Here is a 112,277-nt window from a genome sequence, read left to right on the forward strand (position 1 = left end):
AGCCGTCGACGTATTTCTCTTCGACCAGCTGGCGCAGCTTGCGCTTGCTGGTGAGCACGTGGGTCACGTTGAGGCGTGCGAATTCGTACTGACGCGGGTGCGGGCTGGCGATGAGGCCGCCCTCGGCGAGGCGGTCGAGCAGCCAGTCGTAGAAGGGGCGCTGGTCTTCGAACTCCAGCGTGCAGATGCTGTGGGTGATCTGCTCCAGCGCGTCCTCGATGGGGTGCGCGTAGGTGTACATCGGGTAGATGCACCACTTGTCGCCCGTGTTGTGGTGGTGGGCCCGGCGCACGCGGTACAGCGCGGGGTCGCGCATGTTGATGTTGGTGCTGGCCATGTCGATCTTCGCGCGCAGGATGGCGGCGCCGTCGGCTACCTGGCCGTCGCGCATGGCACGGAAGCGCGCGAGGTTTTCCTCGGGCGTGCGGGTGCGGAAGGGGCTGTCGGTGCCGGGCGTGTTGAAGTCGCCGCGGTTCGCGCGCACTTCATCGGCGGTCTGCTCGTCGACGTAGGCCAGGCCGGCGCCGATGAGGTATTCGGCGGCTTCGTACATGAAGTCGAAGTAGTTGCTGGCGAAGTATTCGTGCGGCTGCAGCGTGCCGGGGGCGCTGGGGCGGTCGGCCAGGTAGGTTTCGTAGCCGAGCCACTTCACCGCATCGCGGATGGAGTCGACGTATTCCTGGTCTTCCTTTTCGGGGTTGGTGTCGTCGAAGCGCAGGTGGCTGACGCCGCCGTATTCCTTGGCCAGCTCGAAGTTGAGCCAGATGCTCTTGGCGTGGCCGATGTGCAGGTAGCCGTTGGGCTCGGGCGGAAAGCGCATGCGCACCTTGGCCGGATCGGTCATGCCCTGCGCATGATGAGCGGCGTTGCCGGGCGATCCGCCCCACTTGCGGCCAGAATAGGCACCCTGTGCGAGGTCGTTCTCGATCACGTGGCGCAGGAAATTGCTCGGAGCGGCGGTCGTTTTGGTACCGTTTTTGTCGGTCGGGGAGGTCATCGTTGCATTTTAGGGGTCACCCCTTATGGGTTACCTTTGGCAACTTTCTTCACAATGCCGAGTGCACCCTCTTTGCATTTGCCGCGTTCAATACATCACATGGGCGGTTCAGACCCGAACGCAGCCCGACCAAACAAGGAGTGCAGGATCATGAGCTTCACACGTTCAACCTTTTTCAAGTGGGCCGCCGCAGGCGCCGTGGCAGCCGGTGCATTGTTCGCCGCCACTTCGGCCAGCGCCCGCAGCGACGTGAGCTGGTCGATCGGCGTCGGCGTTCCAGGCGTGGCAGTGGGCGTGGGCAGCCCGGCCTACTACCCGGCCCCGGTCTACGTGCCGCCGGCCCCCGTCTATTACGCACCGCCGCCGCCGGTCTACTACCGCCCGCCGCCGGTGTATTACCGTCCGGCCCCGGTCTACTACGGCCCGCCGGCCTACTACGGCCCGCGCTACTACGGTCGCGGCTACTACCGCGGTCATGGCCACGGCCACTGGCGCTAAAACGCAACAGCATTCGTGACTGAATGAAAAAAGCCGGCCCCGAAAGGGCCGGCTTTTTCTTTGGGCGCTCGCCCGCCCGATTTCACATGGCGCGAAAAAGATGGGCGTACAGCCGGCTGACCGGAATCTTCTCGGCCCGCCCGCGCAGCATCAGGTGCAGCTTGCCGGCCTCGTCGCGGTGCACCGATTCGATGGCCGAGCTGCGCACCACCACCGCCCGGTGCACCTGCCAGAAGGTGTCGGCGTCGAGCTGGGGCAGCAGTTGCTTTAGCGGCGTGCGGATCAGGTATTCGTGCGTGGCGGTCAGCACGCGCAGGTATTTGTCGGCGGCCTCGAAATACAGCACTTCGTCGATCGGCACCATGCGCACGGTGCTGCCGCCGGCGTCGCTCGCGGCGATCATGCGCAGCGGAGCGGGCGTGGCCGAGGCCGCTCCGGCTCCTGCCGCGCCCAGCACCTGGCGCCACTGGGCGAGCGTCTGCTCCAGCGCCGCGTCGGCCAGGGCCGGCGTGGAGGGCGCCGGCTGCCTGGCTGTCAGCGCCTGCTGCAGCCGGCCGACAGTCTTGCGCAGGCGCTCGGGCTGCACCGGCTTGAGCACGTAGTCGATGGCCTGGGCCTCGAAGGCGCGGGCGGCGTATTCGTCGTAGGCCGTCACGAACACCAGTTGCGGCATGGGCGCTTCGTCGGCAGGCCAGCAGTCGGCCAGTTCGGCGGCGGCGCCGAGGCCGTCGAGGCCGGGCATGCGGATATCGAAGAAAAGCACCTGGGGCAGCAGCCGCAGGGCCTCGCGCACGGCGCTACGGCCGTCGCCTGCCGTGGCGACGATCTGCAGCTCGGGCCATGCGGAGGCCAGTTCGGCCTTGAGGGCCTGCGCGAGCAGGGGCTCGTCTTCTGCGATGAGGGCGGTAGGGTTGGTCATCTTGTCGTTGTTTTGTGGGGTGTTCGCATTCAGGTGGGCGCCGGGAAGCTCAGCGTGGTGCTGGTGCCGCCGGAAGGCGAGGGCTCGATGCTCATGCGGCCCTGCGCGCCGTAGACGGTGGCGAGCCGCTCGCGCACCTGCTCCAGCCCGAAGCCGCTGCCTTCCGAGGGCGGCGCCGCGCCGAGGCCCACGCCGGTGTCGTTCACCTCGATCACCAGCTGGCCGGCTTCCTTACGCGCACGCACGACGATCTCTCCGCCTTCCACCTTCGGCTCCAGGCCGTGGCGGATGCTGTTCTCCACCAGCGGCTGCAGCAGCAGTGGCGGCACCGGCGCGTCGCGCAGCTCCTGCGGCAGGTCGAGCGTGTAGCGCAGGCGCGCACCCATGCGCACCGACATCAGCTCCAGGTAGTCGCCCAGCCGCTCGAATTCGGCCGACAGCGGATGCGAGAGCGCGCGCGAGCCGCTCAGCGTCATGCGCAGGTAGCTGTTGAGTCGGTCGAGCATGGCCACGGCGCGCGGCGGGTCGACGGTGATCAGCACCCGCAGGTTGGCCAGCGTGTTGAAGAGCATGTGCGGCTCCAGCTGCGTCTCGAGCAGCTTGAGCCGCGCCTCGGTGGCGTTGCGCTGGGCCAGCTCGATCTGGCTCTGCATGTGCTTGCTCTTGCCGAGGCTGTAGAAGAAGAAGCACATGCCGACGGTCGCGATGATGGTGATCGTGACGCCGGTGGCCAGCTTGTGGCCCCTGATGTCGAGGAAGTCGAACCGGGGAGCTCCGAACACGGCGTCGCCGATGAGGTTGCCGACGAAGAAGCCGACGGCCACGCCCAGCGCGATCAGCATGAAGCCCCAGGGCCAGTTCGGCCAGTGGGTTTCACTGGCCCCGCTGAGCAGGAGCCGCCCCGTGTCGATGAACAGCCAACTGACCATCCCGATCGCCAGCGAATAGACCAGATGACCGGCCCAGTTCTCGCCGCCGGTGATGGTCATTGCGATGGCGATGAGGCAGCAGAAGACGGCGGTGATCAGGCCATGCCGCAGCATGTCCCGGATGTTTTCCGCGCGGAAGCGGCCTGGCGGCGTAGAACTCATCCCCGGTCCCGGCCCCCCAGCGCGCGGCGTTCGCGCTCCACCAGCCGGTCGTAGAAGCCACCGCCGGGAGCGATGAACCAGACCACGGCGCCATGGATCAGCAGGCCCAGGCCCCAGCCCATGAGCGGGTACATGGCCCAGCTGCGGCCGTTGGCGGCCGAGATGGTGACGAGGCCGACGTTGACCAGCACGTAGACGAAGGCGTGGATGTACCAGCCCATCTTGGCGCCGGCGCGGCGGCGGGCGAGGCGCTCGATGTCGGAGCGGGAGGAATCGGAGGATGCGTAGGAAGTCATGACAGCTCCTTGTATTGGACAGGAAGGAAATCGGTGGCGACGGCAGGCTGCCCCGCCGGCACCGCCTGCAGGGCCGCGCGCTGGCGCAGCTCCTCGGTGGTGTCGCCGGGGCCGTCGGGCTTCCAGCCCGGCGGCTTCACGAGGTAGCCGACGAAGGCGCGTACCGAGCGGGCCGAGGCGAGGTCGCGAAAGAGCGCGCGCCACTGGCCGAACTCGATCTCCAGGATGTTGTGCGTGGTGACCGGGTTGACCAGCCCGTAGCGGCAGGGCAGGTCGGCGCGCTCGGGAATGTAGGTGCCGAACAGGCGGTCGAACACGATCAGCACGCCGCCGTAGTTGCCGTCCAGGTATTCCAGGTTCGAGGCGTGGTGCACGCGGTGGGCCGAGGGGGTGTTCAGCACCCATTCCAGCGGGCCGAGGCGCGGGATCCAGGTCGCGTGAATCCAGAACTGGTACAGCAGGTTCAGCGTGAGCATCAGCAGGATCACCCGGGGCGGCATGCCAAGCAGCGGCGCCAGCATGAAGAAGGCCAGGGTGCCGGTGAGGCGGCCGGTCCAGCCGAAGCGGTAGGCGGCCGACAGGTTCAGCTGGTTCGGCGAGTGGTGGATGGCGTGGGTGCACCAGAACCAGCGCACCCGGTGCGCCGCGCGGTGGTACCAGTAGTAGCAGAACTCCTGGCCGATGAAGCAGGCGGCCCAGCCGGTCCAGTGGTCCATCGGCAGGGTGAAGAGGCGGTGGGCGTAGAACCAGTCCATCGCGCCGGTCCAGAAGGCCAGCGGCAGCAGCCAGCGCAGGGGGTATTCGCGCACCAGGAAGTCGAACACCGAGACGCCGGCGGCCTTCCAGTCGTAGCTGCGCCAGCCGTTGCGCCACGACAGCACCAGCGCCTCGGCGATGGAGGCGACGAGCACCACCGTGACGGAGATCTTGAGGATCAGCAAGAGCGCGTTCATGGCGGCGGTCCGGGAAGTCGTGGCTCGGGAATATTAGGCGGCGCGGGCGGCGGCCGACATAGCGTCAGTGCGGATGGCCAGCTTCCACAGCCGTACGGCGCGGGCCACGAAGACACCGGTGAACGCGCCGTAGAGCGCGGGCACCACGAGGGCGAGGACGGGCTGGTGGCGCATTTCGGGGTGCATGGCCAGCGTGGCGCCGACCACGTACTTGGTCAGGAAGATGCCCATCATGAGCATGAGCGGCACCGGGCTGCCGGCCACCTGGAACTGGCGCGCGGCCGCGTCGTAGCGGGTGGCGGCGTGCAGCGGGCGCTGCAGCACCAGCGCCGCCATCACGGCCGCGGCGGCGGCCCAGCCGAGCAGGGCGCCGAAGGAGTCGCCGAAGACCGAAACCACGCCGTAGACCGACAGGCCGCCCATGGCGACGGGCATCAGCGTCACGCGGGTCAGGCTCACCTCGTTGGTGAGCAGTTGCCGGGCGCCGAGCCACAGCAGCAGGAAGAACACGGCGAAGACCCACTTGGGCGTGTGAAGGATGATCTGCATCAGCATGGCGGCACTCCGTGGAAGGTGAAGGAATCCTGAAAGGGGACTGGAATCGATGGAGCAGACTGTGCCGGCGCCCGCCCGCAGCCGCCATCGGCGTGCGACGGAATGCATGCACGCGGCGCGAATTCCAGCCCGGCGGCGCGAATTGCGCAGGCCTGATGAACAGCTTTACCGCCCCTTTACGGGGCAGCAAAGAGCGGGGCTACCATTCCGCGCTGTACTACGCTGGTTCGCTTTCCGCACCTTTCGCACGCACCGTCCATGGAACAAGAAAAACCGACCGAGCCGCTGCCTTCCACCGTGTCTCCGACACATCCGACAGTGCGCAGGCGCCGCTGGGTGGGCGGCCTGCTGACCCTGCTGCTGCTCGTGGTGCTCGGCGGCAGCGCCTGGTACCTGATCCAGCGCTCGAAGACGCCCGCGGCCGGTCCCGGGGGCTTCCCCGGCGGAGGCCGGCAGGGCGGTCCCGGAGGTCCGGGCGGCCCTGGCGGTCCCGGGGGCCCCGGACGCGGCGGCGGCGGAGCGGCTTCCAGCACCGTCGGCATCGCCACGGCCCGACAGGCCGACATTCCGGTGCAACTGGAGGCGCTGGGCACCGTCACGCCGCTGGCCAACGTGGTCGTCCAGCCGCAGGTGTCGGGCGTGCTCACCTCCGTGCTCTTCCAGGAAGGGCAGATGGTCAAGAAGGGCGACGTGCTGGCCACCATCGACCCGCAGCCTTTCCAGAATGCGCTGGACCAGGCCTCCGGCGCCCGGCAGCGCGACGAGGCGCAGCTCGCGGCGGCGCGCGTCACGCTGCAGCGCTACCAGACCCTGCTGGGGCAGGACTCCATCGCCCGGCAGGACGTGGACACCCAGGCCGCGCTGGTCAAGCAGCTCGAGGGCACGGTGGCCATCGACCGCGCCAACGAGAACACCGCGAAGCTCAACCTCGCCTGGAGCCGCATCACCGCGCCGGCCAGCGGCCGCATCGGCCTGCGGCCGGTGGACGCGGGCAACTACATCTCCACGGGCACCACCAACGGCGTGGCGACCATCACGCAGATCGCGCCCATCGACGTCGAATTCGCCATTCCGCAGGACCGCGTGCCCGAGGTGCAGGAGCGCCTGGGCCAGGGCGCGAAGCTCGACGCCACCGCCTTCGACCGCACGCGCACGCGGCGGCTGGCGAACGGCACCTTCTCCACGCTCGACAACATGGTCGACACCGCCACCGGCACCGTGAAGGCCAAGGCCCGTTTCGCCAATGCCGACAACGCGCTGTTCCCGAACCAGTTCGTCAACCTGCGGCTGCTGCTGCGCACCGTGAACAGCGCGGTGGTCGTGCCCGTCACGGCGCTGCGCCACGGGCCCAACGGCGACTACGTATACGTGCTGAACGACGACAGCACGGTGTCCCAGCGTCCGGTGACGCGCGGCGAATCGAGCGTGGACAACGTGGCGATCATGTCCGGCCTGAAGGCCGGCGAGCAGGTCGTGACCGAAGGCGGCGACCGGCTGAAGGACGGCGCGCGGGTGCAGACCCAGGTCGACCGGCCGGCCGGCGCGGCGTCGGCACCCGCCGGCGGTGCGCGCGGCGGGCGCCGGCACGGTGGCGCCGGCGGTGCCAACGGTACGGCGGGGTCGAAGGGCGAGGCACCGGGCCAGGCCCCGGCGGCTCCCGCGGCAGCTGGCGCAGCACCCGCTGCCCCGGCTGCTCCGTCGGCGGCAACGGCTCCTGCCGCCCCGGCGGCGCCGGCGGCTCAGGCCCCGGCCGAACCAGCCCCGGCCCCCGCAAAGCTCCCGACCGCCGAGCAGCGCCAGCGCATGCTCGATTCGGCCAAGGACAACCCCGAACAACTCGAACGCCGCAAGCGCTTCCTGGAAGCGCTGGACCGTGGCGACCCGGCGGCACTGGAGCGCTGGCAGCGCATGTCCGAAGGCCGCGGCGAAGGCGGACAGGGCAGGCGCGGCCCATGACGAGCGGCGCTGAACGCAATCGCGCGGAGGCTTCCCGGTGAGTCCGTCACGTCCGTTCATCCTCCGGCCGGTGGCGACCTCGCTGCTGATGGTCGCCATCGTGCTGGCCGGCCTGGTGGCGTTCCGCTTCCTGCCGCTGTCGGCATTGCCGCAGGTCGACTACCCGACCATCCAGGTCCAGACGCTCTACCCGGGGGGCAGCCCAGAGGTCATGAGCAACACCGTCACCGCGCCGCTGGAACGCCAGTTCGGCCAGATGTCGGGGCTCGACCGCATGAGCTCGACCAGCGCGGCCGGTGTGTCGATCATCACGCTGCAGTTCTCGCTGGGCCTCACGCTCGACGTGGCCGAGCAGGAAGTGCAGGCCGCCATCAACGCCGGCGGCTCGCTGCTGCCGGCCGACCTGCCGGCGCCGCCCGTGTACGCCAAGGTCAACCCGGCCGACGCGCCGGTGCTCACGCTTTCCATCACCTCCGACACGCTGCCGCTCACCGACGTGCAGAACCTGGTCAACACCCGGCTCGCGCAGAAGATCAGCCAGGTCTCGGGCGTGGGGCTGGTGTCGCTCAGCGGCGGGCAGCGCCCGGCGATGCGCATCCAGGCCAACACCCAGGCGCTGGCGGCCAACGGCATCGGGCTGGACACGCTGCGTACGGCCATCTCGGCGGCCAACTCGAACGGCGCCAAGGGCAGCTTCGACGGACCGAAGCGCGCCTACACGATCAATTCGAACGACCAGCTGATGACGGTCGACGACTACAAGAACCTGATCGTCTCGTACAAGAACGGCGCGCCGATCCGCATGGTCGACGTGGCGCAGGTGGTCAACAGCGCCGAGAACAACCAGCTCGCCGCCTGGGCCGGCAACAAGGCCGACGGCACCAACAAGCTGTCGCCCGCGATCATCATGAACGTGCAGCGCCAGCCCGGCGCCAACGTGATCGCCACCGTCGACGCCATCAAGAAGCAGCTGCCCGAGCTGCAGGCCGGCCTGCCCGCCGGGCTGAAGATCGAGGTGCTGAGCGACCGCACGGCCGGCATCCGCGCCTCGGTGGAGCACGTCGAGATGGAACTGGTGCTGGCCGTGGTGCTCGTGGTGCTGGTGATCTTCGCCTTCCTGGGCAGCCTGCGCGCCACCGTCATCGCCAGTGTCGCGGTGCCCATCTCGCTGATCGGCACCTTCGGGCTGATGTACCTGCTGGGCTACAGCCTCAACAACCTGAGCCTGATGGCGCTGACCATCGCCACCGGCTTCGTGGTGGACGACGCGATCGTGATGATCGAGAACATCGCGCGCTACATCGAGGAGGGCGAGAAGCCCCTGCAGGCAGCGTTCAAGGGCGCGACGCAGATCGGCTTCACCATCATCTCGCTGACCGTGTCGCTCATTGCGGTGCTGATTCCGCTGCTCTTCATGGGCGACGTGGTGGGCCGCCTGTTCCGCGAGTTCGCGGTGACGCTGGCCATCACCATCCTGATCTCGGCCGTGGTGTCGCTCACGCTGGTGCCGATGATGTCGGCGCGCTGGCTCAAGCACGAGCAGAAGAAGCAGGTTTCCGACAAGGGCTTCGGCGCCCGCGCCCAGCGCTTCTTCAGCGGCGTGATGGTGCGCTACGACCGCTCGCTGCACTGGGTGATCGATCACCAGGCGCTCACGCTGCTGGTCGCGCTGCTGACGCTGGTGCTGACGGTGGTGCTCTACCTCTCGATTCCGAAGGGCCTGTTCCCCACGCAGGACACCGGCCAGCTCCAGGCCCGCGTGCAGGCCGCGCAGGACGTGTCCTTCGACCGCATGTCGCAGCTGCAGCTGCAGGCGGCGCAGGCCATCCTGGAAGACCCGGCGGTCGAGAACCTCAGTTCCTTCGTCGGCGTGGACGCCGCCAACAACACCATGCTGCACACCGGCAGCATGCTCATCAACCTGACGAAAAGCCGCGACAGCCAGCAGGAAGTGATGGACCGCCTGCGCGAGCGCGTGCGGCAGGTGGCGGGCGTCACGCTCTACCTGCAGCCCACGCAGGACCTGACCATCGACGCCGAGACCGGCCCCACCGAGTACCGCATGTCGCTCGAAGGCGTCGACAGCGCGGCCGTCACCGAGTGGATGAAGAAGCTCGTGGCGAAGCTGCAGGAGTCGGGCAAGGTGCGCAACGTGAGCAGCGACGCCGGCGCGCAGGGCCTCGCGGCCTTCGTGAACGTGAACCGCGACACCGCGGCGCGGCTGTCGATCACGGCGAGCACCGTGGACGATGCGCTCTACAGCGCCTTCGGCCAGCGCATCGTCTCGACCATCTTCACCGAGACGAACCAGTACCGAGTGATCCTGGAGGCGCAGCCCGGCATGGTGAACACGCCCCAGACGCTGGGCCAGCTCAGCTTGATCGCCGGATCGGGCACGGCCACGCCGCTGTCGGCCATCGCCCAGATCTCGGAGCAGCAGGCGCCGCTGCAGATCACGCACGTGGCGCAGTACCCGGCGAGCACGCTGAACTTCGACACCGCGCCCGGCGTCTCGCTCGGCGCGTCGGTCGATGCGATTCGCGCCGCCGCGAAGGAGATCGGCTTGCCGAGCAGCCTGACGATGACTTTCCTCGGGGCCTCCGGCGCCTATGAAAAGTCGCTGTCGAACCAGCTGTGGCTGATTCTTGCGGCCGTGGTCTGCGTGTACATCGTGCTGGGGGTGCTGTACGAGAGCTATGTGCATCCGCTGACGATCCTGTCCACGCTGCCGTCGGCGGGGGTGGGGGCGCTGCTGGCGCTGATGATCACCGGCAACGACCTGGGGGTGATCGGGATCATCGGGATCATCCTGCTGATCGGCATCGTGAAGAAGAACGCGATCATGATGATCGACTTCGCCATCGATGCTGAGAGGACTCAGGGGAAGTCTCCTCGGGAGGCTATTCATCAGGCTGCTTTGTTGCGGTTTCGGCCTATCTTGATGACTACCCTGGCGGCGCTGTTTGCTGCTGTGCCGCTGATGCTGAGTTTTGGGGATGGGGCTGAATTGCGGCGTCCTCTTGGGTTGGCGATTTTTGGGGGGTTGATCGTCAGTCAGCTGCTTACTCTGTTCACTACGCCTGTTATTTATCTGGCGTTTGATCGACTGGGTGGGGGGAGTTCGCGGCGGGTTGTTATTGAGGAGGAGGCGGTTTGAGTTGTATTGCCTCCTGTGGCTGGTTTGCTTTTCGAGGCCGGGTCTCGCCCCGGCGGGCGACCTACTTTTCTTTGCTTCGCCAAAGAAAAGTAGGCAAAAGAAAGGCGACCCTACTGTCTGTGTCCCTTCGCTTCGCTACGGGCAACCTGCGGTGCTCGGCGCAGGAGGGGGTCCGCAGAACTCGCTTCGCTCAAACAGCTGCGGCCCTGATCCCTCCTGCGCCTGCGCTCCTCGGCACAGCCAGAAGGGAGTGGGACGCGCCATCGCTGCGCTCGGCTACCGAACAGCCGCTGCAGGCCTTCGCTTCGCGCGGCGGCGCATTGAGGCCCCGCGGCTTCGCCAAACCCGACTCCCCATTCCAAGCACAGCAAGCGCGAAGCGCTTGCTGTGCCTTGGTGGCCGAGCAACGCGACGGCCCGCAGGTTTTCAATCCCCTCTGGCTGCGCCGAGGAGCGCAGCGTTTCGCGGATAAGGGCCGCAGCTGTTTGAGCGAAGCGAGTTCTGCGGACCCCGCGAAACGCGAGCACCGCAGGTTGCCCCGTAGCGAAGTGAAGGGGTCGCAGACAGTGGGGTCGCCTTTCTTTTGCCTACTTTTCTTTGGCGAAGCAAAGAAAAGTAGGTCGCCTGCCGGGGCGAGACCCGGCCTCCGCCCTCCGCAAGGAGCGCAGCGGGAGCAGCAGCAATGAACCTGTCGCTCCCCTTCGTCCGCCGCCCCATAGGCACAGTCCTGCTAACCATCGGAGTAGCACTAGCCGGCATAGCCGCCTTCTTCGTCCTGCCAGTCTCCCCCCTACCGCAGGTCGACTACCCAGTCATCTCGGTAAGAGCCTCCATCCCCGGAGCCAGCCCCGAAACGATGGCCACCAGCGTAGCCACCCCGCTGGAGCGCCACCTGGGAACAATCGCCGGCGTCAACGAAATGACGTCCACCAGCTCGGTAGGCTCCGCCCGGGTCACCCTGCAGTTCGACCTCAGCCGCAACATCGACGGCGCGGCAAGAGAAGTGCAGGCCGCCATCAACGCGAGCCGAGTCGACCTGCCTGCCACGCTGAGAAGCAACCCGACCTACCGCAAGGCCAACCCGGCGGCTTCGCCGGTCATCATCCTGGCCCTCACGTCGAAGACGAAGACGCCGGGCCAGATCTACGACGCCGTCTCGAACATCGTCAGCCAGCGCCTTTCGCAGGTCGACGGCGTGGGCGACGTGGAGATCGGCGGGGGCTCGCTGCCGGCCGTGCGCATCGAGCTGCTGCCGTTCGCGCTCAGCCGCTACGGCATCAGCACCGACGACGTGCGCGCCGCCATCCAGGCTTCGAACGCCAACCGGCCGAAGGGGCTGGTGCAGGGCGACGGGCGCAAGCTGCAGATCTATACGCAGACGCCGGCCCTGCGCGCGAGCGACTACGCGCCGATGGTGATCGCCTGGCGCAACGGCGCGGCGGTGCGGCTGCAGGACGTGGCGGAGGTGCTCGACGGCGTGGAGGACACGCGCACGCTGGGCCTGTTCAACGGCGAGCCGGCGATCATCGTGCTGATCACGCGGCAGCCCTCGGCCAACATCATCGAGACCGTGGACAGCGTGCGCGCGCTGCTGCCCGAGCTGCAGGCGCAGCTGCCGCCTGACGTGACGCTGCAGGTGGCGTCTGACAGCACCAACTCCATCCGCGGCTCGCTGCGGGAGGTGGAGCTCACGCTGGTCATTTCCGTCATCCTGGTGGTGCTGGTGGTCAGCCTGTTCCTGCGCAGCGTGCGCGCGACCATCGTGCCCGCGGTGGCGACGGTGGCGGCGCTGCTGGGCACCTTCGGGGTGATGTACCTGCTGGGCTTCAGCCTCAACAACCTGAGCCTGATGGCGCTCACGGTGGCCACCGGCTTCGTGGTGGACGACGCCATCGTGGTGCTGGAGAACACCAGCCGGCACATCGAGTCGGGCATGACGCGCATGAAGGCGGCGCTGCTGGGTGCGAAGGAGGTGGGCTTCACCGTGCTGTCGATCAGCGTGTCGCTGGTGGCGGTGTTCATTCCGCTGCTGTTCATGGGCGGGCAGGTGGGGCGGCTGTTCCGCGAGTTCGCGGTGACGCTGTCGGCGGCGGTGCTGATCTCGCTGGTCATCTCGCTGACCACCACGCCCATGATGTGCGCCTGGATGCTCAAGCCCGGCGGCGAGCGAGACAAGAACAAGCCGCAGGGCCCTGTATCCCGAGTATTGGGCCGCATCGCCGCGCGCAGCTACGACTGGGTGCTCAAGCGCTACGAGCACAGCCTCGACTGGGCGCTCGACAGCAAGGCGCTGGTGATGATCATCCTGGTGGCGGTGGTCGGGCTCAACGTGTATCTGTTCAGCGCCGTGCCCAAGGGCTTCTTCCCGCAGCAGGACAGCGGTCAGCTCAACGGCGGGCTGCGCGCCGACCAGAGCATCTCGTCGCAGGCGCTGGCCGAGAAGCTGCGGCAGGTGGTCGACATCATCCGCAAGGACGAGGCGGTCGACACCGTGGTGGGCTTCACCGGCGCGGGCCGGGCGGGAGGCGGCTTCATGTTCGTCAACCTGAAGCCGGCCAGCCAGCGCAAGGACAGCGGCCTGGCCGTGATCGCGCGGCTGCGACCCCAGCTCAACCAGGTAACCGGCCTGCGGGTGTTCCTGGGCACGGTGCAGGACGTGCGCTCGGGCGGGCGTTCGAGCAACTCCACCTACCAGTACACGCTCAAGAGCGACAGCCTCGCCGACCTGCGCACCTGGGCGGTGAAGCTGGCCGACGAGCTGAAGATGCAGCCGGTGCTGACCGACATCGACACCGACCAGGACCAGAACGGGGTGGAGACGGTGGCCAAGGTCGACCCCGACAGCGCACGCCGGCTCGGCCTGACTTCCACGGCCATCGACAACGCGCTGTACAACGCCTTCGGCCAGCGGCAGGTGGCGACCATCTACACCGAGCTGAACCAGTACCACGTGGTGATGGAATGGGCGCCGCGCTACACGCGCGGGCCGAACGCGCTGAGCGACGTGTACGTGCCGGCCACCAAGACATCGGTGGTGGCGGGGCAGACCGTGACCACGCAGGTGGCGGCGAGCACGACGACGGGTTCTTCCGCGTCGTCTTCATCCTCGTCATCGTCTTCTTCGTCGTCATCCAGCACGGCCAGCAGCAGCTCCGTGCCGGTGTCGGCCAACCCGGCGCTGCGCAATGCCTCGTCGGGCAACGTGCTGAGCAACACGGCCACCGCGCTCGTGCCGCTGTCGGCGGTCGCGAAGTTCGAGGAGCAGTCGGTTGCCACCTCGGTGAGCCACGAAGACGGCGAGCTGGCCACCACCATCTCGTTCAACCTCGCCGAAGGCGCCAACCTTGGCGACGCGCGCGAGGCCATCGCCAAGGCCGAGGCCAACATCGCCATGCCCACCAACGTGCGCGGCTCCTTCGCAGGCACCGCGCTGAGCGCGCAGCAGTCGCAGGGCCAGCAGGCGATGCTGATCCTGGCGGCGCTGATCGTGATCTACATCGTGCTGGGCATCCTGTACGAGAGCCTGGTGCACCCGATCACCGTGCTGTCGACGCTGCCCTCGGCCGGCGTGGGCGCGGTGCTGGCGCTGCTGATGTTCCGCATGGAGTTTTCCATCATCGCGCTGATCGGCGTGTTCCTGCTGATCGGCATCGTGAAGAAGAACGCCATCCTGATCATCGACTTCGCGCTCGAAGCCGAGCGCTCGCGCGGGCTCACGCCGCTCGAAGCCGTGCGCGAGGCCTGCCTGCTGCGCTTCCGCCCGATCCTGATGACCACGCTGGCGGCCGCGCTGGGCGCGCTGCCGCTGGCCATCGGCTTCGGCGAGGGCGCCGAGCTGCGCCGGCCGCTGGGCGTGGCCATCATCGGCGGGCTGATCGCTAGCCAGCTGCTGACGCTGCTGACGACGCCGGTGGTCTACCTGCTGCTCGACAAGCTGCGCCGTCGCGGCAAGCATGAGCACGAGCTGAGCAAAGTCGCGCCGCAAGCCTGAGAACAACATCGCCATGAACGCATCGTTTTCCCTTTCCTCCCTTCGCGCGAGCCGCTTTCCGCTCTCGGCGCTTGCCTTGGCTGCCGTGCTCGCGGGCTGCGCCGTCGGCCCGCGCTATGAGCAGCCGACCACCGCGGCGTCCGTCAACTGGAAGGAGCAGAAGGCGGCCGAAGGCTGGCTGCCTGCCGCGCCGGCCGATGCGCTCGACCGCGGCGAGTGGTGGAAGCTGTTCGGCGACGCCAAGCTCGACGAGCTGGCCGGCCGCGTGCAGGTGTCGAACCAGAACATCGCCGCGGCGGTGGCCAACTACTCGCAGGCCCAGGCGCTGGTGCGCGGCGAGCGGGCGGCGCTGTTCCCGTCGGTGTCGCTCGACGGCAGCGGCAAGCGCTCGGGTACCGTGGGCGGCAGCAGCACGTCGAGCCCGACCAACGCCTTCTCGGCCACGCTGGGCGCCAGCTGGACGCCGGACGTGTGGGGCCGCCTGCGCGAAGCCGTGAGCAGCGCGCAGGCGAACGCCCAGGCGAGCGAGGCCGACCTGGCCGCCGCGCGCCTGTCGGCCATCGGCGACCTGGCCACCAACTACTTCTCGCTGCGCGAGGCCGACGCCGAGATCGTGCTGCTCGACGAAACCATCCAGGGCTACCAGCGGGCCTTCGAGATCACGAGCAACCGCTATGCGGCGGGCATTGCCGCGCAGACCGACGTGCTGCAGGCGCAGACGCAGCTCGTCAACGCCAAGGCCGAGCGCGTGGGCCTGCAGCGCACCCGTGCCACCTACGAGCATGCGATTGCCGCGCTGCTGGGCGTGGCTCCGGCCGACTTCAGCCTGCCGGCCGCGCAATGGACTCCCACGGTGCCCGGCGTGCCGCTGGGCGTGCCTTCGACGCTGCTGCAGCGTCGGCCCGACATCGCCGCCGCCGAGCGCTCGGTGGCTGCGGCCAATGCGCAGATCGGCATTGCGCGCGCGGCCTACTTCCCGAACATCAGCCTCACGGCTTCGGTGGGCAGCAACGCCAGCCGCGTGAAGGACCTGTTCAGTTCCGCCAACTCGCTGTGGTCGCTGGGCTTCTCGGTGGCGCAGGTGGTGTTCGACGCGGGCGCCATCGCCGCCAACGTCGACTCGGCCAAGGCGGCCTACGAGTCGAGCGTGGCGCGCTACCGCCAGACCGTGCTCACGGCCTTCCAGGCGGTGGAAGACCAGCTCACCGCGAGCGCGACGCTGGCCGAGCAGGAGGGCTTTCGCCGGGAGGCATCGGCCGCGGCCGACAAGACCGAGCAGCAGCTGCTGAACCGATATCGCGCCGCGCAGGTGAGCTACACCGACGTGGTCACCGCGCAGGCGGCCGCGCTGAGTGCGCGGCGCACGCTGGTGCAGCTGCAGGTCAGCCGCCAGACCACGGCCATCGCGCTGATCCAGGCGATGGGCGGGGGCTGGCAGGCGGAGTGGATGGGCGGCGGCAGCGCCGGCGCGGAGCCGGCAGCACCTCGACCCGCCGCTCCCCGCACGCAGTGAGCGGCTGATCGAAGTAGAGGCCCGGCATCGGCGCGAGCGCCTTGCCGGACCTGGCCGCGCTATCGGCAGCGCGTGCCGGTTGTCAGGTCAATGCGCCGGGCGGTCGATGGTGTGGCCCAGGTAGTCCTTGTCGGTCACGAGCACCCACAGCGCAAGCACCAGGATCACCGCGGCGACCAGCACCGCATTGACCATTGCCGTTTCATTGCTGCGGAAGCCGAGTACCCAGGGCGACACCGCGAGCCAGGCCGCCAGCCCGACCTCGGTCCATTCTTCCCACTGTCGTGGCACGAAGGTCGCACCCAGCGCCACCGCGCCGAGCACTATGCCGGTCGCCACCATCGTCCACATGGCGGGTGTCATGCCCGAAAAGCCCAGAACCCAGGGCGAGACGATCAGCCAGGCGCCGGCTACGGCGTTGACGGGGTCTTGCCAATGCTTCACTTGCTTCATGGTCATAGCCTCCTGTCGCGACAAGTCGCCGCGACAGCGGTTGGACTTCGGGTTCCGTGGAAGGGTTCCGTGGGGGAGGGCGGGGCTCCCGGCGACGGCGGCGCGGGCTTAGCATCCGGTCTCGACGTCACCCTCCCGGGAGATCTCCCATGCGCTCATGCAGGTACTGGATCGCGGGTTTCCTGATCGCACTGGTCGTGCAGGCCCATGCGCAGACCACGCAGAAGGTGGTCGACATTCCCACCAGGCCCGGCGTGACGCAGCGGATGCTCGTGCTGTCGCCGCCGGAAGCGAGGGCCGCGGTGGTGCTGCTCGCGGGCGGGCACGGCGGGCTGCAGATCTTTCCCAACGGCTCGTTCAACTGGGGCGCCGGGAATTTCCTCGTTCGCACGCGGCAGCTGTTTGCGGACCGGGGGCTGATGGTCGCGGTGGTCGATGCACCGTCCGACCGGCAGAGCCCGCCCTTCCTGAGCGGCTTTCGCCAGAGGCCGGAGCACGCGGCCGACATCAAGGCGGTCATTGCTTGGATGCGCGAGCAATCGAAGGTGCCCGTGTGGCTGGTGGGCACCAGCCGGGGCACGCAGTCCGCGGCCTACGTCGCCACGGAGCTGGCGGGCCCTGAAGGACCGGACGGCATCGTCCTGAGCTCGACCATCCTCACCGACAACAGGGGACGGCCCGTTCCGGCGATGCCGCTGGAGAAGATCCGCGTTCCCGTTCTCGTCGTGCATCACGAGCAGGATGGCTGCGCGCTCTGCGCCTTCTCCAACGTGCCAGCCCTCATGGAGAAGCTCGGCAACTCGCCGAGGAAGGAACTGCTGAGCTTCAAGGGCGGGGAGAACCGGGGCGATCCGTGCGAGGCCATGGCGTATCACGGCTTCAACGGGCTCGAAGGCGAAGTCGTTGCGCAGATCGCCGCCTGGATTCTTGCCAGGTAGGCCGCTTGAGGCCGCTTGCACGCCGTCGGAAGGCGTTTCTATAATTGAGTATGTACTCAATCAATAAAGGCCGCCGCTAGCCATGGCCAGACCCCGGAGCGAAGACAAGCGCAACGCGATCCTCGACGCGGCCATCGCCGAGTTTGCTGTTCGCGGTGCATGGAGCACGCCCACCTCGGCCGTCTCGCGCGCCGCGGGCGTGGCCGAGGGCACGCTGTTCACCTACTTCGCGAGCAAGGAAGTGCTGGTCAACGAGCTCTACCGCCAGCTGAAGACCGAGCTGGCCGAAGTCATGCTCGCCGACTGGCCCGAGGAGGCCGACCCCAAGACCAAGTACCGCCACGTCTGGGACCGCTACGTGTACTGGGGCGTCGACAACCCGGAGAAATTCAAGGTGATGTCGCAGCTCAAGGTGTCCGACCAGGTGAGCGACGAAAGCCGCGCGGCCGGCATGGCGCCGTTCCTGCGGCTCGAGGTGCTCTCGACGGACTGCATCAAAAAGAAGCTGATCCGCGACCAGCCGCTGCCATTCCTCGGCGCGATGTTCGGCGCGATGGCCGAGACCAGCATGGCCTTCGTCGCGCAGGCAAGCGACAAGAAGGCCGGTGCCGCCTATTGCGAGGCCGGCTTCGAGACTTTCTGGCGCGGCATCGCCGAAAGCTGACCCGGCGCGCCGGAGCTAAAAAAGATTTCCCCACGAAAGAACCACGTCATGCCCAAGCTCAAACGCCGTCATTTCGTTCTCGGCACGGTAGGGGCCGTCGGCGCCCTCGTCGTCGGCTGGTCTGCCACGCCGGCCGCCCCGCGGCTCGTGCCCGCCCAACCGTTGTCCACCGCCCCGGGGCAGGTCGCGCTCAATGGCTGGGTCAAGGTGGGCAGCGACAACACGGTCACGCTGATGATGTCGCAGTCGGAAATGGGGCAGGGCACGCACACCGGCCTGTCGATGCTGCTCGCCGAGGAGATGGGCGCCTCGCTCGAGCAGATCCGCCACGAGACGGCCGGCTCCGACGCCATCTACAACAACCAGGCGGCGATCCTCGACGCGCTGCCTTTCCGGCCCGGCGACGAGGGCGCGATGAAGCGCTCCACGCAGCACGTGGTGGGCAAGCTGCTGCGCGCGATCCCGGGGCTTTCGGGCACGGGCGGTTCCTCGAGCATCACCGACCAGTGGATGCCGCTGCGCGAGGCGGGCGCATCGGCGCGCGTCATGCTGGTGGGCGCCGCGGCCGCGCTGTGGCAGGTGCCGGCGGCCGAATGCCGCGCCGAGGCGGGGCGCGTGCTGCACCAGGCGAGCGGCAGGAGCGCCAGCTTCGGCGAACTGGCCCCGAAGGCCGCTCAGCAGCCGCTGCCGGCGCAGGTGGCGCTGAAGAAGGCGGCCGACTTCAAGCTCATCGGCCAACCCGCGCGGCGTGTCGACGGCGCGGCCAAGCTCGACGGCTCCGCCATCTTCGGCCTCGACGTGTTGCCGCCGGGCCTGCTGTACGCGAGCATCGCGATGTGCCCGACCACCGGAGGCCGCGTGGCGAGCTTCGACGCCACCGCCGCGCAGAAGCTGCCCGGCGTGCGCAAGGTGATGGCGCTCGATCCGGTCGGCGCCACCCTCATCGGCACCGGCGCCACGCCGGGCGGCGTGGCCGTGATCGCCGATACGCCGTACCACGCGATGCGCGCGGTGAAGGCGCTCCAGATCGAATGGGACCACGGCCTGGCCGCCAGTCTTTCGAGCGCGGAAATGGTCGAGCGCCTGTCGCAGACGCTGCGCGCCAAGCCCGGCAACGCCCGGCTCGACGACGGCGACGTGGCCGCGGCGCTTCGCTCGGCGGCGAAGACCATCGAGGCCGAGTACCGCGTGCCCTTCCTGGCCCACGCCACCATGGAGCCGATGAACTGCACCGTGCAGTTCAAGGACGGCGCGGCAACTGTCTGGGCGCCGACGCAGGCGCCGGGCTTCACGCGCGGCGCGGTGGCCAAGGCGCTGGGCATCGATACCGCCAAGGTCGACCTGCATGTGACCTACCTCGGCGGCGGCTTCGGCCGGCGCTACAGCACCGACTTCGTCACGCAGGCCGCCACGCTGGCGCGCGAGACCGGGGGCGCGCCGGTGCAGCTCTTCTGGTCGCGCGAGGAGGACATGGCGCACGACTTCTACCGGCCGGCCTATGTCGCGCGCTGCAGGGCGGGCTTCGACGCCGCCGGCGCGCTGGTCGCCTGGCAGACCACCACGGCCGGCTCGAGCATGGGCGCGCCCTCGCTCATGGACACCGCCACCGACGGCGCCTGGAACACGGCCTACGCCTTTCCCAATGCGCGCGTGGCCCACGAGCCGGTGGAATCGGCCATGCCAACGGGCGTGTGGCGCTCGGTCGCGCATTCGCAGAACGCCTTCTTCGTGGAAAGCTTCATCGACGAATGCGCGGCCGCCGCCGGCAAGGACCCGGTGGCCTTCCGCGCCGCGCTGCTATCGAAAGACGAGCGCCACATGCGCGTGCTGAAACGCGTGGCCGAGCTGTCCGGCTGGGGCCAGCCGCCCGCGGCAGGGCCCGACGGGGCGAAGCGGGCGCGAGGCCTCGCGATCCATCGTTCCTTCGGCAGCATCGTCGCCCAGGTGGCCGAGGTGTCTGTCTCGCCCGAGAAGCAGCTGCGCGTGCACCGCGTGGTCTGCGTCATCGACTGCGGCGTGGCCGTCAACCCGAACCTGGTCCGCCAGCAGATGGAAGGCGCCATCGTCTACGGCCTCTCGGCCGCGCTGCACGGCGAGATCACGGTCGAGAAGGGCCAGGTGCAGCAGAGCAACTTCCACGACTACATGCCGCTGCGCATGAACGAGTGCCCCGTCATCGAGGTCGACATCGTCGCCGGCAGCGAGGAGCCCGGCGGCGTGGGCGAGCCCGGCACGCCGCCCATCGCGCCGGCGGTGGCCAACGCCGTCTTCGCGCTCACCGGCCAGCGCCTGCGCAGCCTGCCGCTGCGCCTTGTCTGATTCCCGACATTCGTACCTTTTACGCAAGAGAGACGCCATGACCACCACGATCACCGTCAACGGCAAGACCACCACCGTCGATGCCGAGCCCGACACGCCCCTGCTGTGGGTGCTGCGCGGCGAAATGAAGCTCGTCGGCACCAAGTTCGGCTGCGGCAAGGCCCTGTGCGGCGCCTGCACCGTGCACCTCGACGGCGAGGCGGTGCGCTCCTGCGTCACGCCGGTCGAGGCCGTGGGGGCCCGCGAGGTCACCACCATCGAGGGGCTGAAGGGCAAGGAAGCCGACGCCCTGCGCCAGGCCTGGGCCGAGGTCGACGTGGTGCAGTGCGGCTACTGCCAGAGCGGCCAGCTGATGTCGGCCTGCGCGCTGCTCAGGAAGACGCCGAAGCCCAGCGACGAGGACGTCTCCAGCGCCATGAGCGGCAACATCTGCCGCTGCGGGACCTACCCGCGGATCCGGGCCGCGATCCATCTCGCGGCCGGGTCGGTGGCTGGCTGACGGCAGGGCCTTCTGCAGGGCCCGGGAGGGGCCCGAAAGCCGGAAAGGGGCGGGCTAACGCTTTCGGCTACATGTATGTTTACAAAAATTAAGAAAATTTCCGTAATCATCGAAAAAGTCGCGAAATAAAATTTTTACGGAAACAGGGGATATGAAGCTTTTGTACGCCGCCGTACCATCCGCGCGGCCCGCTTCCGGCCGCCCCCAGTTCCCGATTTTCGATGACTCCCCCAGACCCTTCCCGGACACGAGCGTTGACCGTGGCCGAAACGCTGCGCGACCGAATCTTCGACGGCGAGATCGCGCCCGGCTCCCACTTGATGGAGATCACGCTGGCCAATGAGCTCGGCGTGTCGCGCACGCCCGTGCGCGGCGCCATGGCGCGGCTGGCCGACGAGGGGTTGCTGGTCTACCTGCCCAACAAGGGCTTCCAGGTGCGCCGTTTCAACGCCAAGGACGTCTTCGACGCCTTCAGCGTGCGCGCCACCCTGGAAGGCATGTGCTGCCGCCTGATTAGCGAGCGCGGCCTGGACGGCACGGCCCTGTCGCAGCTGACGGCCATGCTCGACGAGCAGCACGAACTCCTGCACCACACCGGGGAGTGGAGCGAAGGCCGGGCGGCGCGGTGGCAGGACCTGAACCTGGCCTTCCACCGCAAGCTGCTGGCCCTGGCGGACAACCGCTGGCTGACCGAGGCGGTGCAGCGGGCCAGCCAGCTGCCGCTCATCTTCGACAGCAAGCTGCGGCCCCACAACCGCGATGCCTCGATGCTGCTGCACCGGCACGAACAGGCCCTGCAGGCGCTGGCGGAGCACTGCCGCATCGTCGAATCGCTGGGCCGGCAGGAAGCCTCCGAATCCGAAGCCTTCATGCGCGACCACATCAACACCAGGCGCGACATGCTGGTGCTCTACCTGAACCAGAAGAACCCCACCCGCACCCGGGCGCTGGTCTGACCCCATCGCTTCCTATCCGCCGCGCACCGCCGGCGCCGTGAGGTAGGCCCCCGACTCGAACAGCTGCGCCTCGGCCTGGTCGATGCGGCGGATCACCGGCTTGCCCGCGCGGCTGGCCAGCAGCTCGACCAGCGCTTCCGTCACCGCCACCCCGGCGGCGACCGAGGGGAAGAACGAGGGGCTGTGGATCGTGAACAGCAGCGTCTCGTCCGCCAGCAGCGACAGCGGCGAAGCCTCGCTGTCGGTGATGGCGACGATGCGGCAGCCCGCCGCCTTGGCGGCCTGCGTCACCTGCAGCGCCTCGCGGGAGTAGGGCGCGAAGCTCGCCACCACCAGCGCATCGCCCTTGGCGAAGGCGCGCTGCTGCATTTCCAGCGAACCGCCCTGGCCGTCGACCAGGTGCACGCTGGAGCGGAAGAGCCGGTACACGTAGACGAAGGAAAAGGCGATCGGAAAGCAGGCCCGGAAGCCGGCGGCGTGCACGGCCGGCGCCTTCTCGATCAGCGCGCAGGCCTTCTGCAGCGCCTGTCCGCTCTGCTGGTGCGTGGCCTCGAGATTGCGGCGCTGCACCTCGAACATCTCGCCGGTCAGCGTCTGGTCGCTCGCCCGGCCGACGAGCTGCTTGGCGCGCCCGCCATAGGTCTCGGAGCCCAGCCCCATGTCGGCGGCGAAGGCCTCCTTGAGCTGCGGCCAGCCCTCGAAGCCCATGTGCTGCGCGAAACGCACGAGGGTGGCGGGCGTGCTCTGCGAGCGCGTGCCCACGTTGCGCATCGAGCCCGTGACCACCTCGTTGGGGTGGTCGAGCACGTAGCGCGCCACCTGCTGCAGGGCAGGGCTCAGTTCGTTGAAACGCTGGCGGATCTGTTCCTTCGCGCCCATGGTCGTGTCTCTTTCGGCTGTTGTTGGAACAAATGTACCGGAGGCGGCCCGCCGCAGCTGTTGCCGTAACAGTTGACGGAACAAATGTTCCAAACAATAATTCAATGGAAACGTTAGTTCCATCCAGCATTCAACAGAACCCGACCCAACCCAACCCGAGCCCCGGATCGCCAGCCGCCATGACGCACGTCTTCCACCGCCACCTCCGCCAGACCCCGCCCGTCGCCGTGAGCTCCCACGGCATGTTCATCCGCGACGCCGAGGGCCGCGAATACCTCGACGCCTCGGGCGGCGCGGCCGTGTCGTCGCTGGGCCACGCGCACCCGGAGGTGATGGCCGCCATGCACGCCCAGATCGACAAGCTGGCCTACGCCCACACCAGCTTCTTCACGAGCGAAGTGGCAGAGCAGCTGGCCGACGAGCTGATCGGCTCCGCCCCCGAGGGCATGAGCCATGTCTACCTGGTGAGCGGCGGCTCCGAGGCGGTGGAATCGGCGCTGAAGATGGCGCGGCAGTACTTCGTGGAAATCGGCCAGCCGCAGCGCACCCACTTCATCGCGCGCCGTCAGAGCTACCACGGCAACACGCTGGGCGCGCTCGCCGTGGGCGGCAACGCCTGGCGGCGCGAACCCTTCGCGCCCATCCTCGTGCCCGCCACGCACGTATCGCCCTGCTACCCGTACCGCGAGCAGCGCGTCGACGAGAGCGCGGAGCAGTACGGCCTGCGCCTCGCGGCCGAACTGGAGGCTGCCATCCTCGCGCAGGGCGCCGACCGCGTGATCGCCTTCGTGGCCGAGACCGTCGGCGGCGCCACCGCCGGCGTGCTCACGCCGGTGCCGGGCTACTTCAAGGCCGTGCGCGCGGTGTGCGACAAGTACGGCGTGCTGCTGATCCTCGACGAGGTGATGTGCGGCATGGGCCGCACCGGCTCGCTGCACGCCTGCGAGCAGGAGGGCGTGGTGCCCGACCTCATGACCGTCGCCAAGGGCCTGGGCGGCGGCTACCAGCCGGTGGGCGCGGTGCTGGCGCAGCGCCGCATCGTCGAGGCGATGTCCAAGGGCAGCGGCTTCTTCCAGCACGGCCACACCTACCTCGGCCACCCCATGGCCTGCGCCGCCGCGCTCGCGGTGCAGCAGGTGATCCGCCGCGACGGGCTGGTCGCCAAGGTGCGGGAAGACGGCATCGCCTTCGGCGCGATGCTGGCCGAGGCGCTGGGCGCGCATCCGCACGTGGGCGATATCCGCGGCCGAGGCTTCTTCTGGGGCATCGAGCTGGTGGCCGACCGCGCGAGCAAGACGCCGTTCGATCCGGCGCTGAAGGTCAACGCCACCGTCAAGAAGGACGCCATGTCGCGCGGCCTGCTGTGCTACCCCTTCGGCGGCACGGTCGACGGCCGCCAGGGCGACCACGTGCTGCTGGCGCCGCCCTTCATCGCCACGCGGCAGGACCTGCAGGAGATCGCCGCACGCCTCGCGGCCTCCATCGACGCGGTCACGCGCGCGGCAGCGACCGCAGCGGCGCGCTGAGCGCTACCACTTTCCCGTTCGTTTTTTCTTCAACCATCGTTCCGAGGAGCGTTCCATGCCCAAGCTTCGTCCGCTGTTTCCCTTCGTCGCTGCGCTCGCGGCAGTCTTCACCGCCCTCGTGCCGCTCACGGCCGCGCAGGCCCAGGAAAACGACACGCTCGCCAAGATCAAGGCCAGCGGCTCCATCACCTTCGGCTACCGCGAATCGTCCTTCGGCTTCTCGTACCTCGACGGCAACCTCAAGCCCGTGGGCTACAGCATCGAGATCTGCAACCGCATCGTCGAGGCGGTGAAGAGCGAACTGAAGATCCCGGCCGTCGAGATCAAGTACCAGGCCGTCACCTCGGCCAACCGCATTCCGTTGGTGCAGAACGGCACGGTCGACATCGAGTGCGGCTCCACCACCAACCTCGTCGAGCGGCAGAAGCTGGTGGCGTTCTCGCCGGACATCTTCCGCTACAACGTGCGCATGCTGGTGAAGGCCGATTCGGGCATCAAGAGCATTGCCGACCTGCAGGGCAAGACGGTGGCCACCACCAGCGGCACCACCTCGTTCCGCCTGCTGCGCGAAGCCGACCGCGGCCGCAACCTGGAGGTGAACAGCCTCGCGGGCAAGGACCACAGCGATTCCTTCCTGCTGGTGGAAAGCGGCCGCGCCCAGGCCTTCGTGCTCGACGACATCCTGCTGGCCGGCCAGATCGCGAATGCGCGCAACCCCAAGGACTTCATCATCACCGGCGAGAGCCTGCGCACCGAGAACCAGTCGCTGATGTTCCGCAAGGACGACCCGGCCTTCAAGGCGCTGGTCGACCGCGTGGTCTCGGGCATGATGAAGTCGGGCGAGATGGAGAAGCTCTATGCCAAGTGGTTCATGTCGCCGATCCCGCCCAAGGGCATCAACATCAACTACCCGCTGAATGCCGAGACGAAGGACGCCTTCGCGAATCCTTCCTCCAAGGGCATCTGAACTCTTGCCTTGAATCCATGACCCGCATTGCCCTGATCCACGCGCTCTCGCATTCCGTCGCGCCCATCAACGAAGCCTTCGCGCGCGACTGGCCGGCGGCCGTGCGCATGAACCTGCTCGACGACAGCCTATCGGCCGACCTGGCGCGCAACGGCAAGGGGCTCGACGACGTCATGCACGAGCGCTTCCAGCGCCTCGCGCAGTACGCGGTCGACACGGGCGCGCAGGGCATCCTCTTCACCTGCTCGGCCTTCGGTCCGTGCATCGAGGCGGTGGCGCGGCGGCATGCGGGCATTCCGGTGCTCAAGCCGAACGAGGCCATGATCGACGAGGCGGTGCAGGGGCAGGGCAGGCTGGGCCTGATCGCCACCTTCGCGCCCACGCTGGCATCGATGCCGCCGGAGTTTCCTTCGAACGTCGCGCTCGAAACCGCGCTGACCGAAGGCGCGCTCGACGCCCTGAACGCAGGCGATACCCAGCGGCACGACGCGCTGATCGCCGCTCAGGCTGTCGCGCTGAAGGAGCGAGGCTGCACGCGCATCGCGCTGGCGCAATTCAGCATGGCGCGGGCACGCGAGGCCTGCGAGGCCGCCAGCGGCCTGCCGGTGCTCACCACGGTCGACAGCGCGGTGCGCGCGCTGCGCCGGCGCACCGGGGCTGGCTCAGCGTAGGCGCGAGCCTTCGATCACCGAGAACAGCGCCGTCATCGCGATCTGGGCCGCGTCGCTGCGCCCCAGGTTGCGGACCAGGCCGGTCTCGCGGTCGGTCGCTTCCAGCCCCTGCGACAGGCGCCGGTAGATGTCCGCCGAGGGCATGCACGCCGAAGTGCCCAGCGCGTCGCAGTACGTGTCGGCGAGCACGCCCGCGAGCTGCTCGCTCTGCTCGTTCGAGAGCTTCATCGGGTCGCCCGCGAACACGACGGCGATGCAGTGCATCAGGTAGGCCTGCGTCTCGAGCGAGAACGACTGCTGCCGCACGTAGCACTCCATGGCTGCCCAGAAGAGCGGCTCGGAGGTGCGGCGCCAGCTCTCGAGCACCTTGCGCGCCTTGGCCACCAGGTCGGCATGCGTGTCGCCGGGCTCGGTGGGCCGCAGCGCCAGCCCCTGCAGGGTGAGCGCGGCCTCGGAGCCGGCTGCGCCGAGGATGAAGCTCCAGAACTTCCAGCGGGCGTACCACTTCTTGTCGTGCGCGGGGTCCAGCGGCTCGAGCAGCCAGAAATCGATGCTCTGCACGGCGTCGCCGCGCTGCTCGGCCACGTGGCCGTCGCCCAGGTCCAGCGTTGCCATGCCCGACTGCATGCGGTCGGCCGCGATGTGCCCCTGCGCGACGATGCCCGCGCTGGAGCCCGCGCGGTCGATGTCGAGCAGCCGCTGCATCAGCTGCTGCAGTTCGTGGGCCGATGCGCCCGTGGCCTCGACCACGCGCCGCATCGAGGCGCGCTGCTCGCGTTCGAGGTCCTGGGCGTTCTTGCGGCGGTCCTCGCCGTGGTCGTCGAAAGTCGACGCGTGTTCTTCCAGCCTGTCGCCGCGCGTGAACGTTCGCATTACCGATAACTCCTTCGGGCATCTCTGACACACCCTGAGACGTCACTGTGTGTCAATGGATGGGGCCTGAACATCACCGAAACAGGGGATGCTGAGCCGAGGCTGACCTGTCCCCTCGTGATAATGACTGCACTTGAAAAGGAGTACGCGTGGATATTGTTTTGCTGGCCAAGGCCGCCGTCATGGGCATCGTCGAGGGTCTCACCGAATTTCTCCCCATCTCTTCGACCGGCCACCTGATCCTTGCGGGCTCCCTGCTCGGCGGCTTCGGCGACAACCGGGGCAAGGTCTTCGAGATCGCCATCCAGACCGGCGCGATCTTCGCGGTGATCCTGGTCTACTGGCAGAAGATCCGATCCACCGTCGTGGCGCTGCCGCGACAGCCGAAGGCGCAGCGCCTGGCGCTCAACATCTTCATCGGCTTCCTGCCCGCCGTAGTGCTGGGCCTGTTGTTCGGCAAGGTCATCAAGGAGCACCTGTTCATTCCGACCGTGGTGGCCAGCACCTTCATCATCGGCGGCTTCATCATCCTCTGGGCCGAGAAGCGCCCACCCGGATCGGTGCGCGTCGAGCATGTCGACGACATGACGCCGTGGGACGCGCTCAAGGTCGGCCTGGTGCAGTGCTTCGCGATGATCCCGGGCACCAGCCGCAGCGGCTCGACCATCATCGGCGGCATGCTGCTGGGCCTCTCGCGCCAGGCGGCCACCGATTTCTCGTTCTTCCTCGCCATTCCGACGCTGATCGGCGCGGGCCTCTACAGCATCTACAAGGAGCGCGCGGCGCTGTCGATGGCCGACGTGCCGCTGTTCGCGGTGGGTCTGGTGTTCTCGTTCATCAGCGCCTGGCTGTGCGTGCGCTGGCTGCTGAAGTACATCAGCAGCCACAGCTTCATTCCCTTCGCCTGGTACCGCATCGCCTTCGGCATCCTGGTGCTGGCCACTGCCTGGACCGGCACGGTCGTCTGGGCCGAGTGATCCGGCCCTGAAACTTCAGTCCGTCGAGTCCGCGGCGCCCAGCAGGGCGCTCGCGGCCTTCGCTTCCCGCCGCACGGCCGCCGCAATGGGGCCGTCGATGGCCGGATCGAAGCCGCCGGTGGCACCCAGCGCGGTGATCACGGCGCAGACCCTCCCCGCATAGTCGTAGACCGGCGCCGCCACGGCGCTGATGCCGCGCAGGTAGGTGTCCTTCACACTGGCGCAGCGCGCCTGCCGCACCTCGCGGCGCAGCTGGCCGATCGGGTCTTTCGCGTCGAGCTGCGCGCGCATTTCCGGCGTGGCCTCGCCCAGCTCCTGCTCGGCCAGCGCGAGCACGCGCGATTCGTCGAGCAGGCCCAGGAAGGCGCGGCCGGTGGCCGACCACAGCATCGACATCACCGAGCCGGCGCGCACGTTCACCGTGACCGGCAGGCCGGGCTCCTCGAAGCGCACGATGGTCGGGCCCTTGTTTCCCATCACCGCCACGAAGCAGGTCACCTCCAGCGATTCGCGCAGCCGGATCAGGCAGGGCTCGGCCGCGCGGATCGGGTCGGCCTGCCGCATGGCAGCCAGGCCGATCTGGATCGCCTCCGTGCCCAGGTAGTAGTGCTGCGAGGCGGCGTCCTGCAGCACGAGGCCCGCTTCCATCAGGCTGGCGAGGTAGCGGTGCACCTTCGCCGGGCTCTCCACGACGTGCGCCGACAGCGCGGTCAGGCTACTGCGCCCGCCCAGGTGCGCCAGCCCCTTGAGCACGGACATGCCGGTTTCGGCGGATTGCACGCGCTGGCGGCGCTCGCGGGCGGGGGAGGAATCGGATGGCGAGGGCTGGGTCATGACGCTCGGATGTTAGGTGCTCGGTCGATGTGGCCGGGTAAACCCGCGATCCATGAATTACGCAATGCGTATGATAATTACGCAATACACAAAATCCAGTACGGAGACTCCCTCATGAAGAAGCAATTCGTCCGCTGCCTCGCGGCTCTTTCGCTGGCTGCCGTCGCCGCCGGCGCCGGCGCCCAGCAGGCCTTTCCCGCCAAGCCGATCCGCTGGATCGTTCCCTACGCGGCCGGCGGCGGCTCCGATTTCCTGGCGCGCACGGTCGCGCAGACGCTGTCCACCCAGGTCGCGCAGCCGGTGCTGGTGGACAACAAGCCCGGCGGCAACACCGCGCTGGCCGCCGCCGAGACCGCACGCGCGCCGGCCGACGGCTACACGGTGCTGTCGGCCGACAACGGCACGCTGGTGTTCAACCCCGCGCTCTACAAGTCGCTGAGCTACAGCCCCACCAAGGACCTCGCGCCCGTCACGCTGATGGGGAAGTTCCCGATGATCCTGGTCGTCGGCGCCAACTCTGGCTTCAACTCTGCCAAGGACTTCATCGCCCAGGCCCGCGCCAAGCCGGGCGGCATCAACTACGCCTCGGCCGGTGCGGGCAGCCCGCACCACCTGGCGATGGAGCTGCTGAAGGTGGAAGCCAAGCTCTTCATGGTCCACGTGCCGTATCGCGGCGCGGCGCCCGCGCTGGCCGACGTGGTCGGCGGGCAGCTGCCGGCCATGATGGTCGACCTGGCCGCCGGCTCCGGCTTCATCAAGGGCGGCAAGGTGAAGGCCCTGGCGGTCGCCAACCCGACCCGCCTGCCGCAGCTGCCCGACGTGCCCACCTTCGCCGAGCTCGGCTACAGGAACGTCGAGGCCGCCGCATTGGTCGGCGTGGTGGTGCCCTCGGCCACGCCCGCCGACGTGGTGAACACGCTCAACCGCCAGCTCGTGGCCGCCATCAACGAGCCCTCGGTGCGCACGCGCATGGTCGACTTCGGCGTCGAGCCGGTGGGCAACACGCCCGCGCAGTACGCCGCGCTGCTCAAGAGCGAGACCGAGCGCTGGCACAAGCTGATCCGCGACCTGAAGATCACCCTCGACTGAACCTGCCCGCCATGTCCGATACCGCCACGTCCCCACGTACCTCCGGCTGTCCCGTCGCGCACGGCCCGCTGTCTTCCGAGCGCACGCCCACCGGCTGCCCGGTGAGCCAGCGCGCCGCCGGCTTCGATCCCTTCGAGGACGGCTACCAGCAGGATCCGCCCGAGTACGTGCGCTGGGCGCGCGAGCAGGAGCCCATCTTCTTCAGCCCGAAGCTGGGCTACTGGGTGCTCACGCGCTACGAGGACATCAAGGCGGTGTTCCGCGACAACATCACCTTCAGCCCGTCGATCGCGCTGGAGAAGATCACGCCCACCGGCGAGGAGGCCAACGCGGTGCTGGCCTCGTACGGCTTCGCGCTCAACCGCACGCTGGTGAACGAGGACGAGCCCGCCCACATGCCGCGCCGCCGCGCGCTGATGGACCCCTTCACGCCCGAGGCGCTGAAGCACCACGAGCCCATGGTGCGCGAGCTGGCGCGCGAGTACGTCGACCGCTTCATCGACGACGGCCGCGCCGACCTCGTCGACCAGATGCTGTGGGAGATCCCGCTCACCGTGGCGCTGCACTTCCTCGGCGTGCCCGAGGAAGACATGGACACGCTGCGCAAGTACTCCATCGCGCACACCGTCAACACCTGGGGCCGCCCCAGGCCCGAGGAGCAGGTGGCGGTGGCGCACGCGGTCGGCAACTTCTGGCAGTACGCCGGCAAGGTGCTCGACAAGATGCGGCAGGACCCCGACGCGCCCGGCTGGATGCAGTACGGCATCCGCAAGCAGATGCAGCACCCCGAGGTCGTGACCGACTCGTACCTGCACTCGATGATGATGGCCGGCATCGTCGCCGCCCACGAGACCACCGCCAACGCCACGGCCAACGCGGTGAAGCTGCTGCTGCAGCACCCGCAGGTGTGGCGCGAGCTGTGCGAGGACCCCGGGCTCATTCCCAACGCGGTGGAAGAGTGCCTGCGCCACAACGGCTCGGTGGCCGCGTGGCGCCGCATGGTCACGAAAGACACTCAGGTCGGCGGCGTCGACCTGCCGGCCGGCTCGCGCCTTCTGATCGTCACCTCGTCGGCCAACCACGACGAAGGGCATTTCTCCGATGCCGACCTGTTCGACATCCGCCGCGACAACGCCAGCGACCATCTCACCTTCGGCTACGGCTCGCACCAGTGCATGGGCAAGAACCTGGCGCGCATGGAGATGCAGATCTTCCTCGAGGAGTTCACGCGCCGGCTGCCGCACATGCGCCTTTCCGAACAGCGCTTCACCTACGTGCCGAACACCTCGTTCCGCGGGCCCGAGCACCTGTGGGTGGAATGGGATCCGGCGGCGAACCCCGAGCGCGCGAATGTGGGCCTGCGCGACGTGCGCGTGCCGGTGCGCATCGGCGAGCCCTCGGCGCATTCCATCGCGCGGCCGGTGGTGGTGCAGAGCGTGACGCCGGTGGCCGACGGCATCGTCAAGCTGCGCCTCGTCTCGCCCGACGGCAAGGCATTGCCCCGCTGGACTGCCGGCGCGCACATCGACGTGGAATGCGGAACGCCGGAGCTGTCGCGCCAGTACTCGCTGTGCGGCGACCCCGACGACACGGGCGCGTTCGAGATCGCCGTGCTGCACGAGCCGGACGGACGCGGTGGCTCCGCGTGGGTGCACGCGAACGTGAAGGAGGGCGACCGGCTGCGCATCCGCGGCCCGCGCAACCACTTCAGGCTCGACGAGTCGCTGAAGAAGGCGATCTTCATCGCCGGCGGCATCGGCATCACGCCGGTGAGCGCGATGGCGAGGCGCGCCAAGGCGCTGGGCATGGACTACGAGCTGCACTACAGCGGCCGGAGCCGCGCGAGCATGGCCTTCGTAGACGAGCTGGCCGCGCTGCATGGCGATCGCCTGCACGTGCATGCCGCCGACGAGGGCCGGCGCAACGACCTGCGGGCGCTGCTCGCGCAGCCGGTGCAAGGCGCGCAGGTCTACGCCTGCGGCCCGCTGCGCATGCTCGAGGCGCTGGAAGACTGCTGCGCCGCCTGGCCCGAGGGCGCGCTGCGCGTGGAGCATTTCGAGTCCACGCTGGCCACGCTCGATCCGTCGAAGGAACACGCCTTCGAGGTGGAGCTGAAGGATTCGGGCCTCGTCCTCACCGTGCCGCCCGACCAGACCCTGCTGACCGCGCTGCGCGCCGCGAACGTCGACGTGCAGAGCGATTGCGAAGAAGGCCTGTGCGGCTCCTGCGAGGTGCGCGTGCTCTCCGGCAAGGTCGATCACCGCGACGTGGTGCTCACGCGGGTGGAGCGCGATGCCAACACCAAGATGATGTCCTGCTGCTCGCGCGCCTGCGAGGGGCGGCTGGTGCTGGAGCTTTGAAGTCTCAGCCGGCCAGCGGCATGCGCAGCGCCACACTGGTTTCGCCAGGGCGGGACTGCAGATGCAGTTCGGCGCCGAGGCGGCGCGCCCGCGTGCGCAGGCTGCGCAGTCCGGCGCCGGCCGTCTGGTCCTCGACGGCGAAGCCGCGCCCGTCATCGCGCACGCTGAGCTGAAGCTCGGCGCCCGCGCGCGCCACCGTCACGTTCACGCGCCGGCTCGCGCTGTGCTTGAGCACGTTGGTCAGCGCCTCCTGCAGGAAGCGCATCAGGTCCAGGCTCTGCGAGGGCGGCAGCTCCAGGGTTTCGATGCCGGACACCTGCCAGCGGCAGTCGATGCCGTTGGCATCGAGCAGCTCCGAGCTGCGGTGGCGCAATGGCACCAGCAGTTCGCCGAGCGCGCGGGCGCCGTCGTCGCGGCCGGTGGCATCGATGATGAGCCGCAGGTCGTCGCGCAGGCGCTTGAGCATGGCGAGCAGCTCGGGCGCGCTGAGGTTCTCGGGCTTGCGCTCCAGCGTCGCGATGCTGCCCACCAGCATGCCGCCCAGGCCGTCGTGCAGGTCGCTCACCAGGTTCACGCGCTCGCCGATGCGCGCGTGCGCGAGTTCCAGCGCATGCTGCTGCGCAAGCGTGGCCGCCAGCTCGGCCTTGGCCGCGTTCACTTCCTCGATCAGCTCGGTGTTGAAGTTCTCGATGCGGCGCAGGCTCTGCGCGAAGCGCGCGGCCTGCGTCAGTGCCATGCCCAGCAGCAGCACGTACGACGACATGTTGGTGTAGTAGATGTTGCTGTCGATCACCTGCGTGAACACCAGCAGGTCGTGCGCGCCCGTTACCGCCGAGAGCGCCATGAAGGGCGCGATGGAGCGCACCGGGCTGCCGCGATGGCGCCAGCCGTACACGAGGGCGCAGCTGTTCACCACGATGACCGTGAGGCCGCCCACCAGCGTCCAGATGGCGCGGTGCACCGCCAGCGATGGTTCGGGCGCCAGCCACAGGTCGAGCACACCGGCCAATGCCACCAGCGCGGCCGCGCCTTCGAGCCGGGGAAGGCGGCGCCCGCAGTAGCGCAGCACGAACAGCAGGTATGACACGCTGAACACCAGCAGCAGCGAAGTGTTGAGCGCCTGCCAGTGGTGGTTGGAGCCGAACGGCCAGGGGCTGGTCGCGATCTGGTTGTAGGCGAACAGCAGCCACAGCACCGACATCACGGCGAACCAGCCGTAGGCCGTCTCGCGCCGGCGCAGCCACCACCAGGCCGCGAAGAAGGCCGAGACCGCCGCGCTGACCGCGAGGCCCAGCACCTGCAGGTCGCGCCGCACCAGCCGTTCGCGTTCGAAACGCGACTGAATCGCCGCCGGCTCGCCGATCTCGACCGGCCCCAGCCCCGCCTGGTAGGGTGCCAGCCCCGACACGCGCACCAGCAGCGTGTTGGTGCCGGGGTTGAGCAGCGGCGGCGCCAGCAGCCAGTAGCGCGGCGTGTTCCAGGCGCGCGTGAGCGGCTCGACCAGGCTTTCGTCGCGCGAGATCGTCGTGCCGTTGAGCGAGACCTCGCCGGCCATGTTCAGGTAGTTCAGCAGCAGGCCGGCTTCATGCACCTGTTCGGGCTGCTTCCACGTGAGGCGATACCAGACCACGCCATCGAAGCCGGGCCAGCGCGTGGCCCAGCTGTCGGGCAGGGTCACGGGCGTCCAGCCTGCGGCGGGCGGGGCTGTGTCGTTCCAGCCGGCGCCGCGCACGGCCTCCACGCGCAGTTCGGGCGCGGCCGTCGCGGTTGCCCGTGCGAGGGCCGGGCAGGCCGCGAGAAGAAGCAGAACGATCGCGCCGGTCAGCGCAGCAAGCCATGCCTTCGCGCTTCGAAGACGGCTTCGGTGCGCGAGCTGACGGCGAGCTTGCGGTAGATGTTCTTGGTGTGGCATTCCACGGTCAGTCTGGAGATCGAGAGCGACTCGGCCATGTCGCGGTTGCTCAGCCCCTGCGACACGAGCTCGAGTATCTTGCGCTCGCGGCGCGTCAGCGCGGCCGGTGCGTCGGCCGCCGCCGCGTCGCCTGCCGGCGGCGCGGGCGCGTCGGCCGGCGGCTGGTGCGTGGCCAGCCAGCCGAGGATGTGGCGCGCGATGCTCGGATCGATGGGCGCGCCGCCCTGTTCGATGCTGCGCAGCGCGATGCCCAGCTCGATGTCGTCGCGCTCCTTCAGCAGGTAGCCGATGGCACCGGCGCGCAGTGCCGCGAAGATGATCTCCTCGGTACGCCAGGCCGAGATCACCACCGCCGGGATGGCCGGCCGGTTCGCCTGCAGCCAGCCGATGAGTTCCACACCGCTGCCGTCGGGCAGGCCGATGTCCACGAGCACCACGCCGTAGTCGTGCCCGTCGAGCAGTTGCCGGGCGCCGGCGACGCTGTCGGTCACCGCGATGCGGCTCTCGTCGCAGCCGAGCGACGACAGCACGTGGCGCAGGCGCTCCTGCATGGCCGGCTCGTCCTCGACGATCAGCGTGGGGCTCAGTGAAACGGGTTCGGCGTCTTCGACGGGGAGAGAGGACATGCGGCGGATTCTTCGGCCAGGCTGACGCGGCGAGTGGAGCGTATCTACTTATTTTCCCGTTTTGCTGCCAACTACTGCCGCGCCGGCCTGCACATGATCAGGTAGGCCGAATTCGTGACCGGCTCCAGGTGCTCCGCCGCGCCCCTGAAGCCCAGCCGCTCGTAGAAGGCCACGCTGCGCGGCGTGAAGGTCTCCAGGAAGCAGGGCACGCCCGCCGCGTCGGCCTCGGCCAGCGTGGGCGCCAGCAGCCGCGCGCCCAGTCCGCGCCCCTGCGCGGCCGGCGAGATGCCGAGGATCGACAGGTACCAGGCTTCGGGCGGCACCGCGGCCGGCGAGCGCGCAGCCATGAAATCGACGATGCGGCGGTAGTTGTCGTGGCCGCGCGGGCCCAGTGCGCCGGCGAGGTATTCGCCCTTCGCCGCCGATTCGGTTGCATCGACCGCATCGGCGCGAGGCAGCAGCCAGGCGGCCGCGCCGAGCCGGGCATCCCCGGCCGTGAGGTAGCGGCCGGTGCGCGATGCCTCGCCCAGCGAGTAGGCGAAGTAGTCGGCGAGCACCGCCTTGCGGGCCGGCATGTCGTGCTCGAAATCGACGGAGATCGCCAGGTAGAACGGATCGACGATCAGGGCGTCGGCCAGCGCGGGCGCTGACGGGAAGTCGGGCTGCATGCGGAATCGGCAAGGTTCGGGAGTGACCCGGGCGATTCTAGGGAGCCCGCTCGAGCACGGCCTCAGTCCAGCGTGATGCCCCCGCTCAGGTTGAGCACTGCGCCGGTCATCGCGGCGGCGCCCGCGGAGGCCGCGAACAACGCGGCGGCCGCCATCTGGTCCAGCGAAGGCAGCCGCTCCACCAGCAGGCCGGGCGGCTTGGCCGCGAGCATCTGCTCGACCGTGAGCCCCATGCTCTCCGCAGCCGGCCGGAAAACCTCGCGGGCGTGCGAGCCGGCCGTCACAGCCTCGGGAATGGCGTGCGAGCGGATGCACACGGTGCGGATGTTGAAGGCCGCCAGCTCGCCCGCCATGTGGCGCGAGAGCGCCTCAACGCCTGCGCAGGCGACCGCGTGGCCCAGGTAGCCCGGGCCCGGCAGGCGCGAGGCGGGCGTCGACACCGAAAGAATCACGCCGCCGCCGCGCTTCGCCATGTGCGGTGCCACGGCCTTGGCCGTGAGAAAGCAGGCGCGGGTGTAGGCCTGCACGGGAAGAAAGAAGTCTTCCAGCGCCAGCGCCGCGAGCGGCGTGCCCTGCACGTGCATGACGCCGATGGCGTTGAGCGCGATGTCGATGCCGCCGGCGCGCCCGGCAACTTCTGCGGCATGGCGCAGCATGGCCTGCTCGTCGAGCGCATCGACCACGGCAGCCTCGGCACGCCCGCCCTCGGCCTCGATGGCCCGCGCCGCCGCGTCTAGCCTGGCGCGGTCGCGCCCCGTGATGAACACCCTGGCGCCCTCGCGCGCAAAGGCGCGGGCCACCGCGCCTCCGATGGCACCGCTGCCACCGTGAACCACCACGCACTTGTCCTTGAATGTCTGAGGCATCGTCTTCTCCTTGGTTTGCCGCCCGCGAAATGCGTGCGTTCCAGCCAAGGACGGGCAGCGGCGGCCCGATCCGACAACGCCGTCAGTTTTTTCTTTCAGACCCGCGGAATGCGCGCCGGGATCACGCCCGGGTCGTACCAGGTGACCGGCCGGATCTCGAACACGCCGCCCTCGAAGGCCAGCCGGTGCGCGGCATGCGTGGCTTCTTCCACCGACTCGCATTCCACGACGTAGATGCCCATGAGCTGCTCCTTCGTCTCGGCGAAGGGGCCGTCGGTGACCAGCGGATGCAGGTCGCCCGCTCGGCGCACCGTGCTGGCCACGTTCGGCATCAGCCGCAGCACGGTGCCGAGCTTGCCCTGTCCCTGGAGGTCCTCGCGCAGGTCGGTGTGGCGTTCGAGCATCTCCTCTTCGACGCCGGGCTCCCAGGCGGCCACCGTGGATTCGGAGCCGTAGATGAGGATGGAATAGAGCATGGTCTTCCTTTTCTTTCCGTGGTTCGTGGCGGGCGGGGTGGGTTCGGATCAGCCGGGCGTGCCGAGGCGGTCGAGCATCGCGCGGATGTGCGCGGCCTCGGCGGCGGTGCGGGCCATGCCGAGGGCGCGCGCGAATGCGGCCCGGGCTTCGTCGGCGCGCTCCAGCTGCATCAGCAAAGCGCCCTGCAGCCCGTGGAAGTGGAAGTAGCCGTCCAGCGCGCCCGCCAATGGCTCTGTCAGCGCCAGCGCGGTCTGCGGTCCGTGCAGCTTGTGCACCGCCACCGCGCGGTTCAACGTGACGACCGGCGAGGGCTGCAGGGTTTCGAGCGCGGCGTAGAGCCGGTCGATCTCGGCCCAGTCGGTGTCTTCGGCGCGCGCGGCCTGGGCATGGGTGGCGGCGATGGCGGCCTGCAGCTGGTAGGGACCGGGCTTTCGCTGCCGCAGCGCGCCTTCGACCAGCGCCAGGCCTTCGTCGATGAGCGCGCGGTTCCAGCGCGCGCGGTCCTGGTCTTCCAGCAGCACGACCATGCCGCCGGCGTCGAGCCGCGCGTCGGCGCGCGCATGCTGCAGGAGGAGGAGGGCGAGCAGGCCCGTCAGCTCGGGCTCGCCGGGGAACAGTTCGAGCAGCAGGCGCGCGAGCCGTATCGCCTCTTCGCAAAGCGCGGCGCGCACGTGCTCCTCGCCGCCGCTGGCCGAATAGCCTTCGTTGAAGAGCAGGTAGACGGTGGTGCACACAGCCGCCAGTCGCTCGTCGCGCTCGCGCCGGCCCGGCGTGTCGAAGGGGATGCCGGCCGTGGCCACGCGTTTCTTGGCGCGGGTGATGCGCTGCTCCATCGCGCTTTCGCCGACCAGGAAGGCGCGCGCGATCTCGTGCACCGACAGGCCCGAGACGATGCGCAGCGCCAGCGCGATCTGCTGCGTCAGCGGCAGCTCGGGATGGCAGCAGACGAAGAGCAGGCGCAGCACGTCGTCGCGGTAGTGCGCCTGGTCGAGCTGCTCGACGAGGGCGGCTTCGGTGTCGTCAAGGTCGGAGACGAGCGCATCGTCTTCGGGCAGCGGCTCGTGCTGGCCGCGCCGGCGCACTTCGTCGAGCGCCGCGTTGCGCCCCACGAAGATCAGCCAGGCCAGCGGGTCGCGCGGCGGGCCGCTCTCGGGCCAGTGGCGCAGGGCGCGCAGGCTGGCCTCCTGGAAGGCTTCCTCGGCCGTGTCGAGCTCGCGGAAGTAGCGCAGCAGCGCTGCCACGGCGCGCGGGCGCGAGGCAGTCAGCGTGGTGGCGATCCAGGCGGTGTCGGCGTCGGTCATGCGGTGCGCTTGTTTGTCCTTCGTTCCTGCTCACCCAAGGACGCACCAGTATGCGTCGCGCCGACACGCTCGGCAAAATCGGACGCACTTTCCTCAACGAACAAGAAATGGAGCACTGCGAATGACGCTGGCAATGAGCTGGAGCGAATGGGCCGATCACGACGGCATCGGCCTGGCCGAACGGGTCCGCAAGGGCGACGTGACGGCGGTGGAACTGGCCGCGCAGGCGGCGGCCGGCATCGCGAGGCTCGATCCGCAGCTCGACGCGGTCGTCGAGGTCTTCGACGACGTGGTGGCCGATCCGCTCAAGGACGGCATGAACCCCGAGGGCGTGTTCGCGGGCCTGCCCTACCTGATGAAGGACCTGGGCCCCACGCTGAAGGGCCGGCTGCAGGAGTTCGGCTCGATGATGATGCAGGGCCATCGCCCGGCGACCGACAGCTTCCTCACCCGGCAGCTGCGCAAGGCGGGCCTGAACATCGTGGGCCGCAGCACCACGCCGGAGTTCGGCGTGTGCAGCTCGGCCGAGAACGCCTTCCACGTCACGCGCAACCCCTGGGACCTCGAATACACCACCTGCGGCTCGTCGGCCGGCACCGCGGCGATCGTGGCCGCCGGCGTGCTGCCGCTGTCGCACGCCACCGACGGCGGCGGCTCCATCCGCATTCCGGCGGGCGTGAACGGCAACATCGGGCTGAAGGTGTCGCGCGGCGTGTTCTCGCTGGCGCCGGGGCTGTCGGATCTTTCGGGGCTGGTGTCGATCCAGGGCTGCCACAGCCGCACGGTGCGCGACACGGCCGCCTTCGTCGACCATTGCCGCGGCGGCGCGCCCGGCGAGTTCATGCCCTTCTGGTCTGCGGCCGAGCCATACAGCGAGCTCATCAAGCGCGACCCGGGGCGGCTATGCATCGCGCTGTCGCACGAGTGGGGCGACTTCCGCGCCACGCCGCATTTCGTTGCCGAGCTGGAGCGGGTCGGCAAGTTCCTCGAAGGTTTGGGCCACCATGTGGAGTGGGTGCTGCCGGAGGTGGACTTCCAGACCGCCTTCGACGCCCAGACCACCTGCTACATCAGCAACTTCGCGCAGGTCATCGACGGCCACCTGCACCGGCTGGGGCTGGATCGCCCGCCGGCCGAACTGCTGGAGCCGATCAACATCAAGATCTGGGAAGCCGGGCTGCACACCTCGTACACCGAGCGCGCGAAGATGCAGGCGGTGTTCAACAGCACCTCGCGCGCCTTCGGCGATTTCTTCCAGCGCTGGGACATCATCCTCACGCCGATCACCGCACTGCCCACGCCCAAGGTGGGCACCAGCGAGTACCTGACGACCAGCACGAACCCCTCGGTACACGACTGGTTCGCCAACCTCTGGCAGAACTTCGCGTACACGCCGCTGGCCAACCTGTGCGGCATGCCGGGCATCTCGCTGCCGATGGCTGCTCAGGAAAACGGCATGCCGCTGGGCATCCAGGCGCAGGCGGCACAGGCCAACGACGGGGTGCTGCTGCAGCTGGCCGCGCAGATCGAGCGGGCGCTCGGGGGCAAGTGGAACGCGGGCCTCAGGCCCGGGGTGCACGTCACGCAGGCTTGACGCGGCCGCAGCCGCTCAGAGCAGGTTGCGCAGCGCGGCCTCGATGGCCGCCGCCGTGGCCAGCGGCTTTTCCATCGGGAACAGGTGCGTGCCATCCATCATGGCGATGCGGCCCTTGGTGACCTGCTGGGTCATCGTCATGCCCACGCGCTTCATCTCCGCCGACTGGCGCCCGCCGATGAAGGCCGCCTTGCACTTGAGCGGGTGCGCGCGCAGCAGCGCGCCCAGGTTGTGGGGCAGGGTGTTGTAGATGGCGGTTTCGACGTCGCGGTCGAAGCTCAGGGCGCGGGCGTCGTCCGCGTCGAAGGTGCCGTGGTCGATGTAGTCGTGCAGCACCTGCTCGTCCCACTTCGCGAAGGCCTTCTTGGCGCGGAAGTGCTCGAACACCGCCTCGCGGTGCTCCCAGCTGTTCTTGCGCTTGCGGCTGATGGCGCCGGGCGAGACGCTCTTCATGAGCGGCGTGCGCTTGACCACGTTGAGCGTGTTCGCGCGCCAGCCGCCGAGGATGGGCGAGTCGATCAGCACAACGCCGCGCGCCAGCTCCGGGTGCAGGGCGGCGCACATGAGGCTCAGGAATCCGCCGAGCGAATGGCCGATGAGGAACACCGGGCCGCCCGCGCGATCGGCGCGAGCCTTGGCGAAGTCGGCGAGCTGCTGCACCAGGTGCGGCCAGTTGTCGGTAACGGGGTACTTCGGGTCGTGCCCGAATTTCTCGATCGCATCGACCTCGAAGCCACGGTTGCGCAGGCTGTCGAGGACGACTCGGTAGGTGCTCGCGGGAAAGCTGTTGCCGTGCGAGAAGACGACGGGGGGCATCACGGCCGCCGCCGGGCCGCCCCAAGGCGGCCGAGCCTCCCCCTCGGGGGGTGGAGAAGCACACGAAGCGGCAAGCCGGGGGGCATCATTTCAGATGAGCTTTTCGTCGGGGGTCGAGATCTTGCGCAGCGGGCTGTGGCGCGTCGCCGGCATCCTCAGCGGGTGCTCGGTATGGCTGTCGTCCCACACCGGGTCCTCGATGCTGTCGAACACCTCGCGCAGCTTCTGGCCCCAGCTGTTGTGCACCATGCGGTAGTAGGGGTTGTCGGCGTCGATGCAGATCACCCGGTCGGTTTCGAGCTTGTTGGCCTCGTACACCACCATGTCGAGCGGCAGGCCGACCGACAGGTTCGACTTCATGGTCGAGTCCATCGACACCAGCGCGCACTTGGCGGCCTCGTCCAGCGGCGTCTCGGGCGTGACCACGCGGTCGAGCACGGGCTTGCCGTACTTCGACTCGCCGACTTGGAAGTAGGGCGTCTCGGTGGTGGCCTCGATGAAGTTGCCGGCCGCGTAGACCAGGAAGAGGCGCATGCCCTCGCCCTTGACCTGCCCGCCGAAGATGAAGGACACGTTGAAGTCCAGCCCCGCGTGCTTCAGCGCCTCGGCGTCGCGGTCGTACACGTGGCGCACCGCCGAGCCCAGCACGCGCGCGGCGTCGAACATGCTCTTGGCGTTCCAGATGGTGATGGGGTCGCCCTGGGTGCCGTCCTCGCGGGTTTCGCGCAGTTCCTCGATCTGGAGGATTTCGCGCACCGACTGCGAGATGCTCAGGTTGCCCGACGACAGCAGCACCATGACGCGGTCGCCCGGCTGCTCGTAGACGATCATCTTGCGGAATGTGCTGATGTGGTCCACGCCCGCGTTGGTGCGCGAGTCGGAAAGAAACACCAGGCCGGCGTTGAGTTTGATGCCTACGCAGTAAGTCATGGGTTCAGGTTCATCTGGCATGAACTGTGCCGGGTCATGCGGCGCCGAGTTCACGTTTGTTCAGTTTCTGAAGGGCATACAAGGCATCGAGGGCCTCGCGCGGGCTCATCGTGTCGGGGTCGAGCGCGGCCAGCGCGGATTCTACGGCGCTGGCCATGGGTGTTTCGGCCACCGGGGGCGGCGCGAACAGGTCGACCTGTGCACGAGTTTGCGCATGTTGCGATTCGAGTGCCTCCAGCGCCTGCCGCGCGTGGTTGACCACCGCCGCGGGCATGCCCGCCAGCCGGGCCACCTGGATCCCGTAGCTCTTGCTGGCCGGGCCGGGCTGCATTTCGTGCAGGAACACGATGTCGCGGCCCGCCTCGGTGGCGCTCACGTGCATGTTCACCGCGCCGTGGTGCGTGGCGGGGAACTCGGTCAGTTCGAAATAGTGCGTGGCGAACAGCGTGAAGGCCTTGCTGCGGTCGTGCAGCTGGGCGGCGATGCCGGCGGCCAGCGCCAGGCCGTCGAAGGTGCTGGTGCCGCGGCCGATTTCGTCCATCAGCACCAGCGACTGCGCGGTGGCGCTGTGCAGGATCTGCGCGGCCTCGGTCATCTCGAGCATGAAGGTCGACTGCGCGTTGGCCAGGTCGTCCGCCGCGCCGATGCGGGTGTGGATCGCATCGATCGGCCCGAGCCGGCAGGCGGCCGCCGGCACGTGCGAGCCGATGGAGGCCAGCAGCACGATGATCGCCACCTGCCGCATATAGGTCGACTTACCGCCCATGTTGGGGCCGGTGATGACCTGCATGCGCTGCTGCGGCCCGAGCTGCGTGTCGTTGGCGATGAATCCGCCCGATGACTTCTCGGCCAGCCGCGCCTCCACCACCGGGTGGCGGCCTTGCTGGATCTCGATGCAGGGGTGCGACACGAAGCTGGGCGCGCGCCAGTGCAGCGTGTGCGAGCGCTCGGCCAGAGCGCACAGCGCGTCGAGCGTGGCGAGGCCGCCGGCGAGCTGCGTGAGCGCGGGCACCGAGGGCTGCAGCGCGTCGAGCAGCTGTTCGTAGAGCCACTTCTCGCGGGCCAGCGCACGGTCTTGTGCGCTCAGGGCCTTGTCCTCGAAGGCCTTCAGCTCGGGCGTGATGAAGCGCTCGGCGTTCTTCAGCGTCTGGCGGCGGCGGTAGTTGTCGGGCACCTTCGAGAGCGCGCTCTGCGTCACCTCGATGTAGAAGCCGTGCACGCGGTTGAACTGCACCCGCAGGTTGCTGATGCCGGTGCGCTCGCGCTCGCTGATCTCGAGCTTGAGCAGGAAGTCGTCGCAGTTCTCGCTGATGGCGCGCAGTTCGTCGAGCTCGGCGTCGTGGCCGGTGGCGATCACGCCGCCGTCGCGCACCAGGGCGGACGGATCGGGCTTGATGGCGCTGGTCAGCAGGGCGGCGCAGCCCGGCGGCGGGGCGAGCCGGTCGGCGATCTGGCCGAGCAGCGCCGACGAAGCGGGCAGCAGCGGGGCGAGATGCTCCGCCTTCGAAAGCGCCAGCTGCAGCGCCAGCAGTTCGCGCGGGCGCACCTGGCGCAGCGCGATGCGCGCGGCGATGCGTTCCACGTCGCTGGTGTTCTTGAGCTGCTCGCGCAGCGTGCGCCAGGGAGCGGCCGTGGCGCCGAGCACCGTGGCCTGCAGCGCGCCGATGGCCTCGAGCCGGCCCTGTGCCTCCGAACGGTCGCGCCGGGGCGCGAGCAGCCAGCGCTTGAGCAGCCGGCTGCCCATGCCCGTCATGCAGGTGTCGAGCAGCGAGAACATGGTGGGCGAGTCTTCGCCGCGCAGCGTCTGCACCAGTTCGAGGTTGCGGCGCGTGGTGGGCGGCAGCTCGATCAGGTCGCCGTCGCGCTCAACCGACAGGCGCTGCACGTGCGAGAGCGCGCGGCCCTGGGTGTGCTCGGCATAGCCCAGCAGCGCGGCCGCGGCGGCATGCGCGTTGGCGAGCGATTCGGCGTTCCATGCCGCCAGGCTGTTGCTGCCCATCTGCTCGGCCAGCTTGCGCTCGCCCAGGCCGCCATCGAACTGCCAGGCCGGACGCACCGACAGGGTGAAGGGCGTGGCGGCGCGCGCGGCCTTCAGCCGCTGCTCGAAGGCGGGCGTCACTTCGGCGCTGTAGAGCAGTTCGCTCGGCGCGATGCGGGCGATCCAGGCTTCGAGCGCGTCGGAGGGGCATTCGGCCAGTCGCAGCTCGGCGCCGGTCACGCTGAGCCAGGCCAGTCCGCAGAAGTTGCGCGAACCCGCGTGCACCGCGAGCAGCAGCGAATCGCTCTTGTCGTTGAGAAGTTCGGTGTCGGTCAGCGTGCCGGGCGTGACCACGCGCACCACCTTGCGCTCGACCGGCCCCTTGCTGGCGCCGACTTCGCCCACCTGCTCGCAGATGGCGACCGATTCGCCCAGCTTGATGAGGCGGGCCAGGTAGGTGTCGACCGAGTGGAAGGGCACGCCGCACATCACCACCGGCTGGCCGGCCGACTGGCCGCGCTGGGTGAGCGTGATGTCGAGCAGGCGCGCGGCCTTCTCGGCGTCGGCCCAGAAGAGTTCGTAGAAATCGCCCATCCGGTAGAACAGCAGGGTGTCCGGATGGTCGGCTTTCAGGCCCAGGTACTGGGCCATCATCGGCGTGTGCCCAGAGAGGTCTGTCTTGTTCATTTCAATCAGTAGCTTGCGATCCATGCCGCCGGGCTCCGGGGCAGGTGAGGGACATTCGTAGGCATTCTCCGCGCGGCGCTGCGTTCAGTCGGCATGGCGATTGCCCCCGAGCTGCCATTGCCTCGTCTTGAGCATGAACAGCTCGAACAGGCCGGGCGCCATCGAGCGGTCGCCGGCCTCCCATTGCTGCCATCCGCGCAGCGAGGCCTGGACCGTCTGCGCGGCCTCGGTCTGCGTGAGGCCTGCGGCAATGCGGGCGTCGCGGACGGCGGCGGGTGCCGGGCTGGATGGCTTGTTCGGGGAGGGCATGGGGAGCGTGGCGCCGCGACGCGTGCGGACACGGATGAAAGTGCCGCGGGCATTCTACGTTCAATGCGCGTATCTCCAGGCCGTTGCGCCGGTGCCGGGCGCACCCTCAGGCATCGGCGAACTCTTCCTCGCTCACGGCGCGGTTGCGCCCGCTTTCCTTGGCCTTGTACAGCGCGCGATCGGCGGCTTCGACGAGCAGCTGTTCCGGCTCGTCCGAGTGCCGGGCTTCCAGCGCTGCAACCCCGATGCTGACCGTGACCCGTCCATGCGGGCTGGCGCTGTGCGGGATGTCGAGCGCGAGGACCTGAGCGAGTATCTGTTCGGCGACCTTCCTCGCGCCCGGCAGGTCGGTGCGGGGGAGGACGACCGCCAGCTCCTCGCCGCCGTAGCGCGCCACCAGGTCGCCCGGGCGCCTGGCGCTGCGCCTCAATGCCGTGGCGACCGCCTTCAGGCATTGGTCGCCGGCCACGTGGCCGTATGCGTCGTTGAAGCGCTTGAAGTAGTCCAGGTCCAGCAGCAGGAGCGACAGGGCCGTGCCCTCCCTGGCCGCGCGGCGGCACTCGTGCGCCAGCACTTCGTCGAAGCTGCGGCGGTTGGCCAGGCCGGTGAGCTGGTCCTGCGTGGCCAGGACCTCCAGCCGGCGGTTGGCCCGCAGCAGGTCTTCTCGCGCGGCCAGCAGCGAAGCCTCGGCGCTGATGCGGCGCTGGATGTTGACGATCAGCCGCCAGCCCACGGCGGCGACGATCGCCAGCAAGGCCCCCACCACGCCGATCGTCAGCAGCGCCTGGTGCCTCCAGGCCTTCAGCGCCTCGTCGCGGCCGAGCGCCACGGTGGTCAGCACCGGGTAGCGGTCGCTCTTGCGGAAGGCGTAGAGCCGCTTCATTCCGTCGATGCTGGAGCGGAACGACGCGGTACCCGACGTGCCGCCGAAGTGGCGCTGGAAATTGGCCGATCCGGAAAAGTCGAGCCCGATGGCCTTTTCGCTGTAGGGGTAGAGCACCAGCATCTGCCCGTGGTTGGTGGTCAGTCCGATGGTGCCGGTGCCGGGAAGCGCGATGGTCCCGAACGCACGCAGGAAGTTCTGCAGGCCCAGTCCGATGACGACGACGCCGGCGAATCCGCCCTTGCCGTCTTCCAGGCGCCGGCTGACGGTGATTCCCCATTCGCCGGTGAAGGGGTTGCGGATCGGCGGGCTGATGAGGACGTCGTTCGAGCGCGTTTCGCGGTGATGGATGAAGTAGGCCCGGTTGGCGCTGTTGGTGCCCGGCGGGATGCGACCCTTGGAGTACATCAGCCAGTCGCCCCCGGCGTCGAGGACGGCCAGGCCGTCGAGCTGGTCGAGCAGGCGCTTCTGGCGCTCGACCAACGACTGCACGCGCTGCAGCCGCTCCGGCTCGTCGCCTTCGCCCTTCAGCGTCTCGGCCACGCCCTGCAGAAGCATGTCGCTCTGGGTGAAGACGCCCTCGGCGTAGATGTTCAGCGCATTGGCCAGGTTGAGATTGTTGGTGTCGGCCGCGGCCAGCGTCTGGTCGCGCGACGCGTACAGCTGCCAGCCCGTGGCCGCCGACACCGAAAGCATGACGGCCAGCAGCAGGAATTTCGCAAGGCGAACGTCCCGCTTCACTTGAGCGACTCCCCGAACGAACCTGTTTTCACGGCCTTCCCTCTCCCTGTCGGCGCAGCGTCCGTTTCGCGCTGCGCCCCTGTTTATTTGTTCACCTGCCACGCAGATCCACGCGAACTCTAGCCGACCGGGCTGAATCGGCGGTGGCAGAACCGGAATCGCTGCGGCCCCGTGGCACCATCGAAAGCTTCCACCAACGTGAATTCCGAGGGGTACCGATGCTGATCAACTGCGTCGCCTATGAAAACGGCTCCAAGCTCGCCGACATATCGGTCGAGGACATCAGCGACTACATCAGCCGGCCGGGCTGCTTCGTGTGGGTGGCGCTGAGCGACGCGTCCGCCGAGGAGCTGGCCGTGATGCAGCATGAATTCGGCCTGCACCCGCTGGCGGTGGAAGACGCCCAGCACGGCCACCAGCGCCCGAAGATGGAGGAATACGGCGATTCGCTCTTCGTCGTCATGCACCTGGTCGAGCCCTCGGAGGAGGGCGAGCACTGCACCAACGTGGGCGAGGTCGACGTGTTCGTCGGCTCCAACTACGTGCTGTCGGTGCGCAACCGCAGCAAGCAGGGCTTCCTGGGCGTGCGCGAGCGCTGCGAGCGCGAGCCGGATCTGCTGCGCCACGGCGCGGGCTTCGTGCTCTATGCGCTGATGGACGCGGTGGTCGACCGCTACTTTCCGGTGATCGACGCGCTGGAGGTGGAGCTGGAATCCATCGAGCAGCAGATCTTCGGCCAGGGCGGCGCGGCGCGCGACAAGATCAAGCAGCTCTACGACCTGAAGCGGCGCAGCATGATCCTCAAGCGCGCGGTGGCGCCGCTGCTGGAGGCCGCGGGCAAGATGCACGGCGGCCGCGTGCCGCAGATCTGCATGAGCTCGCAGGAGTACTTCCGCGACGTTGGCGACCACCTCGGGCGCATCAACGGCTCCATCGACGCCGTGCGCGACACCATCGGCACGGCGATACAGGTGAACCTGTCGATGGTCACCATCGAGGAAAGCGAAGTCACCAAGCGCCTCGCGGCCTGGGCCAGCATCTTCGCGGTGTGCACCGCCTTCGCCGGCATCTGGGGGATGAACTTCGAGAACATGCCGGAGCTGAAATTCCGCTACGGCTACGGGATCGCGCTGGGGCTGATCGTCAGCACCTGCGGCTATCTCTACTACCGGTTCAGGCGGGCCGGGTGGCTTTGAGGATGGGCTGCTAAGGTCCAACTAATAAACATGTAGATAATCGAGTCCCTTATGAAAAGGGACTTCACCCAGCGCTTCGGCTTTCTCGTCAAGAGCGTGGGCAAGCTCTACGGCGAGGAGTTCGACCGCCTCGCGCGCGAGCGCATCGGACTCACCAGCGCACAGTGCCGCCTGCTGGGCGTGCTGGCCATGCACGGCAGCCCCGACGAGGTCGAGCCGCTCTCGCAGGCCGAACTCGCGCAGCGGCTGGACCTGACCCCGATGGCCGTGGCCGGCCTGTGCGACCGCATGGCCGCGGCCGGCTGGATCCGCCGCGAGCCCAGCACCACCGACCGCCGCGTCAACAAGATTCATCTGGAGCCCAGCGCCGAGAAGGCGCTCGACAGCGCGCTCGGCATCAGCGACGGGCTCAACGCCCGTGTGATGTCGGTGCTGTCGCAGGCCGAACGCGCCCAGCTGCTGGGCCTGCTCGCCAGGGTGCACGGCAGCCTCGTGGAGATCACCTCCGGCGAAGGCCGCAAGCCGTGAGCGTCGCGCCGGGAACCACCGTGCCGCACCGCGGCATGATCACCATCTCGATCATGCTGGCGACCATCATGCAGGCGCTGGACACCACCATCGCCAACGTGGCCCTGCCGCACATGCAGGGCAGCCTGCAGGCCTCTCAGGACCAGATCACCTGGGTGCTCACCTCGTACATCGTGGCCTCGGCCATCGCGCTGCCGCTCACGGGCTGGCTGTGCGGGCACTGGGGGCGCAGGCGCGTGTTCATCATCTCGGTGATCGGCTTCACCGTGGCCTCGGCGCTGTGCGGACTGGCGACCTCGCTGGTCGGCATCGTGGCCGCGCGGCTGCTGCAGGGCATCTTTGGCGCGGCGCTGGTGCCGCTGTCGCAGGCGGTGCTGCTGGACATCAACCCGCGCGAGAAGGTCGGTCAGGCCATGGCCATCTGGGGCGCGGGCATCATGGTCGGGCCCATCCTCGGGCCGCTGCTGGGCGGCTGGCTCACCGAGAACTTCGACTGGCGCTGGGTCTTCTTCATCAACCTGCCGGTGGGCGTCTTCGCCTTCTGGGGCATCGCGCGCTACCTGCCCGAAAGCCGGCCGCAGGGCGAGCGGCTCGACATCTTCGGCTTCGTCACGCTGAGCATCGCCATCGGCATGCTGCAGCTCTTCCTGGATCGGGGCGAGCAGCTCGACTGGTTCGAGTCGTGGGAGATCAAGCTCGAGGCCGCGGCCGCGCTGGTGGCCTTCTGCTTCTTCGTGGTCCACACATGGACGGTGCAGGGCGTGTCCTTCTTCGACCGCGACCTGCTGAAGGACCGCAACTTCGTCACCGGCCTGCTGTTCGCCTTCATCGTCGGCATGATCCTGTTCGCGACGATGGCGCTCTTGCCCAACTTCCTGCAGGGCCTGATGGGCTACCCGGTGATCTACACCGGCGAGGTGACGGCGCCGCGCGGCGTGGGAACGATGATCGCGATGATCATCGTCGGGCGGCTGGTGCAGCGCATCGACGTGCGCGCGATCATGGCGCTGGGCTTCGGCCTCACTGCGTTCTCGCTCTACCAGATGACTCGGCTCACGCTGCAGATGGACAGCACGCTGATCATCGTCTCGGGCTTCATCCAGGGGCTGGGCATCGGCTTCACCTTCGTGCCGCTCTCCACCGCCACATTCGCCACGCTGGCGCCGAGGCTGCGCAACCAGGGCACGCCGATCTTCAGCCTGCTGCGCAACATCGGCAGCAGCGTCGGCATCTCGATCGTGCAGGCGCTGCTGACCGAAGGCTCGAGCAAGGCGCATGCGCAGATCGCGGCGACCGTTGCACCGGGCAACGTCGCGCTGTCGACGCTGCCGCAGATGATGTCGCCCGACACCGCCACGGGGCTCGCGCTGCTCAATGCAGAGGTGACGCGGCAGGGCGCGCTGATCGGCTACCTCGACGACTTCGCCATCATGATGATCATCACGGTGCTGGCGATTCCGTTGCTGTTGCTCATTCGCAGCCCCAGGCGCAGCGCGACCGTATCGGGCCCGGCTGAAGTACCTCATTGAGTTTCTCCCTCCCCCGCTGGGGGAGGGCTGGGGTGGGGGCAGACTGCGTATCCGTCTTCAGCGGATCATCAAGCGCCGCTTGCCCCCATCCCAACCTTCCCCGAGAGGGGGAAGGAGCAAGACCAATCACTCGTCGTGCGAATCGTGCGTGGCTGCCGCGCCGCGGCGCCAGTAGCCCGATGCCCGGGTCCACTTCGGGTTCGCGCCGCGCTCGCCCACCAGGTGCGTGCGCAGTGCCTTGGCGATGGCCGATTCGCAACCCACCCAGGCATGGAAGTCACCGGCCGGCAGCTGCATCGATTTCAGCGCGTCGAGCAGCACGGGGCTCAGGCCCGGCTCGGCGCCGCGGCGGTGCACCCACTTCAGCGTGAGTTCGGCTTTCGTGTCGAACGGAAGCTCGTCGGCTTCGCTGTCGACTTCGGCCAGCACCACCACGCGCGTGCCGGCGGGCAGTTCGGCCAGGCGCCGCGAGATGGCAGGCAGGGCGGTGTCGTCGCCGATCAGCAGGTGCCAGTCGAATTCGGTCGGCACGATGAACGAGCCGCGAGGGCCGCCCACGCCGAGGATGTCGCCGGGCTTCGCCTGCTCGGCCCACTGCGTCGCGGGGCCGGCTTCGTGCAGCGCGAAGTCGATCTCGAGCGTGCCTGCGGCTGCGTCGTAGCGGCGCGGCGTGTAGTCGCGCATGGTGGGGCGTCCGTCGGGCCACACGGGGCCGTCGGGGCCGGCCGTGGGCAGCGTGAGCTTGCCGGCGGCGTCGGGAAAGAAGATCTTCGCGTGGTCGTCGAAGCCGAGGCTGGTGAAGCCGGCGAGGTCGTCGCCGGTGAGCGTGACGCGGATCAGGTGCGGCGTCACGCGCTGCACGGTCTTCACCGAGAGCCGGCGAAAGCGCAGGTCGTGGCGCACCCGGCGGGGCGTGCGATCCGGTGCGACGGGCGCGGTGGACGCTGGTGATGTACTGAAGTCAGTCATTGCGGAAATCCTGTTGCGAGACAGGGTTGGTTGGGATTCGGATTGCAGGCCTTTCAGATCTTTTCGATCTGCTGGGCCGTGGCGTCGAGCACCGCGGCGAACTCGTGGGCCTGCTGCTCGGTCAGCGGCGCGCCCGTCAGGCGCATGCGCATCGCGAGCTTGAGGTTCTCGATGGCGCGAGTGACCTGCGGCGGGCGTCCGCCGCGCGGGCCGGCGCCGTCGACGCCGCCGCTCATGCGGGCCATCATGGCGTCGGCCATCTCGCGGTTGGCTGCGAGGAATTCGCGGCCGCTGTCGGTGATGCTGTAGCTCTTGCGGCCGCTGCCGTCGGCGGTCTCGACGCTGAGGTAGCCCATTTCCTCGAGCAGCGTGAGGGTGGGGTAGACCACGCCGGGGCTGGGCGCGTAGCTGCCGCCGAGGCGGTCTTCGATGGCCTTGATCAGCTCGTAGCCGTGGGAGGGCTTGTCGGCGATGAGCTGCAGCAGTACGAAGCGCAGGCCGCCATGGCCGAACACGCGTCCGCCGCCACGCCCGCCGCGGTGTCCGCGGCCGCCGGAAAGACCGTCTTCATGCTCGCCGCGGGCGGTGCGGCAGTGGTGATGGCCGAGGTGGAAATGTCTCATGTGGGGCATCCTTTCTAAGGTGTATCGGAATTATTTTAGATATATCTAAGATAAAGTCAAATCGATACACGCCGGATGCTCCGGCGCCGGGTGCTCAGCTCGCGCCGGCCCGGTGTTCCTGCAGGTGCGCCAGCGTCAGGGCCTCGCCGACGTGCGACATCTGCACGGCGGCGGCTTCGGCCGAGCCTTCCGCTGCCTCGACGACGCGTTCGAACATCTGCATTTCGTAATGGGTCACGGCCGCGGTCCAGTCGTTCTCCTGGGCCAGCGAGGCGGCGAGCTCGACGGCGTCGCGCATCGCCGCGTTCACGCCTTCGCCGCCGAACGGCGACATGAGGTGCGCCGCGTCGCCCAGCAGCGTGAGCCCGCGCCGGGGCGCCCAGCAATGGCCGACCGGCAGCGCGTGGATCGGGCGCGCGACGAACTGGTCGTTGCTCGCGCGGAAGAGGTCGATGATGGCGTCGGCATAACCCGAGAACTCGTCGATCAGCGCACTGCGCACCGTCGCGGGCGACGAGAAGTCGAAGCGCTTCGACGCCCAGTCCGCCGGCACGCGGAAGATGGCATAGCCGCGGATGTGCGCGTTGCCGTTGCGCTGGGCGATGATTTCCTTGCCGTCGCCCTGCGCCTCCAGCTTGCCCCGGCCGACCAGCTGCGCGATGGCCGGGTGGCTGCGGTCGACGTCGTCGATGCCGAACTCGATGAAGGTCAGGCCGCTGTACTGCGGCTTGTAGGGCGACAGCAGCGGGCGCACGCGCGACCATGCGCCGTCCGCGCCGACGACCAGGTCGAAGGGCCCGGCCTCGCCGCCGTTGGCGAACGAGACATTCCATTGCCCGCCTTCCTGCAGCCGCATGTCGACGAGCGCGCAGCCCCATTGCACGCAGCCGGCCGGCAGCGAGGCCAGGAGCATGTCGCGCAGCGCGGTGCGGTCGACCTCGGGACGATTGCCGGCGGACGAGTCGGGCTCCTCGAACAGGACGCGGCCCGACTTGTCGAGCAGCCGCGAGCCCTGGTCGTCGTAGCGCGCGATGCGCAGGAACTCGCTCTCCAGCCCGGCGCGCTGCACGGCCAGCAGCCCGGAATCTTCGTGCAGGTCGAGCGTGCCGCCCTGGGGCCGCGCGAGGGCGTTTTCCTCGCGCTCGAACACGGTGGCATGGATGCCGGAAAGATGAAGGAGTCGCGCCAGGGCAAGGCCGCCGGGGCCGGCGCCGACGATGGCAATTCGGGGATGCGTCTGCATGTGGATCGTTTCCTCTGAAAGGATAGGTTCCTATTCATATTAGCATAGGAGCCTATGAAGATAGAATGCCGTCCATGACCGACGACGAAGCCTCCCATCCCCTGAAGCTCATCGGCCGCGTGACGCGCGGCTTCACCCGCATCGCCGACGGCGGCCTGCGCGAGTTCGGCTTCGCGGTGGGGCAGCTGCCGGTGCTGGTGTCGCTCAAGAAGAGCAAGGCGCTGTCGCAGGCCGAGCTCGCGCGCATCGCGCAGGTGGAGCAGCCCAGCATGGCGCAGCTGCTGGCCCGCATGGAGCGCGACGGGCTGGTCGAGCGCGTGCCAGATCCGGTCGACAAGCGCAGCCGCCTGATCTCGCTGACCCCGCTGGCCGCGCGGCGCCTGCCGAAGGCCAAGGCGCTGATGGACTCGCACGCGCAGGAAGTGCTGGCTGGCTTTTCCCCCGAGGAAGTCGAGCAACTCACCGCGCTGCTGGCGCGGCTCAGCGCGAACGTCGATCGGATGGGCGGCGGCTAGCCGCGCTGCTTCGCGACCGGCGTGGCGGGTGCGGTGGGCGCTGCCGTCGCGTTCTTCTGGTCCGCGTCCGTCAGCGTGCGCAGGAAGGCCGCTACGTCGCGGATCTCCGCCTCGGTCAGTGCCGGCTTGCCGCCGCGCTTCTGCCCGAAGGGCGCATCGGAGTTGATGTTGGCGTGGTACTGCGGCGGCAGGTCGTCGTACTGCTGCACGATGCCGTTCGCCGAGCGCGCATACCAGCGCTGCGGCGCGGTGTCGCGCTGCGCGTAGAAGCGGATGGCTTCCTCCAGCGAATGGAAAACGCCGTTGTGGAAGAAGCTCTGCCGCACCGCCACGTTGCGCAGCGTGGGCGTGCGGAACAGGCCGCAGTACTCCGGGTGGTCCTTCATGTCCGTGCGGTAGGGGCCGCAAAGGCCAAGATCGTGGAATGCCGGGTCGGCATTCGCCTTGAGCTTGCGGTTGCGCGGCACGCCGAGCGCGATCAGCCCGAAGTCGGTGAAGAGCGGGAACGCACCGTCCTGCGTGCGCTCGCTGATGTGGCACGAGGCGCAGTTGCCCTTGTTCTCGTCGTTGAAGAGCCGCAGCCCGCGCGCCTCGGCCACGCTGAGCTTCGCCTGTCCGCGCAGCACCGCGTCGTACTTGCTGGTGAACGGATAGAAGTCCTTCGGCGATTGCTGGAACACCTCCAGCGCAAGGCCGGCTGCCTTGAAGGCGGCCTCGGGGCTGCCGAACACGTCGTTGCCGAAGGCCTTGCGCAGGTCGTCCGCATAGGCCGCGCGCTCGAGCTTGGCCGCCACCTCCGCCATCGACGAGTTGCCCATCTCGGCTGGCGAGAGCAGCGGCATGCCCGCCTGCTCGTGCGCGGAGCCGGCACGGCCGTCCCACATGTGGCCGCCGGTGGGGCCTGCGTCGATGCTGTCGTCGCCGTCGTTGTCGTGGTGATGCTCGGAGAAGGCGGTGAGCGTTTCAAGGTAGCGCAGCGAGGGCGCGGCGCGCGGGCCTTCCTGCCTGCCGTCGGCGCCGCCGAGCTGCACCGACAGTGCGTTCGGCGGCCCCCACGCGTGCTGCGGATCGTGGCAGCTCGCGCACGACGCCTTGCCCGAGGCCGAGAGGCTGCCGTCGAAGAAGATGCGCCGGCCGATCTCGGTGAGCTGCGCGGCGCTGGGCTGGGGGCGGCCTGGCACGGGCGCGTAGGTGGCGCCGACATAGGCGGGCTGCGCCGCGGCAGGCTTTGGGGCCGCTTGTGGCGCCGATGCAGGTGTCGGTGACGACAGCGACTCGTCGCGGCCGCACGCCGACAGCAATCCGCAAAGCAGCATGACCACGGCCAGCAGGGCCGGGCGGCGGTGAAAAAGGGGAATCGCGGGCACGTGAAGCTGGGAGGAAGGCGGGCGGGGCCGCAAGGAAGCCGGGAAGAATCGACCGCCAATAAGTCAGCCGTGTGACAGGGCAGCGGTCTCTCCCGCCGCGACGAAGCGCCGCTGCCGCATCCACTTGGTCGCCACCCATTTCTCGCCGCGCAGCACCGGCGCTCCGGCGTGCAGCGAGGCGTGGTCCACCTGCCCGAGGCTGTTGCAGTACTCGAAGTACACGGCGCTGCCGGGCTGCGGCGATACCGACCAGCCGGTCTCCGGAAACACCGTCTCGCCGCCTTCCTCCACCTCGTTGAGGTAGCACACGAGCGTGCTCACGCGCTGTCCGCTGCGCGCCAGCGACGCCTTGTTGGCCTCGTTCGACGGCACCAGGAAGTCGAAGTGCGGCATGCTCTGCGCGCCCTGCGGGTAGTGCAGCACCTGCAGTCCCTCGCCGTTCTCCACCGGCAGGTTCATGAGTTCCGACACCCGCTGGTCGAGCCGCGCGATGAACGGGTTCTCGTGCAGCCGGAAGAACATGCCCTGGCTGCTGCGCCTGTCGCCCGCAAGATCGCGTCCCGTCAGCGGGTCGACCGTCGTCGACGGCGCAAGGCGCGGCCTCGCGAGCGCGATCAGCTCCTCGCATTCCTGTGCGCTGAACACGTCGTTCAGCACCGCCAGAGCCGGCTGCGTGGCGCGCGCGGCCACGCGCACGAGCCTGTCCGAGGTGCGGATCGCCGTGCCCGCCGCCAGCCTCGGCGCTTCGTGGCGGAAGGCGGGCTCCACCTTCACCGAATCGACGGGCAGCGGGCTCCCCGTGCGCAGCGCGAAGACGAAGGCATCGACGATGGCCTTCGCCGCGTCGGCCGGCATGGCCTGCGCGCGCATGGCCTCGGCCACGTCGGCGGCCGTGCAGCCCTGGCGCAGGTTGTGGAGTATCCAGTCGCCCAGCGCGGGCTGGAAATGCAGCATCGTGTCCGTCATCGGCGGGCTCAGACCTCCGCCGGAACCCAGCCGGTGTCGGTGCGCCTGAAGTTCTGCTTCAGCTGCATCGTGCCGGCGCCGCGCACCACGCGGTCGACCATCGGGAACACCTTCTGCACCTCGGTGTCGCCCGTCCAGGGGGCGGCGTCGATCCTGTACGTGTAGGTCACCACCACCTCCGACGGCTCCTTCGTGTCCTTGCGGGCTTCCCAGCCGACGATCTTGTCGAGCGTCAGGTGGGCAGCGCAGAAGTCGCCCTGCGGCTCGCGCTCGAGGAAGTACTTCTTTCCTTCACCGGTCAGCGCATAGCGGGTGACCTCGATCTCGCCGGCCTCCTTGTCTTTCTCATCCTCAACCTTCGCCTTCGAGGCGCTCACCAGCCCAAGCCGCTCCAGCACAGGCATCTGCAGCGCGTTGCGCGCGCGCGTGCCGGCCTCGCGCTGCGGCACGTCGATGGGCCACCGGGTCTTGCCCAGGCACAGGTCTCCCTTCTTCGCGAGGTAGGCGTTCATTGCCGCCGTGAGGTTCTGCAGGTTGGCCTTGGGCTGCTGCGGGCCGCAGCCCGAGAGCAGCGCGAGCGAGGAGAGGAGGGCGGCGCCCAGGGCGGCCGGAAGAATCTTGTTGTTCATGAATGCAGGTGAATCAATTGACGCAGGCCCCAGGCTTGACGGGCGTTGCGGGCTTCGTGTCCGCGTCGCTGAGGGTGTTCAGGAAGCAGATCAGGTCTGCGATGTCCTGCTCGGACATGGGCGGTGCGGTGCCGGCGGCGCGGCCGTCCATCGGCAGTTGCGTGTCGATGTTCGGCGCGTAGGCCGGCGGCAGGTCGTCGTACTTCTGCACCTTGCCGCCCGTGTACTGCGTGGTGACCAGGCCATAGGTCGGAAAGTCCGGGTCGTTCTTCGCCTTGGGCGTTCCGCCGACGGTGGGGTACCACAGCTCGGGCTGCGTGTCGCGCGTGTTGTAGAAGCGGATGACCTGTTCCAGCGAGTGCATCACGCCGTTGTGGAAGAAGGCCTGCCGCGTCGCCACGTTGCGCATGGTCGGTGCCTTGAACATGCCGCAGAAGCTGTTCGCGGCATTGGGCGCGGCCGGCGCGTGGTCGGTGCGCAGCGGGCCGCACACGCCCATGTCGAAGTACTTCAGGTCGTTGTTGGCCGGAATGCCCGCGTTGCGCGGCACGCTGATCGCCTCGTACGAGAAGTCGGTGAACAGCGCCGAGCTGCCGTTGAGCCCCGCGCCCTGGTAGTGGCACGAGGCGCAGTTGCCGGTGGCCGGGTTGGTGAACACCTTCAGCCCGCGCGTTTCCGCCGGCGTGAGGTTGCCGCCGATCTTGTTGGCCGCGTAGAGGTCGAACTTGCTGCTGTACGGATGGAAGCTCCTGTCTTCCAGCTGGTAGGCCTGCAGGGCTTGCAGCGCCTTGGCGAACGCGGCGTCGCTGTCGTCGAACACCTTCTCGCCGAAGGCCTTGGCCATGAGCGGCGCGTAGTCGGCCGCCTTGAGCTTGTTCACCACGTCGGCGCTGCTCGCGTTGGCCATCTCGATCGGGTCGAGCAGCGGAATGCGCGCCTGCGCGGCCAGCGTGTCGGCCCGGCCGTCCCAGGTGAAGCCGCCGCCGGGGCCCGGCACGCTGATGCCGTCGGGGTTGTCCAGCAGGTCGGCGTAGGCCGGTGTGATGTCCTTGTAGCGCAGCGAAGGCACCGCGCGCAGGCCGGCCTGGTCCATGTGCACGCCGCCGAGCTGCACCGACAGGTCGTTGGCCGGCGCGTGGGCATGCGCCGGGTCATGGCAACTCGCGCACGACATCGCGCCCGAGCCGGAGAGGTTCTTGTCGAAGAACATCTTCTGGCCCACCTGCGCCGCGAGGCTCAGCGTGCTGCCAGCAGCAGCGGGTGCCGCCGGCGAGTTTGCCGGTGCCGCTGGCGCGGCTGCCGGCGGCAAGGCGACAGCAGCCGAGCCGCCCCCGCCACCGCCGCCGCACGACATGAGCACCCCGCCCGCGACGCCGGCCACGGCCAGCGTCGCCAGGCCGAGCCAGCCCGCGCGCGTCACCGCCGGCCCTTTCGGGCCCGAACGGTGCTCGCTCATTGCTTCAGCGACCAGACGTTGAACTGGTTTGCATCGGGGCCGACCTGCGCGGTCGTCGACACGTCACCCGACTGCTTCTGCGTGTAGCCGGCCGGGATCACGAAGGCATGGTTGATCGGGCGCACGCTGTCGAAGTGCGTGTCGGCGCTGCCCGTGTACTCCGGCAGGTTCAGGATGTTCTGGGCGATGAAGGCCTCGGTGTACTTCGAGCGGTTCATGTAAGAGCCGTCGATGGCCGGGTCCGCCAGCTGGAACATGTCCTGCAGCGTGCGCACGAACGAGAAGTGGCTGTAGGCATCGCTGTCGGACACGCCCTTCGGCGCGTCGGGCTGGTTCGTCAGGATGCCGAAGATGCTCTCGCCGTGGCCGCGGTTGCCATTGGTGTAGTTGGTGATCGTGGCATCCACGGACCAGGTGCCGTCGGCGTTCTGCTTGATCGGATTGGCCTTGGTGCTGTTCGCCACGTTCCAGCCGCAGCAGGAGTTGAAGCCGCTGGTGGCATTGCCTTCGTCGAACATCAGCACGATGGCCACGCGCTTCTGCGTGTTCTTCCACAGCGGCGAAGCCTGAATGCGCTGGACCGTGAAGTCGACGTAGTTGTCGCCGCGCGTGATGATCGGCGAGACCGAGCTGGCCGATACGTTGTTCGCGACGCTGCTGCAGTCGCTGGCGGTGCCGGTGCCGCCCACGCCCTTCACGCTGATGCCGTGCATGTCGTCGCACTGGTCGGGCACCAGGAAGTTCAGGTTGCCGACATTGCCACTGGCCAGGTCGGTGCCGAGCTGGTCGTAGTCGTAGTTCGCGGGAATGGTGTAGTCGAGGCTGTTCTTCAGCGCTGTGTCCCACTGGCCGCCGCCCATGGTGCGGTTGCTGTACTTCCACTCGGGCGCGCTGCGCACGTTCTGGTAGGCCATGCCGGGGTGGTGCTTGGTTTTGTACAGGCCCGCCGGCAGCGGCAGAACCAGCGTGGGGTCGCCGATGGTTGCGGCGTTGCCGCCGAGCGTGCCCGGGGCATACACGTTGTCCTTTGCGGTGACGTTGTTGTCGGCCACGCTGTCGGTGCGGAAGTCCTGGCCCGGGTTCATCGATTCGCTGTAGGTGCGCCAGGTCAGGCCGGCGCTCGTCATGGCATTGAAGAGATTGGGCTTGTCGACGATGTTGTGGTTGGTGGCCTGTGCGCAAGTGGCCGAGAACGGCGACTTGCTCAGGCCCGGTTGGGAGGCATCGGGTGTTGGCGTGTCCTGCACGGCGTTGGTGCCGGTCGCGCCACAGTTCCACTGCGCGTCATCCGTGATGCCCCAGTCGTCCGCACCGCCCAGTGCCGTGTAGTTCGGCTCGCTCGGGTTACCGGTGGCGTAGTAGCTCGCGAGCTGGTTGCCGGCCTTCAGGTAGCCGTTGATCTTGGGCGCGTAGGCCGAGTTCAGGATCGACATCGTGGCCTTGTTCTCCAGCATCACGATGAAGATGTTGTCGTAGCGCGGAACGCCTTCCACGTTGAAGGCGGCCTGCTGCGACTGCAGGAAGGTGATCTTCTTGCGGTTGTCGGCCACGGTGGCGGTGGCCGCGGTCACGCCGGCCATGCCGCTCAGGCGCGGGTCGCCGCCGGGGTTGGCGAGCGCGTCGGGGTACAGGTCGCCGCGGTCGAACTTGGTGGTGGCGAAGGCGAAGCGGTTGTTGAGCGCGTTCGATTCCGCGAGCAGGGCGGTCTGCACGCCGGCCGCCGCGGCGTTGACGTCGGCGAGCACGGCGCTAGCCGGCACGCCCAGGCGCGTGGCCAGGTTCTGCTTCTCGGTCGCGTAGCTCGTACCGTTGGCCTCGACGAGGCGGGCCACTTCCGACGACAGCGGGCTCACCACCACCGACGTGCCTTGCTCCTTCACCTGGTCGAGCGTCACGCGCAGCACTTCGCGCGTGGGCACGCTGGTGCCGGTGGCGGTGTTCTTCGCGCCGGTGCCGATGTCGGCGATGAGCGCCGAGGGGCCCGACAGCGAGAGGCTGAACTTGCCGCCGGCATCCGTCACGGCTGCCGGCTCGCCGCTGTCGCAATGGCCGTTGCCGTTGCTGTCCACGCAGACGGTGGCGCCCGCGTAGTAGCCGGCCGCGATCACCGGGTCTGTGCTGCTGCCGGGCTTGAATGCGCTGGCGGTGAGCACACCGCTGACGGTGGTGCTGCCCGAGCCCGAAGGCTGGCTGGCGGGCGGCGGGAGGAACGCGACAGGCGCTGAATCGCCGCCGCCTCCGCATGCCGCCAGCAGCGAAGCGGCGAGCACGGTCAGGGCGGGGTACAGCAAGCCGGATCTGGTTTTTTGAGTGGCTTTCAATTTCTTCTTTCGGGTGTGGGAGGAGCGCGAGAAACAGCAGGCGACGCCGCCGTGAGTTGGCGCCGCCGCTGCGGATCGCGGATGAATCTAGGTTTGCCCTGTGTCAGTCAAAAGGCAAAAGACTTAGGAGCGAATTAGTGGATGGCCGCGGGTTGGCCGCGCGATCGGGCAACGCGCGAAACACCTCGAACAGCGGCTGCAGGAGCCACAAAGAGGCCTGACCAACACCTGACTCCGGCCTGACTCTCTGGCGATCTGTGCGCCTGAAATGCCGCTGTCACGGCCGGGGCAGAGCATCCTGCCGCCCGACCGCCGGTCTGGTTCATCCACATCTCATAACTCCACACATGATGACCCCCTCCCAATCCAGCAAGGCGTCCTCTCGCGGGCGCAAATTGGTTCGCCACCTGACCCCCTGGCCCACGGCCATCGCGGCGGCAGCGATGGTCGTGGCCTGCGGCGGCAGCGACAACGGCCCCGGCTTCCTCGCATTCCCTTCCGGCAGCGCCACGCCGACCACCTCGGGCGTGGTCACCGGCAGCTACTACCGCAACGCCAAGGTCTGCATCGACGCCAACAACAACGGCCGCTGCGACAGTGGCGAGGCCGGCGCCACCACCGACGCCAACGGCGCCTTCACGCTCTCGGGCCAGGGCGCCCTGGTGGTCGAGATCGGCACCTCGAGCAAGCGCTTCGATCCGGACACCAACACCGAGACCGCCGTCACGCAGCCTCTGGTGTTCCGTGCGCCGGCCGCCGCCAACGGCGTGGTGAGCGCCATCAGCACCGAGCTGGTCGCGCTGATGGATGCCAACGGCGGCAACCTCGCGGCCGCCCGCACCGCATTGGCCGCACGCCTCGGCGTGCCCGAAGCCCAACTGCTGGCCGACCACAACAAGATCAGCGACCCGGCCATCAAGACCGCGCTGCAGAACGAGATCGACCAGTCCATCGAGCGCATCGCCGAAGCAGTGGCAGAAGCCGGCCCGGGCGGCGACGTGATCGCCGCGCTGCGCAACCGCTTCGCGCTCGACCAGATCACCAACGTCGTCGTCATCTATGCGGAAAACCGCGGCTTCGACAACCTGTACGGCCTGTTCCCCGGCGCCAACGGCATTCCGGGCGTGAACCCCACGTCGTCGACGTCCACGCCGGAGCCGCAGAAGGACTTCGACGGTTCGACGTTGCCGACGCTGCCGCCTGTGTGGAACGGTGTCACGGCGGCCGGCCAGACCGTCACGGTCACGCAGCAGGAGAGCGCTGGCTTGCCCAACAAGATGTTCCAGATCGATGCCGCGGCTGGCTTCCCCAACACCGCCAAAGTGGTCGATCAGACCGTCATCACGCGAGACCTGGTCCATCGCTTCTACAACAACCAGATGCAGATCAACGGCGGCAAGAACGACAAGTTCACCGCCTACTCGGATGCCGGCGGCCTCAGCATGGGCTACTACGACGGCACCCAGATGAAGCTGTGGCAAGTTGCGAAGAGCTTCACGCTGGCCGACAACTTCTTCATGGGTGCATTCGGCGGCTCATTCCTGAACCATCAGTACCTCGTGTGCGCCTGCGCGCCGGTGTACCCGAACGCTGACGCAGCGAACTCGCCCGCGAACAAGTCGATCTCGGCCATCGACACCGACGCGAACGGCAACTTCGTGCGCCTCACGCCGGCAGCGAACGCATCGACCTCTGTGCTCAATGCTGCGCCCACGTACCTGAAGGACAGCACGCTGACGCCGAAGGACGCTGCCGGCAATTTCTACGCGGTCAACACCATGCAGCCGGCCTACCAGCCAAGCGGTAACGCGCCGGCGGCCGGCGACACGACGGGCAAGCTGGCCGATCCGGCTGCAGCCACCACGCTCCCGCCGCAGACTGGCCAGACCATCGGCGATCTGCTGAGTGCGAAGGGGTTGAGCTGGGCCTGGTATGCAGGCTCCTGGAGTGCAGCCAGCAGCGACCGGACCGTCATCTACAACAACAAGGTGCCGAACTTCCAGTCGCACCATCAGCCGTTCAACTACTACGCCGCCTTCGATCCGGTCGCCCATCCCGATGCCCGCGCGGCTCACCTGAAGGACTTCGACAACGACTTCCTGAAGGACGTCGCCGCGGGCACGCTGCCCGCAGTGAGCTTCTACAAGCCACAGGGCAACTTGAACCAGCACCCTGGCTATGCGAGCGTCACAGACGGCGACGCGCACATCGCCGACGTACTCGCCAAGCTGCAGGCCAGCCCGCAGTGGAAGAACATGCTCGTGGTCGTCACCTACGACGAAAACGGCGGCTTCTACGACCACGCCACCGTGCCGAAGGGCGACCGCTGGGGCCCCGGCACGCGCATCCCGGCGCTCATCGTCTCGCCGTTCGCCAAGAAGGGCTTCGTCGACAAGACCCAGTACGACACCGCCTCCACGCTGCGCTTCATCACGCACCGCTGGTCGCTGCCGCCGCTGAAGGGCCTGGTCGAGCGCGACGCCGCACTCGTGAAGAACGGCAGCCGTCCGATGGGCGACCTGACGAGCGCGCTGAGCTTCAGCAAGTAGTCCCGGGCTTCACGGCCGCGGAAAAAGCGAAAGGGAGGAGGGCTCGGAGCCCGCCTCCCTTTCCCGTTCCGCCGAGTGCCAAAGTGCGAGCAAAGAATTCATCAGAATCCCGGCCGGCGCTTCTGTGTAGCATCGCTCCCTTTCCGGGCTGCGGCGCGCGGGTCGCGCCAGGCCGGCACCCGCTCGCCGGCCGGGCAGCTCCCTTCTGTCTTCGATCACAGGAATTTCCATGGGAATGATGGATGCGCTCGGCCATGCGCTGATGGACAACCAGGAGCTTCACTTCGATACCGCCTACGTGCTCGCGGGCGAAGAGCAATGGCTGGTCACGCTCAGTGCACCGCTCTCCGCCTTCAACGGCGACTTCATGAACGCGGTGCCCACCGGCAAGGACAGCGACGTGCTGCGCGAGAGCATCGCCGAGGTCTGGAGCGTGCACGACCGCGCCAGCTTCGAGCAGACCGCCCGATGGCTCGTCGAGGAGGGGCAGCGCTCGGCATACAAGCCCCTGTGGAAGGCCATTGCCGCGATCGACACGGCAACGCAGGAAACGCCCGCCGTCCTGCGCATGGTGATGGACGCCTTCTTCCCCTCGTTCTTCCAGATCAAGGCGCGCAAGAGCCTGGACTATCGCGAGCTCGCGGCGCAAAGCGGCAAGCCGATGGCGGAGCTGGCCCAGCTGATGACGGGCAGCCAGAGCTGGGTCGACGCGCTGCGCAAGCATTTCAAGGCCTCGCCCGGCCAGATATCCGACCTGGTCGCATGGGACGCCGTGCGCCTGGCCAGCCTGTCGCGCTGGGCGGTGCAGCTCGGCTACATCGAGCGCGCGGAATTCGCGGGCTTTGCCGGCGGGCTCGCGAAGCAGGTGCGCGAGGCATACACCGACTGGTCGCAGGTGAGCGCGGCGTACATCGCCGGCGGCCTGATCTGGAAGTATTCCGATGCGCGCGAAGAGAACCTGCTGCGCACCAACCGCATGCTGCTGAGCGGGGCGCGAAGTCCCTATCGCAGCGTGCCGTTCGCCGGCCGCATCGGCAGTTGATCCAGCTCCGGCCCGGGTTCGACCGGTGCTGATGCTTCTGCCGGAACGGGCAGATGCAGCAGCAGGCTGGTTTCCCCGGGCTGCGAGCGAACGGTGAGCGTGCCCCCCAGCGCCGCGGCACGCGTGCGCATGTTTGCGAGGCCCTTGCCAGCGAATGCGGCCTGCGTGTCGAAGCCCCGGCCGTTGTCGTGCAGCTCGATCTCGATGGCACGTTCTCCCGAACCTTCCACCAGCCTCGCGCCAAGGCCGGCCTGCGTCGCCTGTGCATGCGCCATCAGGTTGCCGAAGGCCTCGAAGAGCAGCATCTGCAACTGGTGCGATTCGCGCGCGCTCCAGCCCGTCATGGTCGGCAGCGAGCCCACGTCCCATCGCAGGTCGATGCCGGCCGCCTGCAGGCGCGGCCCCAGGCGGTAGCGCACGCTGCCCAGCGCGGAGGCCACGTCGCCCTCGCAGCCGTGCATGGCGTCCACCGTGAGCTTGAGCTGGTCCACCGCATCGCGCAGGTGCAGCGCCACGTCGCCCATGGCGGCGCCGGGCTGCTGGGCCATCTGCAGCAGGCCGACGAGCTGTCCGCCGAGTCCGTCGTGCAGGTCTTGCGTGAGGCGCTGCCGCTCCTCGAGCGCGCCGCGCGCCTTCTCGCCCTCGCGTTCGCGAGCGAAGACGGCTTCGAGCGCCGCATTGCGCTCGGCCAGTTCGGCTTCGAGCGAGGCGTTCATCTGCGCCATGGCGCGCACGTCCTTGCGCATGCGCTCGGCGATCACCCAAGCCAGGGAGATCGCGAAGCCCACCCACGCGAAGCGGATCCACGGCACCACCGCATAAGCCTCGGGCGATGTGCGCATCACCCAGTTGTCGCGCGCGGCGCTCAGCACCACCAGCACCACCGCCACGCCCAGCACGCGATGCTCCAGCACCGAGCTGCGCACCGCCACCTTCACGACCACCACCACCATCGCCAGCCCGGCCAGGAAGAACAGCAGCTGCCACGCCGGCATCAGCCACAGCAACGGCACCGTGATGCCGATCGTGGCCGTGACTGGCGCCAGCAAGGCCAGCAGGCCCAGGAAGCGCGCGAGCCGCGTGTCGCCCTTGCCCACCACCGCCAGCGCGAAGCGGCACAGCAGCGGCACCGCCGCCTGGAACGCCGCCAGCGGCACCACGCCCCACCACGGCCAGGGCAACGGCGCGTGCGTGAACAGCACGCGCGCCGTCTGCACCGACCAGAGCAGCTCGCCCAGTCCGTAGAAGAGATAAACGGATTCGCGCTGCCGCAGCCACACCAGCAGAGAGAGCGCCCCGAGCACGCCGCTCACGATGGCGATGAAGCGCCCGCCGCTGATCTGCCAGAAGAGGGCGTCTTCGTACAGCGGGCGAATCTCGGCCTCGCTGCCCGCCACCACCGGAGAAAGCCCGCCCTGGCGCGCGGCCTGCGCGGCGACGACGATCTCCACCCGCTGCGGCCCGGCAGAGCCCGCAGCGGGCAGCGTGAAGTACTGCGGCGTGAACGAGGCATCGTCGTAGGGCCCCGGCGGGAAGGTGCCGAACCGCGCCAGCTCGCGCCCGTTCACCAGCACCCTGAAGCTGTTGCCGATGCGCGGCACGAACAGCGCCTGCGGCATGGCCGGGTCGGTCACGGGTACGTCGAATGCGAACCGCGCCTCGCCGTCGACGGCGCCTTGCCGCTGGTCCCAGTTGTAGGGCAGCGAGACGGTGTGCGGTTCGGAGGGGGAGTCGGGGTTTGGCGCGGTGGCTTCGTGGCCGCGCAAGGTCAGCGTGAGCCGGGCCTGGTCGATGAGCGTCACGGCACGGGCGGAGGCACTCCATCCGGCTGCCAGTACCGCCAGTACCAACAGCATCAGCAGGCGCAGCCCGAGTTGTTCTTTTTGTCGACGCATGACGCGTACAACTTTAGCAATCTTTTCCGCGAGGAAGGGCAGGAGTTGCCTGCTTCCAACGCATCCGCCCGACTGCTGCCCCGGGCGGAAGGCACCCCTCAGGTCCGCGCTTCGATGATCGGATCGAGCTTGGCGCGCAGGCGCCGCACCGCCAGTTCGTGCCGCAGCGTTTGCGCGCCGCGCCCGTAAGTGGCTGCCTTGCGGATCAGCCGCAGCTGCTCGCGCTGCAGGTGCGTCTTCAGGCGCCTGGCGCGCCAGCCGTAGGTCCAGCCCATTTCGCGGCGGACCTTGTAGCGCTGCATGGGCGCGCCCAGCCGCACCCATTCGTCGTCGCGGATCAGGTCGCGCTCGGGCACGAACCAGGCCGCCAGCGCGTGCAGGTAGGTGCCGTTCTCGCGCGCAGCCACCTGCCAGAAGAGCCCCGCAACGATGATCGCGGGCAGCCCCTTGATCACCAGCATGACGGCCATCTCGCCGTAGCCGCCGTCGAACAGGTCTTCGAGGAAGGGCGAGTTCCAGATGAAGTGCATAGCCCACGCGAGCAGGAAGCACAGCACGGCGACCGCGATGCGCGCCACCATCGGCCGCTGCGGATGCAGCAGGAACCACGCAACGCCGAACGAAGCGATGGTGGTGTAGGCCGCATGGCTCCACAGCCCGCTCAGCAGCCCGCGCGTGAACAGGTTGAGCAGCACCGGATAGACCTGGTTCTCCAGCGGAAAGTGGATGGAGGAGCGCACCGTGTAGCTCAGGTTCTCGATCACCTGGAAGCCCAGCCCCGCCATCGCGCCCACGATCAGCACCGACAGGTACGTCTGGAACTGGTTGCGTGCCACCAGCACCAGCAGGATCACGCCCATGAGCTTCAAGAATTCTTCGGTGATCGGCCCCGCGATGGCCGGCCCCCACATCGCCACGAACTCCGGCGACACCAGCTTGGCGCACAGGCTCTGTATGGCGATGTTCGCCGGCGCCGCGAAGTACACCGCCCCCAGCCCGCCCCACGCGAAGGCCAGCACGTACGCCTCGGGCGGGTGCTGCTCCAGCAGGTCGAGCGTGCCGAAGGCCAGCACGAAAAGCAGCGTGTAGATGCCCCACACCGTCAGCCCCAGCAATGCGGTGACAGGCACCACCCGGAAGCCGATCGAGAACATGTAGGCCAGGTAGAAGAGCCCGTTGACGATCAGCGCCACCAGCACCCAGAAGGCCACGCGCCGCGGCTGGAAGAAGGAGTCGGTGCCCACCGGCCATGCGCCGGTGTCCTGGTTGGTGGGAATGCCCTGGTCGTTCCGGTCGAAGACGGGCGCGTTCACTGCGGCGCCTCCAGGTCCATCGAGTCGAGCATGCTGCGCGCGTCCGCCAGCGCCTCTTCCATGCCGTCGCTGGCGCCGTAGAAATCGATCTGCACCAGCGACTTGCGCCGCTGGTCGACCACCTGCCAGAAGCGCCCCGCCAGCTTCGAGCCGTAGTACGCGAAAGTCTTGCCCTGCAGGCCCCAGGAGGTGACGAAGTCGGACACGTCGCCGTCCATCTGCAGCCGCTGGCCGCGCTCCATCAGCCGCTGCTGGCGCACCAGCGGGCCGTCTGGCCCGCCCGCCCACGGGAAGGTGGAAACCAGGAACTTGTGGCCGCCCTTGAAGAGCATGAGCGACTGGCCCGCCTTGGAGCGCGACACGTCCATTTCCCACCCCTCGGCCGGCACGAAGCGGGCCTGGCCCGCCTCGACCGTCTTGCCCGCGGGAAGAGGGCGGTTGCCCGAGGTGTGGCGGTCCCAGTAGGTGAGGCCGCCCACGTAGGCCGCGATGGCGAGGAGCACCGCCAGCGCCCCCGGCCAGGTGCGATACGGTATGCGGCGTGACGGCTCGTTCATTCCCCGGATCGTGCCATACCGATGCGCCTGTCCACAGGTCACTCGCAGGCCGGCGGCAGGCGATGCGGCATACTCCCAGCCCCCTCTCCCAACCTCATCAACCTCAAGAAAATTCCGCTGAATGGACAAGGAAGTCGACCCCCGCGTACTCACTGTGATCGACGAGATGCGGCTCTCGGGCCCCCGGCTCACGCCGGTGGAAATCGTCGCCAAGATGGGTGTGTTCGACGCGCGCGACAAGCCATTCGAGCACGCATGGCTGGCCACCGGCGACAACGTCATCGCCACCATCTGGGCCGAATGGGTGAACGTGGCCGCCAACGGGCGCTGGTTCTACCTCGAATCGCTCGACGTTCACCATCGCGCCGGCGGCGGCGAGCGCAGCGCCCAGCAGGTGCAGCGCGCCAAGGACCGCCTCGCGCTGCTCAAGCGCAGCCATGACGCCGGCGGCGGCTTCCGCGCCGTGGTGCAGACCAACCGCATCGCGATTCTCGAAGTGGAAAGCAACAAGGACGCCAAGGTGTCCACCCGCGTGCGCGACGACGACGAATGGCACGTCGCGAGCTGGGAGCCCGACCAGAAGCTCGCCGTGCTCGTGCGCGGCCCGCGCGGCTGGGCGCCCAGCGAAGCCGAAGTGCAGACCGCCCGCGAACGCGGCAACGTGCCGCAGAAACTCTCCGCCGCCGCCAAGGCAGCCGACGACGACAAGGCCACGCCCGAAGCAGTGCAGGCTGCCGCCCTCGAATACGTGGTGAAGCACTTCACCGGCTACGGCTACAAGGCCGAGAACATGACCGGCAAGGGCTTCGACCTCGAAGTGTCGAACGCCAAGGGCCAGACCCTGCTGCGCGTGACCGTCAAGGGCACCGCGCCCGGCGTGCCCGGCTTCAAGCTCAGCAAGGAAGAAACCGCCTGCTCCACGCGCGAGCCGCTGTGGCGCCTGCTGGTGGTGACCGATGCGGGCAGCGGTGTGGCCCAGCACAAGATCTACAAGCCGAACGAAATCAATTCGGCGCCGGGGTTCGATCCCTCGTAAATAGCAACAGCACTCGCGCACGCCGGTGCGCGACTGTTGCAAACATGCATTGAAGGGGTAACCAGACTATTCATCGCCTCCGCGGAAGATTACATTTCGCGGAATTGTCAAAAGGCGATATGAACGAGAGTAGCCAAAAGACAGCGCATTCGATGATTTACCTGCCCGTGTCAGGTAAGTTTCTTATAGCGTTGATTGGCTCCGCGGCGTGGGTTGCCTTTTCGATCTGGGCCGCGCAGGCCTGGCTGACCGACCTGAAAAGCCATATCGGCGCCGTGCTGGCTGTTTTTCTGGTTTACGGCATTGCCATTGTTCCGGGGTTCATGAATGCGTTCCTGGCCATCAGCCTGCTTCTGGACAAAAGGCCGCCGCATTCCACGCTCCTGACGTATCCCCCGATTTCCATCCTGATTGCCGCGTACAACGAGGAAGCCTCCATCGAGGAAACCCTCGTCAGCATCGAGCGGCAAAACTATCCCGGCGAATTGCAGGTCATCGTGATCAACGATGGCTCCAAAGACGGCACCGCCGCCGTCGTCGAGCGCGCCTGCGCCAGATATCCGTGGATCACCTTCGTCGATTTGAAACAGAACGGCGGCAAGGCGCGCGCCCTGAATATCGGCTTCAAGCAGGTGCTGCACGACATCGTCATCACGGTCGATGCCGATTCATTCCTCTACAAGGGCGCGCTCACCAGCATCGTCGAGCGCTACCACTCCGACCCGCCCAATACGCGGGCCGTGGCCGGAAAAATCCTGGTCCGCAATTCGCGCTTCAACTGGATCACACGCTGCCAGGAGTGGGACTACTTCCACGGCATTGCGGCAATCAAGCGGGTGCAGTCGCTCTTCCAGGGCACGCTGGTGGCACAGGGCGCGTTTTCTCTCTACGACCGCGACGCGCTCACCGAGGTTGGCGGCTGGCCCGAATGCGTGGGCGAAGACATCGTGCTCACCTGGGCCCTGCTGAAGGCCGGCTACCGCATCGGCCACTGCGAAGACGCCTGCCTCTTCACCAACGTGCCCACCAGCATCCGGCAACTGGTGAAGCAGCGCCAGCGATGGGCGCGCGGCATGACCGAGGCCTTCGTCAAGCATCCGGGCATTCTTCTGCAGCCGCGGCTGTCGACCTTCTTCATTTACTGGAACCTGCTTTTTCCGTGGCTCGACCTGGCCTACACCATCGGATTCATGCCGGGATTGGTGCTCGCTTTGTTCGGCTATTTCTGGATCGTCGGCCCGATGACCCTTGCGCTCATACCGGCCGCATTCGCATTGAGCCTGCTGATGTTTTCCATCGAGCGGCGAATGTTCAAGAAAACGGGTCTTGTCGTGCGAAAGAATTTCCAGGGCTTCTTCATCTACGTGCTGCTTTACAGCCTGATCCTGCAGCCGGCCAGCGTTCTCGGATACCTGGACGAGCTTTTCAAAAGGCCCAAGGCCTGGGGGACCAAATGACCCTGGCATCGAGGCATTCGGCCGCCGCTTTTCTTTTTCTTCCGGCACTCATGCTCATTGCCGCCGCGCCCTGCAAGGCGCAGGAAGAAAAAGAGAACAAGGAAAAAACCACCACCATGGCCTTCGGCCCCGAGTTCTTCCTGACCAACGACAGCGACCACTTCCAGTCGCGCCGCGTGTCGGTCGAATTCTTTCCCGCCTTTGAAAATGCCGACCGCTTCCTGGGCTTCAGGCTCGGCGACTACCAATACAAGCAGGACAGCTGGCGAAGAAGCGGCCAGAAACTCACATTCCTCGCCCGCAACATAGAAACCAGAACGGCCGACGGCGGCACCATGGAGGCCGGCGTGTTCGAGCAGGGCGGCCACACGCTGCTGACGCTCGACGGCAGCTATCGCATATCGCCCACGAAAAGCACCGCGGTCGAATTCCTCGTCACGCGCGACTGGGTCGAAACCCCGAAATCGTTGGACAGGGGAATCGACTTCACATTCGTCGGCGTCGCAGTCGACCAGGGCCTCGGCAGCCATTTCACCCTGGTGGGTCTGCTCGCGCAGCAGTACTTTTCAGACGGCAACCGGCGAGACCACGGACGCGTGCGGCTCATCTACCAGCCCTCGCTCGACCTCGGGCTGACATTGCAGGCGCGCTACCGCACATACCGAAGCACCCACGACGACGTCGACAGGGCCTACTTCAACCCCACGAGCTACAGCGAGTCGATGTTCGCCATCGGCTGGCGCCACCGCTTCCAGGGATGGACCGCCTCCGTGACGGCCGGCCTCGGCAACGAGACCATCAACCACGACATGAGCCAACCCACGAGGCTCCTCGACGTGAGCCTGCAAAGCCCGGTGAGGGGAGCGCATGTGTTTCGCTTCGGTGCCGGCTACAGCCGCAGCACCACGTTCGCGGGGCCGAGCTATCAGTACCGGTATTTGCGCGGCGAGTGGATCATTCGTTTCTGAGGCTCTTGCAGGGCCCTTTTTGAGGCACCCCAAGCTTCTTCGGTGCGAAAGCGCTCGGTGAAGTCATCTTGATCCTCAGAGGCAGCTCGGGGCGGATGTAGCAAGCACCGCGCTGGCCATCGCCAAGCGGTCAGTCACCGTATCCGAGGTCACAGGGACGGTGAGATGGCCTGCAGCACGTCGCTGAACACGCCGTACTGCACCTTGAATGCCTGCGGGCTGTAGTCCTGGTAGTAGCCCGCCGTCACTGCGACGACGAGATCGAGTTCGGGCACGATGCGGATCGACTGCCCACCTCGACCGAGTGCGCCGATCCAGCGGACGGTTCGCCGGTGCGCTCTGGCATGGCCGCTCCACCAAAGGTAGCCGTAGTCCTGGTCGTCCGTTGCCTTGACGAGCGACGCGGTGGAAGCTTCGATCCAGCCCTTCGACACGATCTGGCGTCCATCCCAGCGCCCGCCCGCCAGCACGAGCTGCCCGATCTTCGCCATGTCCCGCGGGCGCATGCGAAGGCCACCGCCGGCGTCGCTGTCTCTGCCCATTCGGCTCCATTCTTCGCCCGAGATGCCCAGGGGCTCCAGCAGGCTCGCTCGCGCGAACTCGTCGAGTGGTCTGCCGGTGGCCCGATGCAGGATCGCCGATACAAGCGCCAGGGCGCCGGTACTGTAGAAGAACTGCTGCCCAGGCGCCGCCACGGCTCGGCGCGTGAGCACGTAGCGGCACGGATCGCCCGAAAAATACATGCGCGTTTCGTCGTTCGCGAGATCGCCGGTCGCGGGCGTCGACTCGATCCATTCGAGGCCGAGCGTCATGCCGAGCGCGTGCCGCAGCAACAGGCGATCCGATTCCGGCGTTCGCAGGTCTGCGAGTTCGGGGAAGAAGCCAAGGATCGGCGCGTCGACGTCATGGATCAGCCCCCGGTCGATCGCGATGCCGACGGCGAGCGACGCGACACTCTTCGTCGCTGACTTCATTGCATGGCGCGTGCCGGCGTTGAAGACGACGTTCTCCACACGGCTGCCGAAAAAGCTGGTTGGCACCTGATCGCTGCCTTGGAGGTAGCGCTCGAAAACGAGCTTGCCGCGATGCACGACAAGGACGGAGTGAATGTTCGACCCCGAAGCCGCAAGCCGATCGGCCATCTTGCTGAGTGCGGTGGTGTCGACGAGCTTGTCGTCGTCGCCCGCGGCGGTGTTCCAGCCATCTTCTCGCGAGGTTGTCGCGGCGAAGCCTCCGATCGAATGGGTGCACGCTGACACGCCGAGCGAGGCGAGCGCAGTGCCGACAAGAACGAACTCACGGCGTTTCATGGCACGTCGACGGTGGAAGGTGCATTGATGTTAGGCAGCGAAGGCTGCGCGCGTCAATCGCCTGCTCCTCTGGGTTCGCGATTCCACACCTCTTGAATGAGGATGGAGCATCCATCGCCGAAGCTGCCATTCGCGATCGGCTGCTTGTGGCCGACAGCTGAAGTCTGGCCCGCCGGCCGGGCTGCATCGCTTCGTCAAGATGGGATGGCTGTTTGCTCGCTCCGGTGCCACACGCGTGGGGAACAACCTACTGCAGCCCACCGCCTGGGCTCGCCCATTCACAGGGCGTCGAGATACTGCCTCAGCACCGAGTTGAACTGCTGGGGCGCCTCGAGCGCAGGCAGATGCGCGGTGCCCCGAAGTACATGACTTTCGGCTCCGGGTATGCGTTGGGCGAGCAGGCTGCATCGCTCCTGCAGGAGCGGCAGGTCGAGATCGCCCCACAGTACGAGCGTAGGCGCCCGAATCGCTTCCACGCGCTCCCAGGCTGAAGGCTCCTCGGTTGCCACACCGGGGTTGGCTGCTCGCAAAGCATTGCCGTTCATCGACAAGAAGAGCTGGCGAGCGTCGCCTCCTACTCGCCCTGTCGGGCTCAAGGGGCCGTCCAGCCACAGGCGCGCCTGAAGCTCGTTCTTCGCATCCAGGTCACCCAGCGCCGCAGCAGCGCTGATTGCATCGATCAGCGCCTTTACCGGCTCGTCATGCCGTTCGGTGGGCGCACCACTCACGCCCGGCGCAACAACAACGAGACCGCTCACCCAGTCGGGTCGAGCCAATGTCGCATCGATGGCAACACGACCTCCCAGGGAACAGCCGACCAGCACCGCCTTGTCGTAATCCAGTGAATCCATCACTGCCCAAAGGTCGGCGACATTGGAATAGGGCGTGGGGTGCAACGTGCGCGACTCTCCGAAGCCCCGCCGGTCGTAGCTTGCCACTGCGTGGGTTGGCGTCAATGCGCTCCATTGGCCTTGCCACATGCGTCGGTCCGCAACATTGGCGTGCAGAAAAAGAACTGGCATGCCGGTAGTGCCGTGGTTCGCTTGGTGCTCGAGAGCCAACGACGCGCCCGGGACTTCAATCCATTTCAGGTTTCTCATGCTCGAGACGATAGTGACCCAAGGCCGTGTTGACCAGCGAGCGGGGCTGCCTTCAACAGCCTCCAACTGTCAGGGCTTTGTGTCTCGCCGCAGCGCCCCGGCAGATATCTCGCTGATTCGAGAAATCCTCGACGAATTCTTTTCTCTCGCGCGGCTTTCACTTCTCTACAGTGAATGCCCCTGCCGCAAGACCCCCCTCCTTGTGGGCGACGAACACTGATCGTGAAAGGAGCTTTCCCCAAGAGCTGACCAAGTGAACTGATGAACCGCCTACCTCACGGCGGGTTGCCGGTGCTCCTCGGTGCACTGGTGCGAACGTGAGGCACAAAAGGCGACGGCCAGGGCGCGCAAACACCCTGACCGTCTGACCACATGACGTGCAACACCTTGGAAAGAGAGCACACCAAATGGCTACGCGAATTATGGCCGGGCGTTCCACGCCCAAATCTTCCCGCCGCAGCAGCAACACCACGCGCGGCACCACCACCAAGCCCACGGCGCCGACCCCGACGCCCGACGAGGCAAGGGAACTACTCGAAATCAAACTGGCGCAGCTGAACTCGCTGCTGTGGTGCTGTTATGGCGACGGCAACGGGTGGTTCGAGGAGGCGGGGGAGAAGCATCGGGATCACATGCTCTGGATTGCCTCTGATCTGGCTCGGGAGGCGGAGATGTTGTTCCAGGTTAGTGCGCCGAAGTAAAAGGTTCTAGCTTTTCTATCAGCTTCGCTGGGCATCCCACAAAGTGGTGATGCCCAGCACTCGGCGCTTCGCTACCGTACCGCTCGGGAGTACCCATACCGAGACATGGGAGGCCGAAAAGACGCTGTTGCAAATGGCAGGCGCATCCAGAGTGTTGGGTGCGAGTGCTCCATGGCGGAAAAAGAGCAAGACGGCCGAGGAAAAGTGCTGATGCGAGGGTCTCGTGGCCTGAGTCGAACCAATCAGCCTCCATGAATCCCGGACCCATTCATCTCTTCAAGCCAGGAGCTTCCGGTATGTACTTGATCAAGGCGATTCATACGAGGTTCGCCGTCACGTTCACTCTCGACCTGGATACGGCGACGCTGGATGATCTGGCCAACGTCAAGGATCCGGGAAAGTTGCCGCAGGCAGACAAGCTGCGCTACTTCGCCCGCCAGAGCCAACTGCAGAAAGAGGGACGTGTGGCGATCGTCCGGCACCATCATCAGCGGCTGAAAAAGATTCTCCACATGTTGGCCGAGCGGGCGATCGGACCAAATGAGGACGCGGTTCATCAGGAGCTGAAGACCAGCGGAGCGACCCTCAGCGCGATTCTGGTGAACTGGAAAGTCAAGGCTGAGGCTGGAGACAAGCTGTTCAGCGAGCTCAATCTCGTCAAAGCCATCCAGCCGGAACTTCAGAAGCTGAAAGGGAAGCTCGTAAATAGCGATCTGGACAGCAAGGCAACGGCCAAACACCTCGAGGCGCTCGAGAAGGCTCGATGCCAGGTGGGCGATGCGCTGGCCCGTGGAGAAGCCGGAGTGCGCGCATGGATCCGTGACTCGTGCATCAAATATCGAGGAAGTCTGGCGACCGGATGGAGGAACGCCCAAAAGTCCCAGGACGGCACGGCCATGCGGATTCGTGTGCCGGAATCCGGTATGGACGAAGAGCAAAAGGAGTCGATGAAGTTCGACAGCGACGCGTTCGTCGAAGTCCCCTCGGCAACATGGGAGTCATGGGCGGACATGGAGATCGTCACGGAACGCGAGCGCGAAGGGAAGATGGACCTTGCTGAACTCGTTGTTCGTGTCAAAGCGATGATGAAGCCGTTTCAGCGCGAACTGGCGTTGCAGAAGGAATACCTCGATGTCGAGAATCGATGGGGCCAGCCGCAATCCAGACAACGATCGTTGATCGAGATTCGCATCCACAACGCTCAGGTGCCCTTGGATCGACTGGACCGACCCTACCGGCAGTTACTGGGAGTGCAAGCTGTTGAAGAGCAATTGAGGCTCGCGATGAGCACTGTCGCGGGCTACAAACGCACATCAAAAGGGGAGGCCGATTTCAGCTTTGTCCTGCAATCTTCAAAGAAGAGCGCGCGCGAATTGACTGCCGGCAATCTCTATCCGCTGAATGAAATCGCGAAGGCTGGCTTGCCGCTCACGGAGTCCGATCTGGAGCTGGTCTTTGCCGATCGGCAGCTGATGGTGAAGATGCCTGAAAAGCACGTCAGCATGAGCCAGCCAGTCGCAGCGACCACCTACGATTGGGAGACTCCGACGGATCCCCACACACGGAGCCGACCGACCGAGGCGATGTTGATTGCGGAGTATTTGGGAGCTGATCCGCAAACGACTCTGGCGCAATTTGCGGAAGCTGGAAAAAAGGCACGACTGGGCGCCGTGAAAGTTGTAGATCAGGCGTTGACCCTCTGAGGTAGAGCCATTCGCTCTTGGCGGCAGCAACAGGGGGGCGACATCGATACCTCATGCTCGGGTAGCGCGATGAATCTGCTACGGGAGACAGAGGCATTGCTCAAAAGATGGCTGAGAAGGCGTAGGGCCGCACAAACGCCTTGGGCAGGGACATCCCACAAAAACGGGATGCTCTAGAACTTTTCTCTCCGCTAATGTCGCGCCGAGGAGGGTTCCCATGCCGATCCCGAATTTGTTCTACGGGCACCAAGACGCCCTGATGAGAGGCGCATCGCCCACGACGCTTGCCGTGGGCGACTCCTGGTTCTGGTATCCGTTCGATAACCTGCTCGGCGAGATCGCGGGAAGCCGCCCGCTGCAGTCGATCGTCGTTGCCGGCTACAACGGCTCCGAGGCATCGGAATGGAAGGGCAAGTACGCCGACTCCATCAAGACTACCTTCGACATGTACGCAAGAGGCCCTCTTGTGAAAGCTCTTCTGCTTAGCGGTGGCGGGAACGACATCGTGGGCCAGACGAACTTCCCGAAGCTGATCAAGGCCAACTGCTCGGCCTGCAAGTCGGTTCCAGCCTGCTACTCCAATGGCCAGCCGTCCACGGCGTTGGACAAGATCATCGGGCACTACCGAAGGCTCATCAAACTCTTCAGAACATACAACCCGACCGCCGCTGTTGTGCTCCACAACTATGACGACGCGTACGCGACGGGAGAGGGGGTCTTTGGGCCTGCCGACTGGCTCAAGGTGCCGATGGAGAAATGCAGCGTTCCTGTCTCTCTGCGCAAGGACCTCTTCGCAGATCTAGTAGCTGCGTTTGGCAAAGCCCAGGATGAGTTAGCGGCAGAGCCCGGCCTGGGAAAGATCGTTGCGTTGAAGACGGCGGGCACATTGACGGTGCGTCAGTGGGCTAACGAGCTACATCCCACTCCAGATGGGTTTCAGCGGCTCGCGGAGCGGAAGTTCTTGCCGGCGTTGGACCTTGTTTGGTAGCAGCCGGCAAGGCCCTGCAAGAGAAGTCTGAAGAACTACGGAGGCTGAAAGATGCATTGGACCGCGACAAGTGCCGCCGCTGTTGTACTCACGCTGATGCCGTGGACATCATTTGCCTTCGAGCTGTCGCCAGACGGAACGTCTTTCGAGAAGAAGCTTGCACGAAAGGGGCAGCCGACCGGAGATCGGTTGCTGAGCAAGCTTACGGACTTGGGCGTTCGAAAGTTTGGCAGTCCGGTTCATGAAGAGATTGCGAACCGGTCACTAGATTGCGATGGAGACGCCGACATTTGCGCCGACCCTGATTGGGATCCGGCACAGGCCTATGTGCTCGCCGGGGTACGTTGGAATGACGACCCGCCATTCAGGTTCGAGTCTTCATTTGGCAAGTACGGGGGATGTAAGGCCGGAGATACGGTGCGCCTTGTTGTCCAACCGGAGTGTTGGGGGCGAGTGTTCTATGACGGCAAGAAGAGGGCTGCTCGCGGCGAGGTGCTGAATGCCAAAACTGCTCCGCTGCTCGTGCGGTCTCATTTCGGGGATATGCAGTTCCTTCACGCGATGGGCTCTGTCGATGGCGAGCCACCGGATGTCATCTACAGCCGCATCATGATGTGGGCCGAGTTCACGTGGAAGGTCGCGACGAAGAAGATTCCCTCTGACGCCATCGTTGCGAATCAGGACGTGACTGGTATTCGCGATGTCTTCGGGATGAATGGCTGGAGCGTGCAAGACCTTTTTGCTCTAGGAAATCCGAACATCCGCAAGCCCGCATATTTGGGAGCCGTTGCATTTGGGAGCCTCTTGCATACGGTTCAGGATTCGTTTTCTCGTGCGCATGTCGAACGAGAGCAAGTGACGAAGGGGGCGAAGTGTCCGGGTGTGGCTAGCGACTATGCGGCGCCAGGACGCATCAAGGAGTTTCACTCCTATAGCCATCAAGACGCGGACAAGCATGCTGATGCAGATGTTCGTGCGGCGTTCTCCGCTCACTGGTCTTCTGGATCGCCTACCACGGTGGATGTTGGGCGAGTGCTTGCTCAGTTCTACGAACGACAAGCGGAGTGGATCGAGGTTCGGCCATATTTGGAATGCGTATTCCGATTGGCACCGAATGCGACGGCGGCTTCTTCTGGTGACTATGCGGCTGATTCAAAGTAGGCCGGCGTTTACATTTATTTTGGAGAGATCGTATGGCAGGCGCCGATGATGCAGTACGCCTCGGTGTGAGTGTGTACCTCCTTAAAAGATCGAAAACTGCGGAGGCGCAGAGGCAACTTGAGGATGCGAGCGACACTGTCTATCCACTTGTGGACTCGATACCTGGTGCCGCATTCATTGCGCTGCCAGCGGACGCGGGGTCTCCAAAATGGCTGAGACCAGTCTCGACACTGTTGGCTGATGGTGCTGCTCCTCAACTTGAGGGGCAGTCTCCAGGAGCACTTCTTTGGGTGCCGCGTGGTGAAAAGATCTTCGTCTTTACCTTCGGATACGGTCACTCCAAAGTAAAGGAAGAATGGGTTGAGCCAGACTTTGGCAAGGTGCTCGCCTTGGCTCTGGTTCCACAAGGCCAAGTTCGCGAAATGCGAGCTGAGCAAGTTTTCGCGAAACGTCATATTGCCAGTGAGCGTGCGCCCAGAGCATCGGCAGTGCGCGAGTTTGGATTTGAGCCCGACCGGGACTTGGTCGCCGCAGTAGAGGGGGTGCCTGAGTCGAAATATTGGCCTGTTTTTGGAACGAAAGTACGTGGAGGTGTGTCGTTCAAGTTTGATCTAGAGGTTGCAAAACTGATCGAAACGCTGGATCAGATTGCGGAACGTTTTGACTCGAACGATCATCGCAGTCGGTGGCCGCAAGCAAACAACTTGGTGGCGGTTCGTGATGACGAAAAGCTCGAAAAGCTGGATGCGTTGTTGGATCGCATTCTCACTGGCCGACGCCCTGAAAACGCAATCTCCTTGGCGGCACCAGGTGAGCGAAGTGGCGAGGGCGCCTATCCGCAGCACTTTGTCATCGGCCGGAGGACCAAGAGTGCAGCGACGTCACCGTATCTAATGTTTGGGAGTTGGCAGAAGTATGTCCAGTCCAAAGATGGGGCGCTAGGCCTGGCTGCAGCTAAGGCTACGCCAGTGCATTTGCTCGATGGGGATAAAGAGGAGATCGGCGTTTGCTCGATGTATCAATGCATGGGTGCCGAGGTTAGCCTTGAGGGCGTGACGCACGTGCTGTCGTCGGGATCTTGGTATTCGCCGGATCGAAGGTTCATTGCCAGTACGAATCAAACTTTGGCGATGCTCGGCGCTCCGTCTTTTGCGTTAAAGGCTTGGAACACGATTGACCACGAAGGTCCGTATAACGAAGATGCGGCAAATTCGGACCCCGATCTTTGGTTATTCGACAAGGAGTTGGTCAGCTTTGGAGGTGGGGCATCACGCTTTGAGTTCTGCGACATCATGCATCTCCCGACTAAGACGCTGTATTTTGTCAAGCATCCAGCCGGCTCCGCCGGGGTCAGCCATTTATGCGAGCAGGTGCGACGCACGGCCGAGCTATTTTTCGATACAGATCCGAGCTACCGTCAAAGGCTGGCTGATCGAATTACTGCGGTTGGTAAGGGTTGGAATACAAACTGGCTCACCACGCGGCCTAAACAGCACGAGTGGAACTTGTGTCTTGTGTTGATGGGGAAGCAGGTCTCCGCGCTGCCATTCTTTGCGAAATGCGGTATAGCTCGGCTTCTAGGTGAGTTGCAAAAGCGCGGATTCGATGTGTCATTTCAGGCTGTATAGGACGCACGAATTGTTGTCGCTCAATCCGCACCTCGGCGTCCGCCTCGGATGCCACCATCCCAAACGCGTCGAGCGATTACTCGACGACGCGTATAGAAGCCAACCAAGTCAATAGCAGCAATTTCGATTGCTCGGCGAAGACTCACCAGTCCCGGAACTGTCATGAACATTGGCACAAGAAAAACGAGCAGCCATATGTGCCTTAGCGTCAGATCTTCCATACGGTCAAGACGGACGAATCCCATTGAAAGAAACGTTGCGTACATGCTCGCGCCAAGCAGGGCGGAGATCAGCAAGTTGAAAACGCCCTGCATAGCCGTCTCCGCTGCCACGAGACTCCGGAACCGCGCACGTCCCTTTGTATAGGCTCGGGAACGGTTGTAGAGCAAGGATGCGAACGCGAAGCCTGCCAAGATGAGAGCGAAGTACACGGCACCAATCGGCTCTAGCCTGAACATGAGTATCGGCGCGAGGCCGTAGAGCATCGATAGTGCGATGAAGAATTCTGCGACCCTCAGTAGAAACAACGCAAATCTAGGGGCCTGCTTTCTCATCGGTTTCTGCGTGGTCCTCATGGCGTCCCTCAATTCGTTGAAGTCCACCGATAGTAGCTGCGACTACTCTCTCACCTCTGCGGCATATCCTTAACCGATTACCCCAAACTCACAGTCGCATCCTCCGGAATAGCCGGTATGGTCTCATTTCAAGCCTGCCCATCCGCCCGCATCGCAGCCAGCCTATCCGGTTCCTTCTTCGCCAGATTCGCCCGCTTGCATTCATCAGCCGCGGATGTTGAACAGGTACTCGTTCCTGCCCACCTTCAGGTACTTTCAGCCCCCATCGCGCATGAGTTTCTGCCCGCGATAGTTCAGGCATGCCACCGCCACCTAGTGTCCAATGGCCCCCACCATGGACATCGCCCCCTTCACCCCCGCCGATGCCGCGCGCCGCGCGCGACTGGAAATGCCAATGCTCTACGCCTGGCTCAAGCCCGACGAGGCGGTACAGGCCGCCATCGCCGAGCACCGCGCGCAGTGGGTCTGGCGCACGCAGCCAAAGCCCAGCTTGCCAAAGCCGCACCGGTTGCATATGACGCTGTGCCACATCTCGCCGCAGGGCGATGCCGCCGTCGAAGGCATCCGCCAGGCATTGAGCGAGCTGCGCGTGGAAGAAGACTTCGAGCTGCTGCTGGACTGGTCCGGCGTCTGGGCGCACAACGGCATCGCCATCGTGCGCCCGCAGCCGAACGCCGCGCTCGACCGGTTGCATCAAGCCGTCGTGCGTCAGCTCGCGCCGTGGCTGTCGGGGCGCCATGAGGACTGGGCGCCGCACATCACCATCGCCCGCAAGGCATCGGGGGCCGCCGCGCCGCCCATGCCGCCTGTTCGCTGGCCGGTGCGCGAGTTTCAGTTCGTGCGTTCGTGGCTGAAGACGCGGCCCGTGTGGCACGAGGTGCTGGCGTCCTACCCGCTTCAGTCCTCCGGCAGGAAGGCCGGGTTGTAGACCACTTCCCATAGATGCCCGTCCAGGTCCTGGAAGTAGCCCGCGAAGCCGCCCCAGAAGGTCTTCTGCGCCGGCTTCACGATGGTCGCGCCGGCAGCCTCGGCCTGCGCCATCGTGGCCTGCACCTCGGCTTCGCTGCGCAGGTTGTGGCCGATGGTGAAGTCGGGCGAGGCGTTGCCGCGGCGCGCGATGCCGCTGTCGTGCGCCAGGCTATCGCGCGGCCACAGCGCCAGCTTCAGGCCGGGCTGCAGGTCGAAGAAGGCGACCGCGCCGTGTTCGAATTCCTGGCCGATGATGCCGGGCGTCGCCAGGCCCAGGCCGTCGCGGTAGAAGCGCAGCGCGCGCTCCAGGTCGTCTACGCAGATGGTGAGAACGGAAATACGGGCTTTCATGCGGGAGGCTCCTGCTTCGCAGTTGTTGTTCAATGGAAGCCCCGAGATTGCTCCACGCCATGTCCGCCGACTTGAACAAAACGGCCACGCCGCCGCTCGCGCAAGAGGTCGGTCGTTATGCCGAAGCCCCGGTGCCGCCTTCGTTGCGCGGCATCTTTGCCTGCCAGTGGATGCATGTGCTGCCCGCTGATGCCGGCAGCATGCCGCCGCTGCTTGTGGTGCCCGATGGCTCGATCGATCTGCAGTGGATTGATGGCGCGGTACGCGTGGCCGGCCCCGACCGGCAACCGCATGCCGAAGCGCTGCGGCCCGGCGCGCAAGTGCTGGGCCTGCGCTTCCACCCCGGCACGGCGGCCGCGTGGCTGGGCATCGACATGAGCGCGCTCGCGGATCGCCGCGTTGCGCTGCGCGATCTGTGGGGTGCGCGCGCGGCAGCATGCCTCGCCGCGGATTCGTCCGCCCAGTTCGTGCACAGGGTGGCCGCGCGGCCACAGCCAGCCGCCAGTCTCACGCCCGATGCCGCGATGGCCGAAGCCTTCCGCTTGCTGCAGTCCGGCATGGCCCCCGAAGACTCGCCGCTGCGCTGGCTCTCCGAACGCCTGCAGCAGCCCGAGCGCACGTTGCGCCGCCGTTTCGTGAAGCACTTCGGCTACGGCCCGCAGACGCTGGCACGGCTGCTGCGCTACCAACGCTTTCTGCAGTTGGCGCGCGCGGAGCCATCGACGCCGTTGGCTCATCTGGCCGCCGAGGCCGGCTATGCCGATCAGCCGCACCTGGCGCGCGAAAGCCGGCGCCTGGCGGGGCGCCCGCCATCCGCGCTGCCACGCGATCAGGCTTCCAGCACTTTGACTTTCGGCCGGCGGGACGCGTAGTTTTTCTGTTCCGCCGTCGCCGCTCTTGGCGATCACTGCTGGAGTTCGTTGCGCTCAACGGAGCAGGCGTGATTTGCGCCAGCGCGTGCAGCAGAATGACCTCATGACGCTTGACCGCAATACATCGCTCGTTGAGTTTGAGGACGCACCGCGATGGGTGCCCAATTCGCTGTATCAATACTTCTCGCAGGAGTCCACTGGGCTCAGCTTGGCCTGCCACGTTGATCTGTCTCCTGCAACTGTGGAAGGTATTCGCGTGTTGAACGCCGAGACTGGCCCGAGCGTCCGGATCGACTTCCTGCACGCCGCCGCGGTCCGCATGCAGATGTGGAACGGAGATGCGCGGGATGGTCACCCACTGGTCTCTCTGGGCCTGCGGGCGAACCGCCTGTACGAAGTTAAGGATTCCCGCTGGCTACCGGTGCTCGCGAGCGAATCCGTGTGGGAAGAGGCGGCCCGTCTGCGGCATTTTGTGTGTGCGTTCCGCGTCCACGTTTATGAAGTCGCCGCCGAGCAGTTGCGCTGGCAGGTGTTCGACGACGCACCGCCGATCGCCTTGTCCCGATTCAGTGGTCCACCTCCGATCTGGCGCTGACGTTCGCAAGTGTCAGGCGCGCAGGGCCTGCAGCTTGGGAAGCTGCTGACCTTTTCTGCGCGCTTCAGCCAACTCACCTCTGCGGCATATCCTTGACCGAATACCCCAGGCTCACAGTCGCATCCTCCGGAATCGCCGGCATCGTCGCATTCCACGCCTGCCAATCCGCCCGCATCGCAGCCAGCCTCTCCGGCTCCTTCTTCGCCAGATTCGCCCGCTCGCGTTCGTCGCCGGGAATGTTGAACAGGTACTCGTTGCCGTCGACCTTCAGGTACTTCCAGTCGCCGTCGCGCATGGCTTCCTGCCCGCGATGGTTCATGCGCCAGTGCAGCGGGCGGCGGAAGCTCTTCGACGCGTCCTTGAGCACGGGCATCAGCGAGACGCCGTCGAGCGGGTAGTCGGGGTGCGCGGCCACGCCGGCTGCGTCGAGCATGGTGGCCGACCAGTCCATGGTCATGCACAGCTGGGTGCTTTCGCCGCCCTTGCCGATCATGGCGGGCCAGTGTGCGATCCATGGCACACGGATGCCGCCTTCGGTCAGGTCCATCTTGCCGCCCACCAGCGGCCAGTTGTCGGAGAAGCGTTCGCCGCCGTTGTCGCTGGTGAACACCACCAGGGTGTTGTCGGCCATGCCGTGCTTCTCGAGCGCGGCCATGATCCAGCCGATGCCTTCGTCCATGTGATGGATCATGCGGCGGTACACGTTGATGTTGCCGCCGGCCAGGTCGAACAGGTTGTCCTTGATGCTCGGGGCCTTGGCTGCGTCGTCGCGCGTTTCCCACGGCCAGTGAGGCGCGGTGTAGTGCAGGCTCAGGAAGAAGGGGGCGTCCTGCTTTGCCATGCGCTCCACATAGTCGACAGCGCGCTTCGAGAGGATGTCGGTGAGGTAGCCCTCTTCCTGCCTGTCTTCCTCGCCGAACCACAGGTCGTGGCGGCCGGTGGAGTCGCAATGGGTGAAGTAGTCGACGCCGCCCGACATGGGGCCGAAGAACTCGTCGTACCCCGAGCGCAGCGGGCCGAAGGTGGGCGGGTAGCCCAGGTGCCACTTGCCGATGAGGGCGGTCTGGTAGCCGCTGGCCTTCAGCAGCGAGGGCAGGGTGGGGTGGTCGGTGGGCAGGCCGAGGGTGGTGCTGCCGCGGCTCTTGCTGTTGATGGGCTCCTCGGCCGCGCCGCGCAGGCGGTACTGGTAGCGGCCGGTGATCATGCCGAAGCGCGTGGGCGAGCACACGGGCGAGTTCGAGTAGCCCTGGGTGAGCTTCAGGCCGTTGGCGGCAAGGCCGTCGAGCACGGGCGAGACGGGGCCGAACGCCGCGTCGCGGCCGCCGTAGCAGCCGAGGTCGGCATAGCCGAGGTCGTCGGCCACGATGAAGATGATGTTGGGTCTGGTCATAAATTGATCGCGCTTTCGAGGCTCGGAGGTCTTTTCGGGGAACACCGCGGAACCGGCTTTGCCGGGCCGCTGGTGTTGCCCCCTGGAAGGGGGTTGGCGAAGCGACACGAAGTGCGCGAAGACTGGGGGTTGTCCTAAGGTTGGTAGCCCGACTTCTGCACCACCGGCGCCCATTGGGCGCGGTAGGCCTTGAGCATCGCGGCGGTCTGCGCCTGGGTGCTCACCACGGGCGTCATGCCCGAGTCCTTGAACTTGCGTTGCGTGTCCGGGTCCTGCATGACTTCGCGGATGACGACGGCGAGGCGCTCGGCCTTTTCCTTGGGCATGGTGGCCGGCGCGAAGAAGGTGTTCCAGCCGGTGGCGGCGAGGTCGAGGCCGGCTTCCTTGAAGGTGGGCACGTCGGGCAGGAAGGGCGAGCGCTTGGCGCCCGAGATCGCGAGGATGCGCAGCTTGCCCGCGGCATGCTGCGGCACGGCCACGTCTTCGGTGTCGACGGCAACGGGCACCTGCCCGCCGATCACGTCGTTCAGCAGCGGGGCCGAGCCGCGATAGCCGATCACCTGGGTCTGCACCTTGGCCTTCTCGCCCACCATGAGGCCGAAGAAGTGCGGCAGGCTGCCGGTTGCCGGCACGCCCACGTTGGCCTGGTTGGGGTTGGCGCGCATCCAGGCGAGCAGGTGGTTCAGCTCGCGCACGGGCAGGGTGGGCGACACGGCCAGCGCGAAGTTGTAGTCGTTGACGTAAGACACGGGCACGAAGTCGCGCTCGGCGTCGTAGTTGTTGTCCTTGAAGACCAGCGGCGCCACCACCATCACGGCGGGGTTGGCGAGCATCAGCACGTTCTGGCTGGCGGGCGTGGCCTTCACCTGCTGCGCGGCAAGGCGGCCGCCCGCGCCGGGCTTGTTGTCGACCACCACGGGCACGCCGAGGCGGGAGGTGAGCTTGTCGCCCACGATGCGCGCCACGCGGTCGGTGGCGCCGCCGGGGGCGTAGCCGACCACGATGTGCAGCGGGGTGTCGAACTTGACCTGTTGCTGTTGAGCGGCTGCGCCGGTGGCGAAAGCCGTTGCGAGGCCGGCGATGGCCAGCATGCCGGCGAGGCGGCGGGTCATGGGGAGGGATTGGGTCGGCAGCATGGTGAGCAAGTCCTTGTCTTCGTCGTTCAGGCGATGGCGCGCCAGTGTGGCCGCGAGATCCGCAGTTGCGGACGATTCTGAAGACGCGGCACTCGATTGTTCAAATCAACCATTCCCCGGACTTACCCTTTGCTCCACACCTTGCTCCACACCTTGCTCTGATTCTTGCTGCGCTCTGCTGCTCAGTCGACCGTCATGCCCGTCGCCTTGACGATGCGCCCGTAGCGGGCCTGGCTGGCCGCCAGGTGCTCGCTGGCCGCGCCGCCGGTTTCGCCCAGCGGCACCATGTCGAGCGAGGAAAGGCGCGACTTGATCTCCGGCAGCGCCAGCGCCTTCTGCAGCGAGCCGCGCAGCGTCTGCATCACCGGCTCGGGCGTGGCGGCGGGCACCATGGCGAGGTAGAGCACCTCGAATTCCAGGCCCTTCAGGCCCAGCTCGCCCACGGTGGGCACCTGGGGCAGCAGCGGCGAGCGTTGCTTTCCGGTCACGGCCAGCGCGCGCAGCTTGCCTGCCTGAATCTGCGGCAGCAGGCCCGGCGTGGCCAGGATGCCGGCCTGCACCTCGTCGCCCATCAGCGCCAGCACGGCCGGCGCGTTGCCCTTGTAGGGCACGTGGGTGATCTTCGCGCCCGTCTCGCTGGCGAAGATCTCGGCGGCGATGTGGCCGGGGCTGCCGTTGCCGGCCGAACTGAAGGTGGCGGGCTCGGCCTTGGCCTGGGCGATGAATTCGGGCAGCGTCTTCGCCTTCACGCCCTGCGCCACGCCGAAGGCCAGGCCCGAGGAGCTGAAGATCATCAGCGGCTTCAGGTCCTTGGCCGCGAAGGGCATCGAGGCGTACAGGTGCGGGTTGATGGTGAAGGTGCTGTCGATACCCATCAGCACCGTGTAGCCGTCGGCCGGGGCCTTGGCGACGAAGTCGGCGCCGATGTTGCCGCCCGCGCCGGGCCGGTTGTCGACGATGAAGGGCTGCTTCAGGTCTTTCTGCAGCGCGTCGCCCAGCGCGCGGGCGAGGATGTCGATGGGGCCGCCCGCCGGGAAGTTGGTGAGGAACTTCACCGGCTTGGTGGGGTAGGGCGCGTCGGCCGCGAAGGCGCCGGTGGCGGTGGCTCCAAAGGCGAGCGCCGCGCAGGCTGCGGCAATGGCGAGGCGGCGGCGGGTGCCGTCGAAGAAGGTGTAAGGCGTGTAGCGCGAACCGGTGGTCGTCATGTCGTCGTGTCTCCGTTATCCGGTCGACTCTAGGTGCCTGACGGGGGCTGCACAACTGAAAGCTCTTCTGCCAGCTATTCCGGCTGGTTATATTGAAGCTGCCACTCTCCCAAGGAAACGCCGTGTCAGCCATGAACTTTGCGCGCCTGAAGATGCGCCATCTGCAATGCCTCGTGATGGTGGCGCAGGAGCGAAACCTGGTGCGCGCCGCCAAGGCGCTGTCGCTCACGCAGCCGGCCGTGTCCAAGACGGTCGCCGAGCTGGAGGAGATCGTCGGCCGCCAGTTGCTGCTGCGCCGCCGCCGGGGCGTGGAGCTCACGCCGGCCGCCGAGGTGCTGGTGCGCCATGCGGTCTCGGCGCTGCGCGGGTTGCGCGAGGGGCTGGGGCTGGCCATGGACCAGCCCGAGGCCGACCAACTGCGCGTGGCCGTCGGCGCGCTGCCGAACATGGTGGCCAACCTGCTGCCGGAGGTGGTCGTCTCGCTGCATGCCTCGCATCCCGCGCTGCGGGTGCGCGTGGTGAGCGGCACCAACGCGCAGCTGATGACGCAGCTGCGCCAGGGCGAAATCGACCTCGTGCTGGGCCGCCTCGCGCAGGCCTCGGCCATGGCCGACCTGGCCTTCGAGCAGCTCTACAGCGAGCCGCTGCTGCTGGTGGCCCGGCCGGGGCACCCGCTGGCGGCGCGGCGCAAGCCGCCGCTCGATGCGCTGGCGGGCCATCCGCTGGTGCTGCCGGTGTCGGGCACGCTGATCCGGCACACGGCCGATGCATTCCTCATCGCGCAGGGCATGGCGCTGCCCGGCCGGCTGGTGGAGGCCACCGACACCAGCTTCGTGCTGGGGCTGCTGCAGCGCTCCGACGCCGTGTGGTTCGCGCCGCAGGGCGCGGTCGAGGGGTTGATCGCGCGCGGGGAACTCAAGCGGCTTGCAATCGACACCACAAGCACCGAGGGGCCGGTGGGGCTCACCGTGCGGCGCAGCGACGCGCCGGGCGAGGGCGCGCGACTGCTGATCGAGGCGATCCGCGAGGTGGTGGCCACGCGGAAGAGCCCGGTTGCCCCGAAGGCTTCAGGGGGTTCTTAATAAATAGATCGACTAGTTAGTCTAATAATTGGCGCATGACGGCAAACCCCAAGTCAGCGCCATGAGAAAGATCGACCCCGAACGCCAGCAGGCCAAGCGCCGCCAGATCATGGAGGCGGCCGGCAACTGCTTCGCCCGGCGCGGCTTCCACGCCACGACCACCGCCGAGATCTGCGCCGAGGCCGGCATGAGCCCCGGCAATCTCTTTCACTACTTCGACAGCAAGAGCGCCATCGTCGAGGCCATCGTGGAAGAGGAGCGCGCCGACACCGCCGCCTACTTCGCCGCGCTCGACGAGTCTTCAGACCTGCTGGAGGCGCTGCTCGACTTTCTCGACGCGGTGATGGCCTTTGCGGCCGACAAGACCTACGCCCGGCTGGCACTCGAAATCGCCGCAGAAGCGACGCGCAACCCGGCCATCAACACGCAGATGGCCGCCGGCGACGCACAGACCCGCGCCGACATCGCCAGGCTGCTGCGCGGCGCCATGGCGAGCGGGCAGGTCGACGCAGGCCTCGAACCCGAACAGGCCGCGAGCTGGATCGTCGCGCTGATCGACGGGGTGTTCTCGCGCCTCGCCATGGACCCGGGCTTCGACCCGCAGCGCGAAGCACCCATGCTTCGACTCGTGGTGAGCCGCTTCCTGAAGGCCGGGAGCGCCCGATGAGCGCCTTCATGCCCGCGCCCGCATCGGTGTACGCGTTCGCACCGGCGCAGCGCCCCGCATGGGACCGCGCCAGCGGCCGCGTGTTCGGCAAGGTGGCGCTGGTGACCGGCGCGGCATCTGGCATCGGACGCGCGGCGGTGCTGCGGCTGGCCGCCGAGGGCGCGACCGTCGTCGCCACGGATATCGACGGGAAGGGTGGCGAGGAAACCGCCGGCCTTGCGCGCGCCACGGGCGGGCGAGCCATGTTCGTCGCGCACGACGTGAGCAGCGAGGCCGCGTGGAAGGATGTGATCGACGTGGTCATTGCCGCCCACGGCGCGTTGCATGTGCTCGTGAACAACGCCGGCATCGCGCTCGCGGGCAGCACCTTCGAGATGAGCGTGGAAGACTGGCGCCGCCAGCTCGCTGTGAATCTCGACGGCGTGTTCCTGGGCTTGAAGCACGGCGTGCCGCTGATGTCGAGGTCGGGCGGCGGCTCCGTCGTCAACATGTCGTCGACGGCCGGCCTGGTCGGCAATGCGGGGCTGTCGGCCTACTCGGCCAGCAAGGGCGGCGTGCGCATGCTCTCCAAGTCGGTGGCGCTGGAGTGCGCTCGCGCACGCAACGGCGTGCGGGTCAATTCGCTGCACCCGGGCGTGATCGACACGCCGATCTGGAGCACTAATGCCCGCGCGCAGCAGCAGCAACCGGAGCAGCCTGGCGGCGGCGTGGCGTGCAGCCTGAGAAGGCTCTGGCGCCGCGCTGTCCTCGGCGCGGCGGGACGCAGCGCGGTGCCGCTCGGCCATGCGGGCACGGTGCTCGACGTTGCGAACGCCATCCTCTATCTCGCCAGCGACGAGTCGCGCTACGTGACCGGCAGCGAGCTCGTCATCGACGGCGGCCTGACCGCCGCCTGAAGCATGCAGGGCATGCAGAAAGAACACATGTCGTCGCTACCCGATCTTCCGGTGCAGCCCGGGGCCACCAGAGGCCGAGAGCGCCAGTCGCTGGTGGATGCACTGCGCGGCTTCGCGCTGCTGGGCATCCTCGTGGTGAACATCGCGAGCTTCTCCTCGACCTACTACGGCGCGGGCATACCCGACCCGATGGCGCAGTCGGTACTCGAACGCGCGGCGCTGCTGGTGCGCACGCTGGTGTTCGAGACCAAGTTCTACCTGCTGTTCTCGTTCCTCTTCGGCTACAGCTTCACGCTGCAGATGCAGTCGGCCGAACGCGATGGCAAGGCTTTCGCGCCGCGCATGGGGCGGCGGCTGGTGGGCTTGTGGGTGCTGGGGCTGGCTCACGCCGTGGTGCTGTATCACGGCGACATCCTCACCACCTATGCGGTGCTGGGCGCGGTGCTGCTGATGCTGCGCAGGCGCGGCGATGTCTTCATGGCGCGCTGCGCCATCGGGCTGGTGCTGGTCACCTCGCTGCTGTGGGCGAGCATCGGCTTCCTGCTGACGAAGGCCGGCATTCCGTCGGATACGCGCACCGCCCATGCGGATGCCGTCGCCGCGCTGGCGGCGTACCGGGGAACGCCCTTCACGGTGATCGTGCAGCACCTGCGCGAGCTCTCGCAGATCTGGTGGATCACCGGCCTGGTGCAGGCGCCCACCGCGCTGGCGATGTTCTTCGCGGGCTTCATCGCGGGGCGGCGCGAGCTCTTCGTGAATGCCGATGCTTACCGGCCGCTGTTCCGGCGCCTGCTGCTGTGGGGGCTGATCATCGGGCTGCCGGGGGCTGCCGTGTATGCCTTCCCTTCGATCCGCCTGGACAACGCGGTCAAGGAACTCTACGGGCTCGCAGCCACGTTGCTGACGGCGCCTTTCCTCACCGCAGCCTATGCGGCCGGCATGGTGCTGCTGATGATGACGCCGCGTGGACGAATGCTCGAAGGCGTGCTGGCGCCGGCGGGGCGCATGGCGCTGACCAACTATCTGCTGCAGTCGCTCGTCTGCGCGTGGCTCTTCCTGGCCTACGGGCTGCGCTGGATCGGCACCATGGGCCCGCTCGCCGCCACGGGCATCGCCTTCGTCATCTTCGCGGCGCAACTCGTGCTGAGCCGGTGGTGGCTGCGCTGGTTCGTCTACGGGCCGGTCGAATGGCTGCTGCGCGCCTTCACGAACCTGGAGCTTCCGCCGATGCGGCGCAAGCCGGTGGCGCCGGCTCAGCGCGGCAGCAGCGTCGACAGCTGATAGACCGCAAAGGCCAGCAGGATCGCGCCCGAGAGCCGGTTGATCGACTGCATCGTCTTCGCACTGAGCTTGTGCCGCACCGAAGACACCATCGTCGACAGCCCGAGCCACCACAGCGCGGAGCCCAGGAACACGCCGAGCACCATCGTCACGGCCGGGATGCCGCCACTGCCGCCGGTGTGGCCGGTCGAGATGGTGGCGAACACCGCGACGAAGGACAGGATCGTCATCGGGTTCGCCAGCGTCAGCAGGAAGACCGACAGCGTGGCCTTCAGCGGCGTGGTGGCGTCCGCGGCCTGGCGGGCCTGCGTGGCGACCGGCGCGCGAAGCAGCTGCACGCCCATCCATGCGAGGAAGGCCGCCCCGGCCAGCGCCAGCGGCACCCGCGCCGCCACCATCGACGCGATGACGGCCGACACGCCGAGCGCGCCGATGGCACCGTAGCAGGCGTCGGCCAGCGCGGCGCCCAGTCCGCTGAGGAAGCCGATGGTGCGGCCGTGCGCAAGGGTGCGCTGGATGCAGAGCAGGCCGATGGGGCCGACGGGAGCTGCAATGGAGAGGCCGATGACGAGGGCCTTGAGGAAGAGGGTAGAGTCCATTTGTAAATTGTCTTTACGACTTCGCCTGAAGAGAATGGCGAAGCTCAGGCGGAATGCGCCTCTTGCCTGAAATTCAAGAAGAATCCACTCGCCGGAGCCTGAAATCCATGGAAATCGACAGCAAGAACTGGCAGATCCTCGAAGTGCTCCAGGCCGATGCGCGCACTTCGCTCACCGCGCTGGCGCGGCAGGTGGGCCTGTCGGTGCCCTCGACCTCGGAGCGCGTGAAGCGGCTGGAAGAAGCCGGCGTGCTCGCCGGCTATCGCGCCGTGGTGCCGCCGCGCAAGGCGGGCTACACGGTGATGGCGCTCGTCGGCATGACTACGCCGCAGCCCGACAAGGCTCGGCTGCTGAAGCTGCTGGAGGGCAGGAGCGAGGTGCTCGAATGCTTCCACGTGACGGGGCAGGACTCGTACGTGCTGAAGGTGGTCGCGCGAGACATCGAGCACCTCGAAGCTTTCGTGAGCAGCATCAACCACCTGGGCGAGACGCGCACGTCGATCGTGATGTCGGTACCGATTCCGGCACGCGCCATCACCGCGCCGGACGTGGACAAGCAGGCGCGCCGCTAGGGCGGAGGAAGCGGGCGCGACCACAGCCACGCCAGCACGCAGGCCATGCACCCGATGGCCAGCCCGGCCAGCCAGGCTCGGTGCGCGGTGAACGAGACGATCACGGCGCACACCGCCATCGTGACGGTGGCGCTCCACTTGGCGCGGCGGCTCACGGTGCGGCCGTTGGCCCAGTTGTGCAGCAGCGGGCCGAAGAGGCGGTGGTTCAGCAGCCATGCGTGCAGCCGCGGAGAGCTGCGCGCGGCGGCCCATGCCGCCATCAGGATGAACACCGTGGTCGGCATGCCGGGCACGACCACGCCGATGAGGCCCAGCACCAGGCACAGCACCGCGAAGGCATAGAGCAGCGCGCGCGTGAGCGCTGATTTGCGTTCGGGGGGCGGGGCCGGCTCTGGCTTCAAGGCCGGATCAGGCCGGGGCCTGTCCCTGTTGCGGCTGCGGCTGCTGTTCGCGCTCGGGCAGGCCGTCCGCCGAGATGCGCATCTTCGGCAGGAACTGCGGGTACTCGCGCTGCATGAAGTCGATGAGGCCTTCGCGCACGCTGCAGCGCAGGTCGAAGGTCAGGCCCGAGGTGGCGGCCGTGCACAGCACGCGGATCTGCATGGTGCGCTCGGTGGCGTCGGTCACGCGCAGGTTGAAGAAGCGGCCGTCCCACTCGGGCGCGGCCTTCACGATGCGCTCGACCTCCGCGCGCAGCGGCGCGAGCGGCATGCCGTAGTCGACGTAGATGAACACCGCGCCCAGCAGTTGCGCCGAATGCCGTGTCCAGTTCTGGAACGGCTTCTCTATGAAGTAGGTGAGCGGCAGGATCAGCCGGCGCTCGTCCCAGATCTTCACGACCACGAAGGTGCCGGTGATTTCCTCGACGCGGCCCCATTCGCCCTCGACCACCAGCACGTCGTCGATGCGGATGGGCTGTGCCAGCGCGATCTGCAGGCCGGCGATGAGGTTGCTGAACACCGGCTTGGCCGCGAGACCGGCCACGATGCCGATCACGCCGGCCGAGGCCAGCAGGCTCGCGCCCACCTGGCGCGCGCCGGGGAAGGTCATGAGCATCATCGCGCCGCCGGCCACCACGACCACCGACATGGCGGTGCGCGCGAGCACGCGTGTCTGCGTGAGCACGCGGCGGGCCTGCAGGTTGTCGGCGATGTCGGAAGGGTGCTGCGCCAGCACGCCCTCGGCGAAACCACTGATGGCCTTCACCGCGAGCCAGGTCGTGGAGGCGATGAGCAGCAGGCCGGTGAGGTGGCGCACGTTGCTGATGAAGCGCAGGTCGTCGGGGGCACCCTGCCACACCACGGTGAGCGCCACCAGCGGGAACACCAGCCGCGCGGGCGCCCTGCAATTGACCACCATCGCATGTAGCGCCGGCGCGGGGCGGGTGATCCGCCTGAGCACGAGGCCGACGACGCGGTGGGCGAGAAGAGAGAGGGGAACTGCGATCAGCGCGGCAATCCAGGTGCCGAACCAGGGGTGGGCGAGTATCTCTTTGGTCATCAGGCGGTGGTCGTCTTCGCTTGTTCTGTTGTCTCGTTCAGAGGTTGAAGAATGCGCGCCGCGTCGTCGCGCAGCTGCGTGGCGAGTGCCGTTGCCAGGTCGAGCCTGCGAAGCAGCCAGGGGCTGATGTCGTTGTCGAACGGGTCGGGCAGGGGGATCGGGCCGCCGACCGTGGTCGAACCGGCGCTCTCGGGGTGGGAGGGACCGGTGGTTGGAATAGTTCCGATGGCCGCCTCGATGCGCTGCGCGGTGCGGCCGATGGGGCCCTCGACCTCCGCCGGCGTGAGGCGGTCGCGGCGCAGCACCAGCATCGACTTCACCGCGCTGAGCTGCGCGAGAAGCTGGTAGCTGTGGGCCTGCAGGTGCTCCAGCGGCTCCAGCGGCGGCTGCACCGCGCGCGGCTCCGACAGCGAGCGCTGCGTGGCCTGCACCAGCGCGGAAAGGCTGTCGTAGGCTTCGCGGCGCGCGAGGCGCCATTCGAGCTCGGGGCTGCTGTCGATGGCCTTGAGCTGGCCCAGGCCGAGCGCCAGCCGCGCATGCCGTGCCTGCGCAGTGAGCACGCGCGACACCAGCGCCGGGATCTGCGTGCGTTCCCACGAGGGCAGCACGTAGCAGAAGCCCCAGGCCAGCGCCGCGCCGATGAGCGTGTCGGCGATGCGCTCGAAGAGCGCGAAGATCGGCGCGATGCCCACGTTCAGCATGTGGGCCTGTACCAGGCCGAGCACCGTGGCGGCCACTGCGGTGATGAGGTAGCGCCGCACCGCGAAGCTGTGCGCGATGGCCTGCGCCACCGTCACGATGACCAGCAGCATCAGCGCCGACGGGTGCGCCGACAGCAGGCCCACGGCGAGCACGCAGCCCAGCAGCGTGCCGGCCACGCGGGCATTGCGGCGCTCCAGCGTCTGCGAGAGGCTGCCGCGCAGCACGACCACGATGGTCAGCAGGATCCAGTAGTCGTGCGAGCCCCATGGCATCGACACCGCGATGGCGTAGCCGGCAGCGATGGCCAGCGCGGCGCGGATGGCGTGGCGCAGCGGCGGCTGGTCCCAGCTCCACAGCGTGAAGAAGGGGCGCAGCGACCAGTCGGTGGGGCTCACGAAGAGCTGCCAGTTGGCGCGCACCACGGCGAGGTTGGGCTCGGCGTCGCCGCGCGCCATGGCCGACAGGCGCAGCACTTCGTCGTTGATGTGGCCGATCCGGCTGGCCAGCCCGCGCGCGAGCATGGCGGCCGTGGGGCCGATGTGGCCGCCGCTGGCGGTGCTGTCGTCCGCCGAGACGTGGATGGCCGCGAGGCGCGGGCGGCGGTCGGCCACGGCGTCGGGCTGGCGGCCCAGCAGGAGCGAATCGGCCAGCGCGATGGTTTCGTCGGAGAGCTCCTCGAGCACGCGGCGCATCTCGATGAGCGCTTCGGCATGCGCGGGGTGGGCGCGCAGGGTGTCGAGGTCGAGTTCGCTGGCCAGGAGCTGGTCGCGCATCTCGAGCACGATCACCAGCATGGCCGCCAGGCGTTGGCGGCGCGGGGTGCGCGGCGACTCGAGCACGATGTCGCGCGTGGCCTGCAACTGGTCGGCCAGCGCGGCCTGCTCGCGCAGCAGCTGGCCCAGCATGGGCGCCGGGGTGTCGCGCACGTCGCGGGTCTCGTCCTGCGGCAGGAACTGGCTGGCCTCGGTGCGCATGAGCGCGGCCAGCGAATACAGCACGTCGGCCACCGACTGGGTGCGAAAGCGCCCGTTGAGCAGCAGGTTGGCCAGCGTGGCCCAGATCACGTAGAGGCCCGCGCCTATGCCGAAGTGCCAGGTGCGCTCGACGGCGTCGGCCATGCCGGTGGGCGCCGGCGTGGCCATGGAGAACACCATCGAGAACATCACCGCGATGGCGATCGGGATGCCCCGCTTGCCCCAGGCCATGGCCAGGAAGGCCATGAAGGTGGCGGGCACCAGCACGAGGCCGAGGCGGATGGGTGCGCTGTGCAGCATCTGCACCGCGAAGAAGAGCGGCAGGCCGATGAGCGGCGCCGGCAGCATCTGCAGGAACTTGCCGCGGCGCGGGCCGGGCAGGTCGGGCGGCGCGGTGACTATCACGCCGGTGGCTGCGGCCGAGGCCGCGAGGGTGCCCAGCCAGAGGTGCACCCCGCCGGAAATGAAGAGCAGGCCCAGCGCGACGGTGAGCCCGCTCGCGACGTAGTGGCTCAGCGCGATGCGCAGAGCGGCACGGACCCGGGGCGCGGCGTTGCTGGGCCCCAGCATCGTCACTTGGCGGAGGAGTTGCCCTCGGAGGGCGCGCCGTTGGCGGGCGCGTCGCGGCGCACGCGCGTGAGCTTGCGGGGAGCGGGAGCCGCCGCTGCGACTGCCGGAGCCGGGGCTTCGGCGGCCTCGTCGGCGAAGCCCGGCACCGTGCTGCGGGCGTAGAGGTCGACCGATTCGTCGGCCTTGCTGGCCTTGGTGGAGGCGGACACGGCGCGCACGCGGTCGCTGGCGCGCAGCTTCTCGTCGACGGTGGCGAACTTGGAGTACTTGGCGAGCAGCGGCACCAGCTGGCCGTACACGCGCGGGGCGCCGGCCAGGCATTCGCGCTGGTCGATGAACTCGGGCTCGCCCGTGAAGTTGCCGATCAGGCCGCCGGCCTCGGTGACCAGCAGCGAGCCCGCGGCCACGTCCCAGGGATTCAGGCCGGTCTCGAAGAAGGCGTCGGTGAAGCCGGCGGCCACGTAGGCCAGGTCGAGCGCGGCGGCGCCGGGGCGGCGCAGGCCGGCGGCGCGGGGCATCATGTCAGCCATGATGGCCAGGTACTGTTTGAAGTTGTCGCCGGTGCGGAAGGGGAAGCCGGTGGAGATCAGGCACTCGTTGAGCCGGGTGCGCTTCGAGACGCGGATGCGGCGCTCGTTCATGTAGGCGCCGCGGCCCTTGGTGGCGGTGAAGAGGTCGTTGCGGGTGGGGTCGTAGACCACCGCCTGCTCGATCTTGCCGCGCACCGACAGCGCGATGGACACGCAGTAGACCGGGAAGCCGTGGATGAAATTGGTGGTGCCGTCGAGCGGATCGATGATCCAGACGTAGTCGGAGTCCTTGGCGCCGTACTGGCTGCCGGATTCTTCCGCGAGGATGCCGTGCCCCGGGTACGCGCCGAGCAGCGTCTCGATGATCGCTTGCTCGCTGGCGTGATCGACTTCGGTGACGAAGTCGTTGACCTGCTTCTGGGAGATGCGCACGGCCTCGACGTCGAGGGCGGCACGATTGATGATTGCGCCAGCGGCGCGTGCGGCCTTGACGGCCACGTTGAGCATGGGATGCAGGTTGGGGGACGACATTGGATTGTGGGAAGAACGGTGGGGAGGGCCCCCGGAGACGGCCCGGCGATGCGGGCGGCGAGAATCGGGGGATTTTACCGGCTCCGCCCGTTAGTGTCTCCAAACCCGTCATGCGCACCCGTTTCATCCTGATCCAGACCAGCCACGCCGGCAACGTGGGCGCCGCCGCCCGCGCCATGAAGACCATGGGTTTTTCCGACCTGGTGCTGGTGGCCCCGCGCTGGGCCAACGTGCTGCGGCGCGAGGAAACCATCCAGCGCGCGAGCGGCGCGCTCGACGTTCTGGCCAACGCCCGCATCGTCGAGACGCTCGACGAGGCCCTCGACGGCGTGACCCACATGTGCGCCACCGCCATGATCCCGCGCGACTTCGGCCCGCCCACCCGCACGCCCCGGGAACACCTGGAGCCGCTCGCGAAAGACGGGGAAAAGGGCGACCAGCACGTGGCCTTCCTGTTCGGCTCCGAGCGTTTCGGCATGCGGAACGAGGACGTCTACCGCTGCAACGTGGCCCTGAGCATCCCCACCGATCCGAAGTTCGGCTCGCTCAACCTGGGCGCGGCCATCCAGGTGATCGCCTACGAATGGCGGCTGGCGCTGGGCGGCTACGAGGTGCGCGAGGCCATCCAGCCCGTGCAGGCGGCCGACGCGCAGGCCGTGACCGGCATGCTCGACCACTGGGAGCGCTCGCTGGTGGAAATCGGCTTCCTCGACCCCGAGGCGCCCAAGAAGCTCATGCCCAGGCTGCGGCAGCTCTTCAACCGCGCCCAGCCCACGCCCGAGGAAATCCACATCCTGCGCGGCATCGCCAAGGCCATGAGCGACGCCACGCGCCCGCCCAGGGGCGGCGCGGGCTCCTGACGGATTGACTAAAACCCCATCGCCCGTACGCGAAGACCCCGGGCCTTAGACTGCGCGGCCCCTATCGATATAACGACAACAGACAGAAGGCATAAGGCAGCGATGTTCTCCAGACTGCGCGCCGACATCCGGTGCATCCTCGAACGCGACCCGGCCGCCCGAAGCGCCTGGGAAGTGATCACGGTCTACCCTGGCTTCCATGCCGTGGTGCTGCATCGCTGGGCGCACGCCTGTTGGACCCATGGCTTCAAGTGGCCCGCGCGCTTCATCGCGCACTGGGCCCGCTGGCTGACCGGCATCGAGATCCACCCCGCGGCCAAGATCGGCGAGCGCGTGTTCTTCGACCACGCCATGGGCGTCGTCGTGGGCGAGACGGCCGAGATCGGCGACGGCTGCACCATCTACCAGGGCGTGACCCTGGGCGGCACCTCGCTCTACAAGGGCACCAAGCGGCATCCGACGCTGGGGCGCAACGTGGTGGTTGGCGCGGGCGCCAAGGTGCTCGGCGGCTTCGTGGTGGGCGACGGCGCCAAGGTGGGCTCGAACGCGGTGGTCACCAAGCCGGTGCCCGCGGGCGCCACGGCGGTGGGCAACCCGGCGCGCATCATCGAGGCCGAAGCGGCAGCGCGGCGCGAGGAAACCGCCTCGCGCATGGGCTTCTCGGCCTACGGCGTCACGCAGAACGACGACCCGCTGAGCCAGGCGCTGCGAGGCCTGATCGACAACGCCTCGGGCCAGGAGCACCAGATCGCGCTGCTGTGGCAGGCCATCGAGAAGCTGTCGGCCCAGCCCGGCAGCAAGGACTGTGTGCCGGGCGACGCCGCTCGCGACGAGAGCTTCGAGGCCGACAAGCTCACGCAGCTGATCGGCAAGTAAGACCGCCGGTCAGCCGCTGCGTTTGGTCGGCGCGTGCAGCGAGCCGTGCACGTGGCCCGCGTGCTGCCCGAAGGTCTCGGGCGCGAGCGCTGCGGTGTCCAGCTCCTGCAGGATGCCGCAGGCGTTCGCCGACTCGGGGCCGCAGCACTGCTGGCGCAATGCCTTCAACTGCTTTTCCAGCGTCTTCAGCTCTGCGATGCGCGCGGCCACGTGGCCGATGTGGTCGTCCAGCAGCTGGTTGACCTCGCCGCAGTCTTCCTGCGGCGCGTCGCGGAACTTGAGCAGGCTGCGGATCTCGTCGAGCGTCATGTCCAGCGAGCGGCAGCGGCGGATGAAGCCCAGGCGCTGGGCGTGGTCTTCGTCGTAGATGCGGTAGTTGCCGTCGGTGCGCGCGGGCTCGGGCAGCAGCTGCTCGCGCTCGTAGTACCTGATGGTCTCGACAGGCGTGTTCGCGACCTTGGCCAGTTCACCGATTTTCATGATGCGGCAAATGAAAGGGTGGAGATGGGTGGTTGACTCTACACCTGCTTCAGGGTTTCCAATCGATTCCATGACGACGAACCAGAACGCCCTGAAGCCGGTGACGCCGGCCCTTCATCCGCAAGATCACGGCCACGAGCACGGCCACGAGCATGGCCACGGTCACGATCACTCGCATGGGCACGCGCATCCTCCAGCCGCGGCATCGTGCTGCGGCAACCCGGTCTGCGGCTCGTCGCCCGCAATCGACACGGGCGACATTCCCAAGGGCGCCTTGCTCTTTCGCATTCCCACGATGGACTGCGCAGTCGAGGAGTCGGAGATCCGCCGCGCGCTCGAACCGGTCGCGGGCGTCAGGGCGCTGCGCTTCCGCCTCGGCGAACGCACGATGGCGATCACGGCCGATACCGCAGCCTTGCCCAACGCGCTCGAAGCCATCCGCAAGGCCGGCTTCAAGCCCGAGCCTCTGGGCGACGCAACCGGCCCGGCCGCAGGCGCGCAGGCTGCCGCGGCTGCACCGGCACGCATCGTGGGCATGAGCGCGGGCCTGGCCCGCCTGGTCGCGGCGCTGGTGCTGGCCATCGCGGCCGAGTCGATCTCCTTCATGGGGCTCGAGGGCAAGGGCTTCATGGCGGCCGGAATGCTGCTGGCGCTGGGCGCCATCGGCCTCGCGGGCCTCGACACCTACAAGAAGGGCTTCGCTGCGCTGGTGCGCGGGCGGCTGAACATCAACGCCCTGATGGCCGTGGCCGTCACCGGCGCCTTCATCATCGGCCAGTGGCCCGAGGCCGCGATGGTGATGGCGCTCTACGCCATTGCCGAACTCATCGAGGCCCGCGCCGTTGACCGCGCGCGCAACGCCATCCAGAGCCTGCTGGCGCTCGCGCCCGAGCAGGCCGAGGTGAAGCAGGCCGACGGCAGCTGGAAGACCGTGATGGCCAGCGCGGTCGAACTCGGCGCCGTCGCGCGCATCCGTCCCGGCGAGCGCGTGCCACTGGACGGCATCGTCACCGAAGGCAACAGCGCCATCGACCAGGCGCCGGTCACCGGCGAGAGCATTCCGGTCGACAAGACCGTCGGCGACCAGGTGTTCGCCGGCACCATCAACCAGACCGCCGCGCTGGAGTTCCGCGTGACGGCCGTGGCCTCGAACACCACGCTCGCGCGAATCATCCATGCGGTCGAGGAAGCGCAGGGCTCGCGCGCGCCCACGCAGCGCTTCGTCGACAGGTTCGCCGCCATCTACACGCCGACCGTGTTCGTGCTGGCATTGGCCATCGCGGTGTTCGCGCCGTTCTTCATGGACTGGACCTGGATGCAGTCGGTCTACAAGGCGCTGGTGCTGCTGGTCATCGCCTGCCCGTGCGCGCTGGTGATCTCCACGCCGGTCACGGTGGTGAGCGCGCTGGCCTCGGCCGCGCGGCGCGGCATTCTCATCAAGGGCGGCACCTACCTCGAGGAGGCGCGCAAGCTCAAGGCGGTGGCGCTCGACAAGACCGGCACCATCACCGAAGGCAAGCCGAAGCTGGTGGAGTCATCGCTCGTTGGCGATGCGGGCAATGAAGCAGCCGTGTTCGTCGTTGCCGCCAGCATCGCGGGCCGCTCCGACCACCCCGTGTCGAAGGCCATCGCCGAAGGCCTGAAGAGCGAGCAGGGCGAAGTCTCCGACTTCACCGCGCTGCCCGGACGCGGCGTGCAGGCCGCGCACGCGGGGCAGGTCTACGTGCTGGGCAATCACCGGCTGATCGAGGAGCGCGGCCTTTGCACGCCGTCGCTCGAAGCCGAGCTCAAGCGCCATGAGGAAGCCGGCCGCACCGTCACGCTGCTGGCATCCGACAAGGCCGTGCTCGCGCTGTTCGCCGTGGCCGACACCATCAAGGAGTCGTCTCAGGCGGCGGTGGCGGAACTGCGCGCGCTCGGCGTGGTGCCGGTGATGCTCACCGGCGACAACACAGCCACCGCCAAGACCATCGGCGCCCACGCCGGCATCGAGGACGTGCGCGGCAACCTGCTGCCCGAGGAGAAGCTCGACGCCGTCAAGGCCATGCAGCAGCGCTACGGCGCAGCGGCGATGACCGGCGACGGCATCAACGATGCTCCCGCGCTCGCGCAGGCCGACATCGGCTTCGCGATGGGCGGCGCCGGCACCGACACCGCGATGGAAGCGGCCGACGTGGTCATCATGAACGACGACCTGCGCCGCATCCCCGAAACCATCCGCCTCTCGCGCCGCGCGCACTCGGTGCTGTGGCAGAACATCACGCTGGCGCTGGGCATCAAGGGCGTGTTCTTCGTGCTCGCCGTGTTCGGCAGCGCGACGATGTGGATGGCGGTGTTCGCGGATATGGGCGCGAGTCTGCTGGTGGTGGCTAACGGGTTGCGGTTGATGCGCGTGCCGAAGTGATCGATCGGGCTGGCCGTGGAGTTACGGCCTGCCCGGAAATCCTTCCACCAGCAGCACCACAGCTTCGGCCCCGGCCTTCCTGTCCTGCGCGATCGCGTTGTATTCGGCGGAATTCTGGAAGGCCCTGGCGGCCTCCTTGTTCTCGAACGACATCATCACCACCTTGTCGCGCGGCCATTCGCCTTCGAGAACCTCGGGCGCTTCATCGGCGGCCAGCAGCTTGGCGTTGAAGCGGCTGAACACCGCGGGAAACGCGCGCTGGTAGCGCCGATAGGCTTCCACGTTCGTGAACTTGAGCTGGGCGACGATGTAGGCGGTCATGGCGGTTGTCGTGTTGCAACCGGCGCATTCCAGCACGCCACGGCACGGCCCGCAGTCACCAACGCGCCGCCCACTTCTCCAGCGGCACGCGCGCCGCATTGCACACGTAGCTCACCGAGTGGTACCAGCCCGCGAGCATCATCAGTTCGATGAGTTGCGCATGGCTCCAGTGCGCGCGCAGGGCCTCCCAGAGCGCATCGTCCACGTCGCTGGTGTCGTGGAGCTGGTCGACCATCGACACCAGCAGCCGGTCGCGCGGATCGAGCAGGGTGAGGTCGCCGTCGGCCGATGCCATCGCGCGGCGGTCGGTGTCGCTGAAGCCGGCGGCATCGGCGAAGCCGGTCCAGTGCACGCCCCATTCGTATTCGGCGCCGCAACGGAAGCAGACGCGCAGGATGACGATCTCGCGTTCCCGCAGGCTGATGGCCGCCTTGCGGCCCAGCAGGTAGCGCCCCAGGTCCAGCGTGCGCTCGGCCAGTGCCGGATTCACTGCCAGCACCCGGAACAGCGCGAGTACCTCGGGCGCTTGCGGCGGCGTCATGCGCACGAGCAGTTCGCCGATGGGCTCGGGGTAGGGGGCTTCGAGCGGAGGGATGCGCGGCGGGTGGTGTTCGGCGGTGTCGGTCAAGAGGAGTCTCCTTGATGGCGATGAGGCTGAAATCGCTACGAAATACGTAGCGGTTGGATGCAGTCTATCGCTACGGATTGCGTAGCGCAAGCGCGTACACTCGCCTGATCGATCAAGCAAGGCCTCGTCATGGAAGAAGCACAACCCGCCGCATCGCGCCGCCCCGTCATGCGGCTGCTGGAGCAGCTCGGCCGCAAGGGCACGCTGCGCATCCTCTGGGAGCTGCGCGATGGCCTGCCGCAGAGCTTCAGGGCGCTGCGCACGAGCACGGACCAGATGTCGCCCTCGGTGCTGAACGACCGGCTCAAGGAGTTGCGCGCGGCCGGCGTGGTCGAGCTCGCGGGCGCGGGATACGTGCTGACCGAGGCGGGCGCGGAACTCGTCCGGCGCCTGCTGCCGCTGAACCAGTGGGCCAACCGCTGGCTGGACGACACGGCTTCGAACTAACATAGGCCGGATATCCCCTCCGACTCCAGTCCTTCGATGTCCGTCACTTCGCTCCTGCTGCAGCTCATCGTCATCCTGGTCACCGCCCGCTTCTGCGGCTGGGTTCTTCGCCACGTGGGCCAGCCCGGCGTGGTCGGCGAGATGGCTGCGGGCCTGATGCTCGGCCCGGTCGTGATGGGGGCGCTCTTTCCCTCGCTGCATGCGCAGCTGTTCTCCAAGGAGTCGCTGCAGGGGCTCTCGTCGCTTTCCACCCTGGGGCTGGTGCTGTTCATGTTCGTGGTCGGCCTGGAGCTGCGGGCTTCGAAGGGCGTGCGCGAGCAGCTTCGCTCGGCGGGCTACGTGGGCGTGCTGAGCGTGGTCGTGCCGATGGCGCTGGGCCTCGCGATCGCGCCGGCGCTGCATCCCTCGCTCGCGCCGGCCGGCGTCGGCTTCTGGCCCTTCGCGTTGTTCATCGCGGCGGCGCTGTCGATCACCGCCTTCCCCGTGATGGCGCGCATCCTGAAGGACCGCGGCATGACGCGCACTCCCTTCGGGCAGCTTTCGCTCGGCGCTGCTGCCGTGGTCGATGTGTTCGCCTGGATCCTGCTGGCCTTCGTGGTCGCGATGGTCGGTGCGGGCGAGGGCTACCAGGGGCTGCTGAAGATCACGCTGGGCATGGCGGTGGTGCTGGCGGCGCTGTTCTTCGGGCTCAAGCCGGCCTTCGCGTGGCTGCTGCGTGTCAAGGCGCCCGAGGGCGAGCCTTCGACCACCGTGATGGCGGCGCTGATGATCGGCCTGCTCGCGACGTCCCTCGCTACCGAGTGGCTGCACCTGCACGCGGTGTTCGGCGCCTTCCTCTTCGGAGCCTGCCTGCCGCGCGACGACCGCCTGCTGAAGTCGCTCACCGAGCGCATCGAGCCGATCTCCATCGTGGTGCTGATGCCGCTTTTCTTCGCTCTCGCCGGGCTGGGCACCACGCCCAACGCCTTCTCGGGCGCCAGCCTGGGCGCGATGCTGCTGATCGTGGGCGTGGCCACCGTGGGCAAGATCGCCGGCGGCGCTGCCGGCGCGCGCATGGCGGGCTACGGCTGGCGCGACAGCCTGGCCACCGGTTCGCTCATGAATGCGCGCGGGCTGATGGAACTCATCGTGATGAAGATCGGCCTCGACGCGGGGCTGATCGGCCCCGAGCTGTTCACGATGCTGCTGGTGATGGCTCTCGCGACCACCGCGATGACGGGGCCGCTGATCAATCTTTTCATCGGCCGCAAGCCGGCTGTGGCGGCCGACGCCGCGCACGCAGCCAAGCCCTGATGCCGCTCACTGACGCGCGACGGTGAACCCGATGCGCGTCTCGCCGCCCCCGCTGGCCGCGAACACCCGCCCGCCATGCATGCGGGCGATGGCTTCCACGATCGACAGGCCCAGGCCGTGGTGCCGGGTCGAGCCGTCGCGGGCCTGCGCGGCCCGGTAGAAGCGCTCGAACAGACGGGGCAGGGCGGCCGGGTCGATGGGCTGGCCCTTGTTGACCACCGCCACTGCGAACTCGCCTGCGTTCTCTTCGCCGATCTCGATGCGTATCGTCGAAGCCGCAGTCGCGAAGCGGATGGCGTTGCCCAGCAGGTTGAAGAGCGCGCGGCGGACCAGCGCCGCGTCCACGTCGGCCATGGCGTCGCCGCGCACCTCGGCGCGCAGGCCGGCTTCTTCCAGCATGGCGTCGTAGAAGTCGATCACGTCGCCGGCCTGTGCCGCCAGGCTCGTCGCCGCGCGTGTGCGCATCGGCGCGCCGCGCTCGGCCTGGGAGAGAAACAGCATGTCGGTGACGATGCCCGAGAGCCGGCCGACTTCCTCGAGGTTGGATGCGAGCACCGTCTGCAGCTCCTCGTTGCTGCGCGGGCGCGTGAGCGCGAGCTCGGTGGAGCCGATCAGGTTGGCCAGCGGCGTGCGCAGTTCGTGCGCCACGTCGGCGTTGAAGGATTCGAGCTGCACGTAGGCGCGCTGCACCCTCAGCAGCAATGCGTTGAACTGGGTGATCCAGGGGCGCAGTTCTTCGGCGAAGTCCGTGGCGTCGATGGGCTGGTTGGCCTTGTCTGGCGCCATGGCCGCGGTGCGCTCGGTGAGCGTCTTGAGAGGCTTCAGGCCGCGCCGCACCAGCCACATGCCCGTGAGCGAGACCAGCGCCGTGCCCAGCGCCACGGCACCCACCAGGGTCCACGCCAGCCGGCGCAGCAGTTGCGCCTCCTGCGCAGTGTTCACGCCGATGCGCACCGAGAGCTGCGTGGTGGCGCCGGCCTGCGTCCAGGGCACCTTCACGTCGCGCAGCATCCAGCGGCCGCCTTCGGCGGGCCTCGATTCGAAGAGCTGCGTGCCGCCGGCCGAGATCGACAGCCGCACGTCGTCCTGCATCGAAAAGAAGTCCTCGAGCTTGTGCCGCAGGAAGGCGAGGTCGCCGCCCTTCTCGGCCTCGCTCAGCAGGTGCTGCACGAGCACCGCCTTGTGGTCGAGTTCTTCCTCCTGCTTCTGCCCGAAGTTCCAGGCCGTCACGAGGTAGATGGCGAAGCAGATCACGCTGAGCCCGAACAGGGTCTGGGCGGCGAACCAGAGCGACAGGCGGCTCTGGAGGGATTGCGGCCGGGCGGTCAAGTCATGCCCAGGAGCGGTCTTCCAGGACGTAGCCCATGCCGCGCACGGTGTGCAGCAGCTTCACCTCGAACGGATCGTCGAGCTTGCTGCGCAGGCGCCGGATGGCCACTTCCACCACGTTGGTGTCGCTGTCGAAGTTCATGTCCCACACCTGCTCGGCGAGCGTGGTGCGCGAAAGGATCTGCCCGCGCCTACGCAGCAGCACCAGCAGCAGCGTGAACTCCTTGGCCGTGAGGTCCAGCCGCGTGCGGTTGCGCACGCACTTGCGGCTGACGAGGTCGACCTCCAGGTCGGCCAGCCGCAGCACGGTGGATTCCTGCGGCTTGCCCCGGCGCAGCAGGGCCTGCACGCGCGCCAGCAGCTCGGAGAAGGAGAAGGGCTTGACGAGGTAGTCGTCCGCTCCCTGCTGCAGCCCCTGAACGCGGTCCTCGACCTTGTCGCGCGCCGTGAGAACCAGCACAGGCACGTTTTTGGTGCGCCGTATGGCCTGCAGCACGGCAAAGCCGTCGATGCCGGGCAGCATCACGTCGAGCAGGATCAGCGCGTATTCGCCCTCGGTGGCGAGGTACTTCCCCTCGATGCCGTCGCGGGCGATGTCGACGACGTAGCCGTTCTCCTCCAGGCCCTTCTTGAGGTAGTCGCCCAGCTTGGGCTCGTCTTCGATGACAAGGATTCGCATTGCGCGATGGTATCGAAGCACTTTCGATACGCGGGTTACGTTTTGGTAATCCTATTGACGGACAAAGCCCCGCCCGGGCGTCATACATTGCGCCGGGCCTGCTGTTCGCAGGGCCATTGCCGGAGGGCCCGACAGGGGCCGCCGATATACTTTTTGCCTCCATGCGCCGCTGGTTCCTCATCTTCATGCTCGTCCTGCTGCCGTTCCAGTTCAGCTGGGCGTCGGCATCGGCGTACTGCCAGCATGAGCGCGACACGCGGCCCGATCACTGGGGCCATCACGAAAGCGAGACGCGCGGCACCGACCGCAGCCACAGCGGCGAAGGCGCGCAGAAGAACTCCAGCACCCAGCCCAATGCCGTCGTCGGCGATTGCGCGGTCTGCCATTTCGGCCATGCCCAGCACGCCGACGCGCTGGACGAGCCGCAGGAATCCGTCGCACGCGTGGCACAGCCGCTGCGCGCGACGCCCGACGAGCGTTTCGCCTCGCATGTCTCAGACGTTCCGGTCCGTCCCGACTGGTCTCTCGCCTCCTGATTCGGCGAGAGAACACCACCCCTTCCTGATACCAACCATCAGCTAGCCGAGCTCTCGCCGAATTCGTCCGTCCGTTGTTTCGCAACCCAGGAGAATTCGATGCGCACGCTCTTCGTGCCGCTGGCCGTGCTGGCCATGGCGGCGCCCCCGGCTTTTTCACAGGTCTCGCAGGCCTCAGCCGGTCCCCGTTACTCACAGGCCGCGCAGACAGGCGCGGCGGCCCGCATGCAGGAGCCCGCGGGCCCGCTGACCCTGCGCAGCGCCGTCGCGATGGCGTTGCAGGCCAACCCCGGCCTGTCTTCCGCATTGCGCGAGCAGGAGGCCACCGAGGCCGCCATCGTCCAGGCCAGCGCCTGGCCCAACCCCACGCTCGACGCGCAGCTCGAAGACCTGCGCCGCGACAACCGCACCACCACGCTGCAGCTGAGCCAGCCCATCGAGCTGGGCGGCAAGCGCTCGGCCCGCGTCACGGCGGCGGAGCGTGCGCGCGACCAGGCCGCGTCGGCGCTGGCCGGCCGCCGCGCCGAGATCCGCGCGGCCACCGTCACCGCCTTCTTCGACGTGCTGACCGCGCAGGAGCGCCTGCGGCTCGCGCAGGATTCGGTGGGGCTCGCTCAAACGGCCACCCGCGCCGCGGCCAACCGCGTGGCGGCGGGCAAGGTCTCGCCGCTGGAGGAAACCAAGGCGCGCGTGGCCGAGGCCGGCATCCGCGTCGAGCTGATGCAGGCCGAGGGCACGCTGCGCTCCGCGCGCCAGCAGCTGGCCGCGCTGTGGGGCAACCCGAGCCCCCGCTTCACGCAGGTGGATGGCGCGGTCGACCGGCTGCCGGCCATGGCGTCGGAGCAGGACGTGGCCGGCCGCATGGCTGCCGCGCCCGTGGTGCGGCAGGCGCGGCTCGAGGTCGAGCGGCGCAAGGCGCTGTCCGACCTGGAACGGGCCAGGCGCATTCCCGACGTGACCGTCTCGCTCGGCGCCAAGCGCGTGCCGGCTTCCGAGGGCGAGACCGGCAGCAGCCGGCGCAACCAGGTGGTGCTGGGCCTCTCCGTGCCGCTGCCGATCTTCGATACCAACCGGGGCAATGTCGCCGAGGCCCTGAGCCGCGAGGAAAAGGCGCGCGACGACCTCGTCGCCGCCGAATTGCAACTCGGCACCGAGGTGGCCCAGGCCTCCGAACGCCTGCGCTCCGCGCACGCCACCGCCGAGACGCTGCAGCGCGACGCGCTGCCCGGCGCCGAGAGCGCCTACAAAGCCGCGACCAAGGGCTTCGAGCTCGGCAAGTTCAGCTTCCTGGAAGCGCTCGATGCACAGCGCACTCTGTTCCAGGTGCGCGCGCAATACCTGCTCGCGCTGGCCGACGCGCACCGCGCGGCCGGCGATCTCGACCGGCTGCTGGGCAATGAAGGCAGCGAAGGTGGCGACATCTCTCCCGCGACGACGACGGCGCCCGTGGCGCGCTGACACGCGCTGACAAGCAAGGAACTCACAGATCATGAACACAGAAGAACGCAAGTCTTTCGCCGAGCGTGTCGGCAAGAAGCAGCTGATCGCCATCGCGGCCGTGCTCGCGCTGGGCGTGGGGGCGGGCGCGATGATCCTGCGCACCTCGCCCGCCAAGCCGGGGGCGGCGGGCCATTCGGAGGCCGCCGGCCATGGCGACGGCGAGCATCACGAGGAAGAGGGCCACAAGGAGTCCAAGACCGGCGAGGACCACGACCACAGCCACGGCGAGGCCAAGGGCCACGGCGACAAGGAGCACCACGCCGAGGAAGGCAAGGGCGAAACCAAGGCTGCCTCCGGCGAAGCCAAGGGCGAGGAGAAGTCCGCCGCGCACAAGGAGGACGAGGAAAAGATCGCCTTCACCGACGAGCAGGTCAAGGCCTCGGACATCGCCATTGAGAACGCCGGCCCCGCGCGCATCAAGCTGTCGCTGCAGCTGCCCGGCGAGATCAAGTTCAACGAAGACCGCACGGCCCATGTGGTGCCGCGCGTGGCGGGCGTGGTCGACAGCGTGTCGGCCAACCTGGGCCAGGAGGTCAAGCGCGGGCAGGTGCTCGCGGTGCTGTCGAGCCCGGGGCTTTCGGAGCAGCGCAGCGAACTGCAGGCGGCACAGCGCCGGCTGGAGCTGGCCCGCACCACCCACGAGCGCGAGAAGAAGCTGTGGGAGGAAAAGATCTCGCCGCAGCAGGACTACCTGCAGGCCCAGCAGGCCATGCAGGAGGCGCAGATCGCCGTGGCCAACGCCAACCAGAAGCTGCTGGCGCTGGGCGCCACGCCCGCCTCGTCGGCACTGGGCCGCTACGAGCTGCGCGCGCCCTTCGACGGCATGGTGGTCGAAAAGCACATCTCGCTCGGCGAATCGGTGGGCGAGGCGGTCAACGTCTTCACCATTTCCGATCTGTCGACCGTGTGGGCCGAGATCAGCGTGGCCGCCAACAACCTGAACCTGGTGCGCATCGGCGAGCAGGTGAAGATCCGCTCGACCGCCTTCGACCAGACCGCGACCGGCAAGGTGTCGTACGTGGGCTCGCTGATCGGCGCGCAGACGCGCACCGCCACCGCGCGCGTCACGCTGACCAACCCCGAGCGCATCTGGCGCCCGGGCCTGTTCGTGAACGTCGAGCTGGTGGCCTCCGAGACGGAGGCCCCCGTGACGGTTGCGGCCGACGCGGTGCAGACCGTGGAAGACAAGCCCACCGTGTTCCTGCGCGTACCCGGCGGCTTTTTGCCGCAGCACGTGCAGACCGGGCGCAGCGACGGCAAGCGCATAGAGATCGTCGGCGGGCTGAAGCCCGGCGCGGCCTATGCCGCCAGCGGCAGCTTCGTCGTGAAGTCGCAGCAGGGCAAGAGCTCGGCCACGCACACCCACTGAGGAAGCCCGCATGTTCGAACGAATCATCCGCTTCTCCATCGAGCAGCGCTGGCTGGTCCTGCTCGCCGTGTTCGGCATGGCGGCGCTGGGCATCTTCAGCTACCAGAAGCTGCCCATCGACGCCGTGCCCGACATCACCAACGTGCAGGTGCAGATCAACACCGCCGCGCCCGGCTACTCCCCGCTGGAGACCGAGCAGCGCGTGACCTATCCGATCGAGACCGTCATGGCCGGCCTGCCGGGCCTGCAGCAGACGCGCTCGCTCTCGCGCTACGGCCTCTCGCAGGTCACGGTGATCTTCAAGGACGGCACCGACATCTACTTCGCGCGGCAGCTCGTCAACGAGCGCATACAGTCCGCGCGCGAGAGCATGCCGCGCGGCATCTCGCCGGTGATAGGGCCGATTTCCACCGGGCTGGGCGAGATCTACCTATGGACCGTGGAGGCGGAAGAGGGCGCGAAGAAGGCCGACGGCAAGCCGTATTCGCCCACCGACCTGCGCGAGATACAGGACTGGATCATCAAGCCGCAGCTGCGCAACGTGCCGGGCGTGACCGAGATCAACTCCATCGGCGGCTTCGCCAAGGAGTTCCAGATTGCGCCCGACCCGGCCAAGCTGCTGGCCCACGGCCTGACCATGGGCGACATCGTGCTCGCGCTGGAGCGCAACAACGCCAACGTGGGCGCGGGCTACATCGAGAAGCGCGGCGAGCAGTACCTCATCCGCGCGCCGGGGCAGGTGAAGTCGGCCGAGGACATCGGCAACGTCATTCTCGGCAACGCCAACGGCATTCCGCTGCGCGTGCAGGACGTGGCCGAGGTCGGCATCGGCAAGGAGCTGCGCACGGGCGCGGCCACCGACAACGGCCGCGAGGTGGTGCTGGGCACCGTGTTCATGCTGATCGGCGAGAACAGCCGCACCGTGTCGCAGGCCGTCGACAAGAAGATGCAGGAGATCAACCGCACGCTGCCCGCCGGCGTGAAAGCGGTGACGGTGTACGACCGCACGGTGCTGGTCGACAAGGCCATCGCCACTGTGAAGAAGAACCTGTTCGAGGGCGCGGTGCTGGTCATCGCGATCCTGTTCATGTTCCTGGGCAACATCCGCGCGGCCGTCATCACTGCGCTGGTGATCCCGCTGTCGATGCTCTTCACCTTCACCGGCATGGTGAACCAGAAGGTCAGCGCCAACCTCATGAGCCTGGGCGCGCTGGACTTCGGCATCATCATCGACGGGGCGGTGGTGATCGTGGAGAACTGCGTGCGAAGGCTGGCTCACGCGCAGGCCCACAAGGGACGGCCGCTCACGCGCAGCGAACGCTTCCACGAAGTGTTCGCGGCCTCGCAGGAGGCGCGGCGCGCGCTGCTGTTCGGCCAGCTGATCATCATGATCGTGTACCTGCCGATCTTTGCGCTCACGGGCGTCGAGGGCAAGCTGTTCCACCCGATGGCCTTCACCGTGGTGATCGCGCTGCTGGGCGCGATGATCCTGTCGATCACCTTCATCCCCGCTGCCGTGGCGCTGTTCATCGGCAACAAGGTCAGCGAGAAGGAAAACCGCCTGATGCTGTGGGCCAAGCGCGCCTACGAGCCTCTGTTGTCGCGCGTGATGTCGGCCAAGCCGCTGGTCATCACCTTCGCGGCCGTGGCGGTGGTGCTGTCGGGCCTGCTGGCCACACGCCTGGGCACGGAGTTCGTGCCGAGCCTGAGCGAAGGCGACTTCGCCATCCAGGCGCTGCGCATTCCGGGCACCAGCCTCACGCAGTCGGTCGAGATGCAGAAGCAGCTCGAAAGCACGTTGAAGAAGAAGTTTCCGGAGATCGAGCGCGTGTTCGCGCGCACCGGCACGGCGGAGATCGCGTCCGATCCGATGCCGCCGAACATCTCCGACGGCTACATCATGCTCAAGCCCGAGAAGGACTGGCCCGAGCCGCGGCGCACGCGTGCCGAGGTGCTCGCGGCGGTGCAGGAGGAAGTCGAGAAGCTGCCGGGCAACAACTACGAGTTTTCGCAGCCGATCCAGCTTCGCTTCAACGAGCTGATCTCGGGCGTGCGCAGCGACGTGGCGGTGAAGATCTTCGGCGACGACATGGACGTGCTGAACAAGACGGCGGCGGAAGTGTCCGGCGTGCTGGGCAAGATCGCCGGCGCGGCCGAGGTGAAGGTCGAGCAGACCACCGGCCTGCCGATGCTCACGGTGAACATCGACCGCAGCAAGACCGCGCGCTACGGCCTCAACGTGGGCGACGTGCAGGACGCGATCTCCGCCGCCGTCGGCGGGCGCGAGGCGGGCACGCTGTTCGACGGCGACCGGCGCTTCGACATCATCGTGCGGCTGCCCGAGAACCTGCGCACCGACCTCGAAGCCATCAAGCGCCTGCCCGTGGCCCTGCCCAAGGGCGCGGGCGCCGAAGGCCAGCGCACCAGCTTCATTCCGCTGGGCGAGGTGGCCACGCTGGACATCGCGCCGGGCCCCAACCAGGTGAGCCGCGAGGACGGCAAGCGCCGTATCGTGGTCAGCGCCAACGTGCGCGGGCGCGACCTGGGCTCCTTCGTGGCCGAGGCGGAGGAAGCCATGCGCAACGTGAAGATTCCCACCGGCTACTGGACCGTGTGGGGCGGGCAGTACGAGAACCTGGCCTCGGCCACGCAGCGGCTGCAGATCGTGGTGCCGGTGTCGCTGCTGCTGGTGTTCACGCTGCTGTTCGCGATGTTCGGCAACATCAAGGACGGGCTGCTGGTGTTCACCGGCATTCCGTTCGCGCTCACGGGCGGCATCGTGGCGCTGTGGATGCGCGGCATTCCGCTGTCGATCTCGGCGGCAGTGGGCTTCATCGCGCTGTCGGGCGTGGCGGTGCTAAACGGGCTGGTGATGATCTCCTTCATCCGCAACCTGAGAGAGGGCGGCCTGCCGTTGGACGCCGCCATCCGCGAAGGCGCGCTCACGCGCCTGCGCCCGGTGCTGATGACCGCGCTGGTCGCCTCGCTGGGCTTCGTGCCGATGGCCATCGCCACCGGCACCGGCGCCGAGGTGCAGCGGCCGCTGGCCACGGTGGTCATCGGCGGTATCCTGTCGTCGACCGCGCTGACGCTGCTGGTGCTTCCGCTGCTCTACCGCATCGCGCACCGGCGCGACGAAGAAGAGGCAGAACAGGCGCAGGTGGAAGGGCGGGAGCAGGCCCACGGCGCGCCGCTCGATCCTTCAGATCCTTCACTGCGAGGTTCCCATGGCACATGAGCATTCGCACGCCACCGGAGGCAACGAGAAGGCACTGCGCTGGGCGCTGCTGCTGACTTCGGTCTATCTCGTCGCCGAGGTGGTGGGCGGACTGGTGTCGGGCAGCCTCGCGCTGCTGTCCGACGCCGCGCACATGTTCACCGACACCGTGGCGCTGGCGATCTCGCTGACCGCCATCTGGATCGGCAAGCGGCCGGCCGACAGGCGGCGCACCTTCGGCTACTACCGCTTCGAGATCCTGGCGGCGGTGCTGAACGCGGTGCTGCTGTTCTTCGTGGCGATCTACGTGCTGTACGAGGCCTACCGGCGCATCTCGGCGCCGGCCGAGATCCAGTCGACCATGATGCTGCTGGTGGCCGCCGGCGGGCTGGTGGTCAACCTCATCGGCATGCGGCTGCTGGCGTCGGGCAAGGACGAGAGCCTCAACGTGAAGGGGGCGTACCTGGAGGTGTGGGCCGACATGCTGGGCTCCATTGGCGTGATCGTCGGCGCCATCGTCATCCGCTACACGGGCTGGGGCTGGGTCGACTCGGTGATCGCCGTGGCCATCGGGCTGTGGGTGCTGCCGCGCACCTGGCGCCTTTTGCGCGAGAGCCTGAACGTGCTGCTCGAAGGCGTGCCCGACGAGGTGGATCTGCCCGCCGTCGAAAGTGCGCTCCTGGGCAGCGAAGGCGTAGCGAGCCTGCACGACCTGCATGTGTGGGCGCTGTCCAGCGGCAAGGTGAGCCTGAGCGTGCACGTGGTGTGCACGCCGGAGACCGGCGACATGGCGCCGCTGACACAGCAACTGCGCGCGATGCTGGCCGAGCGCTTCGACATCCACCACTCGACCGTGCAGGTCGAGCGGGTGC

Annotated in this window: 98 protein-coding genes (2 of these 98 only partly in view); 49 read left to right on the top strand and 49 right to left on the bottom strand. The window is 67.6% G+C overall.

The features are described from left to right. A protein-coding gene (locus tag BMY35_RS23515) for a glutamine--tRNA ligase/YqeY domain fusion protein (protein WP_093204460.1) crosses the window boundary here: on the bottom strand, window positions 1-997 show its 5' portion. Its footprint begins 821 nt before the window's first position; only the first 997 of its 1,818 coding nucleotides appear in the window; its start codon is at window positions 995-997; the stop codon falls past the left edge of the window. Window positions 998-1,147: 150 nt separating this feature from the next. Between BMY35_RS23515 and BMY35_RS23520 the strand changes: the two genes are divergently transcribed. Then, window positions 1,148-1,495 carry a hypothetical protein gene (locus BMY35_RS23520; RefSeq protein WP_093204464.1) on the top strand — a complete coding sequence of 116 codons (348 nt, stop codon included), beginning with the start codon at window positions 1,148-1,150 and terminating at the stop codon, window positions 1,493-1,495. Window positions 1,496-1,577: 82 nt separating this feature from the next. On the opposite strand, the gene BMY35_RS23525 is transcribed toward BMY35_RS23520, so the two are convergent. Genes BMY35_RS23525 through BMY35_RS23545 form a run of 5 tightly spaced genes read right to left on the bottom strand, consistent with a single transcriptional unit; the run spans window position 1,578 to window position 5,309 of the window. After that, the gene (locus BMY35_RS23525) at window positions 1,578-2,414 is read right to left on the bottom strand and encodes a LytR/AlgR family response regulator transcription factor (RefSeq protein ID WP_093204467.1); all 837 of its coding nucleotides are present in this window, start codon (window positions 2,412-2,414) and stop codon (window positions 1,578-1,580) included. Window positions 2,415-2,443: 29 nt separating this feature from the next. Continuing rightward, window positions 2,444-3,505, bottom strand: coding sequence for a sensor histidine kinase (locus BMY35_RS23530; protein WP_093204469.1), 1,062 nt, complete (start codon window positions 3,503-3,505; stop codon window positions 2,444-2,446). Beyond that, complete coding sequence (locus tag BMY35_RS23535; RefSeq protein ID WP_093204472.1) at window positions 3,502-3,801, bottom strand: 2TM domain-containing protein; 300 nt, start codon at window positions 3,799-3,801, stop codon at window positions 3,502-3,504. Before BMY35_RS23535 ends, BMY35_RS23530 begins: the two co-directional genes overlap by 4 nt. After that, the gene (locus BMY35_RS23540; RefSeq protein ID WP_093204474.1) at window positions 3,798-4,754 is read right to left on the bottom strand and encodes a sterol desaturase family protein; all 957 of its coding nucleotides are present in this window, start codon (window positions 4,752-4,754) and stop codon (window positions 3,798-3,800) included. Before BMY35_RS23540 ends, BMY35_RS23535 begins: the two co-directional genes overlap by 4 nt. Before the next feature lie 33 nt (window positions 4,755-4,787). Continuing rightward, window positions 4,788-5,309, bottom strand: coding sequence for a DUF6622 family protein (locus tag BMY35_RS23545; protein WP_093204475.1), 522 nt, complete (start codon window positions 5,307-5,309; stop codon window positions 4,788-4,790). Window positions 5,310-5,567: 258 nt separating this feature from the next. Between BMY35_RS23545 and BMY35_RS23550 the strand changes: the two genes are divergently transcribed. From BMY35_RS23550 to BMY35_RS23565, 4 genes are all read left to right on the top strand, one after another. Then, window positions 5,568-7,265, top strand: coding sequence for an efflux RND transporter periplasmic adaptor subunit (locus BMY35_RS23550; RefSeq protein WP_093204478.1), 1,698 nt, complete (start codon window positions 5,568-5,570; stop codon window positions 7,263-7,265). Window positions 7,266-7,302: 37 nt separating this feature from the next. Further along, window positions 7,303-10,422, top strand: coding sequence for an efflux RND transporter permease subunit (locus BMY35_RS23555; protein WP_093204480.1), 3,120 nt, complete (start codon window positions 7,303-7,305; stop codon window positions 10,420-10,422). A 682-nt stretch (window positions 10,423-11,104) separates the two neighbouring features. Next, window positions 11,105-14,413, top strand: coding sequence for an efflux RND transporter permease subunit (locus BMY35_RS23560; RefSeq protein ID WP_093204483.1), 3,309 nt, complete (start codon window positions 11,105-11,107; stop codon window positions 14,411-14,413). Between the two features lie 13 nt (window positions 14,414-14,426). Next, window positions 14,427-15,926: an efflux transporter outer membrane subunit gene (locus tag BMY35_RS23565; RefSeq protein WP_093204486.1), complete on the top strand. Its 1,500-nt coding sequence runs from the start codon at window positions 14,427-14,429 to the stop codon at window positions 15,924-15,926. An 87-nt stretch (window positions 15,927-16,013) separates the two neighbouring features. Here BMY35_RS23565 and BMY35_RS23570 read toward each other — a convergent pair whose 3' ends face one another. Continuing rightward, window positions 16,014-16,379, bottom strand: a complete 366-nt coding sequence (locus BMY35_RS23570) for an SPW repeat protein (RefSeq protein WP_093204929.1) — start codon at window positions 16,377-16,379, stop codon at window positions 16,014-16,016. Between the two features lie 149 nt (window positions 16,380-16,528). On the opposite strand from BMY35_RS23570, the gene BMY35_RS23575 reads away from it, so the two are divergent. The 5 genes from BMY35_RS23575 (at window position 16,529) to BMY35_RS23595 (ending at window position 21,755) form a co-directional block, all read left to right on the top strand. Further along, a complete protein-coding gene (locus tag BMY35_RS23575) occupies window positions 16,529-17,317 on the top strand; it encodes an alpha/beta hydrolase (protein WP_093204488.1) in 789 nt (262 codons plus the stop codon). A gap of 82 nt (window positions 17,318-17,399) precedes the next feature. Beyond that, window positions 17,400-17,981, top strand: coding sequence for a TetR/AcrR family transcriptional regulator (locus BMY35_RS23580; protein WP_093204491.1), 582 nt, complete (start codon window positions 17,400-17,402; stop codon window positions 17,979-17,981). 48 nt (window positions 17,982-18,029) lie between these two features. Beyond that, on the top strand, window positions 18,030-20,300 hold the full coding sequence (locus tag BMY35_RS23585) for a xanthine dehydrogenase family protein molybdopterin-binding subunit (RefSeq protein WP_093204492.1): 2,271 nt from the start codon (window positions 18,030-18,032) through the stop codon (window positions 20,298-20,300). Between the two features lie 37 nt (window positions 20,301-20,337). Next, window positions 20,338-20,799, top strand: a complete 462-nt coding sequence (locus BMY35_RS23590; RefSeq protein ID WP_093204495.1) for a (2Fe-2S)-binding protein — start codon at window positions 20,338-20,340, stop codon at window positions 20,797-20,799. 260 nt (window positions 20,800-21,059) lie between these two features. Beyond that, window positions 21,060-21,755 (top strand): GntR family transcriptional regulator, encoded by a 696-nt coding sequence (locus BMY35_RS23595; protein WP_177227980.1) that lies wholly within the window; start codon window positions 21,060-21,062, stop codon window positions 21,753-21,755. A 12-nt stretch (window positions 21,756-21,767) separates the two neighbouring features. Here the strand turns inward: BMY35_RS23595 and BMY35_RS23600 are convergent, their stop codons facing one another. Beyond that, entirely contained in the window at window positions 21,768-22,634 is an 867-nt protein-coding gene (locus tag BMY35_RS23600; RefSeq protein WP_093204500.1) for a MurR/RpiR family transcriptional regulator, read from the bottom strand. A gap of 179 nt (window positions 22,635-22,813) precedes the next feature. On the opposite strand from BMY35_RS23600, the gene BMY35_RS23605 reads away from it, so the two are divergent. The 3 genes from BMY35_RS23605 to BMY35_RS23615 are packed head-to-tail and all read left to right on the top strand — an operon-like array spanning window position 22,814 to window position 25,798. Continuing rightward, window positions 22,814-24,160, top strand: coding sequence for an aspartate aminotransferase family protein (locus BMY35_RS23605; RefSeq protein ID WP_093204502.1), 1,347 nt, complete (start codon window positions 22,814-22,816; stop codon window positions 24,158-24,160). A gap of 55 nt (window positions 24,161-24,215) precedes the next feature. Then, window positions 24,216-25,127: a transporter substrate-binding domain-containing protein gene (locus tag BMY35_RS23610; protein ID WP_093204505.1), complete on the top strand. Its 912-nt coding sequence runs from the start codon at window positions 24,216-24,218 to the stop codon at window positions 25,125-25,127. Window positions 25,128-25,144: 17 nt separating this feature from the next. Next, window positions 25,145-25,798: an aspartate/glutamate racemase family protein gene (locus BMY35_RS23615; RefSeq protein WP_093204508.1), complete on the top strand. Its 654-nt coding sequence runs from the start codon at window positions 25,145-25,147 to the stop codon at window positions 25,796-25,798. On the opposite strand, the gene BMY35_RS23620 is transcribed toward BMY35_RS23615, so the two are convergent. Continuing rightward, window positions 25,790-26,671: a hypothetical protein gene (locus tag BMY35_RS23620; RefSeq protein WP_093204511.1), complete on the bottom strand. Its 882-nt coding sequence runs from the start codon at window positions 26,669-26,671 to the stop codon at window positions 25,790-25,792. The genes BMY35_RS23615 and BMY35_RS23620 overlap by 9 nt on opposite strands. Before the next feature lie 149 nt (window positions 26,672-26,820). On the opposite strand from BMY35_RS23620, the gene BMY35_RS23625 reads away from it, so the two are divergent. Next, on the top strand, window positions 26,821-27,648 hold the full coding sequence (locus BMY35_RS23625) for an undecaprenyl-diphosphate phosphatase (RefSeq protein WP_093204513.1): 828 nt from the start codon (window positions 26,821-26,823) through the stop codon (window positions 27,646-27,648). Between the two features lie 15 nt (window positions 27,649-27,663). Here BMY35_RS23625 and BMY35_RS23630 read toward each other — a convergent pair whose 3' ends face one another. Next, entirely contained in the window at window positions 27,664-28,482 is an 819-nt protein-coding gene (locus tag BMY35_RS23630; protein ID WP_093204515.1) for an IclR family transcriptional regulator, read from the bottom strand. A gap of 114 nt (window positions 28,483-28,596) precedes the next feature. Here BMY35_RS23630 and BMY35_RS23635 point away from each other — a divergent pair, with 114 nt between their 5' ends. Beyond that, the gene (locus BMY35_RS23635; RefSeq protein WP_093204517.1) at window positions 28,597-29,571 is read left to right on the top strand and encodes a Bug family tripartite tricarboxylate transporter substrate binding protein; all 975 of its coding nucleotides are present in this window, start codon (window positions 28,597-28,599) and stop codon (window positions 29,569-29,571) included. Between the two features lie 11 nt (window positions 29,572-29,582). Continuing rightward, window positions 29,583-31,931, top strand: a complete 2,349-nt coding sequence (locus BMY35_RS23640) for a cytochrome P450/oxidoreductase (RefSeq protein ID WP_093204520.1) — start codon at window positions 29,583-29,585, stop codon at window positions 31,929-31,931. A gap of 4 nt (window positions 31,932-31,935) precedes the next feature. On the opposite strand, the gene BMY35_RS23645 is transcribed toward BMY35_RS23640, so the two are convergent. The 6 genes from BMY35_RS23645 to BMY35_RS23670 all read right to left on the bottom strand — a co-directional run bounded on the left by BMY35_RS23645 (window position 31,936) and on the right by BMY35_RS23670 (window position 37,781). Then, entirely contained in the window at window positions 31,936-33,672 is a 1,737-nt protein-coding gene (locus BMY35_RS23645) for a sensor histidine kinase (RefSeq protein WP_256229383.1), read from the bottom strand. 80 nt (window positions 33,673-33,752) lie between these two features. Continuing rightward, window positions 33,753-34,469 carry a response regulator transcription factor gene (locus tag BMY35_RS23650; RefSeq protein WP_093204525.1) on the bottom strand — a complete coding sequence of 239 codons (717 nt, stop codon included), beginning with the start codon at window positions 34,467-34,469 and terminating at the stop codon, window positions 33,753-33,755. A gap of 71 nt (window positions 34,470-34,540) precedes the next feature. After that, on the bottom strand, window positions 34,541-35,137 hold the full coding sequence (locus BMY35_RS23655) for a GNAT family N-acetyltransferase (protein ID WP_093204528.1): 597 nt from the start codon (window positions 35,135-35,137) through the stop codon (window positions 34,541-34,543). 62 nt (window positions 35,138-35,199) lie between these two features. Continuing rightward, window positions 35,200-36,003, bottom strand: coding sequence for an SDR family NAD(P)-dependent oxidoreductase (locus BMY35_RS23660; protein WP_093204530.1), 804 nt, complete (start codon window positions 36,001-36,003; stop codon window positions 35,200-35,202). Between the two features lie 95 nt (window positions 36,004-36,098). After that, a complete protein-coding gene (locus tag BMY35_RS23665) occupies window positions 36,099-36,479 on the bottom strand; it encodes a YciI family protein (RefSeq protein WP_093204533.1) in 381 nt (126 codons plus the stop codon). Between the two features lie 48 nt (window positions 36,480-36,527). Then, a complete protein-coding gene (locus BMY35_RS23670) occupies window positions 36,528-37,781 on the bottom strand; it encodes an RNA polymerase sigma factor (RefSeq protein ID WP_093204535.1) in 1,254 nt (417 codons plus the stop codon). Window positions 37,782-37,902: 121 nt separating this feature from the next. Here BMY35_RS23670 and BMY35_RS23675 point away from each other — a divergent pair, with 121 nt between their 5' ends. Continuing rightward, a complete protein-coding gene (locus BMY35_RS23675; protein WP_093204538.1) occupies window positions 37,903-39,375 on the top strand; it encodes an amidase in 1,473 nt (490 codons plus the stop codon). Between the two features lie 15 nt (window positions 39,376-39,390). Here BMY35_RS23675 and BMY35_RS23680 read toward each other — a convergent pair whose 3' ends face one another. The 5 genes from BMY35_RS23680 to BMY35_RS23700 form a co-directional block, all read right to left on the bottom strand. Then, complete coding sequence (locus tag BMY35_RS23680; protein WP_093204540.1) at window positions 39,391-40,191, bottom strand: alpha/beta fold hydrolase; 801 nt, start codon at window positions 40,189-40,191, stop codon at window positions 39,391-39,393. Window positions 40,192-40,281: 90 nt separating this feature from the next. Continuing rightward, entirely contained in the window at window positions 40,282-41,121 is an 840-nt protein-coding gene (locus BMY35_RS23685; RefSeq protein WP_093204542.1) for a proteasome-type protease, read from the bottom strand. A 34-nt stretch (window positions 41,122-41,155) separates the two neighbouring features. Next, window positions 41,156-43,786 (bottom strand): DNA mismatch repair protein MutS, encoded by a 2,631-nt coding sequence (gene mutS, locus BMY35_RS23690; protein WP_177213685.1) that lies wholly within the window; start codon window positions 43,784-43,786, stop codon window positions 41,156-41,158. An 84-nt stretch (window positions 43,787-43,870) separates the two neighbouring features. Beyond that, window positions 43,871-44,095 (bottom strand): helix-turn-helix domain-containing protein, encoded by a 225-nt coding sequence (locus tag BMY35_RS23695; protein WP_093204547.1) that lies wholly within the window; start codon window positions 44,093-44,095, stop codon window positions 43,871-43,873. Between the two features lie 106 nt (window positions 44,096-44,201). After that, entirely contained in the window at window positions 44,202-45,719 is a 1,518-nt protein-coding gene (locus tag BMY35_RS23700; RefSeq protein WP_093204549.1) for a sensor domain-containing diguanylate cyclase, read from the bottom strand. Between the two features lie 218 nt (window positions 45,720-45,937). Here BMY35_RS23700 and BMY35_RS23705 point away from each other — a divergent pair, with 218 nt between their 5' ends. Genes BMY35_RS23705 through BMY35_RS23715 form a run of 3 tightly spaced genes read left to right on the top strand, consistent with a single transcriptional unit; the run spans window position 45,938 to window position 48,972 of the window. Beyond that, window positions 45,938-46,915: a magnesium and cobalt transport protein CorA gene (locus BMY35_RS23705; RefSeq protein WP_093204552.1), complete on the top strand. Its 978-nt coding sequence runs from the start codon at window positions 45,938-45,940 to the stop codon at window positions 46,913-46,915. 51 nt (window positions 46,916-46,966) lie between these two features. Then, window positions 46,967-47,443 (top strand): MarR family winged helix-turn-helix transcriptional regulator, encoded by a 477-nt coding sequence (locus BMY35_RS23710; RefSeq protein WP_093204554.1) that lies wholly within the window; start codon window positions 46,967-46,969, stop codon window positions 47,441-47,443. Between the two features lie 35 nt (window positions 47,444-47,478). Continuing rightward, window positions 47,479-48,972, top strand: a complete 1,494-nt coding sequence (locus BMY35_RS23715) for a DHA2 family efflux MFS transporter permease subunit (protein ID WP_177213692.1) — start codon at window positions 47,479-47,481, stop codon at window positions 48,970-48,972. A 126-nt stretch (window positions 48,973-49,098) separates the two neighbouring features. Here BMY35_RS23715 and BMY35_RS23720 read toward each other — a convergent pair whose 3' ends face one another. The 3 genes from BMY35_RS23720 to BMY35_RS23730 all read right to left on the bottom strand — a co-directional run bounded on the left by BMY35_RS23720 (window position 49,099) and on the right by BMY35_RS23730 (window position 51,807). Continuing rightward, the gene (locus tag BMY35_RS23720) at window positions 49,099-49,941 is read right to left on the bottom strand and encodes a siderophore-interacting protein (RefSeq protein ID WP_093204558.1); all 843 of its coding nucleotides are present in this window, start codon (window positions 49,939-49,941) and stop codon (window positions 49,099-49,101) included. 53 nt (window positions 49,942-49,994) lie between these two features. Then, window positions 49,995-50,564 (bottom strand): PadR family transcriptional regulator, encoded by a 570-nt coding sequence (locus tag BMY35_RS23725; protein WP_093204561.1) that lies wholly within the window; start codon window positions 50,562-50,564, stop codon window positions 49,995-49,997. A gap of 94 nt (window positions 50,565-50,658) precedes the next feature. Then, a complete protein-coding gene (locus BMY35_RS23730; protein ID WP_093204563.1) occupies window positions 50,659-51,807 on the bottom strand; it encodes an FAD-dependent oxidoreductase in 1,149 nt (382 codons plus the stop codon). A 74-nt stretch (window positions 51,808-51,881) separates the two neighbouring features. Between BMY35_RS23730 and BMY35_RS23735 the strand changes: the two genes are divergently transcribed. Then, entirely contained in the window at window positions 51,882-52,322 is a 441-nt protein-coding gene (locus BMY35_RS23735; RefSeq protein ID WP_093300755.1) for a MarR family winged helix-turn-helix transcriptional regulator, read from the top strand. On the opposite strand, the gene BMY35_RS23740 is transcribed toward BMY35_RS23735, so the two are convergent. The 5 genes from BMY35_RS23740 to BMY35_RS23760 form a co-directional block, all read right to left on the bottom strand. After that, window positions 52,319-53,638 (bottom strand): cytochrome-c peroxidase, encoded by a 1,320-nt coding sequence (locus BMY35_RS23740; RefSeq protein ID WP_093204930.1) that lies wholly within the window; start codon window positions 53,636-53,638, stop codon window positions 52,319-52,321. The two genes, BMY35_RS23735 and BMY35_RS23740, sit on opposite strands and share 4 nt — an antisense overlap. 114 nt (window positions 53,639-53,752) lie before the next feature. Then, entirely contained in the window at window positions 53,753-54,655 is a 903-nt protein-coding gene (locus BMY35_RS23745) for a 2OG-Fe(II) oxygenase (RefSeq protein WP_093204568.1), read from the bottom strand. 8 nt (window positions 54,656-54,663) lie between these two features. Next, complete coding sequence (locus BMY35_RS23750; protein ID WP_093204571.1) at window positions 54,664-55,284, bottom strand: hypothetical protein; 621 nt, start codon at window positions 55,282-55,284, stop codon at window positions 54,664-54,666. A 13-nt stretch (window positions 55,285-55,297) separates the two neighbouring features. Beyond that, a complete protein-coding gene (locus BMY35_RS23755) occupies window positions 55,298-56,740 on the bottom strand; it encodes a cytochrome-c peroxidase (protein ID WP_093204573.1) in 1,443 nt (480 codons plus the stop codon). Then, on the bottom strand, window positions 56,737-59,031 hold the full coding sequence (locus tag BMY35_RS23760; RefSeq protein WP_093204575.1) for an alkaline phosphatase family protein: 2,295 nt from the start codon (window positions 59,029-59,031) through the stop codon (window positions 56,737-56,739). The genes BMY35_RS23755 and BMY35_RS23760 overlap by 4 nt, the downstream gene beginning before the upstream one ends. 473 nt (window positions 59,032-59,504) lie before the next feature. On the opposite strand from BMY35_RS23760, the gene acpA reads away from it, so the two are divergent. Both acpA and BMY35_RS23770 read left to right on the top strand, forming a co-directional pair. Continuing rightward, window positions 59,505-61,610 carry an acid phosphatase gene (gene acpA / locus BMY35_RS23765; RefSeq protein ID WP_093204932.1) on the top strand — a complete coding sequence of 702 codons (2,106 nt, stop codon included), beginning with the start codon at window positions 59,505-59,507 and terminating at the stop codon, window positions 61,608-61,610. A gap of 229 nt (window positions 61,611-61,839) precedes the next feature. Further along, the gene (locus tag BMY35_RS23770; RefSeq protein ID WP_093204577.1) at window positions 61,840-62,652 is read left to right on the top strand and encodes a DUF1266 domain-containing protein; all 813 of its coding nucleotides are present in this window, start codon (window positions 61,840-61,842) and stop codon (window positions 62,650-62,652) included. On the opposite strand, the gene BMY35_RS23775 is transcribed toward BMY35_RS23770, so the two are convergent. The 3 genes from BMY35_RS23775 to BMY35_RS23785 all read right to left on the bottom strand — a co-directional run bounded on the left by BMY35_RS23775 (window position 62,613) and on the right by BMY35_RS23785 (window position 66,417). Further along, a complete protein-coding gene (locus tag BMY35_RS23775; RefSeq protein ID WP_143080725.1) occupies window positions 62,613-64,547 on the bottom strand; it encodes a sensor histidine kinase in 1,935 nt (644 codons plus the stop codon). The genes BMY35_RS23770 and BMY35_RS23775 overlap by 40 nt on opposite strands. Before the next feature lie 98 nt (window positions 64,548-64,645). Next, window positions 64,646-65,860 carry a PrsW family intramembrane metalloprotease gene (locus BMY35_RS23780; RefSeq protein ID WP_093204582.1) on the bottom strand — a complete coding sequence of 405 codons (1,215 nt, stop codon included), beginning with the start codon at window positions 65,858-65,860 and terminating at the stop codon, window positions 64,646-64,648. Further along, window positions 65,857-66,417: a hypothetical protein gene (locus tag BMY35_RS23785; protein WP_093204584.1), complete on the bottom strand. Its 561-nt coding sequence runs from the start codon at window positions 66,415-66,417 to the stop codon at window positions 65,857-65,859. Before BMY35_RS23785 ends, BMY35_RS23780 begins: the two co-directional genes overlap by 4 nt. Before the next feature lie 121 nt (window positions 66,418-66,538). Here BMY35_RS23785 and BMY35_RS23790 point away from each other — a divergent pair, with 121 nt between their 5' ends. From BMY35_RS23790 to BMY35_RS23800, 3 genes are all read left to right on the top strand, one after another. After that, window positions 66,539-67,453: a protein NO VEIN domain-containing protein gene (locus BMY35_RS23790; protein ID WP_093204586.1), complete on the top strand. Its 915-nt coding sequence runs from the start codon at window positions 66,539-66,541 to the stop codon at window positions 67,451-67,453. Between the two features lie 152 nt (window positions 67,454-67,605). Beyond that, window positions 67,606-68,910 carry a glycosyltransferase family 2 protein gene (locus BMY35_RS23795; RefSeq protein WP_256229396.1) on the top strand — a complete coding sequence of 435 codons (1,305 nt, stop codon included), beginning with the start codon at window positions 67,606-67,608 and terminating at the stop codon, window positions 68,908-68,910. After that, window positions 68,907-69,878, top strand: coding sequence for a porin family protein (locus BMY35_RS23800; protein WP_256229398.1), 972 nt, complete (start codon window positions 68,907-68,909; stop codon window positions 69,876-69,878). Before BMY35_RS23795 ends, BMY35_RS23800 begins: the two co-directional genes overlap by 4 nt. 149 nt (window positions 69,879-70,027) lie before the next feature. On the opposite strand, the gene BMY35_RS23805 is transcribed toward BMY35_RS23800, so the two are convergent. After that, the gene (locus BMY35_RS23805; RefSeq protein WP_093204594.1) at window positions 70,028-71,188 is read right to left on the bottom strand and encodes a serine hydrolase domain-containing protein; all 1,161 of its coding nucleotides are present in this window, start codon (window positions 71,186-71,188) and stop codon (window positions 70,028-70,030) included. A 278-nt stretch (window positions 71,189-71,466) separates the two neighbouring features. Beyond that, window positions 71,467-72,288, bottom strand: a complete 822-nt coding sequence (locus BMY35_RS23810) for an alpha/beta fold hydrolase (RefSeq protein ID WP_093204596.1) — start codon at window positions 72,286-72,288, stop codon at window positions 71,467-71,469. 407 nt (window positions 72,289-72,695) lie between these two features. Between BMY35_RS23810 and BMY35_RS38355 the strand changes: the two genes are divergently transcribed. The 5 genes from BMY35_RS38355 to BMY35_RS23835 all read left to right on the top strand — a co-directional run bounded on the left by BMY35_RS38355 (window position 72,696) and on the right by BMY35_RS23835 (window position 78,469). Further along, window positions 72,696-72,989, top strand: a complete 294-nt coding sequence (locus tag BMY35_RS38355; RefSeq protein ID WP_177213686.1) for a hypothetical protein — start codon at window positions 72,696-72,698, stop codon at window positions 72,987-72,989. 296 nt (window positions 72,990-73,285) lie between these two features. Then, window positions 73,286-74,692, top strand: a complete 1,407-nt coding sequence (locus BMY35_RS23820) for a hypothetical protein (RefSeq protein ID WP_093204598.1) — start codon at window positions 73,286-73,288, stop codon at window positions 74,690-74,692. A gap of 217 nt (window positions 74,693-74,909) precedes the next feature. Beyond that, complete coding sequence (locus BMY35_RS23825) at window positions 74,910-75,680, top strand: hypothetical protein (protein WP_093204600.1); 771 nt, start codon at window positions 74,910-74,912, stop codon at window positions 75,678-75,680. Between the two features lie 51 nt (window positions 75,681-75,731). Beyond that, entirely contained in the window at window positions 75,732-76,841 is a 1,110-nt protein-coding gene (locus tag BMY35_RS37835) for a hypothetical protein (protein ID WP_143080726.1), read from the top strand. A 32-nt stretch (window positions 76,842-76,873) separates the two neighbouring features. Then, window positions 76,874-78,469, top strand: coding sequence for a TIGR04141 family sporadically distributed protein (locus BMY35_RS23835; RefSeq protein ID WP_093204605.1), 1,596 nt, complete (start codon window positions 76,874-76,876; stop codon window positions 78,467-78,469). 20 nt (window positions 78,470-78,489) lie between these two features. Here the strand turns inward: BMY35_RS23835 and BMY35_RS23840 are convergent, their stop codons facing one another. After that, complete coding sequence (locus tag BMY35_RS23840) at window positions 78,490-79,044, bottom strand: hypothetical protein (RefSeq protein WP_093204608.1); 555 nt, start codon at window positions 79,042-79,044, stop codon at window positions 78,490-78,492. A 334-nt stretch (window positions 79,045-79,378) separates the two neighbouring features. Between BMY35_RS23840 and BMY35_RS23845 the strand changes: the two genes are divergently transcribed. Next, a complete protein-coding gene (locus BMY35_RS23845) occupies window positions 79,379-79,972 on the top strand; it encodes a 2'-5' RNA ligase family protein (protein ID WP_177213687.1) in 594 nt (197 codons plus the stop codon). Here the strand turns inward: BMY35_RS23845 and BMY35_RS23850 are convergent. Beyond that, the gene (locus tag BMY35_RS23850) at window positions 79,942-80,364 is read right to left on the bottom strand and encodes a VOC family protein (protein ID WP_093204613.1); all 423 of its coding nucleotides are present in this window, start codon (window positions 80,362-80,364) and stop codon (window positions 79,942-79,944) included. The genes BMY35_RS23845 and BMY35_RS23850 overlap by 31 nt on opposite strands. 59 nt (window positions 80,365-80,423) lie before the next feature. Here BMY35_RS23850 and BMY35_RS23855 point away from each other — a divergent pair, with 59 nt between their 5' ends. Beyond that, entirely contained in the window at window positions 80,424-81,236 is an 813-nt protein-coding gene (locus BMY35_RS23855; protein ID WP_177213688.1) for a helix-turn-helix domain-containing protein, read from the top strand. A gap of 103 nt (window positions 81,237-81,339) precedes the next feature. Then, window positions 81,340-81,831: a hypothetical protein gene (locus BMY35_RS23860; RefSeq protein ID WP_143080727.1), complete on the top strand. Its 492-nt coding sequence runs from the start codon at window positions 81,340-81,342 to the stop codon at window positions 81,829-81,831. A gap of 73 nt (window positions 81,832-81,904) precedes the next feature. Here the strand turns inward: BMY35_RS23860 and BMY35_RS23865 are convergent, their stop codons facing one another. The 3 genes from BMY35_RS23865 to BMY35_RS23875 all read right to left on the bottom strand — a co-directional run bounded on the left by BMY35_RS23865 (window position 81,905) and on the right by BMY35_RS23875 (window position 85,562). Continuing rightward, complete coding sequence (locus BMY35_RS23865; RefSeq protein ID WP_093204621.1) at window positions 81,905-83,221, bottom strand: sulfatase family protein; 1,317 nt, start codon at window positions 83,219-83,221, stop codon at window positions 81,905-81,907. A gap of 134 nt (window positions 83,222-83,355) precedes the next feature. After that, entirely contained in the window at window positions 83,356-84,333 is a 978-nt protein-coding gene (locus tag BMY35_RS23870) for a Bug family tripartite tricarboxylate transporter substrate binding protein (protein WP_177213689.1), read from the bottom strand. Window positions 84,334-84,539: 206 nt separating this feature from the next. Next, entirely contained in the window at window positions 84,540-85,562 is a 1,023-nt protein-coding gene (locus tag BMY35_RS23875; protein ID WP_093204624.1) for a Bug family tripartite tricarboxylate transporter substrate binding protein, read from the bottom strand. 131 nt (window positions 85,563-85,693) lie between these two features. Here BMY35_RS23875 and pcaQ point away from each other — a divergent pair, with 131 nt between their 5' ends. The 4 genes from pcaQ to BMY35_RS23895 all read left to right on the top strand — a co-directional run bounded on the left by pcaQ (window position 85,694) and on the right by BMY35_RS23895 (window position 89,488). Further along, window positions 85,694-86,644, top strand: coding sequence for a pca operon transcription factor PcaQ (pcaQ, locus tag BMY35_RS23880; protein ID WP_093204627.1), 951 nt, complete (start codon window positions 85,694-85,696; stop codon window positions 86,642-86,644). A 61-nt stretch (window positions 86,645-86,705) separates the two neighbouring features. Further along, window positions 86,706-87,311: a TetR/AcrR family transcriptional regulator gene (locus BMY35_RS23885; protein ID WP_093204630.1), complete on the top strand. Its 606-nt coding sequence runs from the start codon at window positions 86,706-86,708 to the stop codon at window positions 87,309-87,311. Then, on the top strand, window positions 87,308-88,207 hold the full coding sequence (locus BMY35_RS23890; protein WP_256229406.1) for an SDR family oxidoreductase: 900 nt from the start codon (window positions 87,308-87,310) through the stop codon (window positions 88,205-88,207). Before BMY35_RS23885 ends, BMY35_RS23890 begins: the two co-directional genes overlap by 4 nt. A gap of 27 nt (window positions 88,208-88,234) precedes the next feature. After that, window positions 88,235-89,488, top strand: a complete 1,254-nt coding sequence (locus tag BMY35_RS23895; RefSeq protein WP_093204631.1) for a DUF418 domain-containing protein — start codon at window positions 88,235-88,237, stop codon at window positions 89,486-89,488. Here BMY35_RS23895 and BMY35_RS23900 read toward each other — a convergent pair. After that, a complete protein-coding gene (locus BMY35_RS23900) occupies window positions 89,461-90,087 on the bottom strand; it encodes a LysE family translocator (protein WP_093204634.1) in 627 nt (208 codons plus the stop codon). The genes BMY35_RS23895 and BMY35_RS23900 overlap by 28 nt on opposite strands. A 107-nt stretch (window positions 90,088-90,194) precedes the next feature. On the opposite strand from BMY35_RS23900, the gene BMY35_RS23905 reads away from it, so the two are divergent. Further along, window positions 90,195-90,659 (top strand): Lrp/AsnC family transcriptional regulator, encoded by a 465-nt coding sequence (locus BMY35_RS23905; protein ID WP_093204636.1) that lies wholly within the window; start codon window positions 90,195-90,197, stop codon window positions 90,657-90,659. Here the strand turns inward: BMY35_RS23905 and BMY35_RS23910 are convergent. Genes BMY35_RS23910 through BMY35_RS23925 form a run of 4 tightly spaced genes read right to left on the bottom strand, consistent with a single transcriptional unit; the run spans window position 90,656 to window position 95,466 of the window. Then, complete coding sequence (locus BMY35_RS23910) at window positions 90,656-91,060, bottom strand: YbaN family protein (RefSeq protein WP_093204639.1); 405 nt, start codon at window positions 91,058-91,060, stop codon at window positions 90,656-90,658. The two genes, BMY35_RS23905 and BMY35_RS23910, sit on opposite strands and share 4 nt — an antisense overlap. A gap of 7 nt (window positions 91,061-91,067) precedes the next feature. After that, window positions 91,068-92,159 (bottom strand): mechanosensitive ion channel family protein, encoded by a 1,092-nt coding sequence (locus BMY35_RS23915; protein WP_093204642.1) that lies wholly within the window; start codon window positions 92,157-92,159, stop codon window positions 91,068-91,070. After that, window positions 92,159-94,405 carry an FUSC family protein gene (locus BMY35_RS23920; protein WP_093204646.1) on the bottom strand — a complete coding sequence of 749 codons (2,247 nt, stop codon included), beginning with the start codon at window positions 94,403-94,405 and terminating at the stop codon, window positions 92,159-92,161. Before BMY35_RS23920 ends, BMY35_RS23915 begins: the two co-directional genes overlap by 1 nt. Window positions 94,406-94,407: 2 nt before the next feature. After that, complete coding sequence (locus BMY35_RS23925) at window positions 94,408-95,466, bottom strand: inositol monophosphatase family protein (protein WP_093204648.1); 1,059 nt, start codon at window positions 95,464-95,466, stop codon at window positions 94,408-94,410. A 110-nt stretch (window positions 95,467-95,576) separates the two neighbouring features. Here BMY35_RS23925 and BMY35_RS23930 point away from each other — a divergent pair, with 110 nt between their 5' ends. Further along, window positions 95,577-96,326 carry an RNA methyltransferase gene (locus tag BMY35_RS23930; RefSeq protein ID WP_093204651.1) on the top strand — a complete coding sequence of 250 codons (750 nt, stop codon included), beginning with the start codon at window positions 95,577-95,579 and terminating at the stop codon, window positions 96,324-96,326. Window positions 96,327-96,395: 69 nt separating this feature from the next. After that, on the top strand, window positions 96,396-97,202 hold the full coding sequence (gene cysE, locus BMY35_RS23935) for a serine O-acetyltransferase (RefSeq protein WP_338067618.1): 807 nt from the start codon (window positions 96,396-96,398) through the stop codon (window positions 97,200-97,202). A 9-nt stretch (window positions 97,203-97,211) separates the two neighbouring features. Here the strand turns inward: cysE and cadR are convergent, their stop codons facing one another. After that, window positions 97,212-97,682, bottom strand: coding sequence for a Cd(II)/Pb(II)-responsive transcriptional regulator (gene cadR, locus BMY35_RS23940; RefSeq protein ID WP_093204656.1), 471 nt, complete (start codon window positions 97,680-97,682; stop codon window positions 97,212-97,214). A gap of 70 nt (window positions 97,683-97,752) precedes the next feature. Between cadR and BMY35_RS23945 the strand changes: the two genes are divergently transcribed. Then, window positions 97,753-100,086, top strand: a complete 2,334-nt coding sequence (locus tag BMY35_RS23945; protein WP_093204659.1) for a heavy metal translocating P-type ATPase — start codon at window positions 97,753-97,755, stop codon at window positions 100,084-100,086. A gap of 21 nt (window positions 100,087-100,107) precedes the next feature. On the opposite strand, the gene BMY35_RS23950 is transcribed toward BMY35_RS23945, so the two are convergent. Together BMY35_RS23950 and BMY35_RS23955 are read right to left on the bottom strand one after the other, a co-directional pair. Next, entirely contained in the window at window positions 100,108-100,407 is a 300-nt protein-coding gene (locus tag BMY35_RS23950; protein ID WP_093204662.1) for a DUF1330 domain-containing protein, read from the bottom strand. A 55-nt stretch (window positions 100,408-100,462) separates the two neighbouring features. Beyond that, window positions 100,463-101,035 carry a carboxymuconolactone decarboxylase family protein gene (locus BMY35_RS23955; RefSeq protein WP_093204665.1) on the bottom strand — a complete coding sequence of 191 codons (573 nt, stop codon included), beginning with the start codon at window positions 101,033-101,035 and terminating at the stop codon, window positions 100,463-100,465. Window positions 101,036-101,164: 129 nt separating this feature from the next. Here BMY35_RS23955 and BMY35_RS23960 point away from each other — a divergent pair, with 129 nt between their 5' ends. Then, window positions 101,165-101,482 carry a winged helix-turn-helix transcriptional regulator gene (locus BMY35_RS23960; RefSeq protein WP_093204666.1) on the top strand — a complete coding sequence of 106 codons (318 nt, stop codon included), beginning with the start codon at window positions 101,165-101,167 and terminating at the stop codon, window positions 101,480-101,482. A gap of 36 nt (window positions 101,483-101,518) precedes the next feature. Next, window positions 101,519-102,775, top strand: a complete 1,257-nt coding sequence (locus BMY35_RS23965; protein ID WP_093204669.1) for a cation:proton antiporter — start codon at window positions 101,519-101,521, stop codon at window positions 102,773-102,775. Window positions 102,776-102,781: 6 nt separating this feature from the next. Here BMY35_RS23965 and BMY35_RS23970 read toward each other — a convergent pair whose 3' ends face one another. After that, complete coding sequence (locus tag BMY35_RS23970; RefSeq protein ID WP_093204672.1) at window positions 102,782-104,104, bottom strand: heavy metal sensor histidine kinase; 1,323 nt, start codon at window positions 104,102-104,104, stop codon at window positions 102,782-102,784. A gap of 1 nt (window position 104,105) precedes the next feature. After that, window positions 104,106-104,783 carry a heavy metal response regulator transcription factor gene (locus tag BMY35_RS23975; protein ID WP_093204673.1) on the bottom strand — a complete coding sequence of 226 codons (678 nt, stop codon included), beginning with the start codon at window positions 104,781-104,783 and terminating at the stop codon, window positions 104,106-104,108. Window positions 104,784-104,944: 161 nt separating this feature from the next. On the opposite strand from BMY35_RS23975, the gene czcI reads away from it, so the two are divergent. From czcI to BMY35_RS24000, 5 genes are all read left to right on the top strand, one after another. Then, window positions 104,945-105,319 carry a cation efflux protein, CzcI family gene (czcI, locus tag BMY35_RS23980; protein ID WP_093204676.1) on the top strand — a complete coding sequence of 125 codons (375 nt, stop codon included), beginning with the start codon at window positions 104,945-104,947 and terminating at the stop codon, window positions 105,317-105,319. Between the two features lie 99 nt (window positions 105,320-105,418). Then, complete coding sequence (locus BMY35_RS23985; protein WP_093204677.1) at window positions 105,419-106,777, top strand: TolC family protein; 1,359 nt, start codon at window positions 105,419-105,421, stop codon at window positions 106,775-106,777. A gap of 31 nt (window positions 106,778-106,808) precedes the next feature. Continuing rightward, complete coding sequence (locus BMY35_RS23990) at window positions 106,809-108,188, top strand: efflux RND transporter periplasmic adaptor subunit (RefSeq protein ID WP_093204680.1); 1,380 nt, start codon at window positions 106,809-106,811, stop codon at window positions 108,186-108,188. A 10-nt stretch (window positions 108,189-108,198) separates the two neighbouring features. Next, window positions 108,199-111,426: a CusA/CzcA family heavy metal efflux RND transporter gene (locus BMY35_RS23995; protein ID WP_093204683.1), complete on the top strand. Its 3,228-nt coding sequence runs from the start codon at window positions 108,199-108,201 to the stop codon at window positions 111,424-111,426. After that, window positions 111,416-112,277 carry the 5' portion of a cation diffusion facilitator family transporter gene (locus tag BMY35_RS24000; RefSeq protein WP_093204686.1) on the top strand. 50 nt of this gene lie beyond the right edge of the window, so only the first 862 of its 912 coding nucleotides appear in the window; its start codon is at window positions 111,416-111,418; its stop codon lies beyond the right edge, outside the window. Before BMY35_RS23995 ends, BMY35_RS24000 begins: the two co-directional genes overlap by 11 nt.

Source organism: Variovorax sp. YR750 (assembly GCF_900109805.1).
Lineage (GTDB): Bacteria > Pseudomonadota > Gammaproteobacteria > Burkholderiales > Burkholderiaceae_C > Variovorax > Variovorax gossypii.

Excerpts from the sequence above, each read along its gene's own strand:
- BMY35_RS23520 (WP_093204464.1), top strand. The coding sequence starts at position 1,148 with ATGAGCTTCACACGTTCAACCTTTTTCAAGTGGGCCGCCGCAGGCGCC.
- BMY35_RS23525 (WP_093204467.1), bottom strand. The coding sequence starts at position 2,414 with ATGACCAACCCTACCGCCCTCATCGCAGAAGACGAGCCCCTGCTCGCG.
- BMY35_RS23530 (WP_093204469.1), bottom strand. The coding sequence starts at position 3,505 with ATGAGTTCTACGCCGCCAGGCCGCTTCCGCGCGGAAAACATCCGGGAC.
- BMY35_RS23535 (WP_093204472.1), bottom strand. The coding sequence starts at position 3,801 with ATGACTTCCTACGCATCCTCCGATTCCTCCCGCTCCGACATCGAGCGC.
- BMY35_RS23540 (WP_093204474.1), bottom strand. The coding sequence starts at position 4,754 with ATGAACGCGCTCTTGCTGATCCTCAAGATCTCCGTCACGGTGGTGCTC.
- BMY35_RS23545 (WP_093204475.1), bottom strand. The coding sequence starts at position 5,309 with ATGCTGATGCAGATCATCCTTCACACGCCCAAGTGGGTCTTCGCCGTG.
- BMY35_RS23550 (WP_093204478.1), top strand. The coding sequence starts at position 5,568 with ATGGAACAAGAAAAACCGACCGAGCCGCTGCCTTCCACCGTGTCTCCG.
- BMY35_RS23560 (WP_093204483.1), top strand. The coding sequence starts at position 11,105 with ATGAACCTGTCGCTCCCCTTCGTCCGCCGCCCCATAGGCACAGTCCTG.
- BMY35_RS23565 (WP_093204486.1), top strand. The coding sequence starts at position 14,427 with ATGAACGCATCGTTTTCCCTTTCCTCCCTTCGCGCGAGCCGCTTTCCG.
- BMY35_RS23570 (WP_093204929.1), bottom strand. The coding sequence starts at position 16,379 with ATGAAGCAAGTGAAGCATTGGCAAGACCCCGTCAACGCCGTAGCCGGC.
- BMY35_RS23575 (WP_093204488.1), top strand. The coding sequence starts at position 16,529 with ATGCGCTCATGCAGGTACTGGATCGCGGGTTTCCTGATCGCACTGGTC.
- BMY35_RS23580 (WP_093204491.1), top strand. The coding sequence starts at position 17,400 with ATGGCCAGACCCCGGAGCGAAGACAAGCGCAACGCGATCCTCGACGCG.
- BMY35_RS23585 (WP_093204492.1), top strand. The coding sequence starts at position 18,030 with ATGCCCAAGCTCAAACGCCGTCATTTCGTTCTCGGCACGGTAGGGGCC.
- BMY35_RS23590 (WP_093204495.1), top strand. The coding sequence starts at position 20,338 with ATGACCACCACGATCACCGTCAACGGCAAGACCACCACCGTCGATGCC.
- BMY35_RS23600 (WP_093204500.1), bottom strand. The coding sequence starts at position 22,634 with ATGGGCGCGAAGGAACAGATCCGCCAGCGTTTCAACGAACTGAGCCCT.
- BMY35_RS23605 (WP_093204502.1), top strand. The coding sequence starts at position 22,814 with ATGACGCACGTCTTCCACCGCCACCTCCGCCAGACCCCGCCCGTCGCC.
- BMY35_RS23610 (WP_093204505.1), top strand. The coding sequence starts at position 24,216 with ATGCCCAAGCTTCGTCCGCTGTTTCCCTTCGTCGCTGCGCTCGCGGCA.
- BMY35_RS23615 (WP_093204508.1), top strand. The coding sequence starts at position 25,145 with ATGACCCGCATTGCCCTGATCCACGCGCTCTCGCATTCCGTCGCGCCC.
- BMY35_RS23620 (WP_093204511.1), bottom strand. The coding sequence starts at position 26,671 with ATGCGAACGTTCACGCGCGGCGACAGGCTGGAAGAACACGCGTCGACT.
- BMY35_RS23630 (WP_093204515.1), bottom strand. The coding sequence starts at position 28,482 with ATGACCCAGCCCTCGCCATCCGATTCCTCCCCCGCCCGCGAGCGCCGC.
- BMY35_RS23635 (WP_093204517.1), top strand. The coding sequence starts at position 28,597 with ATGAAGAAGCAATTCGTCCGCTGCCTCGCGGCTCTTTCGCTGGCTGCC.
- BMY35_RS23640 (WP_093204520.1), top strand. The coding sequence starts at position 29,583 with ATGTCCGATACCGCCACGTCCCCACGTACCTCCGGCTGTCCCGTCGCG.
- BMY35_RS23650 (WP_093204525.1), bottom strand. The coding sequence starts at position 34,469 with ATGTCCTCTCTCCCCGTCGAAGACGCCGAACCCGTTTCACTGAGCCCC.
- BMY35_RS23655 (WP_093204528.1), bottom strand. The coding sequence starts at position 35,137 with ATGCAGCCCGACTTCCCGTCAGCGCCCGCGCTGGCCGACGCCCTGATC.
- BMY35_RS23660 (WP_093204530.1), bottom strand. The coding sequence starts at position 36,003 with ATGCCTCAGACATTCAAGGACAAGTGCGTGGTGGTTCACGGTGGCAGC.
- BMY35_RS23665 (WP_093204533.1), bottom strand. The coding sequence starts at position 36,479 with ATGCTCTATTCCATCCTCATCTACGGCTCCGAATCCACGGTGGCCGCC.
- BMY35_RS23670 (WP_093204535.1), bottom strand. The coding sequence starts at position 37,781 with ATGACCGACGCCGACACCGCCTGGATCGCCACCACGCTGACTGCCTCG.
- BMY35_RS23675 (WP_093204538.1), top strand. The coding sequence starts at position 37,903 with ATGACGCTGGCAATGAGCTGGAGCGAATGGGCCGATCACGACGGCATC.
- BMY35_RS23680 (WP_093204540.1), bottom strand. The coding sequence starts at position 40,191 with ATGCCCCCCGTCGTCTTCTCGCACGGCAACAGCTTTCCCGCGAGCACC.
- BMY35_RS23685 (WP_093204542.1), bottom strand. The coding sequence starts at position 41,121 with ATGACTTACTGCGTAGGCATCAAACTCAACGCCGGCCTGGTGTTTCTT.
- mutS (WP_177213685.1), bottom strand. The coding sequence starts at position 43,786 with ATGAACAAGACAGACCTCTCTGGGCACACGCCGATGATGGCCCAGTAC.
- BMY35_RS23695 (WP_093204547.1), bottom strand. The coding sequence starts at position 44,095 with ATGCCCTCCCCGAACAAGCCATCCAGCCCGGCACCCGCCGCCGTCCGC.
- BMY35_RS23705 (WP_093204552.1), top strand. The coding sequence starts at position 45,938 with ATGCTGATCAACTGCGTCGCCTATGAAAACGGCTCCAAGCTCGCCGAC.
- BMY35_RS23710 (WP_093204554.1), top strand. The coding sequence starts at position 46,967 with ATGAAAAGGGACTTCACCCAGCGCTTCGGCTTTCTCGTCAAGAGCGTG.
- BMY35_RS23715 (WP_177213692.1), top strand. The coding sequence starts at position 47,479 with ATGATCACCATCTCGATCATGCTGGCGACCATCATGCAGGCGCTGGAC.
- BMY35_RS23720 (WP_093204558.1), bottom strand. The coding sequence starts at position 49,941 with ATGACTGACTTCAGTACATCACCAGCGTCCACCGCGCCCGTCGCACCG.
- BMY35_RS23725 (WP_093204561.1), bottom strand. The coding sequence starts at position 50,564 with ATGAGACATTTCCACCTCGGCCATCACCACTGCCGCACCGCCCGCGGC.
- BMY35_RS23730 (WP_093204563.1), bottom strand. The coding sequence starts at position 51,807 with ATGCAGACGCATCCCCGAATTGCCATCGTCGGCGCCGGCCCCGGCGGC.
- BMY35_RS23735 (WP_093300755.1), top strand. The coding sequence starts at position 51,882 with ATGACCGACGACGAAGCCTCCCATCCCCTGAAGCTCATCGGCCGCGTG.
- BMY35_RS23740 (WP_093204930.1), bottom strand. The coding sequence starts at position 53,638 with ATGCTGCTTTGCGGATTGCTGTCGGCGTGCGGCCGCGACGAGTCGCTG.
- BMY35_RS23745 (WP_093204568.1), bottom strand. The coding sequence starts at position 54,655 with ATGACGGACACGATGCTGCATTTCCAGCCCGCGCTGGGCGACTGGATA.
- BMY35_RS23750 (WP_093204571.1), bottom strand. The coding sequence starts at position 55,284 with ATGAACAACAAGATTCTTCCGGCCGCCCTGGGCGCCGCCCTCCTCTCC.
- BMY35_RS23755 (WP_093204573.1), bottom strand. The coding sequence starts at position 56,740 with ATGAGCGAGCACCGTTCGGGCCCGAAAGGGCCGGCGGTGACGCGCGCG.
- acpA (WP_093204932.1), top strand. The coding sequence starts at position 59,505 with ATGGTCGTGGCCTGCGGCGGCAGCGACAACGGCCCCGGCTTCCTCGCA.
- BMY35_RS23770 (WP_093204577.1), top strand. The coding sequence starts at position 61,840 with ATGGGAATGATGGATGCGCTCGGCCATGCGCTGATGGACAACCAGGAG.
- BMY35_RS23775 (WP_143080725.1), bottom strand. The coding sequence starts at position 64,547 with ATGCGTCGACAAAAAGAACAACTCGGGCTGCGCCTGCTGATGCTGTTG.
- BMY35_RS23785 (WP_093204584.1), bottom strand. The coding sequence starts at position 66,417 with ATGAACGAGCCGTCACGCCGCATACCGTATCGCACCTGGCCGGGGGCG.
- BMY35_RS23790 (WP_093204586.1), top strand. The coding sequence starts at position 66,539 with ATGGACAAGGAAGTCGACCCCCGCGTACTCACTGTGATCGACGAGATG.
- BMY35_RS23795 (WP_256229396.1), top strand. The coding sequence starts at position 67,606 with ATGATTTACCTGCCCGTGTCAGGTAAGTTTCTTATAGCGTTGATTGGC.
- BMY35_RS23800 (WP_256229398.1), top strand. The coding sequence starts at position 68,907 with ATGACCCTGGCATCGAGGCATTCGGCCGCCGCTTTTCTTTTTCTTCCG.
- BMY35_RS23805 (WP_093204594.1), bottom strand. The coding sequence starts at position 71,188 with ATGAAACGCCGTGAGTTCGTTCTTGTCGGCACTGCGCTCGCCTCGCTC.
- BMY35_RS23810 (WP_093204596.1), bottom strand. The coding sequence starts at position 72,288 with ATGAGAAACCTGAAATGGATTGAAGTCCCGGGCGCGTCGTTGGCTCTC.
- BMY35_RS38355 (WP_177213686.1), top strand. The coding sequence starts at position 72,696 with ATGGCTACGCGAATTATGGCCGGGCGTTCCACGCCCAAATCTTCCCGC.
- BMY35_RS23820 (WP_093204598.1), top strand. The coding sequence starts at position 73,286 with ATGTACTTGATCAAGGCGATTCATACGAGGTTCGCCGTCACGTTCACT.
- BMY35_RS23825 (WP_093204600.1), top strand. The coding sequence starts at position 74,910 with ATGCCGATCCCGAATTTGTTCTACGGGCACCAAGACGCCCTGATGAGA.
- BMY35_RS37835 (WP_143080726.1), top strand. The coding sequence starts at position 75,732 with ATGCATTGGACCGCGACAAGTGCCGCCGCTGTTGTACTCACGCTGATG.
- BMY35_RS23835 (WP_093204605.1), top strand. The coding sequence starts at position 76,874 with ATGGCAGGCGCCGATGATGCAGTACGCCTCGGTGTGAGTGTGTACCTC.
- BMY35_RS23840 (WP_093204608.1), bottom strand. The coding sequence starts at position 79,044 with ATGAGGACCACGCAGAAACCGATGAGAAAGCAGGCCCCTAGATTTGCG.
- BMY35_RS23845 (WP_177213687.1), top strand. The coding sequence starts at position 79,379 with ATGGACATCGCCCCCTTCACCCCCGCCGATGCCGCGCGCCGCGCGCGA.
- BMY35_RS23850 (WP_093204613.1), bottom strand. The coding sequence starts at position 80,364 with ATGAAAGCCCGTATTTCCGTTCTCACCATCTGCGTAGACGACCTGGAG.
- BMY35_RS23855 (WP_177213688.1), top strand. The coding sequence starts at position 80,424 with ATGTCCGCCGACTTGAACAAAACGGCCACGCCGCCGCTCGCGCAAGAG.
- BMY35_RS23860 (WP_143080727.1), top strand. The coding sequence starts at position 81,340 with ATGACGCTTGACCGCAATACATCGCTCGTTGAGTTTGAGGACGCACCG.
- BMY35_RS23865 (WP_093204621.1), bottom strand. The coding sequence starts at position 83,221 with ATGACCAGACCCAACATCATCTTCATCGTGGCCGACGACCTCGGCTAT.
- BMY35_RS23870 (WP_177213689.1), bottom strand. The coding sequence starts at position 84,333 with ATGACCCGCCGCCTCGCCGGCATGCTGGCCATCGCCGGCCTCGCAACG.
- BMY35_RS23875 (WP_093204624.1), bottom strand. The coding sequence starts at position 85,562 with ATGACGACCACCGGTTCGCGCTACACGCCTTACACCTTCTTCGACGGC.
- pcaQ (WP_093204627.1), top strand. The coding sequence starts at position 85,694 with ATGAACTTTGCGCGCCTGAAGATGCGCCATCTGCAATGCCTCGTGATG.
- BMY35_RS23885 (WP_093204630.1), top strand. The coding sequence starts at position 86,706 with ATGAGAAAGATCGACCCCGAACGCCAGCAGGCCAAGCGCCGCCAGATC.
- BMY35_RS23890 (WP_256229406.1), top strand. The coding sequence starts at position 87,308 with ATGAGCGCCTTCATGCCCGCGCCCGCATCGGTGTACGCGTTCGCACCG.
- BMY35_RS23895 (WP_093204631.1), top strand. The coding sequence starts at position 88,235 with ATGTCGTCGCTACCCGATCTTCCGGTGCAGCCCGGGGCCACCAGAGGC.
- BMY35_RS23900 (WP_093204634.1), bottom strand. The coding sequence starts at position 90,087 with ATGGACTCTACCCTCTTCCTCAAGGCCCTCGTCATCGGCCTCTCCATT.
- BMY35_RS23905 (WP_093204636.1), top strand. The coding sequence starts at position 90,195 with ATGGAAATCGACAGCAAGAACTGGCAGATCCTCGAAGTGCTCCAGGCC.
- BMY35_RS23915 (WP_093204642.1), bottom strand. The coding sequence starts at position 92,159 with ATGACCAAAGAGATACTCGCCCACCCCTGGTTCGGCACCTGGATTGCC.
- BMY35_RS23920 (WP_093204646.1), bottom strand. The coding sequence starts at position 94,405 with ATGCTGGGGCCCAGCAACGCCGCGCCCCGGGTCCGTGCCGCTCTGCGC.
- BMY35_RS23925 (WP_093204648.1), bottom strand. The coding sequence starts at position 95,466 with ATGTCGTCCCCCAACCTGCATCCCATGCTCAACGTGGCCGTCAAGGCC.
- BMY35_RS23930 (WP_093204651.1), top strand. The coding sequence starts at position 95,577 with ATGCGCACCCGTTTCATCCTGATCCAGACCAGCCACGCCGGCAACGTG.
- cadR (WP_093204656.1), bottom strand. The coding sequence starts at position 97,682 with ATGAAAATCGGTGAACTGGCCAAGGTCGCGAACACGCCTGTCGAGACC.
- BMY35_RS23945 (WP_093204659.1), top strand. The coding sequence starts at position 97,753 with ATGACGACGAACCAGAACGCCCTGAAGCCGGTGACGCCGGCCCTTCAT.
- BMY35_RS23950 (WP_093204662.1), bottom strand. The coding sequence starts at position 100,407 with ATGACCGCCTACATCGTCGCCCAGCTCAAGTTCACGAACGTGGAAGCC.
- BMY35_RS23960 (WP_093204666.1), top strand. The coding sequence starts at position 101,165 with ATGGAAGAAGCACAACCCGCCGCATCGCGCCGCCCCGTCATGCGGCTG.
- BMY35_RS23965 (WP_093204669.1), top strand. The coding sequence starts at position 101,519 with ATGTCCGTCACTTCGCTCCTGCTGCAGCTCATCGTCATCCTGGTCACC.
- BMY35_RS23975 (WP_093204673.1), bottom strand. The coding sequence starts at position 104,783 with ATGCGAATCCTTGTCATCGAAGACGAGCCCAAGCTGGGCGACTACCTC.
- czcI (WP_093204676.1), top strand. The coding sequence starts at position 104,945 with ATGCGCCGCTGGTTCCTCATCTTCATGCTCGTCCTGCTGCCGTTCCAG.
- BMY35_RS23985 (WP_093204677.1), top strand. The coding sequence starts at position 105,419 with ATGCGCACGCTCTTCGTGCCGCTGGCCGTGCTGGCCATGGCGGCGCCC.
- BMY35_RS23990 (WP_093204680.1), top strand. The coding sequence starts at position 106,809 with ATGAACACAGAAGAACGCAAGTCTTTCGCCGAGCGTGTCGGCAAGAAG.
- BMY35_RS23995 (WP_093204683.1), top strand. The coding sequence starts at position 108,199 with ATGTTCGAACGAATCATCCGCTTCTCCATCGAGCAGCGCTGGCTGGTC.